This window comes from Microbacterium sp. LEMMJ01 (assembly GCF_002114135.1).
GTDB lineage: Bacteria > Actinomycetota > Actinomycetes > Actinomycetales > Microbacteriaceae > Microbacterium.
On sequence record NZ_NCTV01000021.1, the window covers coordinates 56,274 to 166,111 of the forward strand.

Consider the following 109,838-nt stretch of genomic DNA (forward strand, 5'->3'; position numbering starts at 1 on the left):
GATCGCGTCGGCAGGGAGGGCGTCGGCGATGATCTCGGCCAGCGCGACGGTGTCCGGCGCGGTCTCCCGCGATTCCGCCTCGATCGCGGCTCGCTCGGCCGCGAGGTCCCGGGCGGGACGGGCGGGGTCCGGCAGCAGGGGCAGGAGGGCGTCGGTCACGGCGGCGGCGTCTCCGGTGAGAGCGACCGTCGCGGTGAGGTTCTTGTCCCGCTGCTCCGGAGAGATGTCGACGCGGATCACGGCGCCGCGTGCCTCGAGCCGCGGAGCCCAGAGCTCCGCCTCGCCCAGCTTCGAGCCGACCACGAGCAGCACGTCGGCATCTTCGGCCACAGCCCGTGCGGCGGCGAGGCGCAGGTTCGAGCCGAGCGAGAGCGGGTGCCGTTCGTCGAGCACCGCCTTGCCGTTCAGGGTCGTGAGCACGGGGGCTCCGAGCCGCTCCGCCACCGCGGCGATCTGGTGCGCGGCGTCCACCGCACCCCCACCGGCCACGATCACCGGGCGGCGGGCGGCGGACAGCAGCCGGGCGGCCTCGGCGAGCGCGATCGGATCCCCGGAGACGCGGTCGGGCATCGGGCGCGGCTTCCGGTCCTCCGCGGGCACGGCGGCGGGCGCCTCCAGCACGTCGAGCGGGATCTCGATGTGCACGGGGCGGGGACGGCCGGTGCGGAAGAGGTGGAACGCGTCGTGCACGGCCTGCACCGCCTCCGCCGCGGTCGACACCCGTCGCGACCACTCCGCGATCGCGCCGACCATGGCCGTCGCGTCCTTGGTCTCGTGCAGCGTGCCCACGTCGGCGAACTCCGCCCCGAGCGGCACGCCGGGCGAGAGCACGATGAGGGGTCGCGACTCGCAGAAGGCCGTGCCGATCGCGCTCATCGCGTTCTGGAGCCCGGGGCCCGAGGTCGTGATCACCACGCCGGGGAGCCCGGTCTGCTGCGCCCACCCGTCGGCACCGTACCCCGACCCCTGCTCGTGGCGGTTGGTCACGGCGCGGATGCCGAGGTCGGCGAGGGGCCGATAGAACTCCAGGTTGTGCGTGCCGGGGATGCCGAAGACCGCGGTCACCCCGTAGCCGCGGATGGTCTCCAGGACCGCACGGCCTGCGGTATCGGCGTACCAGTGGTCCCCGGTGGTGTCGGTGCTCATCGTGTCATCCTCACATCGCGTGCCGACGGACGCCGTCGACCCAGGTCTCACGGACCTCGATCGCCGCGATCTCCTCGGCCGGCACCGTGAGCGGGTCGTCCGAGAGCACCGCGAAGTCGGCGTACTTGCCCGGCTCCAGGGAGCCGAGGTCGTCCTCCCGGCCGATCGAGACCGCGCCCTCGATCGTGTGCGCCCGCAGCGCCGCGGTCGCGGAGATGCGCAGGTCGTCCGGGCCGAGCCGGTGTCCGCGACGGGTGACCCGGGTGACCGCGGTCTGGATCGCCTCCAGCGGGATGGGCTCGGCGACCGGGGCGTCCGAGGAGATCGTCATGGGCACGCCCGCACGCTCGAACTCCCCCAGCGGGTTGAAGCGCTCACCGGGCGTGCCGATGGCCTCCTCCACGCCCTCGCCCCAGTTGAAGTAGTGCTGCGTCTGGTTCACGGGACGGATGCCGGCGGCCGCCATCCGCTCGATCTGCCCGGGGGTCGGCAGGCCGCAGTGCTCGATGCGGTGCCGGGCGTCCGCATCCGGACGCTCCGCGAGCGCGGCCTCGATCGCCGACACGACCATCTCGATCGCGGTGGGCGACTGGGCGTGGGTCGCGGTCTGCAGTCCAGCCGCGTGCGCCTTGCGGATGAGCTCCGCGTAGTCGGCGGGCTCGTGGTAGAGCTGGCCGGTGCGGCAGGGGTCGCCGACGTAGCCGTCCGGGAAGTACGCGGTCCAGCCGCCCAGAGTGCCGTCGGCGTAGAACTTGATGCCGGCGAAGCTGAGGTGCGCGTTGCCGAACTGCCCGACGAGCCCCATCTCCAGCGCCTCGTCGAGCAGGTGCGACAGCAGGTACATCGACACGCGCAGCTCCAGCCGCCCGGCCTCGGCGAGCCGCAGGTACATGTCGAACTCGCGCCGCGTGACCTGGCAGTCGCCGATGGAGGTGACCCCGCCCGCGAGGAAGCGCTGCGTCGCCGCGTCGAGCTGGCGCAGGTGCTCCTCCGGCTCGTCCGCGAGGTGGAAGTTCGGACCGTGGTGGCCGATCTTCACCCCGTGGACGCCGGTGAGGATGTTGCACGCCGCGTCGGACAGTTCGCCGGTGAGCTCGCCGTCGGCGTCGCGGAAGAACTCGCCGCCGTCCGGGTTCGGGGTGTCCCGGTCGACGCCGTTGAGGTCGAGCGTGTACGAGTTCACCACGCCACCGTGGCCGGAGGCGTTCATGAGGTACACCTCGCGGTCGGCGGCCACCTCGTCGAGCTCGAACCGTGTGGGGTGCCGCTTCTCGGCGAGGTTCCGCTGCTCGTAGCCGTAGCCGCGCACCGGGCGCCCGGCGGGGAGATCCGCCGCGGCGGCCTTCAGCAGCGCCACGATCTCCGGGATGCTCCCCGCCTTCTCCGGACCGCAGTCCACCCAGGTCATCATCTGCCCGAACATCAGCGGATGCGCGTGCGCGTCCACGAAGCCGGGCACGACCACCGCCTCCCCCAGATCGACGCGCTCCGGAGTGAGTCCGGCCCGCGCCGCCACGTCCTCGCACTCCGCCGCCGTGCCGAGGGCGACGATGCGCCCCCGGTCGGTCAGCATCGCGGTGACGGTGGTGTCCGCCGGGTCCGCCGTGTGGATGGCTCGCGCGGTGACGAGGACGGGAGCGGCCTGGGCCGAGCGGTCGAAGGGAGTGAGCTTTCTCATGATGCCTGTTCGCGGTGGTGTCGTGCGGGGGAAGGGTGCCGGTCAGGGCAGGCGGTTCGCCGTGGTGTCGGTCCGGGCGGTGAACGACGCCGTGACCGGGGCCTCGTCGGAGTGCTGCGGCGCGAGACGCGTGCAGATCCCGGCGATGACGGCCATGCCCACGAACATCGCGATGACCGACCAGACGCTGCCGGTCCAGGCGATGAGCTGCGTCGCGAACCAGGGCGAGAATCCGGCCCAGATGGCGGCGCCGACGCCGTACGACAGCGCGATCGAGGTGTAGCGCGCCTGCGGACGGAACATCTGGGCGAGGATCGCCGCGATCGGGGCGTAGGTCGCACTCATCGCGATGCGCACGAGCGAGGCGAAGAGGAAGATCAGCGGCTCCACGCGGCCCGGCATCAGCAGCAGGAAGGGCGCGAAGGTCAGCACCGAGGTGATCAGGCCGATGTACATCACGTTCTTTCGGCCCCACTTGTCACCGAGCCAGGCGACCGGCAGCGTCACGACGAACTCCACGAAGGAGGCCAGGGTCATCGCGTCGAGGATGACCTGCTCGCTGATCGCGATGGGCTCACCCGTCGCGTACGCGGTGGCGAAGGTGGTGGCCAGATAGTAGCCGCCGGTGGAGATGGGCAGGATGCCGATGCCGAGGAGGATCGGCTTCCAGTTGACGCGGAGGGCGAAGGCGAGCGGCATGGACTGCTTGCGACCCTCGATCTTCTCCTCGAAGACCGGCGACTCCTCGACGCGATACCGGACCCACAGACCGACGCCGATCAGGACGATCGACAGCAGGAACGGGATGCGCCAGCCGCCGTCGATGATGAACGTGTCGCCGCCGCGGGCCATGATCGCGAAGATGCCGGAGGCGAGGAGGGCGCCGGCCGGGTTGCCGAGCTGGGTGAAGCCGCCGTAGAACGTCTTCGACTTCTCGGGAGCGTGCTCCACGCTCATGAGCACCGCGCCGCCCCATTCGCCGCCGACCGCGAGACCCTGGATGGCGCGGAGCAGGATGAGGAGGATGGGGGCGAGGATGCCGATGTTCTCGTAGGTCGGCAGGCAACCGACGAGGACGGTCGCGGCCCCCATCAGCAGCAGCGTGATGACGAGCGAGACACGCCGACCGAGCTTGTCGCCGATGTGGCCGAAGACGATGCCGCCGAGGGGGCGGACGAGGAAGGCGACCGCGAACGTCGCGAACGCCGCGGCGGTCTCGGCCAGGGGGTCGTCGCTCGGGAAGAACAGCGGGCCGAAGACGAGGGCGGCGGCCGTGGCGTAGACGTAGAAGTCGTACCACTCGATGGTGGTGCCGACGAAGGCGGCGAAGCCGGCGCGGCGCGCGCGGCTGTGGACGCCGCTTCGGGGGGTGGGGGTAGTGGTCATGGACCCGCTCCTTCGCGGATGGTGTCGGATAGCGAAGGATGCTACGGACGCGGAGCGACGCGGGCAAGGGCAGAACTCCAGCGATACGCGTCATTCACTGGATTTGTGTCTGACGCACCGCGCACTCCGGGCCTTCCGCTCGGTCGAACAGCGCTCTACGCTGAGGTTCTGCGGGGGCGAGCGTGCACTGCGGGGAAATCGACGGAATCGGACGGCACATGGACTTCGACGCGGAACTCATCCGGGCGCTGCAGGAGGACGGCCGCGCCAGCATCCTCTCCCTCGCCGAGCGCGTCGGCCAGTCCCGCGCCGTCGTGGCGGCTCGTCTGCGCACGCTGCTCAGCGACCGCACGGTGCGGGTGGTCGCGGCCGTCGACCCCGTGTTCCTCGGGCAGCACGTGCTCGCGCACGTGTCGATCCGGACCGACGGCGCCGTCGAGGTGGTCGCCGAGCACCTGCGCGACATGTCCGAGACCGTGCTGGTGTCGGCGGTCGGCGGCGCCCACGACATCGTGACGGAGGTGCGGGTGGGCTCGATGTCGGAACTCCACGATCTGCTCGCGCGCATCCGCGGGAGCGCCGGGGTGCTCGACATCAACACGATCATCTACTCGACCGTGATCAAGGGGTTCTTCGTCTCGGAGTACCACGGCGGCGTGACCCTCGACGGCATCGACGAAGCCCTCATCGAGCACCTGCAGTCCGACGGGCGGATGAGCTTCCGTGCCCTCGGCGAGCAGGTGCGGCTCTCCCCCAGCGCGGTCGCCACCCGGGTGCAGCGGCTCATCGACGCCGGTGTCATCAAGATCAGCGCCGTGGAGGCCCGAGGGCTCGCGCATCGGCAGCTCTCGATGGGCGTGGGCATGACGCTCGGAGACGACGACGAGGCCGTGATCGACGAGCTGCGGCGGGGGCGCGGCGTCGACTTCGCGGCCCGGACCCTCGGGCGGTTCGACGCCGTCGCGACCCTCGTGGAGCCCTCCGCCGGCGCCCTGTATGCGAGTCTCGAGCGGCTGCGCGCGCTCCCCGGAGTGACCCGGATCGAGGCGTGGCTCCATCTCGCGGTGCTCAAGGAGGACTACGCCCGCACCCTCCGCCCCCTCCGCACCGACTGACCCCGTCCCCGTCCGGCCCCGTCCCCGTCCGGTCCCTCCCGGGATCAAAACTGCGCCTCGTTCACCCATCCCCGGCACGTTTCTGCACACTCACCGCGAGGGGTTCCCCACGCGGGATGCAAACGGGGCTTCGGAAGCCGCGTGGAGGACCCTTCTTGATCCGGCACCCTCGGCACTTCCACCGGGAAGGGTTCTCGGTGCGGGATGAATATGGGGCGTCGGAAGGCTCGGGGAGGTGCCTTATCGATCCCGGGACCGGGGCGAGACCGGGAGCGGGGCGGGTAGTGGGGTCAGGGGGTGAGGGCGGCGAGGAAGGCACGGCGGACGGCGGCGACGTCGGCGTCCTCGCGCGTGGGGTGCACGCGGTTGAGGAGCAGCACGCCGTAGGCGCCCGTCTCGGGGACGACCGCGAAGCACGTGCCGGTGAAGCCGGTGTGGCCGACCGCATCAAGGTCACCCATCCACGCGGCATCGCGCACGCGCAGACCGATCGCCTGGCCGTAGCCGGCGTCGGCCTGGACGGACGGGGTCGTCATCCCGCGGAAGGACTCCCGTGACAGCACGCGCCCGTGCGGCCCCTCGCCCTCATCGCGGAGGAGACGGGCGAGAGCGGCGACATCCGCCACCGTGCCGAACAGTCCCGCGTGGCCGGCGGGACGGCCGAGCGCGTGGGCGAGCTCGTCGTGCACCTCACCGCGCACGTTCCCGCGGTGCGGCTGCGTCTCCGTGGCGACCGCACGCTCCCGCTCCGGAGCCATCGTCAGCGACGCGGCGCCGATCCCCGTGGCCACCTCCGCCCAGAGCGCCGCGAGCGGCCGCCCGGAGACCCGTTCCAGACAGTCTCCGGCCGCGATGTACCCGACGTCGGAATACAGATGGCGAGCGCCCGGCTCGGCACCGAGCGCCCGACGCCGCACGCGGGCACGCAACTCGTCCCCGCGCACGCCCTCCCGCCACTCGCGCCCCTCCGCCGGCAGCCCGGAGGTGTGGGTGAGAAGGTACCGGAGGGTGATCCGCTCCGCTCCGGCGCCGCTGCCCACCGGGAGGACGCGCTCGACGGGCTCATCGAGGTCGATCACGCCCGCGTCGACGAGCCGCAGGGCGGCGATGGCGGTGAAGACCTTCGTCAGCGATGCGAGATCGAACAGGTGCGCGGCGGTGAGCGGAGCGGGATCGTCGTGCGCCGGCGACCCGAGGAGCTGCAGCTCTTCCGCGCCCCCGGCGACCGCCCGCACCGACGCCCACGCCGAGCCCGGGGCTCCGTTCACCATGATCCGCCTGCGGCCGTCACTTGCTCATGCCGGAGGTGAGGCCGTTGATGATCTGCTTCGTCGCCAGCAGGAACAGCACCACGAGCGGGATGGTGGCGATCGTGAGTCCGGCGAACAGCTGCGGCCAATCGGTCGAGTACTCCCCGAAGAACCGGGTCAGGCCCACGGGGAGCGTGTACGAGTCGCGGTCGCGCAGCAGGATCAGCGGGTAGAAGAAGTCGTTCCAGACCGGCACGAACCGGAAGACGATCACGGTCGCGAGCGCCGGGCGCACGAGCGGCAGCAGAATCTGGAGGAACGTGCGCAGCGGTCCGGCGCCGTCGATGCGCGCGGCCTCCTCCAGCTCGATCGGCAGCGCTCGGAAGAACACGGTCAGCACGAAGGTGGTGAACGGGATGCCGAGGGCGCCGTAGACGAGGATGAGGCTGAAGACGTTGCTGGTCATCTTGAGCGCGTCGAGCAGATAGAACAGCGGCAGGATCGCCAGGTGCACCGGCAGCATGAGGCCCGAGAGGAACACGGCCTCGATCCCGCGGAAGAACTTCGCCCTGGCCCGCGCGAAGGCGTAGGCGGCGAGCACGGAGACGACCGTCGTGACGATGACCGACCCGACCGTGACGGTGATCGAGTTGACGAAGTACGTGTCGAACGAGGCGGTGATCCACGCGTTCTGGAAGCTCGTGAACGTCGGGGGGACGGGGAGTCCGAGCGGCTCGGTGGCGATCTGCTGCTGCGTGCGCAGAGAGTTGTTGACCATGAGCAGCAGCGGACCGATCGCGACCAGCGCGTATCCCCACAGGAACACGTTGGCGAGGAGCCGGCCCACGAACGGGGTGTCGTTCGTGCGCCGGGAGCGGCGCCGCGGGGCGGAGGGCCGGCCGGAGACGATCGCCTCGGTGGTCGGCTCCTGACGGGTGTCGAGGGCGGTGCTCATCAGAACAGCTTTCGTTCGGCGCGGCGCATCGTCGTCGTGATGACGACGGAGATGACCATGATGAAGATGAACAGGACGGTCGCGAGGGCCGAGGAGACCCCGATGGAGTTCGGGTTCCCGGACTCGAACGCGGTGCGGTAGAACAACAGCATCATCACGTCGGTGGAGCCGGCGGGAGCGCCGTTCGACCCGGCGAGCGCGAACGGGATGGCCATCGCCTCCATGCTGCCGATGAAGGTGAGCACGGTGATGATGCCGATCGTCGGCGTGAGCATGGGGAGCGTGATGTAGCGGAAGCGCTTCGCGGCCGTGGCGCCGTCGAGCGACGCCGCCTCCTCGATCTCCTCGGGGATGCCGCCGAGGGCGGCGCCGTACAGCAGGATCGGGAATCCGATCCACTGCCAGGCGCTGACCAGCACGATGACCCAGATCGCGAGCTGCGGATCGCCGAGCCACGGCAGCGCGAGGCTCTCCAGGCCGACGCCGCGGAGGATCGCGTTCACCGGCCCGAACAGCGGAGACAGCATCAGCGACCACAGGTAGCCGATGACCATCGGGCTCACGAGGTAGGGCAGGGCGAAGATCGTCTGGAAGAACCGCTTGGTGCGCTTGCGGCGGTGCAGCAGGGTCGCGATGCCGAGGCCGAGCGAGTTCTGGAAGACCAGGGCGCCGGCGAAGAGCAGCAGGTTGTGGCCGAACGCGTTCCACAGCTCGGAGGCGTAGGGCTCCTTGGTGAGGAGCGTGAGGTAGTTGCCGATGCCGGCGAATCCACCCTGCTTGGTGCCCTGCCAGTCGAAGAACGAGTAGCTGAGCGCGGCGAGCATCGGGTAGAGGATCAGCACCGCGAAGAGCACGGCGGCCGGGAGCACGAACAGCGCGGCCGTCGGCGTCGACAGCGCGATGCCGGTGCGGGGGCGCCGGCTCTTCGGCGGGCGCACGGGGAGGGTCAGAGCCATGGGGGGTCCTTCGCTCGTGGTAGGGCGCCGGACGCGGCGCCCCACCACGCTCGGATCAGGAGGAGGGGGTGAACCAGGTGGAGATGCCCGACTGCAGGTCGGCGCCCAGCTGCTCCGGGGTCTTCTGACCGAGGAACATGGCCTGAATGTCCGGGCCGAGCACCGCGGTGCCGGTCGGGTCGCCGTACCGGAAGTCGACGAGCAGCAGGTACGGAGCCGGGTTGGCGGTGTACTGCTCGTTCATCTCCTGCATGAGCGGGTCGGAGTACTCCACCCCGGGGAGCGCGGAGAACTGGTCGACCTCGTCGGCGACGAGCTGGCCGAACTCCTTCGTCGTCATCCAGTTGAGCAGCTCGGTGGCCGCCTCCTGGTTCTCGCTGGCCGCGTTGATGCCGAAGCTGCCGTCCGCGTAGCCCGGGGTGACCGCGTGGTCGAGAGCACTGTCGGGGGACGGCGGGACCTCGTAGACGCCCCACTCAGTGTCGGGCGCGGAGCTCTGGAACGTGGGCAGGTCGAACGAGCCGCCGGGCCACTGCGCGGCCTGGCCCGAGGTGAACTGCAGGACGGCGTCGGCGACGGCGATCGCGTTGACGTTCTTGTCGAGGTACTTCTGCATGTCCTGCACGATCTGCAGCGAGGACACGTAGGCGGGGTCGGTGAAGTCGACGTCGCCGGCGAGTACCTTCTCCTCGAAGTCCGCACCGCCGTAGTGCGCCGAACCGACGATGTCGTGGAACATCGGCAGGACCCAGTCCTCGCGGGCGCCGAGCGCCATGGGGGTGACGCCCTCCTTGAGAAGGGTCTCCTGCAGCTCGATGAACTCGTCCCAGTCGGTGGGCTCCTCGAGGCCCATCTCGTCGAACATGGTCTTGTTGTAGAACATCTGCATGGTCTGGTACGCGAAGGGGACGCCGTAGGTCTTGCCGTCGTCCTTGCCCTGGGCCGCGCGCAGGACCGTGGGGTCGAACTGGTCGAGACCGTCGACGATGTCGTCGATCGGCACGATCTGCTCCGACTGGATCGCCGACTGCACGCCGCCATAGGCGCGCAGCATCGCGATGTCCGGACCGTCGCTGCCCTCGAGGCCGGTGGCGAGGATCTGGTTGTACTCGGTGGGCTGGAAGCCCTCGAACTCGATGGTGACGCCGGGGTGGGACTCTTCGTAGGCGTCGAACACGGCCTCCCACTTCGGGGACGACGAGGCCTGCCAGGACCAGATGGTCAGGGTGACATCATCCTGACCATCGCCGCTCGAGGCTGCGGGCGCGCAGCCGGCGACGGCGAGGCCGGCGACCAGGATCCCTCCGGTGAGAGCGAGGCGGACGGGGCGGTTTCGCATGGTGTTCCTCTCGGGTGACGTCTTCGTCGCGGCACGGGGACGATGCCGACACTGCCACTGTGGGCAATCTCTTACAAAAATGCAAGCATTTCTGAAAATTCCTACCGAGCGCGGACCCGACCTGCCATCATGGGCTCGTGCCGAACAGTGTCGTGACAGCCATCCATCAGCGCCTCTCCGCGCTCACCCCCACGGAACGCCGCATCGCCGAACGCGTGCTCGCCGAACCGCAGGCGGTCCTGGAGAACTCCATCACCCGCCTCGCCGAGGAGTGCGGGGTGTCGGTCGCCAGCGTCGCCCGCTTCACCCGCAGCCTCGGGTTCCCCGGGTACCCCGACCTGCGGATCGCCCTGGCGGGAGAGCTCACGCGGAGCGCGTCCGAGCGCGAGCGCTTCCAGGTGTCCGCGGGGGATGTGAGCCGCCACGACGACGCCGCGACCACGGTGCGCAAGATCGCCTTCGCGGAGGCCGAGGCCATCGAGCGCACCGCCCGCCAGCTCGACATCGCCGAGCTGGAGCGGTGCGTCGCCGTGGTCCGCGGCGCGCGTCGTATCGACATCTACGGCGCGGCCTCCAGCGGACTCGCCGCGCAGGACCTTGAGCAGAAGCTCCATCGCGCCGGCCTCGTCGCCCAGGCGCGGACCGACCACCACCTCGCCCTCACCGGCGCCGCGCTCCTGGACGATCGGGACGCCGCGATCGCCATCTCGCACTCCGGCCGCACCCTGGAGATCGTGCAGGCGGCCGAGGTGGCCGCCGCCGCCGGCGCCACCACCATCGCCATCACCAACAACCCGCGCTCGCCGCTCGCCCGCGCGTGCGCGCACACCCTCGTCACGGCGGTGTCGGAGTCGACCTTCCGCTCCGGCGCGATGGCCAGCCGCATCGCCCAGCTCGCCGTCCTCGACTTCCTCTACACGCGTATCGCTCAGGCCGACTACGACCGGATCTCCGCGAACCTCCAGCGCACGCACGACGCCGTCACCGCTCACAGAATCGATTGATCATGCAGCTCGGAATCGACCGCCTCCTCCACGACGACCTGACGCAGCCGCACCGGGACCGCCTCCGCGGCGCCCGCCTCGGGATGGTCACGAACGACCTGGCCCTCACCTCGACCCTCGCCCGTGGACGCGCAGGTCTCGCCGACGCCGGCTTCCCGCTCACGCTCCTCCTCGGCCCGGAGCACGGCCTCGACGGCCGGGCCAGGGAGGGAGAGCTGATCGGGGATCTCCGGGACACGCTGACCGGGCTCCCGGTGCGCAGCCTCTACGGCGCGGACGTGCGTCCCGCGGCCGCCGACCTCGCCGACCTCGACATCGTGCTCGTCGACCTTCCCGACGTGGGTGCGCGTTTCTACACCTACATCTGGACGATGAGCCATGTGCTTGAGGCGTGCGCCGACGCGGGCGTCGCCGTGATGGTGCTCGACCGCCCGAATCCGCTCGGCGGACGCCTGGAGCAAGCCGAGGGGCCGATGCTCGACGAGGCGGCGAACTCGCTCGTCGGGCGGTGGACGATGCCCGTCCGCCATGGTCTGACGATCGGCGAGCTCGCGCGGCACTGGGTGCGCACGCGCGGGATCGACGTGGAGCTGCACGTCGTCGAGGTGCAGGGATGGACGCGCGATCAGACCGCCCTCGGCCGGCAGGAGCTGACCTGGATGCCGCCCTCGCCGAACCTGCCCAGCGCCGCGACCGCCCTCCTGTACCCCGGCACGTGTCTGGCCGAGGGCGTGAACGTCTCCGAGGGTCGCAGCACGGCCGTGCCCTTCCGCGTCGTCGGCGCCCCGTTCATCGACGCCGAGGAGTACACGACCGTGTTCGTCGAGCTCGCCCTTCCCGGCGTCACCGCCTCCCCCTACGGCTTCACCCCCCTGGTGCGGGATCACGCCGGCGAGGCCTGCCAGGGGCTCCTCCTGCACGTGACCGACCCGGCCGCCTTCCGGCCGGTGCACACCGGCGTCCGCCTGCTGTCGCTGCTCGCCACCCTCTACCCCGAGGCCCTGGCCGAGCGGGCGCTGGTGCCGATGCCCGGGGAGTCCGACTGGTCCCCTCTGGAGAAGCTGTTCGGGGTCGAGGGCGCCTTCCGCCGGATCACGGCGGGCGAGTGGGACGAGCCGGAGTCGCTCGCGGTGCCGGACTGGCCGGGGCTCGTCGACGCCGACCTCCTCTACCGCTGACCGGCTGCCGCGCGGACGTCAAGGGGATGGCGGCGCGCGCGGCCGCCGCGCAGGATGGCCGGTATGACGGACGACGGCCCCGCGCCCACCGCGGACGGACACCACATCGTCGTGAACGGCCGGCGGTGGCGCGCCACCGATCCGTCGATCCCCGAGAACCTGCGGCAGGAGCTCGTCGACGAGCTCATGGCCGCACGGCGCGCGGTGAAGGCGGCGGAGCCCGACGCCCGCCGTCGCGTGCAGGATGCGAAGACCGCCCTCGGCGAGCGGGGTGCCCCGTGGTGGGAGGAGCCCTCCTCGGCGCAGGCCGAGGAGCGGATCGCCGCGACGATGCGCGCCCTCACCCGGAAGCGCGCGGACTCGTCGATCTGCCCGAGCGACGTCGCCCGCGCCGTCGGCGGCGCGGAGTGGCGCGACCGGATGCCCGACGTGCGCCGCGTCGCCGCCGACCTGGCGTCCCGCGAGGTGGTCGTGGTCACGCAGAAGGGCGAGCAGGTGAGCATCGCCGACGCCCGCGGCCCCGTCCGGATCCGCCGCGGCCCCGCCCTCTGAACGCCCCGGTCGCCCGATGCCGACGGCGCGCCGTCACCGGGCGTTCACCGTCCGCGGCCAGACTTCGACCATGACCTCACCCGATCCCGCGGCGGGCACCCCCGAGCCCGTGGCGACAGCGAACAGCGGCGCCGTGGCCGTCGTCGGCCTCGATCTGCGCGGAGACACCCCCGCGCCTCGGAAGCAGGTGTACTCCTGGGCGCTGTGGGATTGGGCGACGCAGCCGTTCAACACCGTCATCCTCACGTTCGTCTTCACCGCGCTGTACCTGGTCAGCGCCTCGTTCCTGCCGCCGGAGACCGCCGCCCTCGACCCGAGCGACCCGGTCCGCGTCGCCGCCGAGGCCGACCTCGCCTCCGGTCTCGGACTGGGGTCGACGATCGCCGCCCTGGGCATCCTCCTGCTCGCTCCCGTCCTCGGCCAGCGCGCCGACGCGGCCGGACGACAGAAGCTCTGGCTGGGCATCGGCACCGGCGCACTCATCCTCTGCATGCTGGGACTGTGGTTCGTGGAGCCGCAGCCGGCCCTGTTCTGGCTCGGCGTCGCGCTGATCTCCGCCGGTTCCGTGTTCGGCGAGATCGCCGCGGTGAACTCCAACGCCATGCTCATCGGCATTGCGAACCCGAAGAACGTCGGCCGCATCTCCGGCCTGGGCTGGGGCTTCGGCTACCTCGGCGGCATCATCGCCCTCGTCATCGTCGTCCTGCTCGACACCTTCGACTGGTTCGGCATGTCCACCGACAACGGCCTCGCGTACCGGCTCATCGCCGTGGGATGCGCGGTCTGGGCGATCGTCTTCAGCATCCCGATCTTCCTCAACGTGCCGGAGCCGTCGCTCGGGCGGCCGGAGCGCAAGGTGGGGTTCTTCCGCTCCTACGTTCTCCTCGTCCAAGACGTGATCGGCCTCTACCGCGACCCGCAGACCCGGTCGACGTTCTGGTACCTGCTCGCCAGCGCCGTGTTCCGCGACGGCCTCGGCGGGGTCTTCGCGTTCGGCGCCATCATCGGCACCGCGGTGTTCCGGTTCGGCACGCAGGACATCATCGTCTTCGGCATCGCCGCGAACCTCGTCGCCGGCGTCTCGACCATCATCGCGGGGCGCCTCGACGATCGCCTCGGCCCCAAGCGGATCATCCTCGGCTCGATCGGATCGATGGTCGTCGCCGGCCTCGCCGTGTTCCTGCTCCGCGACGCCGGGTCGCTCGTGTTCTGGATCGGCGGCCTCGTGCTCTGCGCCTTCGTCGGCCCGGCGCAGGCGGCGGCGCGCTCCTTCCTCGCCCGCGTCACCCCGGCAGGCCGGGAGGGCGAGATCTTCGGTCTCTACGCCACGACCGGCAGGGCCGCGAGCTGGATGGCCTCGGCCGCCTGGACCGTGCTCATCGTCTCGACGAGCCAGACCGCCTACGGGATCCTCGGCATCGTCATCGTGCTCATCATCGGGTTCCTCCTCCTGCTCCCGGTGAAGGCGCCGCGCTGAGCCCGCTCCGGTCGTCGGACGGGTCGGGCGGGAGTAGCCTGACCCGGTGACCGTCGTCCTCGCCTTCCTCGCCAACATCCTCGTCGCGATCGCGAAGACGGTCGCCGCCGTCATCACCTCGTCCGCGTCGATGGTGGCCGAGGCCGCGCACTCCTGGGCGGACGCAGGGAACGAGGTCTTCCTGCTCATCGCCGATCGGCGCGGCGCGAAGACCAAGGACGCCCGGCATCCGCTCGGCTACGGCCGCAACGCGTTCGTCTGGTCCCTCATCGCGGCGTTCGGCATCTTCACCGCCGGCTCGATCGTCTCGATCATGCACGGCATCCAGGAGCTGTCCGACTCCGGCCCCGTGGAGAGCCCGGTCGTGGCGTACATCGTGCTCGGGATCGCCTTCGTGCTGGAGGGGGCGTCGTTCACGCAGGCGATGCTCCGCTCCCGCCGGCTGGCCCAGGAGCGCGGATCCTCCACGTGGGACTTCGTGCTGGAGACGAGCGACACCACGCTCCGGGCGGTGTTCTTCGAGGACTCCGCCGCCCTCATCGGCCTCGTGCTGGCGGGCGGGTCGATCCTCCTGCATCAGCTCACCGGTGTCGCCGCGTGGGATGCGATCGGGTCGATCCTCGTCGGGATCCTGCTGGGCATCGTCGCCGTGATCCTGATCGGACGGAACATCGCGTTCCTCGTCGGCACGTCGGTGTCCCCCGCCCTGCGCTCCCGGGTGGGCACGGCCCTCCTCGGCATGGACGACATCGAGCGGGTCACCTACCTGCACATCGAGTACGTGGGGCCGAACCGGCTGTTCCTCGTCGCCGAGGTCGACCTCGCGGGCGATGCGCGCGAGCACGACGTGGCCCGGCGACTGCGGGAGGTGGAGCGGCGGATCGAGGCGCACGACGCGGTGGAGACCGTCGTGCTGTCCCTCTCGGTGGACGACGAGCCCTCGCTGGACTTCGCCCGCGCGTGAGGCCGGTCAGGCGCGCCAGTTGTCGGCGAGCTTGGTGAGCAGCCGCGCGAGCTCCGTGCGCTCCTCCGGGGTGAAGGACTCGAGCGCGCGGCCGAGCAGCTCGCGGCGTTCGCCCCGCATCCCGCGAGCGAGTCGGCGCCCCTCGTCGGTCAGCGCGATGCGGGTGCGGCGGGCGTCGTCCGGGTCGGCCTCGCGCCGCACGAACCCGGCCTGCACACCCTGCTGCACGAGCCGGGACGCCCGCGGCTGATCCACGCCGATCGCCTGCCCGAGCGCGCTCACGCTGAGGGGTTCCGGCGCGGCGGCGAGGGCTTCGAGCATGCGGAAACGGGCCGGTCCGCCGAGACGGCCGCCGTCGGTCATCCACGGCGGCATCCCCGGGTGGCCGCGGTGATGGGCGAAGTGCTCGCGCGGGTCGCCGTGGGGCCCGTGCCCGTGTGCACCGCGGGGCCCGCCGTGCTCGCGGCCGCCGGGCCCTGGTCGACGTCCGCGCAGTCGGGAGAGCGCCTGCGCGATCGCTTCGGCGGCGTCGGGGGACGCGGGGTCGATCGGATCGGTGGCCATGCGCCGATTTTACATGCAGCTTGACATGCGTTTACTTTCCATGTCACACTGCATATACATGCACAGTGACATTGATATGTCGGATGGCATCCGTCATCGGTGCACCACAGACCACGAAGGATCACCATGAACACCACTGCAGACAGCACTTCTGACAACACCTCCCGCCCGTTCGGTTTCTGGCTCAAGGCCGTCGACCGCCTGATGGCACAGGACTTCGCCACCGCTTTCGCCGCGGAGGGCGCGACCCGCCGCGACTGGCGGCTGCTGAACGTCGTCGACGGCTCGGTACCCGCGCGCCGCCCGTTGACCCCGCACAAGCTCCACGATCTCGTCGACCGCGGCTGGGTCGAGGCGGACGGCGACGGATGGGCGCTGACCGACGAGGGCCGCGCGGCGAAGGAGCGTCTCGGCGCCGCCGTCGACGGCATCCGCGCGAAGGTCGCCGACGCGGTCTCCGACGAGGAGATGGCGACGACCCTCGCGGCGCTCGAGAAGATCGCCCGCGCCTTCGGGTGGGACGAGGAGACCCCTCTCCCCCGGAAGCAGCGCCCCGGGTTCGGCTTCCGCCCCCGCGGCGGCTTCGCTCGCCGGCACGGGCACGGGCACGGGCGCGGGGACGGCTTCGGGCACGGGGACGGCTTCGGTCCCGGGCACGGCTTCGGGCACGGGGACTTCGGTCGCGGGCACGGCTTCGGGCACGGGCACGGCTTCGGGCACGGGGACGGCTTCGGTCCCGGGCACGGCTTCGGTCCCGGGGTCGGCTTCGAGCCCCGGCACGGCTTCGGGCACGGGGACTTCGAGCCCCGGCAGGGCTTCGACCGTCACGACTGCCACGAGGAAGGCGGGTACCGCGGGCGCGGTCACCACGACGACCAGGGGCACCGCGACCAAGGTCACGCACACCGCGACCACGGCCGCGGCCACGGGCACGGGCGCGGCCACCGCGCGCAGCGGATGGCGGAGCGCGCATTCGAGCGCGGCTTCGACGCCGGATTCCGCCACGGCCACGCCGCCTGACCTCACCTCCTCGAAGCGCCCCACCGGAACCCGGCTGGGGCGCTTCCGCGCACCGGGACGCCCCTACGGGATCACTTCCGCACCTCCCGAGCGCACTCGAGGCACGTCTTCGATCCCCCGCCGCGGCGACGCGAGCACCTACTCTCCGGACGGGATCAGAATCGCCCCTCCCGAACACCCCAGCGGCACGTTTTCCATCCCGCAGGGTCATGCAGGCAGGCGGCGCGGGAGAGACGAGGAACGAGGCGCCCGGTGGAAGCGCAAGGGCCTGAGGTGACAGGTACAGGGAAGGCACGTGCGCGGATCAAGAACGGCCCCTCCGTCGCACCTCGGGACCCGGTTCTCGCCCCGCACGCAACGGGGCCCGACCGTCGGGAGGGATCAGTAACGCCCTCCCGACGGACCTCGGGGGCCGATTCCCATCCCGCGAGCGAAAGAGCGGACGGCCCGACCGTCGGGCGGGATCAGAAACGATCCTTCCGACGGACCGCGGCGCGCATTTCCCATCCCGCACGCAAAAGGGGGCCGGGCTCAACCGTGGGGCGGGATCAGAAACGGGCCGTCAACACGGGATTGCGGTGCGTTTCTGAGCCCGCAGGGGGAACGGGGGCGTGGGGCCCGGGCGCGGGACGGGGCTAGAGGTCGAGGAGGGCGAGTGCGGTTTCGGGGGCGCCCGCGTCACGGAGGCGTGAGCGCATCGCGGCCGCCGCAAGCGCATACGGCCTGTCGCTCCGCAGGAGGAGCGACCGCGCGTTGGCCTGCTCATTGAGGGCGACGAGCTCGAACGCCAGCACCTCGACGTCAGCCGCGTCGACCTCCCCCTCCGCGGCCGCGAACCGCAGCTGGGCCTCGATGTATCCGTACCAGTCGACGAGGGCTGCACGCACGGCATCGCTCACGGGACCGGGCTTGGAGTCGACGTCCGCCGCGGTCGCCGCGAAGAAGCAGCCGCCCGTGAAGACGCGGTCCTTCGAGTAGACCAAGGCGTTGTGGAGGAGCGCGGCCAGGCGGTGCGCTCCCCTTGGCTGGGCGCGGGCGGGCCCGATGATCCGCTCGACGAAGATGTCCTGAGCGGCGGCGACCGTCGCGAGCTGCAGGCCCTCCTTGCTCTGGAACAGCGTCGCGATGCTGCTCTTGCTCGACCCCGAGGCGGTCGCGAGGCGTCCGATCGTCACGCCGTCCAGACCCTCGACGGAGGCGAGGTCGGTCGCGCTCTCCAGCACGATGCGGCGGGAGGCGTCGCCGCGTGCCCGCCGGCCGTCCTGAATTACACCATCCACCATGGCCCTAGTATACGAACGACCGTTCGCCTAGTATACGGATGGTCGTTCGTATAGTTCGGTGAAGGAGCCTCCATGCCGTCCGCGTCCACTCTCCTCGTCCGCGCCCTCCCGACTGTGGGACGCCTCTCCCTCCGCCTCGCCGGAGATCTCGCCTACCGGCTGTTCTTCTCCACCCGCCCACGGATGGCCGTGCGGGCCGCCGACGCCGCTACCCACGATGACGTCCGCCGCGGGACGCTCCTCGTGCGCGGCACCCCCGTCACGACCTACACGTGGGGCACGGGTCCGCGCACCGTGCTGCTTCTGCACGGCTGGCGGGGCCGCGCCTCGCAGTTCGCCCCGCTCGTGCGGGAACTCGTCGCCGAGGGGTTCCGGGTCGTCGCCTTCGATGCCCCGGCGCATGGCTCCTCCGGCGGGCGGCACACCGATATCCGCGACTGGGTCGATGCCGCGGAGCAGCTGGACCGCACCCACGGCCCCTTCTCCACTCTCATCGGACACTCCTTCGGCGGGCTCGCGGCGCTGACCGTCGCCCGGTCGTCCGGCTCGGTCCCCGCCGTCGCCGTCGTCGCCGGGGCCGCCGCGCCTGAGGCGTTCCTCGCCCAGTTCGTCGGTGACCTCCGGCTCGACGCCGCCACCGCGGACCGACTCCGCACCTGCTTCCACCGCCGCCTCCGGCTTGATCCCGCAACCGCCGCCGAACGGTATGACGCAGCCGCGCATCCACTCCCCGCCGGCACCGTGCTGCTCGTCGTGCACGACCGGGGCGACCGCCGGATGCCCGACCACGACGCCCTCCGGCTGCACGCCGCCCATCCCGGCCGCTCCCGTCTCGTCCGTACGGTGGGTCTCGGTCATACGAGAGTGCTGTCGGCCGATCCGACCCTCGATGCGGTGGTCGCTCTCGTGACCGGGGGTCTCGACGCCGTGGATGCGCTCGGCACCGCCACGGGACGAGCCGACATTGATGCCGCACCGGCGGACCCGCCCGCCGCCCTTCGGAGCCCTACACCCGGGTCGGCAGGAAGCCCGCGCCCGGGTCGACGGCCGCGAACGGCAGCCCGACAGTGGTGATCAGCACGACGAGCGTCACCACAGCCGCCGCGAGCAGGAGGAAGAGCACGACGAAGACGACGACCGCGAGCATCCGGTAGCTGCCGGTGTCGGCGACCTCCGGGGCGATCGATCGCTGCGCCCAGTCGTCCGCAGCCGCCGCGGGCTGCTCGCCCTGGAGGATCGCGGGCGTCGGGCGGGATCGCTCCGAGCGACGGGTCGGTGCCGGAAGCGCATCGCCTGCGGCGTCCGGTGCTGTCAAGAGCCCCTCCGGGATCGGTGTCTCCGGCGGTGGAGGCGGGATGACGGCGTCGGCCGGCGGGATCACCGCGTCGGCGGGAGCGACGTCCGGCCCCGAAGCATCCGGCGGCGCCGCCCCCTCGGGCACCGCGGACTCGTCGGAACTCGTCCCGCTCGCGTCGCTCATGTCAGCCTCCGACGGCTCCGATGTCAGTCACACCCACGTCGCTGCGGTGGAAGTTCTGGAACGACCGGGACGCCGTCGGACCCCGCTGACCCTGGTAGCGGTTGCCGTAGGGACCGGAGCCGTACGGGTTCTCCGCCGGTGAGGTGAGCCGGAAGAAGCAGAGCTGGCCGATCTTCATGCCGGGCCACAGCTTGATCGGCAGCGTCGCCACGTTCGCGAGCTCCAGCGTCACATGCCCGGAGAAGCCCGGGTCGATGAAGCCGGCGGTCGAGTGGGTGATGAGCCCGAGGCGACCGAGCGACGACTTCCCCTCCAGCCGCGCGGCGATGTCGTCCGGCAGGGTGACCTGCTCGAACGTGGCCCCGAGCGCGAACTCGCCGGGATGGAGGATGAAGGGCTCGTCCGGATCGACCTCGATCAACCGCGTCAGCTCGGGCTGGTCGACCGAGGGATCGATGAACGGGTACTTGTGATTGTCGAAGAGGCGGAAGTAGCGGTCCAGTCGCACGTCGATGCTCGACGGCTGGATCATCTCCGGCGCATGCGGTTCCAGGCCGACGCGGCCGGAGGCGAGTTCTGCTCTGATGTCGCGATCGCTGAGAAGCACGGCACAAGCCTAGTCATGAGCGTCCCGCGCTTTGGCCATCCGGCCCGCGACAGGTAGGCTTGCTCCACCTGCTCTCGGGCGGGTGCGGGGCTGTAGTTCAATGGTAGAACTTCTGCTTCCCAAGCAGACAGCGCGGGTTCGATTCCCGTCAGCCCCTCCATATGTGACTTTCACAGCTGATCCGGACATTCCGGAGATACTCCAGACCGGAGCTCGCCTCTTGTGCTCCCGCGGTTGCCCGCTTGTTGCGTCGATCCTCCCTGATGACGCTGATGATGCTGACGGTCGTCGTGATGAGCAGCAGGGTCTGGAAGGTGGCCTGGAATGGGTCAGGGTTCTCGGAGGAGTGAGCTTGCGGCAGGGAGGCACCCAGGGTCCCGCGCCCGAGGCGAGGTAGGGGACATCGCCGAGCTACGAGCGATGCCGCGAAGAACGCCGCATCGTGCCGCAAGGTACGGGCCACTCCCGGACGGATGGTTCGTCGCCGAATCGCGACCCTGTCGTTCCGACCCCGACGTTCCGTGGCGGGGCTCCGGGTGTACCCGTTCTCAGGCAGACTGCCCGCCGGAGGCCGAGTTCATCCCGATGTCCGACGGCACCTGCAATAAGAATGCGCCGTGGTGTTCAGCCGGCCCAGGGGTCACAGCAGTTCGGCCACCAGCTTCTGAATGCGCGCGCGGATGTCGTCGCGTATCGGGCGGACTGCGTCGATTCCCTGTCCGGCCGGGTCCTCGAGCTTCCAGTCCTCGTAGCGCTTGCCCGGGAAGAACGGGCAAGCGTCGCCGCATCCCATCGTGATGACGACGTCAGATGCCTGCACGGCTTCGGTTGTGAGCACCTTGGGCTGTTCGGCCGTGATGTCGATGCCGAGCTCGCCCATCGCCTCCACGGCGATCGGGTTGATCTGGTCGGCTGGCATGGAGCCAGCGGAGCGCACTTCGATGCGGTCGCCGGCGATGTCACGGAGGAAACCGGCGGCCATCTGTGAGCGTCCGGCGTTGTGGACGCAGACGAAGAGGACCGAGGGCTTGGTGCTCGTGGTCGTGTCAGTCATTGGTGCTCCTGGTGAGAGGCGTGGTCAGTGGACGAGGTCGTCGACGAGTGCGCGAACGCGTTGGGCGATCTCGTCGCGGATGGCCTCGACGCCTTCGCGGGAGGCGAGGGCGGGATCGCCGACCGCCCAGTCGTCGTAGCGGACGCCGGGAATGATGGGGCAGACGTCGCCACACCCCATGGTGATGACGACGTCGGCCGCGCGGACGGCATCGTCGGTGAGCGGCTTCGGGAATCGCTCAGCAGCCCCGTCACCTTCGATCTCCGCTAGGAGCGAGCGGACGTGGGGGTGGACGACGTCGGCGGGAGCGGAACCGGCGGAGCGTGCGACGACCTTGCCGGGGGCGAGCTGGTTGACGAGCGCGGCGGCGAGCTGCGACCGTCCCGCATTGGCGACACAGACGAACAGCACTTGCGGGAGGGCCGAGCCGCGGTCTCGGGTCAAGTCCGCGAGCCGTTGCCGCGCGAAGCGCTCGGTGAGAGGGATGAGCGTCGAGGTAACGCGGGCGGTCCGCGCGAGCGCGGTGTAAGACTCTCGGACGGTCGTGAGGACGACATCTGGGTCGAGCTCGGGCACTTCTGCCGCGAGCTCCTCGGCGAGGCGGGTCACGCGCGCGTCGAAGTCCGGCCGTAGCGGGCTTTCTTCGTCGACGCGGCCGGGCGCGACCGAAGCCGGCGCGAAGGAGTCCAGCAGTGCGGTGACGGCACCACGTCGCGTCGGGTTGATCCGATACCAGACCCATGTGCCGCGTCGCTCAGATGTGAGCACCTCGACGTCCCTGAGCACCTTGAGGTGGTGGGAGACGGTGGGCTGGGAGACGTCGGCGAGCTCAGCGAGGTCGCACACGCACGATTCTCCTCGCGGGTCGGAGGCGATGGCCGACAGCATCCGTAGGCGCAGCGGATCCGACAGCGCCTTCAGCGTCACGGCGACTGTGGAGGCTGCTTCCAGCCCGATGGCGTGCGTCGCGACCGGACTGCACGTGTCGATGTCCGTCGTTGCAGTGACGTTCATGACTGCATCCTTTCAGCCGCGTACGGGTCCGTGTGGAACCAGCGGCGGGCTGCCCAGAGCGAGACATACACGAGCCCGACGAGAACCGGGACCTCGATCAACGGACCGACGACGCCTGCCAGGGCCTGTCCGGACGTCGCTCCGAACGTGCCGATGGCGACAGCGATGGCGAGCTCGAAGTTGTTGCCGGCCGCGGTGAACGCCAAGGTCGATGAGCGGGCGTAGCCGAGTCCAAGTGCTTTCCCGGTGAAGAGACCGATGAACCACATGACCGCGAAGTAGGCCAGCAGAGGAAGCGCGATCCGCGCGACGTCCCACGGGCGGCTGGTGACCTGTTCCCCCTGAAGAGCGAACAGCAGCACGATGGTGAAGAGCAGACCGTAGAGGGCCCAGGGACCGATCTTCGGCAGGAAACGACCTTCGTACCAGTCGCGTCCCTTCGCACGCTCTCCGATGAGGCGGGAAGCGAAGCCGGCGATGAGGGGGATGCCCAGGAAGATCAGGACGTTCAATGCGATCTGCCAGACCGATATCTCCAGGCCTTGCGAATCGAACCCGAGCCAGCCGGGGAGGACGGTCAGGTAGAACCATCCGAGCAGCGAGAATGCGACGACTTGGAAGACCGAGTTGATGGCGACCAGAACGGCTGCCGCCTCCCGGTCGCCGCAGGCGAGGTCGTTCCAGATGACGACCATGGCGATGCAGCGCGCGAGCCCGACGATGATGAGCCCCGTGCGATACTCGGGCAGATCGGGGAGGAACGCCCAGGCGAGGACGAACATCAGCGCAGGACCGACGAGCCAGTTGAGCACCAGCGACGAGATGAGCAGTCTCTTGTCTCCGGTGACGGCAGCGATCCTGTCGTAGCGGACCTTCGCGAGGACTGGATACATCATCACCAGCAGGCCGAGCGCGATGGGAATGGAGATTCCACCGAGTTCGAGAGCGGCCAGGAGATCGGAGACGCCGGGGATGAAGCGGCCGACGAGGATTCCACCGACCATGGCCAGGCCGATCCACAGTGGCAACCACCGGTCGAGAGTCGACAGACGTCGAGTGGCTGGAGCAGTAGTGGGAACAGTTGCGGTGCTCATGCGAGGAGCGCCTCTGCGGCGGCGTCAGCCTCGATGGGTGCGGTTTCGTCAAGCGCGGCCAGGTAGTGCTGGGCATCCTGAGCCGCGGCGCATCCGGTGCCCGCCGCAGTGATCGCCTGACGGTAGGTATGATCCACCAGGTCGCCGGCGGCGAAGACTCCCGACACGTTCGTGTGGGTGGAGGGGTGGTCGACGAGGACATATCCATCGGCGTCGGTTTCGACGAGCCCGGTGACGATCTCGGAGCGCGGGTCGTGACCGATGGCGACGAACACTCCGGTGGCGGGCAGTTCCCGTTCCGCACCGGTGACGCTGTCGCGGAGTGCGACCGCCTCGACCTTCTCGGCGCCGATGAGGCCCGCGACTTCCGCGTTCCAGGCGACTTCGATCTTCGGGTGGTCGAGCACGCGCTGGGCCATGATCTTCGATGCGCGGAACTCGCCGCGGCGGTGCACGATAGTCACCTTCGATGCGAAGCGGGTGAGGAACAGCGCCTCCTCCATTGCGGAATCCCCGCCGCCGACGACGACGATCTCCTGGTCACGGAAGAAGAAGCCGTCACACGTGGCACACCAGGACACGCCGCGGCCAGTGAGGCGCTCCTCGTCTGGCAGTCCCAGCTTGCGATAGGCGGAGCCCATCGTGAGAATGACGGCGCGAGCATGGATAGTGTTCCCCGTGCCGGTCTCGATGGTCTTGGTGCGCCCGTCGAGGTCGACCCGGATCGCGTCGTCCAGGAGGATGCGGGCACCGAAACGCTCCGCCTGCGCGCGCATCGACTCCATCAGTTCGGGCCCCTGTACGCCGTCAACGAACCCAGGGAAGTTCTCGACCTCGGTCGTCGTCATCAGCGCGCCACCCGCCGTCACGGATCCGGCAAGCACCACGGGCGCGAGGCCAGCTCGCGCAGCATAGATGGCTGCGGTGTAGCCCGAAGGGCCGGACCCGATGACCGCAAGCTCGACTTCTTGTATCGACATGTGTCTATATTGACACTCATCAATGCCTGAGGCAACCGCAACGATCCGCATTGGTCTGACACGGAAGGGCGGGGCTCCACTCATGAGCCCCGCCCTTCCGTCAGCGGAGATCAGCTGACGGTGACGGGCCGTGCGCCGATCTGGATGGTTGAAGGAGCCGCACAGCAGCTGCCCGCGTTGTCATCGAAGTCGCCGGACCCCCCGCACACCCCGGTGTCGGGGAGGACGAGTTCGCTGCGCCCGGCGGCCTCGTGATCTCCCACGAGGTGCGCGGCAACACTTCGCACCTGCTCGAAGCCGGTCAACGCGAGGAAGGTCGGCGCCCGACCGTAGGACTTCGCGCCGACGATGAAGAACCCCTGCTCCGGCTGCGCGAGCTCTCGCGCCCCCGTGGCACCCACAGATCCGCAGGAGTGGATGTTCGGGTCAATCTCGGACGCGATGCCCACGACCGCCTCGAGCGCGGGATCAAGATCGATACGGAGCTCTCGCAGCATCTCCGTGTCCGGCCGAAAGCCCGTGAGTGCGAATACACGCCCGACACCCGCGACCTCGCGCCCGTCTTCGGCGACCACGGTCAGGCCGTCAGCGGCTTGCCGGAACTCGGCGACACGGAATCCGGTCACCAGCTCCACGACACCCTCGTCGACCATCTTGCGCGCACGAGAGCCGAGCGCGGCCCGTTCGGGAAGTTCATCTCTGGCGCCACCCCCAAAGACGTTCGTTGCCTCCCCCCTACGGAGAATCCAGGTGACGCGGGTGCCAGGGGCCCGGCGTGCCAGCTCGCTCAATCTCAGGACAGCGTGCGCGGCGGAGTGCCCCGCTCCCACGACGACGACGTGCGACCCCGCGAGTTCTGACACATCGGCCGGGATGCGGTACGAGATCAGATCGGATGCTGCGGCCTCCCCGAGGGCGGGATATCCATCCGCGCCCGCCGGATTCGGAAGCGCCCAGGTGCCGCTCGCGTCGATGACCGCGCGAGCGAGAACTCGCGACTCTTGGCCGTCCGCGCTGACCGTATGCACGACGAACGGCTGGCCCTTGCGTCCGCCGTCGACGACCTTGTCACGACCTTGACGAGCGACTCCAGTAACGGTGGTCGCGTAGTGAACCCGCTCGCCCAAGGCATCCGCGAGAGGCGCCAGGTAGCTGTCCACCCATTCGGCGCCGGTCGGGTACCCCGAGTCGGGTGCGGTCCATCCGGTCGGCTCAAGAAGACGTCGTGCCGCCGCGTCAGTGAGCTCTGGCCATGCCGAGAAGAGGCGCACATGCCCCCATTCAGCGACCGCAGCAGCAGGCCCCTGCCCGCGCTCGACGACAATCACGTTCTCGTCGCGTTCGACAAGACGCGCCGCTGCGGCGAGACCCTGCGGACCCGCTCCGATGACGACGACAGGAAGCTCGGACATCATGTCTCCTCAAATTGACAAACTTCAATACGAAGACTGTCGCCCACCTATCGAAGATTGTCAATACGTGTCACACTAGACCCGTGAGCTTGCCGACGACAATCGAAGCGACCAGCTGTTGCGTTCCGCCTATAGCGCCGTCGATGACCGTCGCGGACGCCGAGCGTGTCGCCCGGGTCTTCAAAGCGCTGGGCGACCCCACGCGCGTCCGACTGTTGTCGCTCATCGCCGCCGGAGCCGGCGGGAAAGCGTGCATCTGCGACCTGACCGAACCCGTGGGACTCTCACAGGGCACGGTGTCGCATCACATGAAACTACTGGTGGAAGCGGGCCTGGTCACACGTGAGCAGCGCGGCAAGTGGGCCTACTTCGCTCTGGACGCGGGGGCGATGGATGCTGCCGCCAGTGCGCTCCGCGCGGTGTGACCAGCGCACCGAGCCGGCTGGAGCTGGCTCTTCGTGATGCCCGCCCGTGCGGACGCGTGCCCGACCGGCATCCATCGAAAGAGGGAGACTTCCCTCCATCGTCTTGACGATGTCGCCGCACGACGCTCCTGGTGGAGTGACGGGTATGGCAGATTCTCGCGCTCTTCGGCGCTTTCCCGAGTGGATGACCTCCCGTGGCGGAGCGTGGATCACGCTCGGCGTGGTCCTCCTGATCATGACGGCTCTCTTCGGCCTGTTCGGGTCGGCGAAGGCACCCGCCGGCAACGAGCAGGCCCCCGAGGGGTCGGAGTCAGCACGCACGAGCGCCCTGCTGGCCGAGTTCCCGAACGCGGATCGGCAGTCCGTGATCGTGGTCGCGTCGCGCGACGACGGTGCGACGCTCTCGGCACCTGACGTCGCCGCGCTCGAAGGCCTCCTCCCGGTGCTCGGCTCGCACGCGGACGCGGATCCGACCGGGCCTCTCGTGAGCGAGGACGAGAGGGCCGCGGTTCTCGTGACGCCGATCGCGGTCGGCCAGACGAGCACCGACACCGCCGCGGTGATCGCGGCGCTCCGCGCCGACATCAACGAGCACGCACCGGACGGGATGACGCTACTCGTGACCGGCGGTCCGGCGTTCGGCGCCGATATCGCCGCCTCCTTCGAAGGCGCCGACTTCACCCTGCTCCTCGTGACCGTCCTGATCGTCGCCGTGCTCCTCATCGTCACGTACCGGTCACCGGTGCTGTGGCTGCTGCCGCTCGCCGCCGTCGGCCTGGCCGACGGACTCGCCGGGCGACTGACCGCGGCTGCCGGTTCCGCGTGGGACCTGCAGTTCGATGCCGGGATCATCAGCGTCCTCGTCTTCGGCGCCGGGACCAACTACGCCCTGCTCCTGATCTCGAGATATCGGGAGGAGCTCACCACCACGACGAACCACCGCCGCGCGCTCAGCACGGCCTGGCGCCGGACCGCTCCGGCGATCCTCGCCTCGAACCTCACGGTCGTCCTCGCCCTCCTGACACTCGCCCTGGCGGTGATCCCCGGCACGCACGGACTCGGCGTCTCGTCCGCCATCGGGCTGTTGGTCGCCCTGGCGTCCGTCCTCTTCCTGCTGCCTCCGCTGCTGGCGGTGTGCGGACGGAAGGTGTTCTGGCCGTTCGTCCCTCGTCCCGGAGCTGCCGCACGACGCGACGGGGTGTGGCGGACGATCGCGACGCGCGTCGTGAGCCGGCCGGTCGTGAGCCTCCTCGGGGGTGCGGCCCTGCTGGCCGTGATGACGGTCGGCCTCGTCGGGACGACCGTCGGACTCGACCAGGTCGACAAGTTCCGGGTCCCGTCCGAGTCCGCGACGGGTCTCGAGGTGCTCTCGAACCACTTCCCGGCAGGAGAGGCGCAGCCGATCCTCATCGTCACGGACAGCGGCGAAGCCGAAGCCGTCCTCACCGCGGCGCGCGACGTGGAGGGCATCGTCCGCGCCGCTCCTGTCGGGACGACGGACGATGAGAAGCTCACGAAGATCCTGGTGACCAGCGAGTATGCGCCCAGCACCGACGAGAGCCTGGCTCAGATCACGGATCTCCGGGACGCCGTGCACGATGTGCCCCGGGCGGGGGCTGTCGTCGGCGGCGCGGTGGCGACGGATCTCGACGCCCGTGCCGGGAACCTCGCGGACCTCGGCGTCGTGGTGCCGCTGGTGCTGGCCGTGAGCTTCCTGGTGCTGGCGTTCCTGCTGCGGTCGCTGGTCGCGCCGCTGCTGCTGCTCGCCGTCAATGTGGCGAGCGCCGTGGCCGCCATCGGCGCCGGAGCCTGGCTCAGTCGCGTGCTGTTCGGGCAGCACGCGCTCGATCTCCCGGTACCGCTGCTGGCCTTCCTGTTCCTGGTCGCCCTCGGCATCGACTACACCATCTTCCTCGTCCACCGCGCCCGGAGCGAAGCGGCGCTGCGGGGTACCCGGGACGGCATGGTGGAAGCGGTCGCCCACACCGGCGGCGTCATCACGAGCGCCGGGATCGTCCTCGCCGCCGTGTTCGCGGCGCTCGGCGTCCTGCCGCTGGTCACCCTCGGGCAGCTCGGCCTGATCGTCGGGGTCGGCGTGATCGTCGACACGCTGGTGGTCAGGACGGTGATCGTCCCTGCGCTGTTCGCTCTCGTCGGCGACCGCATCTGGTGGCCGGGGCGATCGGCCTCCCGAAGCGTCGCTGACGCCGGCTGATTCGTCGGGGCTGCTGTGCGTCGCTCACGCCGCCGGACGGTACCGCTGCGCGACGGCGCCGGAGCGGAACTCCCGCCGCTCCACGAGCTCGAGCCGAAGACGCTCGCGCACGCCGTCGAGCAGCCGAGGACCATGCCCCGCGACGACCGGGTGGACCACGAACAGGTACTCGTCGATCAACCCGAGGTCGGCGAGCGCCGCGGGCAGAGCCACTCCGCCGACCGACAAGCCCTCCCCCGGCTGATCCATCAACCCCCGCACCGCCTCGGCGAGGTCGCCGCGCACGAGGTCCGCGTTCCAGTCGACGGCATCGAGCGTCGCCGACACCACATGCTTCGGCAGGCGATCGATGGTCTCGGCGAAGGGCGTCTCCCATTCCTCCATCCAGCCCGGCCAGACCCCGGATTCCGGACGCCGCCACGCGGCCCGCATCATGTCGTACGTCACCCGGCCGTAGAGCAGAGCGTCGGCGCGCTGCAGCTCCGCGGTCCAGAAGCGCATCGACTCCTCGTCGGGCGGGAGTCCCGCTTCGTGATGGCAGCAGCCGTCGAGCGTCACGTTGATCGCGTACCGCAGCGGCCTCATCGGAGCTCTCCGACCGGGACCGGCACCGTCAGCACGTTGCCGGGTGGCGCCAGCGGGCACGCCCACGCCGGGTCGTAGGCGCAGGACGGGTTGTACGCGAAGTTGAAGTCGAGCACGAGCGTGCCGCGGCGCGGGTCGGCCCCGAGGTCGGCACCCTTGATCGTGTCGATGAGGTACCGCCCGCCGCCGTACGTCCCCCCGCTCTGCCCGGCGGAGGAATCGCGCACTGGCACGAACAGGCCGCCGCCGTAGGAGGCGAGCCGCCACACGTCGAGAGACCCGACGTCAGGGATCTCCACGACGCCGACGCGCTCGAACGGCACGATGCCGTCCGTCCCCGTGGCGAACTCGAACGTGGCCGGCTCCGTGTCGAGGATCGGGAGCTCGAACCGCCAGGCGGGGTCGTACGAGGCGATCGGCAGCCCCTCGAACAGCGCCCTGTCCTGCGGGAGGAGGGGCGTCGCCGGGTGCCGCAGCAGCAGCTCGTCGCGCTCGATCCGCCACAGCTCGTGCGCCTCCTCCGGGGAGTCGGCCCGTCGCACCGCTTCGTACAGGGCGAACACCCGCCGCCGCCAGTCGACGACCTCGACGGCCGTCTGCGCATTCGTCATGCGCCCACGGTACGCCGGACGACGGACGCTCGGAACGGCCTCAGTCCCGGTCGATCATGTCCGCGTAGCCGTCCTCGTAGGTCGGGTAGTCCAGCCTGCCGAGGACCGCATGCACCAGCGAGCCGTCGTAGACGAAGCCGCTCACCGCACCGCCGTCGTCCGGGGGCACGGGCACGCCGAGGCGGTCGGCGAGGAAGGTCACGACGTCTCCCAGGGGGGCGGGCGCCTGGTCGACGGCGTGCACGAGCGCCGGGGGCTCCGGCATCCGCAGCAGCAGGTCGAGAATGCGTACGAGATCGGTCTCGTGGATCCGGTTCGTGCGGCGGCGGTGCGTGACGGGTGCCCCCTCCCTGACCTTCCGGAGGAGGAACTCGCGCCCGGGACCGTAGATGCCCGCGGGGCGCACGACCACCGCGTTGAAGAGCTCGACGGCCGCCTTCTCGCCGTCCCGCAGACCGCGGCCCCGGTCGGTGGTGGGTGCCGGCTCGACCCGCTCGGTCACGGGCTCGGAGCTCCCGGCGCCGTCGAACACCCCGGTGGACGAGACGAAGACCGTCCGCGTCGGCCGGGCCGGCAACGCCGCCGCGAGATGCGCGAGCGCCGTGCGATACGACGACACGTCCGGACCGGGCGGCAGGGTCATCACAACCGCGTCGACCTCGGGCAGCGGCGTGGTGAGCGGAACGGTCAGATCGGCCGCGAGCGCCGTCACCCCGTCCGGCACGGGTCCGTCACTGCGGCGGAGGGCCAGGACCTCACCACCGTCCGCGAGGAGCAGCGGAGCGAGCCGGGTGCCGAGTTTCCCGAAGCCGACCAGGAGGGTGCGGCGCGGCGGAGGCGGAGTGGTCATCCCTCCCACCCTCGCACATCGTCGCCGAGCGACGGACGTAGGCTTGATCGGTGACGGAATCGCAGGGACGGGTGTGGACGGGAGTCCTCCGCGTCGGTCCGCACCGCGGGGATCACCGGGTCGCCCTGCGCGCCGCGGTCAGTGTCGCCGTCCCGCTCCTCGTGCTGTGGGCCGTCGGCCGGCTCGACCTCAGCATCTATGCGAGCTTCGGCGCCTTCGCCGCACTCTACGGCCGGCACGACGTCTTCCGCGACCGGATCCGCATGCAGGCCAGCGCCGGCGGCGTGCTGCTCGGCGCGATGCTGATCGGCACGGCCCTATCGGTCCTCGCCGCCCCCGCCGTGCTGAGCATCGTCGTCGTCGCACTCGTCGCGTCGGCCGTGACGCTGCTGGCCTACGTCCTCCAGTGGCACCCGCCCGGTCCGCTGTTCACGGTCTTCGCGACCGGGGCGTGCGCGACCATCCCCGCCACCGGCGCCTCCTTCGGCGCGGTCCTGCTGGTCGGCGGGGCGAGCGTGCTCTTCGGCCTCGCGCTCACCGCCCTGGTCGCCGTCGTCACCCGGACCACGGCGGAGGCGGCACCGAAGGCACGCCCGGCCGTCGGGCCGGTCGCCGCCGAGATGGCCGCCTCGGTCGCCGCCGCGATCGTCGGAGCGGGTGTGGTCGGCCTGCTCCTCGGCGGCACCCACTGGTACTGGGCGGCGGTCGGCGCGGTCGCGGCGGTCAGCGGCGCACAGCTCAACGCCCGCGTGATCCGCGGCATCCAGCGCCTCGTCGGCACGCTGCTCGGCGTGCTGGTCGCCGCCGGGATCCTCGCCCTCGACATGCCGCCGCTCGCCGTGATCGCCGTCGTGGTGGTCCTGCAGGGGACGGCCGAACTGTTCATCGGCCGCAACTACGGCATCGCGATGGTGTTCGTCACCCCGCTCGCGCTCCTGATGGTGCACCTGGCCGCGCCGACTCCTGTCGCCGACCTGCTGACCGACCGTGTGCTGGAGACGATCATCGGCGTCGTGGTCGGAACGGTGGTGGCCGTCACGTCCGCCGCGCTGCGCCGACGGAGCCGACGCCGCTGACGAGACGACGAAGCGCCGCACCCCGGGAGGGATGCGGCGCTCCGAGGCGAGGCTTCTACTCGGCGTCCGCGGCGATCTTCCGCGCATCGTCGGCGTTGAGCACCCGGAACAGCAGGGCGGCGATGATGGCACCGACCGCGGGGGCCACGATGTACAGCCAGAGCGAGCCCCACGCGAAGTGCCCGCTGACCGAGAGGCCGAGGGCCACCGCCGGGTTGAATCCGCCGCCCGAGATGGAGCCGACCGTCGCCGCACCGACGAAGACGGTCGCACCGATCGCGAGCCCGTAGAACGAGTTGCCCGCAGTGTCCTTCGAGGTGGCGGAGTTCAGCACGACCCAGACGAGGATCAGCGTGAACAGCGCCTCGACGAGGAATGCCGGGCCGACCTCGATGACCATCGCCTTCTCCCCTGCCGGCCAGACGGCGAGGGCCACGACAGCCGCGAGCGCCCCACCGGCGAACTGCGCGACGAGGTAGGAGACGAAGTCGGCGACGCTGAGCCCACCGCGCAGGAACACGCCCAGCGAGACCGCCGGGTTGAGGTGGGCGCCGGAGATGTGGCCCGTGGAGTACACGAGCACCATCAGCGTGAAGCCGATCGCGAGCGGGGTGAGCGGGCTTCCGCTGTTCACCGCGGCGATGATGGCGAGGACGAAGAGGAACGTGGCGACCGCTTCTGCGAGCGCCTTTCGAGGTGTACCGGTCATGATGGTGTCCTTCTGTGGGATCGCAGGCGGCCCCCCGTCTCCCCGGAACGGCCCGGGCGACGACCCGCCTTGCGGCACCGAGGATAGCGCGCGGTCGGCTCTCGCTGGCTCATTGGCGGCGGAACTGTCAAGCCCGTCGCCCGCCGGAGTCCCGGCCCCTACCGTGCAAGGATGACCGTCCAGACCGAGCCGCGCGCCGAGAACCCAACCCGGCTGCGCCGCGCCATCACCGGCCCCCTGTTGTTCGCGTTCATCCTCGGCGACGTGCTGGGGGCGGGGATCTACGCGCTGATGGGTGTGCTCTCGGAGGACGTGGGCGGCCTGCTCTGGGCACCGCTCGTCCTCGCGCTCCTCCTCGCCATGCTCACCGCAGGGTCGTATGCCGAGCTCGTCACCAAGTACCCCCGCGCGGGCGGCGCCGCGGTGTTCGCCGAGCGGGCGTTCCGCAGCCCGCTGGTCTCCTTCCTCGTCGGCTTCAGCATGCTCGCGGCCGGCGTGACGAGCGCGGCCGGTCTCGCCATCGCCTTCGCCGGCGACTACCTCAGCACCTTCATCGACCTGCCGACGATCCCGGTCGCGATCGTCTTCCTCGCGATCGTCGGCCTGCTCAACGCCCGCGGCATCCGCGAATCGATGGGCGCGAACCTCGTGATGACGGCGATCGAACTCAGCGGCCTCGTGATCGTGATCGTCGTCGTCGCGGTGTTCGTCGGCGGCGGAGGCGGCGATCTGTCCCGGGCGACGCAGGTGCCGGAGGGGGCCAACGTCGCCCTCGCGGTCCTCTCCGGCGCGGTGATCGCGTACTACTCGTTCGTCGGCTTCGAGACCTCGGCCAACATGATCGAAGAGGTCAAGGACCCCCGGCGCACCTACCCGCGCGCGTTGTTCGGGGCGCTCCTCACCGCCGGTGTCGTGTACGTGCTCGTCGGCATCGCCAGCGCCGTCGCGCTGCCGGCCTCCGAGCTGCAGGAATCCAGCGGCCCGCTGCTCGCGGTCGTCGAGGCCACCGGGGTCAGCGTCCCGTCCTGGCTGTTCAGCCTCATCGCGCTCATCGCCGTCGCCAACGGCGCCCTGCTGACGATGATCATGGTCAGCCGCCTCACCTACGGCATGGCCGAGCAGAACCTCCTGCCGTCGGTGCTCGGGCGCGTGCTGCCGAAGCGGAAGACCCCGTGGGTGGCGATCCTCACCACGACGCTCGTGGCGATGGGCCTGACGCTGGTCGGAGACCTCGCGACCCTCGCCGAGACCGTCGTGCTGCTGCTGCTCGTCGTGTTCCTCAGCGTGAACATCTCGGTGCTGGTCCTGCGCCGCGACAAGGTGGAGCACGACCACTTCCGCGTGTGGACGTTCGTCCCGGTGCTCGGCATCGCGTCGTGCATCCTGCTGCTCACCCAGCAGCGCCCGCAGGTGTGGCTGTTCGGAGCCATCCTGCTCGCCGTCGGCGGCGTGCTCTACGCTGTCGCCCGGTGGACCCGCAACCGCTCGAAGACCGCCGACACGAAGGAGAGCCATGAGCACGCCTGACGACACCGCCGACGAGACGTTCGAGGAGAACCGTCACGACCAGCTGACTTCGGCCCCCGATGCCACGGAGGCCGACGCCGCGCCGCGCGTGGACGTCTCGGAGCACGACGGCAACACGCGCATCGACATCCGGGACGATGCCGAGGTGCGTCCGGGCCCCGGTCCTGGCATGCCCGAGGCCGACGGCGAGGACTGATTCCGCGGTCGGGCGCTACAGCCAGCCCTTGCGCTTGAAGGCCGCGTAGAGCCCGACGCCCATCGCCACCATGAGCAGCACCGCCATCGGGTACCCGAACACCCAGTGCAGTTCGGGCATGTGGTCGAAGTTCATGCCGTAGACCGTGCCCACGAGCGTCGGGGCGAACAGGATCGCCGCCCAGCCGGAGATCTTCTTCACCTCGTCGTTCTGGCGGATGCTCAGTTCCGTCATCCGGCGCATCTCGTCGTTCTGCCGCCGCGCGACGATGGTCGACTCGACCGTGAGGGCGTTGTCGAGCACGGACCGGAAGGTGGCCGCCTTGTCGCTCACGCGCAGCGTGTGGTCGAGCACGTCGCGCAGGTACCGTTGGAGCTCCTCGCTCACGCGGTACTTCTCGGAGCCGCGCAGCAGCGCCTCCAGCATGCCGGCCAGCGGCTGGGTCGCCCGCTGGAAGTCGATCACCTCGCGGCCGAGGTCGTAGATCCGCTGGGTCGCGTCGGCGTCCTCCTCGAAGAGCTGACCCTCGATCTCGTCGATGTCGTTCTCGAGACCGGCCAGGACCGGGGAGTACTCGTCGACCACCTCGTCGAGGATCGCGTAGAGCACCGCCTCGGGGCCGTGGGCGAGCAGCGCCGGGTCGGCCTCGAGCCGGCGCCGCACGCGGCCGAGGTCGGGCGATTCCGCATGGCGGATCGTCACGACGAAGTCCGGCCCGACCAGCACGTGCACTTCACCGAACTCGACCTCCTCGCGCTCGTCGAGGTAGCGGGCGGGCCGGAGGACCATGAACAGGATGTCGCCGTACCGCTCCAGCTTGGCGCGCTGATGCCCGGAGAGCGCATCCTCCACGACAAGCTCGTGGATGCCGAACTCGTCGGCCACGGCCCTGACCTCCTCGGCACTCGGCCGGTAGAGGCCGATCCACCCCATGCCCTGTCGCTCCCGGATCCGCTCGAACGTGTCGTTCAGACTTTCGGGATCTTCGGCGCGCACGCCGTCGACGTAGACGGCATTGTCCACGATCGCCATACGGCCCTCCTGCTCGTCCGGGCTCCGCTCAGCCGGCCGGAGGGACGCACACGAGCGCGGCGTCCGTGGTGGCCTTGTGATACTGCTCGGCCGTGTAGGGCAGACCGAACTCCGGGGCCGTCTCGCCGGATGCCGCCGGAGCCTTGGAAGCGATCGCCGCCAGCTCCCAGGAGAGCTGCTGGGCGAAGCGTGAACCGCCGGTGGAATCGTTCAGCACGACGGCCACGGTGAAGCCGGTCGTCGGGTCGGAGTACGCCGCCGTCGCATAGCCGGGAGTCCAGCCATGCTGACCGATCATGGAGCCGACGATGTAGGCGCCACCGGTCGCCTGGTACCACGACGGCGCCTTGTCGTATGCGGGCAGCGGCGCCCCGAAGCGGTCCGGCTCGTCCTTGGTGCGCAGCACCTGCTTGGCCTCGGCCTGCATGTACCGGCCGAGGTCGGTGATCGTCGACACCACTCCCGAGTCGGTGAACCCGGTGCTGGAGGACATCGTCGTGATATCGACAGGCGCTGCGCAGTTGAAACCGCCCTCGACCGCTCCCATGTAGTGCCCGCTGAGCGACGACCCCTCCGACGGCGGCGCCGCGGCGGGCGACGGCAGCGAGGTGTCGGCGAGCTCCAGCGGCTCGGTGACGTACTCGGCGATCAGTTCGCGCGCACTCATGCCCGAAGCACGTTCCAACGCGAGGCCGAGGAGAAGATAACCGGCGTCGGAGTCGCGGAACGTGGTCTGCGGGGCGATGCGCGCGCGGCCGAGACCGTAACCCGCGAGTTCGAGGGGCGCCCAGACCCGCTCCGGGGTGTTCAGCCACGCGCTCTTGACCGTCGCCTCGGACGAGCCGGCGCCACTGGTGCCGTTGCACAGGTCGACGAGGGTGACGTCGGACATGTCGGCGACACCCGAGACGTACTCCGGCACCGTCGCGTCGAGCTCGACGGTGCCCTCATCCGCGAGCGCGTAGAGGACGTCGCAGGTCATCAGTCGCGTGATGTCCGCGATGCGGAAGGACATATCGGTCGAGAGCTCGCCACCCTCCGCCTTGTCCTGCGTGCCCGTGGCCGCGACCCAGGTGCCGCTCCACGGCACCCAGACCCCGACGATCGCCCCGCTGGCCCCGGAGGCCGCGAGCGCGTTGTCGACCGCGCCCTGCAGCGCCGCGACCGTGTCGTCGGGAAGCGTGGCGTCGACCTGCGCGGGCGGCGTATAGCTGAAGGAGCCCTCGGAGGAGCATCCGGTGAGGACGAGACCGAGAACGGCCGCCGTGGCCGCTGCGGCGCGCCACCGGCGCGACGAGAGAAGCTGCATGTGTGGGAACCCCCGAAGACGTGTCTCCTGAGTCTAGAACGCGGATGCTGAAAGTCGGCCCCGCGCGGCATCGTAGGGTGTCCCTGTGCCCCATGATTTCGATGCCGACGTGATCACCGCCGTCCTCCGCCATATGAACGGCGACCACACCGACGACAACCTCCTCATCGCGCGCGCCTTCGCCGAACCGCCCGCGGAGGCGATCGACGCGTCCGTGATGATCGGCTTCGACGGAGAGGCCGGGGTCTGGGAGATCTCCCGTGGCGGGACGACGTCAGAGCTGCGTGTCCCGTGGCCCGGCGGCCCGATCACCGAGCGCCGCGAAGTGCGCCGCGAGGTCGTGGCGCTGTACGACGTGGCCTGCGAGCGCCTGGGCGTCGAACCGCGGCCGCACGACTGAGTCGCCCTGCGGAGCTCGGGCTTCCCTCGAAGGTTAGGCTGCCCTTACACTGAAGCCATGCCCGAGATCCTGTCCTTCTCCGCCGCCCTCCGCGAGCGCTCCTCCGGTTCGCATTCCCGCAGCGAGACGGCGGGCTTCATGTCCGATCTCCTCAAGGGCGAGGGGTCGCGCGAGGACTACATCGCGCTCGTCGCGCAGCACTACTTCATCTACGACGCGCTCGAGGGCGCCGGCGAGCGGATGCGCCAGGACCCGGTGGCGTCGGTGTTCCTCAGTGACAAGCTCACGCGCCTCCCCGCGCTCGAGGCCGACCTCGCCTTCCTCCTCGGGCCCGAGTGGCGCGAGCGGATCGCCCCGCTGCCCACCACGCAGCGTTACGTCGAGCGCATCCGGCAGGTCGGCGCGACGTGGGCCGGCGGTTTCGTCGCGCACCACTACACCCGCTACCTCGGCGACCTCTCCGGCGGCATCTTCATCGGCCGGGTGATGGCGCGGCGCTTCGGCTTCGAGACGAACGGCATCGGCTTCTACCTCTTCGACGACATCGCCGACCCCTCCGCCTTCAAGGACGTGTACCGCGAGCAGCTCGACGCCGCTCCGTGGGACGAGGCCGAGCGCGAGCGCGTCATCGACGAGGTGCTCCTCGCGTACCGCTTCAACACCGAGCTGTTCGAAGACCTCGACCGCGCCCGCGCCGCCGCCTGACCCGGCGGTCGCCGTCAGGTCCGCGGCAGCTCGGGCGTCGAGGCGGCGAGCCACGCATCGCGCATGAACCGCCGCACGTCCTCGTCCACACGGATGTCGCTCGGCCGCAGGGGTCGGGAGAGGTAGAGGCCGTCCAGCGACGTGAGACGGCTGAGGGCGACGTAGGTCTGTCCCGGCGCGAACGCCCCGGAGCCCAGGTCGATCACGGCTCGGTCGTAGGTCTTGCCCTGCGACTTGTGGATCGTCACGGCCCAGGCCAGGCGCAGCGGGAACTGGGTGAACTCGGCCACGACGTCCCGGGAGAGCTTCTTCGTGTTCGGGTCGTAGGCGTACCGGAACCGCTCCCAGACGGCCGGCTCGACGTCGACCTCCTCGCCATCGATCTCCACGCGCACGGTCCCGCCGAGGATGCGGGTCACCGTCCCGATGGTGCCGTTGACCCAGCGCGGCGGCTCGCCGGTCATCGCGGTGTCGTTGCGCAGGAACATCACCTGCGCGCCCACCTTGAGCTTGAGCTCGGACTCGGCGGGAAGGGAGGCCTCCCCGCGTCCGAAGTCGCCGCTGACCTCCGCCCGCGCGGTCTGCTCCTTGCCGGGGAGCGCGGCCAGATGCCGGCTGTTGATGCTGTTCACGATGTCGTTGCGGGTGGCGAGGGTGATCATCGGCACCTCGCCCGGCTCGGGGTCCGGAGGGGTGCGCGCGCCCTGGGCGTTGAGGATCCCGGCGATCTCTGCCGTCACCCGGCCGTAGCGGACCGCGTTGAGCATGGACTTGAAGCCGTCGTCCGACTGGCGGTGGATCTGCACGAGCTCCCGCACGTGCAGCTCGGCCCGGGTGTCCACCTCGAACAGCGCCCCCTGGGTCCCTGAGCCTGTCGAAGGGCCTGTCGAAGAGTGGGTCCCTGAGCCTGTCGAAGGGCCCGCCCACACCTTCGCATCGAAGAACCAGAACGACCGGTAGTGATCCTTCACGTACCGGGCCTCGTCCCCGCGTGGCGGGACAGGGGCGAGCTGGTACGGGTCGCCGAACATGACGATCTGCACGCCGCCGAAGGGCTCGCCCCGTCGGCCCCTGGCCTGCCGGAGGGAGCGGTCGATGGCGTCCATGAGGTCGGCGTTGACCATGGAGATCTCGTCGATGACGAGGGTCTCGATCGCGTTGAGGATCCGTCGGGTCGCATCGTTCTGGTCGATGTCCCCGTCCCCGATCAGCCCGATCGGCAGCCGGAAGAGAGAGTGGATCGTCTGCCCCTCGACGTTCAGGGCCGCGACGCCGGTGGGGGCGCAGATCGCGATCTGCTTCTTCGTGTTCCAGGCGAAATGCTGCAGCAGCGTGGACTTGCCGGTGCCCGCGCGTCCCGTGATGAAGACGTGCTCCCTGGTGTCCTCGATGAGCCGGAACAACTCCTGCTGCTCCTCGGACAGGGCGGGAAGGGACACGGTTCTCACAGGGCTGGCGGGTCGGACACGGGACGCTCCCCCATGGTACGTGCCCCGTCCGGTGGGGGCTCGCCGACGCTCGGCGTCCCCTCAGGACGCCCTCCTAGACTGACCGGCATGGAGCGGGCCGGGACGCGCGCGCCCCGGCGGTCGCGCCTGGGCGCCGATCTGGCGATCCTCGGGCTCATCGGCGTCCTCCTGCTGGCCGCGATCGGTGCCGGGGGCGCGACCCTCTACCGGCAGTTCTACGGTCCGTCGGCCTTCGTGGTCCGCTATCTCGATCTGCTCGCCGAGGGGCGCGCGGCCGACGCCCTCCGGGTCCCCGGCGTCGCGATCGATCGGGAGACCCTCGACGAGGCCGGGATCGACCCCGCCGCATCCGAGGCGATGCTGCGCCGCTCCGCCCTCGGCCCGCTCACCGACATCGAGGTCGAGTCGGAGGAGACCTCCGGCGACGACATCGCGGTCACGGTCAGCTACCGGGCGGGCGGCCATTCCGGAACGACCACCTTCCACGTCACGCAGGACGGCTGGGCGGGGGTCACCCCGAACTGGCGCTTCACGACGAGCCCCCTGGCGGTGGTCGAGCTCACCGTGCGCGGCTCCGACAGCTTCGCCGTCAACGGCTTCGAGGTCGACCGTCGCCAGGTCTCCGCCGCCGGCGCCGCCGCCGCTCCGCTCGAGCCGCTGCCCCTGCTGGTCTTCACCCCCGGTGTCTACTCCGTCACCGTGGACACCGCGATCTCGGAGTCGTCCGGCCACGGCGTCCTCGCCGACAAGCCGCTCGCCGTGACCCCGTTGGACGTGCAGTCGGAGCCGACGGAGGAGTTCGTCGAGGTCGTCCAGGAGCGCGTCGAGGAGTTCCTCACCGGCTGCACCACGCAGGAGGTGCTCCAGCCCACGGCCTGCCCGTTCGGGCTCCGCGTCGAGAACCGGATCGCGTCGCCGCCGAAGTGGTCGATCGCCCAGCAGCCCGAGATCATGGTCGCGCCCTCCGACGACGGCCACTGGCAGATCCCGCCCGCGACCGCCGTGGCGCACGTCGAGGTCGAGATCCAGTCGCTGTTCGACGGCTCCGTCGAGCCGGTCTCCGAAGACGTGCCGTTCCGCGTGAACGGATCGATCGCGATCCTCCCCGACGGCTCCGCCTCGATCCGCGTCGGATCGCCGGACGACCTCGGGCAGTGAGGCGTCGCGTCAGCGGCGCTGACGCTCCGCGGCGCGCTGGTCGCGGGCCGCGAGGTCGGCCAGCCGAGCGTTGTACTCCTCCAGCTCGGCGTCGCCCGTGCGGTCGGCGTGCCGATCGCGACGGCGCTGGAGCTTGGTGTCGCTCCGGCTCCACTGGATCGCGACCGTGATGGCGAGGATGAGCGTGGGGATCTCCCCGATCGACCACGCGATGCCGCCGCCCACGTACTGGTCGGTCATCGGGTCGGCGCCCCAGTCGCGGCCCATCGCGCCGAACCAGTCCGCGACCATCAGCCCTTCCTGCATCATGATCGCCATGCCGAAGAACGCGTGCATCGCCATCACCGCGATGAGGGTGATGAGCCGGCCGGGGTACGGCAGGCGGTACGGCACGGGGTCGGCGCCGATCAGGCTCATCACGAACAGGTAGCCCGAGATCAGGAAGTGGATGACCATCCACTCGTGCCCGAGGTGCTCGTACATCGACCAGCGCACGAGGTCGGTGAAGTAGAACGCCCAGAGCGACAGGATGAAGATCGCCGCCGCCACGATGGGGTGCGTGACGACCCGCGCGAACGGCGAGTGCACGGCCCACATGATCCACTCCCTGCCGCCGCGCGTGCCGTCGTCGCGCTTGTGGATGGCGCGCAGGGCGAGGGTGATCGGCGCCCCGGAGACCAGCAGCAGCGGGATCGCCATCGAGAGCATCATGTGCCCGAGCATGTGCACGCTGAAGAGGTACTCCTGGTAGGCGTTGATGGGGCCACCCGTGACCCACACCAGCAGCAGCAGGCCGAGCACCCAGAAGACGGTGCGGTGGATCGGCCAGCGGTCGCCGCGGAGCCGGAGCCGGCGCACGCCCGCGAGATAGAAGAAGAGTCCGAAACCCGCCGCGACGAGCCACAGCACGTCGATGTCCCACGCCGTGAACCAGCGCTCCAGGGTGAGCTCGGGCGGCAGCAGCGATCCGGTGAGGATCTGCGCCGGGGTCTGCGCGAACGCCGCGACCTCGCCGGTGGGCGGGGGCGTGCGCGCGAGCGCGGCCGCGGCGCCGGAGGCGAGTCCCATCAGCGCCACCTCACCGAGGACGAGCGCCCAGAACCACCGGGACGCGCGGTCCCCGCTCAGCTTCGGGATCAGACGCGTGCGGTACCAGGCGCCGAGCAGCCCCATCCCGACGAGCAGAGCGGCCTTGACGACGACGATGAGTCCGTAGGGGGTGGTCCACACGGCCTCCCAGCTCCCGACGGCGACGATGGAGCGGGTGAAGCCGGAGACGGCGACGACCGCGAAGGCCGCGATCGCGAGGGAGGAGTACCGGCCGACGAGCGTGGGCAGATCGAGGCCCTGCTGCCCACGGAGGAGCACGAGGAGGAGCAGTCCGCCCAGCCACACGGCCGCGCCGATCGTGTGCAGGAGGATGGAGTTGACGGCCATGTTGTGTCCGTCGAGGTCGCCGGCGTGCCCCTGGGTGGCGAGCGGCAGGAACGACACCGCGGCCAGCAGGGCGGTGAGCAGCGTGGGCGTCCAGGTGCGCCAGGCGAACGCGAGCACCGTGATGACCGCACCGAGGATCGTCGTGATCAACCACGACTGCCCCAGCGGGAGCTCCAGCAGGAAGCGCCCGAGCTGCGAGCCGAACTCGCGCTCGATGCTGAGCTGCGGGTTGAAGGCCGCCATGAAGGAGAAGAAGCCGGCGAGACCCGCGGAGACGGTGAAGACGGCGGCGCCGACCGAGGCGATGTTCAGGGCCGTGTCGAACGTGCGCTCTCCCGCTCGCAGTCCGAACAGGGCCAGGACGAGCGATCCGAGCATGAGCGCACCGGCGAGGTTCATGACGAGCTTCGCGAGCGGTGTACCCCACAGCACCACGGGTCCGGGGTCCTGCAGCAGCGGCGGGTTCGCCCCTCCCCCGACGAGCAGCGCCCAGACGAGGGCGACGCCGGCGGCGGCGAGGAGGATGACGACGCCGGCGAGACGGTACGCCGACGTCGAGCGCGGCGTCTCGGTGCGGGAACTCACCCCTCCAGCCTAGGCGCGCGCAGCAGGGAGGATGCACGAAGGCCGCCCCCGGAGCGGGGGCGGCCTTCGAAAGGGTGCGGTCTTACTTGACGGCAGCCTTGAGCTTGGAACCGGCGGTCACCTTGACGCGCTTGCCGGCCGGGATCTTGATCTCGGCGCCGGTCTGCGGGTTGCGGCCCGTGCGGGCGGCCGTGTCGACCTGCTCGAACGAGATCCAGCCCGGGATGGAGACCTTGCTGCCCTTGGCGACAGCGTCGGAGACCGTGGCGAACAGCGAGTCGAGGACACCGGAGACGGTGGCCTGGCTCTGGCCGGTGGCGGAAGCGATGCTCGCGACGAGCTCGGTCTTGGTGATGGACTTGTCAGCCATGTCATCCTCCAGCGACGAAGGACCGTCGCATCGTGTGTGGGTGCGAGGAGCGGGTGCTCCCCGTTGGTCGTGTGACCGCCTCGAATGTACCAACGGCCACCCGGATTTCCGCGTCACTTCGCGGGTTTCGACCGATTTCCCGGCGTGTCGCGTCACATTGGCCACTCGCGTCACAGGTTTTCGGTCGCCCTCTGGCCGGTTCAGGCCCCCGCGCGACAACAGGCGCTCCCCTGCGTACGCGCCTGATCCCGCGCGATCGCCTGCGTCGCCGGGCATGCAAAAAGGGCGAGGATCCGAGATCCTCGCCCTTCTTCGCTAGTACTTACCAGCTCGACTTGGTCACGCCGGGCAGCTCGCCACGGTGCGCCATGTCACGGAAGCGGACACGCGAAATGCCGAACTTCGTGAGGACACCACGGGGGCGGCCGTCGATGACGTCGCGCGAACGCACGCGAGCCGGCGACGCGTTGCGCGGCAGCTTCTGCAGGCCGACGCGGGCGGCCTCGCGGGCCTCGTCGGTGGCGTTCGGGTCGACCAGGGTCTTCTTCAGCTCGGCACGACGCTCGGCGTAGCGCTCGACGATGACCTTGCGCTGCTCGTTGCGCGCGATCTTGCTCTTCTTAGCCATGGATCAACGCTCCTCTCGGAATTCGACGTGCTGACGGATGACCGGGTCGTACTTCTTGAGCACGAGGCGGTCGGGGGTGTTGCGGCGGTTCTTCTTGGTCACGTACGTGTAACCCGTACCCGCCGTCGAACGCAGCTTGATGATCGGACGGACGTCCTGAGCCTTCTTGGCCATTAGAGCTTCACACCCTTCGCCTGGAGGTCCTTGACGACGTTCTCGATGCCGCGCGCGTCGATCACCTTGATGCCCTTGGCGGACACGTTGAGCGTGATCTTACGACCGAGCGAGGGCACGAAATAGGTCTTCTTCTGCACGTTCGGGTCGAAGCGACGCTTCGTCCGGCGGTGCGAGTGCGAGACGTTGTGACCGAAGCCGGGAACAGCTCCGGTCACCTGGCACACTGCTGCCATGATGATGACTCCTTCATTACCGTGAGACCGGACGGCCTCACCCAAGATCCCTTGTCTGCACGCCGCCCCGCATGCCGATCTCTCGGCGGAAGAAGGGGGAGCACACGAACTGCGCACAGGAGCGTGCGCAGACGAAGAGTCAGTCTAGCACGGCCTCGGTCGGCCGTTCGAATCGCCTGAATGGCCCCATCTCAGGCCGAAAAGCCGCCATTCGCGCGATTCGAAGCGTCGGCGGCACCCCGCCCCCAGCGGAACGGGGAGACCGTGGGGTCGCCGGGGATCCAGAAGCGCCAGGGGAACGCGTCCGTCCCGGCGACACCCGCCACGCCCACCCGCGGACCCTGAGCCACGTCGACCACGGGAGGGCCGAGCCACAGCTCCGCCCTGGCGCCGTTCTGCTCGTCGCCGGTGATGGCGTCGATGCCGTCGTGCAGGGAGTGCCGCAGCCCCGCGGCCTGTCCGAGCCGCCCTGGTCCGCGCGCGAGGTCCCGGAGGGCGGTGCGGCCGAGCGGCGGGACCGCTCGTCGTCGTCGGGCCGCCGCCTGCACGCCGGACACGATCTCCCCGGCACGCAGCAGGACGCCGTCACCCTGCCCCTCGGGACCACAGGCCACGTTGACGCAGGAGTGGATGCCGTGACTCAGGTACACGTACAGATGCCCGGGCTCGCCCCACATCGTGGCGTTCCGAGCCGTGCGCCCCATGCGGGCGTGCGAACCGGGGTCGGCGACCGCGCCCGTGCCCTGCCCGTGATACGCCTCGACCTCGGTGATGCGCACGCGCACCTCGACGGGGAGGCCGTCCTCGATGACGACGGTCCGCAGCTCCGCGCCGAGCAGCGTCGGCGCGACGTCCACAGCGGAACGCATCACGTCCTCACGGGTGGCGCGGCGCAGGGCCTCCGGCTCCGTCACGTCAGAACCGCGGCGCCGTCTGGCACCAGGACGCGTCGAAGCCGGTCAGCGCCACGAGCTCATCCCCGGTCTTCATGTCGATCAGGTGCGTCTCGAGCTCCTCGGGGAGGGGCAGCAGCATCCCGTCATAGGCGTTGTCGGCCATGTCGGGGGCGATCACGACGGCGGCGTACTGGCCGCTCGGCGACGCGCAGGCCTGGAGGATCGAATCGGCGGCACTCACCTCCACGAGCGGGGTGGCCGCACCGGAGTCGTCGACGCGGATCACGGCCTGGCCCACCGGGAGACCACCCTCGTCCCGGGCGACGACGTGTCGCAGGGTCCCCCCGGGGAACGGGGTGATGGAGGTGGCGCTGCCGTAGTCCGGCTCGGAGGGGGCGAGCGGCTCCTCGGAGCCGTCCGCGAGGTCGAGCTCGACGACCGAGCCGTCCAGCCGCTCGACGATGGCGGTGTACGTGCCGCGGGAGATGCCCTGGATGGTCGTCGCGAGCCCGAGGGACTGCACCCCGGTGTCGGCGGACTGATCGACGAGCGAGAGCGCCCCGTCGAAGTCGATGAACAGCACGGCGGCGCTGTCGGGCACGAACTGCCACACGAAGACGCTCACCTCCTCGTCGCCGACCTCGATGATGCGGGGCTCGTCGTCGCCGCTCAGCGACTGGGTGACGAGCACGCTCGCCCGCCCCTTGGTGTCACTGAGCTCGCGATCGGAGTAGCTGTAGCCGACGAGGTTGCCGCGCTCGGACACCTGGATCGCGCCCACGTAGCCCTCGCCGGGCAGCGGGAGCTCGCGCTGATCGGAGCCGTCCCTGTCCATCACGAGCAGCCGCGACTGGTCGTCGTCCTCGACGGCGGCCACAAGCTGCGTGGACGTGGCCCGGAAGTCGTCGATGCGCGGGTGGGAGAACACCGGCTGCGCGTTCTCCCCGCTCAGATCGGTGCGGAAGATGATGTCGTCGCCGTCGGGGTCGCGGCGCAGCAGGAAGATCGACGACGGCGGGGTCTCGAAGGACGTCGTGAGGTCCGCGGCGGGGCCGCCCCCGGCGCCGGTCACCCCGGCGACGGTGACCGTGTAGGTCGTGTCGTCGTCGAGGGGCACGGTGAAACGCACGCCCACCCCGCGGCCGGCGGCATCGACCGTGAAAGGCACGGAGGGCTCGACGGTGACCTGCTCGGGGTCGATGGCGGAGAGGGGCTGGTTCGCGGTGAGGATGACGCGGCTTCCGGACGATTCGATGGCCTGCGCGGCGTCGACCTGCACGTCGGTGACCCGCGGGCCCTGGAGGAGGCTCACGATTCCGAGCCCCGTGCCGACGAGTACGAGCACTCCGACGACGGCGCCGATCGTGACGAGGAACCGGCGGCGGGACCACGGGGCGCTCCGCGGCGCCTCATCGTCGGCGGGGAGGTCGGTCGTGGGCGTCCAGCCCGGCTCCGCCGCGTCGTCCGGGGCACCGTCTGCTCGGGAGGTGGACGTCGGGCCCGCGGGGGTGAACACCGGTTCGGGTGCCTGCGGGATCGCGGGGATGCCAGCGGCCGACTCCTCTGCCGCCTGCTCCGCGGCTTCGCGCTCCGCGGCACGCTCCGCCGCAGCACGCTCCGCGGCTTCCCGGTCGACGGCTGCCTGCTCGGCCGCGACCTCCGCCGCCATGCGCTCCACGGCCGCACGCTCCTCGGCGACCTGCTCCGCCTCGGCCTGCTCGACGGCGGCGCGCTCGGCCGCGGTCTGCTCCTCCGCGGCGCGCTCCTCCGCTTCCCGGGCGGCGCGCAGCTCGGCGCGGGTCCGCGGGACGGCGGGCGGCTCCGGCCGCTCGTCGTCAGTACTCATACGGGTCCTTCGGCTCGTCGATCGCCACCACATCGGTCGGCTCGATGTGCAGGGAACCGTCGTCGTCGGCGCGGACCTTCCCCGTGATCTCGACCCATTGTCCGGTCTTGTAGGCGTCGGCGTCGACGCTCACCGGCAAGGCGGCGGTCTGGGCGTCGATGACGCAGTGCGTGATGACGAGACGGGTGAGGTTGACGCCGTCTCCCTCACCGGGCGTGACGAAGCCCTGCAGCGTGACGTCGGCCCCGTCGTAGGCCGCGGTGTTCGTCGCGGCGGCGAAGACGCTCGCCCAGTCGCCCACACCGAAGGTCGAGGTGTCCGCGACCCCGAGGGCGACGGTGTCGGCCCCGGCGAACAGCGCGGTCTCCTCGCCGGCGCGGGACATCGCGAGCTCCACCGAGAGCGAGGCGGGCGGGAGGACGAGCGCGGAGACGACGACCCCGGTCGCGACCACGCCGCCGGCCAGCGCACCGACGCCCGCGAGACGCCGGCGCGACAGCCCGGACGGGCGGTCGGCTTCGTCGTCCACGGACGCCGCCGGCTCGTCGGAGCGCGAGGCCGCGGGACCGTGGTCGTGTCCGTGGTCCTCCTCGGCCCCCAGCGGCAGCGCGCACGACCAGATCGCCCCGGCGAGCGTCACGACGGCGGCCGCGCACGCGAACCACACCGACTCCGGGCTGATGTAGAGGCTGAGACGGTCGGTCACCGCGAGGCCGAGGGTGACGACCGCGACGACGGATGCCAGGCCGATCCCCAGCCACCGGGTGGCGAGGGCGCGGGAGCGGGCGGAGAGCTCAGGCAAGGACGTTCACCCCGATCCCGATCGCGAAGGCCGATGCCAGCACGACAGCGGTGATGCCCACGAGCGTGCGGGTGGTGAAGGTCGTGCGCATCAGCGCGAGCATCTTGATGTCGACGAGCGGGCCGACCAGGAGGAACGCCACGAGCGCACCCGAGGAGAAGGTCGACGCGAACGACAGCGCGAAGAAGGCGTCGACGTTGGAGCAGATCGCCACGACGATCGCGAGCAGCATCATCGCGACGATCGACAGCACGGGGTTGGCGCCGATCGTGAGCAGGACGTCGCGCGGGATGAGCACCTGGACGGCCCCGGCGAGCGCGGAGCCGATCACGAGCGCCGGCATCACGGCCCGCAGCTCCACGAGGAACTGCGTGAGGCTGCGGCGCACGGGGGTTCCCGGTTCGTGCGTGACGCGCTCGCACGTATCGACGAAGCGCTGGGTGAGCAGCGACTCCGGCGAGGGGTGGCGGCTGTAGATCCAGCCGATCAGGTTCGCGATGAGGTAGCCGCCGACGAGGCGGGCGACGAGGATGCCGCCGTCCCACCCGAAGGCGGCGTGCGTCGTGAGGATCACGATCGGATTGACGATCGGCGCCGCGATGAGGAAGGTCAGCGCCTCCGCGGGGGCGAGGCCGCGCATCATGAGCCCGCGGGCGAACGGGACGTTGCCGCACTCGCAGACCGGGATGAGCATGCCGAGCAGCGAGAGCACCGCGCGACGGGCCCAGGCGCGGCGCGGGAGCCAGCGGTGGATGACGTCCGCCGGGAGCCAGACCTGCACGACGATCGACAGGAGCACGCCGAGCACCACGAACGGCAGCGCCTCGATGAGCACACTGAGAGCGAGCGTCAGGCCGTCCTGCGCTCGGGTGGGCAGCGAGGCCGGGAAGAGGGTGGGGAGGAAGGCGTCGATGAGGAACAGGGCCGCGATGATCACGACGCCGATGCCGACGGCGATCCACGTCGAGCGCGGCGAGGGCGCTCGACGGTGCGTGTGGCCCGGACGGGTGGCCGTTCGTGCCGGGGCGGTCACGCTGTCGCAGCCCTCTCGGCGTCGCGCTTGTTGGCGCAGGGGGTGCAGAGCCCGAAGATGTCGACGACGTGGGCGGCCTCGGTGAAGCCGTGCAGGGCGGCGGTGCGATGCGCCCACTGCTCCACGTCCTTCGCCTCGATCTCGACCGTGAGGCCGCAGGATCGGCAGATGAGGTGGTGGTGGTGGCCCTGGGTGGTGCACGCCCGGTAGAGCGCCTCTCCCTCGGGGCTCTGCAGCGAGTCGGCGTCGCCGGCGGCCGCGAGCCCGGCGAGAGCGCGGTAGACGGTGGCCAGGCCGATCCCGGTGTTGTCGTCACGGAGCGTCGCGTGCAGGCTCTGCGCGCTCACGAAACCGCGCGCGTCGGCGAGCGCTTCGCGCACACGTTCGCGCTGCCAGGTGTTCCGCTGAGCCATGCCATCGATTCTAGGCCGGGACGGTTGGCGAGGGCTGGGAGCGGCCTTCCCCGCTTCGAATCGCCCGATTGGCGGCATCTCCGGCCGAAATGGAGCCAGGTGCGCGATGTGAACGGGGTCAGACGCGGGTGACCCGGGACCGGACGCGCTGCACGATCCAGCACACGACGTAGATCATGAAGGACAGGGTCGTGATGTAGGGGCTCACCGGGAGGGTTCCGGCGAGCGCGAGGAGGATCCCGCCGACGGCCGACACGAACCCGAACACAGCCGCCAGCACCGGCACCGCGACAGGGCCCGCCGTGATCCGCATGGCGGCGGCCGCCGGTGTCACCAGCAGCGCCATCACCAGCAGCGCGCCGATGATGTGCACGCTCACCGCGACGATGAGCCCCAGCAGCACCATGAACAGCAGACTCACGGTGCGGGTGGGCACCCCGCGGGCGGCCGCCGACTCCGGGTCGAGCGAGTCGAAGCGCAGCGGATTCCACATCACGAGCAGGCCGAGCAGCACCACGAGGCTGATGCCGATGAGCCAACCGAGGTCGGGGCTCGAGACCGACACGATCTGCCCCGTCAGGAGGCTGAACCGGTTGGCGCTCCGGCCGTCGTACAGCGACAGGAACAGGATGCCGAGACCGAGCCCGAACGGCATGAGCACGCCCACGATCGAGTTGCGGTCCCTGGCCTTGGCGCCGAGGACCCCGATGAGGATCGCCGCCACGAGGGCTCCGCCGAGGGAGCCGAGCACGACGCTGCCGCCGAACAGCAGCGCCGCCGCCGCTCCCGCGAAGGAGAGCTCGCTCACCCCGTGCACCGCGAAGGCGAGATCGCGCTGCATGACGAAGACCCCGATGAGGCCGCCGACGAGGCCGAGCACGGCACCCGCGATGATCGAGTTCGAGAGCAGGGCGATGAGCTCGCCGTAGTCCTGGAAGGAGAAGATGTCGTCCCAGCCGACCATCGGGACGAGGGCGGACGCGGCGGTCATGCGGCGCCCCCGTGCTCGTGGTCGTGGTCGTGGTGCGGCTCCGCATCGGGGACGCCGACCACGACGAGCCGGTCGCCGGCCCGGAGCACGAACACCGGGGTGCCGTAGAGATCCGTCAGCACGCGGGTCTGCAGCACCTCCTCCGGGGTCCCGAGGAGGAACCGGCCCCCGGCGATGTAGAGGATGCGGTCGACGCGGTTCAGGATCGGGTTGACGTCGTGCGTGACGAAGAGCACGGCGGCCCCGCGCTCCCGACGCTGCCGGTCGATGATGTCGGTGACGGCGACCTGGTTGGCGAGGTCGAGGTTCGACAGCGGCTCGTCGCAGAGCAGCAGCGCGGGCTCGTCGGCCAGCGCCTGTCCGACCCGGAGGCGCTGCTGCTCCCCGCCGGAGAGCAGGCCCACGCGGCGGTCCGCGTAGGAGGTCGCCCCGACTGCGGCCAGCAGCGCGTCGACCTTCGCCCGGTCGCCGCGGTGCGGGACCGGGAAGCCGAAGCGGCTGCCCTGCACGCCGAGGGCGACGAGGTCACGGGCCCGCATGCTCGTGTCGGGCGCGAGCGAACGCTGCTGCGGGATGTACCCGATGCGGGCGTTGCCGCGGTGCACGGGCTCGCCGGCCACGCGGATGCTGCCGCGGGACAGGGGCTGGAGTCCCAGGATGCTGCGCAGGAGCGTCGTCTTCCCGGAGCCCGACGGACCGAGCACCGCGATGAACTCGCCGGGCTGCACCGTGAGGTCGAGCCCCGACCAGAGCTCGCGGTCGCCCCGCTGCAGGGCGCCGTCGGCGATCTCGAGGACCGGACCGGTCTCGCGCGCGGGTCGCTGAGCCTGTGAACGGGCTCCGCTCACGACTGGACGGCGGCGGCGAGGCTCTGGATCGCGTCACTCATCCACTCAGAGTACGACGATCCGTCCTCCAGCAGCTCCGTGAACGCGACCACGGGCACCCCGGCGTCCTCCGCAGCCTTCTCCACGCGCTCCGTCTCCGCGCCGCCGGTCTGGGCGTTCGTGAGCACGGCGGTCACATCGCCGGACCCGACGACCTGCAGCGCCTCGAGCAGCACGGCGGGCGCGACATCGCTGCCCTCCTCCACCGACTCCGCGAAGCCCTCGGGGGTGACGTCGGTGAGCCCGGCCGCCGTGGCCAGGTATCCGGGCAACGGCTCGGTCATGAACACCGTCGCACCGGCGGCGTCCGCCTTGATCGCCTCGAGGTCGCCCTCGAAGCCCTCCAGTTCCGCGACGAGCTCGTCCGCGTTCGTGCGGAACGTGTCGGCGCCGTCGGGGTCGATCTCGGTGAGCTCGTCGGCGATCGCCTCGACGACGTGGATCATCGTGTGCGGGTCGAACCACACGTGCTCGTTGAAGCCCTCGATGTGGTCGTGGCCGGCGTGCTCGTCCTCGCCCTCGGCGTGCTCGTGATCGTGCGGCTCCTCGGTCGCGGCCTCGTCGTCGGCGTGATCGTCGTGGCCCTCGTTGCCCGGGTAGTCGTGCGAGAACTCCACCGCGGTGACGACGTGCGGGTCCTGCGCATCCTGCAGGAGGCTGTCGATGAACGCGTCGTAGCCGCCGCCGTTCTCCACCACGAGGTCGGCCTTCTGCAGCGTGAGGCGGTCGCGAGCGCTCGCCTCGTACGAGTGCGGGTCCTGGGTGACCGAGTCGATGATCGAGGTGACGTCGACCCGGTCTCCGCCGACCTGCGCGGCGATGTCGCCGTAGACGTTGGTGCTGGCGACGACCGTCACCACGCCGTCGTCCTCCGCGGCGCCGGAGGTCGACGAGCATCCGGCCAGGGAGAGGGCGGCGACCGAGGCGAGCGTGAGGGCGAGGGCGGGCTTCTTCATGGGTCCCACTCTAAACGCTAATGAGAACCATTATCAAACCGGCCCTCGCCCGTCGGTGCCGCCTCAGCGCGCGAGCGCCCCCGGGGCGACCCACACCGTGGCCTCGCCCGGAAGCTCAGACCCGTCCAACGCGACGGTCGACAGCACGGCGTCGTCGGCCGCGGCGCCCAGCTCGAACGGCGAGGTGCCGAAGTTCGTCACGACCTCCCACCCGTTCGGGCGGCGGAACCGCAGCACGTCCTCCCGACCCGTGTCGACCCACTCGAGCGTCTCCCCGGTCTGCAGCAGTCGTCGCAGCCGCAGCGCCTCGCGGTACAGGTTGAGGGTCGAGCCGGGGTCGGCGTCCTCCACCTCCACCGCATGCGCCGCGAACCAGGCGGGCTGCGGCAGGTGCGCGCCGGCGGCCCCGAAGCCGTACGAGCTGCCGGACGCCGTCCACGGCAGCGGCACGCGGCAGCCGTCGCGGCCCAGGCCGTCGAAGTCCGCGCCGCGGAAGAACCCGGGGTCCTGACGCTGGTCGGGCGCGATCTCCGCGACCTCGTGCAGGCCCAGCTCCTCCCCCTGATAGAGGTAGGCGCTGCCGGGCAGGCCGAGCAGCAGCAACGTCGCGGCGTGCGCCCGGCGCAGGCCGCCCTCACGGTCGAGGCCCTCCTCCGGGCCGCCGGCGCGCACCCACTCGGTGCCCTGCTTGACCGCGCGGCCGCGCAGCGGCGGCAGGCCGTAGCGGGTGGCGTGCCGCGTCACGTCGTGGTTCGAGAGCACCCAGGTGGTCGACGAGCCCGCAGCCTGCGCTTGGGCGAGATTGTCGGCGATGATGCGCTGGAAGTCCGTCGCATCGAAGTCGGCGACGAGCAGGTCGAAGTTGAATGCCTGCCCGAGCCCCTCCGCCGAGGCGTACTTCGCGCGGCGCTCCGGGGTCTCCACCCACGCCTCGGCGACCGCGGTGCGCGGCGGGTCGTACTCGTTGAAGACCGCGCGCCACTGCGCGTAGATCTCGTGCACGTCGTCGCGGTCGATCATCGGATGGGTGCCGGAGGTGCGGTCCATCGCGTCGAGCTCCGCGCGGGACGGCAGCGGCTCGGTGAGATCCTTCGTCAGCATGTGGGCCACATCGATGCGGAAGCCGTCCACGCCGCGGTCCGACCAGAAGCGGAGCGTCGTGAGGAAGTCCTCGCGCACCTCCGGGTGGTCCCAGTTCAGGTCGGGCTGCTCGACGGCGAAGTTGTGCAGGTACCACTGGCCGTCTGCGACGCGCTCCCAGGCGCTGCCACCGAAGACCGAGACCCAGTCGGTGGGCGGCTCCGCGCCGTCGGGGCCGGTGCCCTCACGGAAGATGTAGCGCTCCCTCGCGGCCGAGCCGCGGCCGGCGGCGAGCGCCTCCTGGAACCAGGCGTGCTGGTCGGAGGTGTGGTTGGGGACGATGTCGACGACGACGCGGATGCCCCGCGCGTGCAGCGCCTCCACCATGGCGTCGAAGTCGTCGAGGGTGCCGAGACGGGGGTCGACGTTCCGGTAGTCCGCCACATCGTAGCCGCCGTCGGCGAGTTCCGACGGGTAGAACGGGCTCAGCCACACCGCGTCGATGCCGAGCTCGGCGAGGTAGTCGGCGCGCGACACGATGCCGGGGATGTCGCCGAGGCCGTCGCCGTCGGCGTCCGCGAAGCTCCGCGGATAGATCTGGTACACGGCGGCCTGGCGCCACCAGGTCGCGGTCTTGTCGTCTTCGCGGGTCGCGGTGAGCAGCGAATCGGTCATGAGGAAGAGGCTCTCCTTGGTCTTCTTGCGGGGGTCGGGTCAGCCCTTGACGGCGCCCTGCGTGACGCCCTCCATCACCCAGCGCTGAGTGAAGAGATAGGCGACGATCGCGGGAGCCATGGCCATCAGGTACGAGGCGAAGGCGACGTTGTAGTTGTTGCTGAACTGGTTCTGGAAGAGGTTCTGCCGCACCGGGAGCGTCTGCAGCGCCGGGTCGGAGATGATCAAGGACGGCATCATGAAGTCGTTCCAGGCGTAGAGGAAGGCGAAGATGCCGACCGTGGCGCTCATCGGCGCGAGCAGCGGGAAGATGAGCCGCCAGAACGTCTGCCAGGTCGTGGCGCCGTCGATCCGCGCGCTCTCCTCCAGCTCGATCGGGATCGAGCGCAGGAACGCCGTGAACAGCAGCACGCTGAAGCTGAGCTGGAACATCGTGGCGAGGATGATCACGCCGAACGGGTTGTCGAGGCCGACGCGTCCGGTGAGCTGGATCTGCGGAAGGGCCACGACGGGGAACGGGATGAACATCGCCGCGAGCAGGTAGAAGAACGAGTAGCGGAACAGCCGTCGGTCCCAGTTGCGCACGATCGCGTATGACGCGAAGGCCGCGAGCACGATCGTCGCGATGACCGTGCCGGCCGTGACGAGCAGCGAGATCGCGGCGCCCACCGGGAACTTCGTGAGCGTCCACGCCTGCACGAAGCCGTCGATGCTGAACGGCGCCGGCAGCGAGAACGCGTTGCCGTCGACCGCCTGGCCGGTGGTCTTGAACGCCATCGAGATCGTCACGTACAGCGGGATGAGGATCGTCGCCGTGCACAGGATCAGGATGATGGTGCCCGACCAGTTGACGCGCTCCATCTTCTGCCGCTTCCGGCGTCCGTCCGCGGGGATGGTGGTGAGGGTCTCCGTCGACATCAGAACGTGTTCCTTCCGCGGGTCAGCGAGAGCTGGAGGACGGAGATGAGCACGGCCACGATGAAGAAGATCGTGGCGTTGGCCATCTGGTAGGCGTAGTCGCCGCCGTTGAAGCCCGCGATGATCGTCATCGCGACGCTGCGGGTGGCGGTGCCCGGGCCGCCGTTGGTGAGGCCGACGATGATGTCGTAGGCGTTGAGGAAGCCCTTGAAGCCGAGGATCACGTTGATGACGACGTACCCGGCGACGAGGGGGATCGTGATGCGGGTCAGCTGCTGCGTGCGGCTGGCGCCGTCGATGCTCGCCGCCTCGTACACCTCGCCCGGCACCGACAGGAGTCCGGCGATGTAGATGAGGAGGGTACCGGGGACCGCCTGCCAGGCGGTGACGATGACGATCGCGACCCAGGCGAGATCGGGGTTGGCGAGCAGGCTCGTCTCCAGCCATGGGATGCCGGTGGCCGCGCCCGCCGCGGGGATCGAGTTCGAGAACAGGAAGTTGAAGACGTAGGCGATGATGATGCCCGAGATCACCATCGGGATCACGAAGATCGTCCGCAGCCCCGTCTTGAACCGGATGCGGGAGGTGAGGCCGACCGCCAGCAGGAACGCGATGACGTTGACGACGATCACGGTCGCGATCGAGAACCCGAAGGTGAAGAGGTAGCTCTGCAGGATCGCCGGGTCGCTGAACAGCGCGATGTAGTTCGTGAGCCCATTGAAGCTCCACTCGCCGATGCCGATGGAGTCGGTGAAGCTGAAGAAGATGCCGATGACGCCGGGGACGGTGATCGCGAGCGTGAAGATCACGAGGGTCGGCAGGAGGAACAGGTAGTAGATCGGCTCGACGCGGCGCGTGTGGCGGCGGATCTTCCGCGGCCCGCCAGTGAGGATCGCGGTGGTGCTCGTCCCGGCGTCGGCGCCGGTGGTCGTGGTCGTGCTCATGGCGCGGACTCCTCTGTCTCGCCCGATGCGGAATCCTCGGAACTCGGGATGGGGGCGCGGAAGGCGATGCGGGCCCAGTCGGCGTCCATTGTCCGGAGGATGGACGACGGGGCGGCGCTGAGGACCATGGCCTGCGCGTAGTTGAAGATCGGCAGGGTCTTCGGGACGAGCACCGAGGGGCCCTGGTAGATCCGGCCCTCGTCGTAGTACGGGATCATGCCCTCGATGCGCGGGTCGTCCGGCGGCGCCGCGTCGGTCGTCGGGGTGAACCCGAGCTGCGAGGCGTTGTACTCCTCGATGTTCTCGGGGAGGTAGAGGTACTCCAGGAAGTCGCGCGCGGCCTCCTGGTGCCGGGACTCCTCGGGAATCATGACCGCGAGGTCCATGTTCACGCGGACCGCGAGGTCGTCCGGGTCGTCGGTCATGGGCAGCGGGAAGGTGCCGAGGTCGAGGTCGGGGTCGGTCTTGGCGATCTCGCTGAACGCCCACGGCCCCTGCAGGTACATCGCGGCCTCGCCCTTCGCGAAGGCGAGGTTCCCGTCTCCGTACGCCCGGCTCGCGGCGTCCTCGTTCGTGTACTCGTCCGCGAGCACCATCATCCTGTCCATCGGCTCCGCGAAGTCCTTCTCGAAGGAGACCTCCGAGTCCGGCCCGACATCGGTACCCTCGGCGGCGAGCGCGTCGAAGAACGCCAGCACGTCGAGCGAGCCGCCGACGGCGTAGTCGTACCACCCCTGTCCGACCGTCCAGTCGTCCTTGAAGGTGGCGTAGAACGGATCGATCCCGGCCTCACGGAGGCTGTCGCTGACGGCGAGGAGCTCGTCCCAGGTCTGCGGCACCTCCAGGCCCTGCTCCGCGAAGATCTGCTTGTTGTAGATGACCGAGGCGGCCATGACCGAGTAGGGCAGGGCGCTGGTGCGGCCCGCGCAGGAGCCGTACTGGTCCATGAGCGGCTGCAGGTCCTCGCGGATCCCGGCGGCGGCCTCGGTGTCGGAGAGATCGGTGAGCGCGCAGCGCTGCACGAACCGGGCGACCTCGTAGTTGTAGTTGGCGAGCATGATGTCGGGCGGATTGCCCCGGACGAAGCTCGCGGAGACGACGTCGACGCCGGACGTGTCGATCTCCACCCGCACATCGTCCTGCGACGCGTTGTACTCCGCGACGAGCTCCGTCATGAACGGGATGGCCTCGCGCTTGCTGAACGTGAAGCGGATGGTCTCCGCTCCCCCGCCGGCGGCGCAGCTCGTGAGCACCGTGCCGGTCAGCACGAGGCCGAGCGCTCCGGCGGCCCAGCGCACCGCCCGTGATCGTGTGGCAGACACCCTCGTCCTTTCGTAGATCCGCGGAGTAAATCTAGTGAGCGAATTTAGTCCGTCTAGAGGTACTGTCTCATCTGGGCGACAGAAAGGTCAAGGGGAGTGACAGAGGTCTCGACGGGACTCGGCACCGGCCGCGCGAGCGTGAGCGCGGTGCTCGACTTCGCCTGGACGGCGGGCGAGTTCACTGCCACCGAGGCGATGGCCGGCACCTCGCTCACCCGCTCCACGGCCATCGACGCCATCGACACGCTCGTCACCGCCGAGGTGTTGCGCGAGCTGCCGAACGCCCGCGCCACCGGCGACTACCGCTCCGGACGCCCTGCGCGCCGCTTCGCCCTCGCGGCGGATCTCGGTGTGGTGATGGGCATCGATGCCGGCGACACCCACCTCGCGGTCACCGTCGCGGATCTGCTCGACCGCACGCTCGTGCATCATCGCGTGGAGGTCGACCCCGCGCAGAGCGTCGACGACCGCCGGGCGACGATCCTGCGGCACCTCGCCGCCGCGCGCGACGAGGCCGGGGTGCCCCCGGAGCGTGTGCTCGCGGTGTGCGCCGGCGTCGCCGCCCCCGTGAACCGCGACGGCATCTCACCCCCGCACCCGGACGGCTTCTGGGAGCGCACGAACCCCGGCCTCGCGGAGGCTCTGCGCGACTGGGCCCCGGTGGTCGAGGTCAAGAACGACGCCCAGCTCGCCGCGATCGCCGAGGGGACGCTCGGAGTGGCCGTCGACTGCCGCGACTACGTGGCCTTGCTCGCCAGCGAGCGCTTCGGCGGCGGCGTGGTCGTCGACGGGCACGTGCTGCACGGCGCCCACGGCGGCGTCGGCGAGGGCGTGGTGTTCGATCACATCATCGGCGTCGGCTCGGCGGTCGGGCTGCGGTACGCGCTGGAAGAGCAGGCTCGGGCCGCCGTCGCGGAGGGCGAGGCCCCCGCCGATGGAGCCCTCGGCCGGCTCGTGGCGGACGGGCCGGTCGACCCTCGACTGGTGCTGACGCTCGCCGCCTCCGGAGACTCCGACGCCCTCCACGTCGCCGAGCGCGTGGGCGCGACCCTCGCCCGCGTCGTCGGCGTGCTCGGCAGCATGTACGACCCCGCGCGCGTGATCATCTGCGGCGCCGTGGCGGAGAGCATCGAACCCGTGCTGGCCGCCGCCCGCCGCATCCTCCCCGACGAGCTGCACCTGCCCGCACCCGAGATCCTCGCCTCCACCCTCGGCGCGGAGGTCGTGTCGGCCGGGGCCATCGCCACCGCCCGGAAGGCTGCCAGGGAACGGGCCGTCCCCCGCCTCGCGGAACAGCGTCTCACCGCCTGACCCTCTTCCTCTCCCTCCCCCTCTCCCCGCGAGAACAGGCAAGCGCGCGAGTTCAGGCTCTCCCACCCCTGGCAGCCTGTTCCCGCGCGAATGCCTGTGTCGCGGTCAACTGTCGCGAGAACAGGCCCCCGCGCGGACTCAGGCGAACGCGGGAGTTCAGGCTCTCCCACCCCTAGCAGCCTGTTCCCGCGCGAACGCCTGTGTCGCGCGTCGCACGGACGGGGTGGTCGCGGTCAGGACAGTGTCGGCGGAATACCGAAGAGGCTGTGGAAGGCGGCCGTGCCGGCGGGAGAGATCGTCACGGCGCGCGAGGTCTGCTGAGCGTGGATCCAACCCCTGTCGCGCGCGGCGCGGAGGAGGACGGCTCCGAGGTGACCCGAGAGATGCGAGCGCCGTTCGGTCCAGTCGAGGCAGCTCCGCACAAGAGGACGACGAGACGACGGCACCAACGCGTCCGGCCCCGCGATGCTCTCGAACAGGTCGCGCCCCGTCGCGGTCACCGCGAGGTCCGGCGTGAGGTGCCCCCGCTCGACGAGCGCGTCGAAGAGGGCGACCCCCAGGCGACCGGCGAGGTGGTCGTAGCAGGTGCGGGCCAGGGCCATGCCGTCTCGCGCCGTCGCCGAACGAAGGCTCGAGACGGGAGCCGCCTTCCCGGCGTATGCCGTCGCGGCCTCGATGATGTGCGCGGCGTCAGAAGACGCGAGGGTGACGTAGGAGTGCCGCCCCTGTCGGCGGAGTGCGACGAGCCGGACGTCGAGGAGCGTCGTCAGGTGCTCCGACGCCGTCGACCTCGACACCCCGGCGGCACGCGCGAGCTCGCCGGACGTCCATGCCCGGCCGTCGAGGAGCGCCAGACACATCTGCACCCGGGTCGGGCTGCTGAGCGCGTGTCCCAGCTGGGACACGGACGAGGGATCGACGATCACGCCACGACGGGGTCGTCGAGGAGCGGCGCGCGGAAGTTGGAGCCGACCCGAGGCCCCTGGGCGAAGTAGTGGCGGAAGGCGTAGGAGAGAGGGTCCCACTTGTCCGTGTCGATGCGGTCCGGTCCGTGCGCCTTCAGGATGTCCTCGTGCACGTGGACCTGCAGGACCTCTGCTTCGACCGCCAGCGCGTCGCCGTCGTCGATCGGGATGATCTGCGCCACGCGCGCTTCGATCTGCACCGGACATTCCGCGATCCGGAACGGGATCACCGCGTCCGACGGCACAGGGGTGAAGCCCCCGAGACTCCATTTGTCCGGCTCATGCCGGTACGCGGGAACCTTCTCGGCGGGAACCGGCGAGCGGCCCGTGGTCGGCGCGATCGCCTCCACGGCGTGCACGAGGTCGGCGGAGGGGAGATTGATGACGAGGTCCCTGACCCGTTCGATGTTCGCGGCCGCCTGCCCTTCGGCACCGAGCCCGAGCATGTACCGCGTCCCCAGCGCCCATACGGACGAGATCGGGCTCATGTTCGACGACCCGTCCGGGTTGACCGTGGTGATCAGCGCGACGGGAGTCCCGAAGTACAACACCGGCAGGTCGACGCTCCGCGTGGTTCTCATCCGTCCATTCTCGCCACCCGATCGTTCGGGCCGCGCCGAAGTGTGGACTCCCTCAGTCCACCAGGAGCGCGGGCTCCTCGAGGATGGAGGCGACGTCGGCGATGAAGCGGCTCATGCCGTCGCCGTCGATCACGCGGTGGTCGAACGAGCCGGCGACCGTGGTCACCCAGCGCGGACGCACCTCGCCGTCGACGACCCAGGGCTTCTGGCTGATCGTGCCCATGGCGACGATGCCGGCCTCGCCCGGGTTGATGATCGGCGTGCCCGCGTCCATACCGAACACGCCGATGTTCGTGATGGTGATCGTGCCGTTCTGCTGGTCCGCCGGCGGCGTCTTGCCCTCGCGTGCCGTGAGCGTGAGCCGGTTCAGGGCGCGGGCGAGGTCCTTCATGCTGAGGTCCTGCGCGTCCTTGATGTTCGGCACGAGCAGACCCCGGGGCGTGGCGGCGGCGATGCCGAGGTTCACGTAGTGACGCACGGCGATCTCGGCCCCGGCTTCGGTGTCGATCCAGGCCGCGTTGACCATCGGCGTCCGGCGGACCGCCCAGATCACCGCGCGGGCCATGATGAGCAGCGGCGAGACCTTGATGTCGGCGTAGTCGGGCGAGGCCTTGAGGCGCTTGACGAGCTCCATCGTGCGGGTGGCGTCGATCTCCTTCCACACCGTCACGTGCGGGGCGGAGTACGCGCTCTGCACCATCGCCGACGACGTCGCCTTGCGCACGCCTTTGACGGGGATGGACTCGGTGCGGTCGTCGCCGGCCGCCGACGGGCGCACCGGCGCGAGGCCGCGCGCCAGGCCGGACGGGGCCTGCGGTGCCGGGACGGTCTCCTCGCGCACGCTCCCCCACTCCGGGGTCTCGATGTTGCGGAAGACGCTGGCCTGGGAGGCGTGCTTCATCACGTCGTCGCGGGTGACCTCGCCATCGGCACCCGTGGGCGTCACGCTCGTGAGGTCGACGCCGAGGTCGCGGGCGAGCTTGCGGATCGGCGGCTTCGCGATCACGCCGACCGACGACCGGACGGGGCGCTCGGCCGGGCGCTTCCGCCGCGAGGTCGCACCGCTTCCGGAGCCGTAGCCGACGAGGACCGACCCGCCGCCCTCCTCCGGTGCGGGCGCCTCCGCCGTGGCGACGGTCCCGGGTGCGACCGAACCGGTCCCCGAGCCGGCCGCGGGGTCGGTCACGAAGGTGATGATCGGGGTGCCGACCTCGACCGTCGCCCCCTCGTCGACGAGCAGCTCACCGACCACGCCCGCGTGCGGGGAGGGCAGCTCGACCAGGGACTTCGCGGTCTCGATCTCGCAGATGACGTCGTTGATGGCCACCCGGTCGCCCGGTGCCACCTTCCACGCGACGATCTCGGCCTCGGTCAGCCCTTCGCCGACGTCCGGAAGGGGGAAGTTCTGCGTGCTCATGACGGGTCCTTTCGGCGGATGCCGGGTGTCAGTAGGCCAGGGAGCGGTCGACGGCTTCGAGGATGCGGTCGGCATCCGGCAGGTAGGCGCCCTCGAGCTTCGCGGGCGGGAACGGGGTGTCGTACCCCGAGACCCGCAGCACCGGAGCCTCGAGGGCGTAGAACGCGCGCTCCATCACGGTCGCGGCGATCTCGCTGCCGAGGCTCGTGAACCCCGGAGCCTCCTGCGCGTAGACCATGCGACCGGTCTTGCGCACCGACCCGAGGATCGGCTCGTAGTCCACCGGCGACAGCGAGCGCACGTCGACGACCTCGCAGCTCGTGCCCTCGGCCTCGGCGAGCGCGGCGGCCTGGAGCAGCGTCGTGACCATGGCGCCGTGTCCGACGAGCGTCACGTCGGTCCCGGTCCGCACCACCCGCGAGGAGTGCAGCGGGACGGCGGGGGCGTCGAGCTCGACCTCGCCCTTCGGCCAGTACCGGCTCTTCGGCTCCAGGAAGATCACCGGATCGTCCGACGCGATGGCCTCCTGGATCATCCAGTAGGCATCGTTCGCGGTCGACGGCGACACCACCCGCAGACCGGGGGTGTGCGTGAAGTAGGCCTCCGGGCTCTCCTGGTGGTGCTCGACCGCCCCGATGTGCCCGCCGTACGGGATGCGGATCACGACGGGCAGCCGCAGCGACCCCTCGTGCCGGTTGGTGAGCTTGGCGAGCTGGGTGGTGATCTGGTCGAACGCGGGGAAGACGAAGCCGTCGAACTGGATCTCGACGACAGGACGGAACCCGGCCATCGCGAGGCCGATCGCGGTGCCCACCAGGGCTGACTCCGCGAGCGGAGTGTCCAGCACGCGCTGCTCCCCGAAGTCGCGCTGCAGGTGCTCGGTGATGCGGAACACGCCGCCGAGCTTGCCGATGTCCTCGCCCATGAGGAGGACCTTGGGGTCGTCCTCCATCGCCTTGCGCATTCCGGCGTTCAGCGCCTTGCCCAGCGGCATGGTCTCCCGGGTCACTGGCCCTCTCCTTCGAACGACGCCTCGTAGCGGGCGCGCCACGCTTTCTGCTCCTCGATCAGCGGATGCGGCTCGCTGTACACGTGGTCGAACATGAGGTCGGCGCGGGGCGGGCCGAGCTGCACGGTGCGGGCGCGGAGGTCTTCCGCGGCATCGGCGGCCTCGGCGTCGACCTCGGCGAAGAAGCCCTCCTCGGCACCGCGGTTCTCCAGGAAGGCGCGCATGCGGACGATCGGGTCACGCCCGGCCCACGCGAGCTCCTCGTCGTCGCCGCGGTACTTCGTGGGATCGTCGCTGGTCGTGTGCGCGCCGAGCCGGTAGGTCACGGCCTCGATGGCACGGGGTCCGCTGCCGGCGCGCGCCTCGTCGAGGGCCACGCGGGACACCGCGTAGCTGGCGAGTACGTCGTTGCCGTCCACGCGGACGCTCGGGATGCCGTACCCGGCGCTGCGCTGCACGAGCGGCACCCGGGACTGCGTGGTGACGGGGACCGAGATCGCCCAGTGGTTGTTCTGCAGGAAGAAGAGCGTCGGGGCCTGGTAGCTGGCCGCGAACACCATGGCCTCGTGCACGTCGCCCTGGCTGGAGGCGCCGTCGCCGTAGTAGACGACGACCGCCTCGTCGCGCTCGGGGTCGCCGGTGCCGGTGCGGCCGTCGAACGTGAGGCCCATCGCATAGCCGGCGGCGTGCAGCACCTGGGAGCCGAGCACGAGCGTGTACAGGCGGGTGTTGCCGTTCTTCGGATCGGTCGGGTCCCAGCCGCCGTGGGAGACACCGCGCATGAGCTTGATGATGTCGACCGGGTCCACGCCGCGGATCCGCGTGACCGCGTGCTCGCGGTACGAGGGGAAGATCGTGTCCTGCGCGCGGGCGGCCCGACCGGAGCCGACCTGCGCCGCCTCCTGTCCGCGGCTCGGCGGCCACAGGGCGAGCTGGCCCTGGCGCTGCAGGTTGGTGGCCTGGGTGTCGATCGCGCGGATGCCCACCATGTCGCGGTAGAACTGCGCGAGCTCGTCGTCGGGGATGGCCTCGATGAGCGGCAGGTACTGCTCCGCAGCCGGCGTCGGGGCGACCTTTCCGGTCTCGTCCAGAACGCGCACGAGGGGGGTCTCAGAGGTGCTCACGGCCCCCACGCTACCCGCGTCGGCATGCCGGGTCACGCATACCTAGGACGCCCTCGTATCTCCCCGGAACCCCGAGATTCCGCGGTTCGCAGGGCGGTGCCGCGCTCAGCGGAGGGTCGCCGCGACCTCGAGCACGCGGGCGACGGCCGCCTCCTCGCCGACGGAGATCCGGATGCCGTCGCCGGAGAACGGACGCACGATCAGGTCGGCGTCGATGAACGCCGCTGCGACCTCGTCGGTGCGCGCGCCGGTCGGCAGCCAGACGAAGTTGCCCTGGGCGTCCGGCACCTCCCAGCCCTGCGCGCGGAGCCCCTCGACGAGACGAGCGCGGCGTTCGACGATCACGGCGACGCGCTCCAGGAGCTCGGCTTCGGCGTCGAGGCTCGCGATGGCGGCGTTCTCGGCCGCGGACGTGACAGACAGCGGGATGCCGGTCGTCCGTGCCGCGTCGAGCACCTTCTCGTGGCCGACCGCATAGCCGACCCGGAGCCCGGCCAGACCGTAGGCCTTGGAGAACGTGCGGAGGACGACCACGTTCGGGTGCGCCTCGAAGACGCGCTCGGCCAGGCCGTCGACGGCATCGGGGGCGGTGACGAACTCGGCGTAGGCCTCGTCGAGGATGATGAGCACGTCGGACGGCACGCGGTCCACGAACGCCGCGAACTCGGCAGACGTGACGATGGGACCGGTCGGGTTGTTCGGCGTGCAGACGATGATCGCGCGTGTGCGGTCGGTCACGGCGTCGGCCATCGCGTCGAGGTCGTGGCGGGAGTCGGCCGTCAGCGGCACCTGCACCCCGGTCGCGCCCGCGACCAGCGGCAGGCTCGGGTACGCCTCGAACGACCGCCAGGCGTAGACGACCTCGTCGCCGACCGAGGCAGTGGCGAGGACGAGCTGATGCAGGATCGCGACACTGCCGGAGGCGACATGGACCTGCTCGGGCTCGACCCCGTAGCGAGCCCCGAGCCGCGCACGCAGGCGGCCGGCGGTGGCATCGGGATACCGGTTCATCGGCGTCGTGTGCTGCAGCGCGTCGAGGACCGAGGGCAGCGGATCGAACGGGTTCTCGTTGCTGGAGAGCTTGAAGGCCTCGGGACCGGCCTGCTTGCCCTGTCGATACGGCGCGAGGGAGGCGATGGCGGGACGGATGCGGGGCAGGGTCGGCTCGGTCACGCGTCGAGTCTAGGACGTGCGGCCCGCCACCCTTTCGAGGCCGAGGGTGCGGTGATACCATTCTGGTATGGCTATGACGGTGCGACTCCCTGAGGAACTCGATGCGCGGCTCGAAGACATCGCACGAGCCCGGCACGTCTCCAAGCACGCCGTGATCATCGAGGCGGCCACCCGGTTCGCGAACAGCGAGTCCAAGACGGATCGAGTTCTGGCGCTCGCGGACGAGGTGACCGAACGCTACGGCGACGCCATCACGCGCCTCGAAGACGCCTGATCGATGGCCACCGAGTACATCGAGCCCGAGCAGGCCCTCGCGCTGATCGCGAAGCTCGGCCTGCATGTGCGCGACGAGGGGCTGCTCTTCTCCGCTCTGGCGCGACCCGCCGCCGGCATGTTCGGCGTCGATGCGTATCCGACGTTCGCGGAGAAGGCGGCGGCCCTGATGAGCTCCGTCGCCCAGAATCACGCACTGTTCGACGGGAACAAGCGCACAGCGCTCTATCTCACCTTCATCTTCATCCGGCTGAACGGCTACGACATCACCTTCACGAACGACGAAGCCTTCGAGTTCGTCATCGATGTCGCGCAGAGCCGGATGGATCTCGGGGAGATCGCCCAGGTTCTCGCCGCCCACATCCGTCCCGTGGACGCCCGCGGCTGACACCGCGGGCCCCGCGTGGGAGACTGAACGCATCATGCGCTTCATCATCCGGGTCGTCGTCAACGCGTTCGCCATCTGGGTCGTCACGCTCATCCCCGTGCTCCAGGTCACGGTGCGCGCCTTCCCGCCGGGCGAGACGCTGCAGCTCGTCCTGACGCTCCTCGCGGTCGGCGCCCTCTTCGCGCTGGTGAACACCATCATCGGCACGATCGTGAAGATCGTCGCCTTCCCGCTGTACATCCTCACGTTCGGCCTCATCGGCTTCCTCATCAACGGCTTCCTGCTCTGGCTGACCGCGTGGATCACCAGCAGCTTCGGGTGGGGCCTGTCGGTCGAGTCGTTCTGGTGGGGCGTGCTCGCCGCGCTGATCATCTCGATCATCAACGGCATCTTCGGCTTCATCCTGCGTCCGCAGAACAAGCGCTCCCGCCGCGACTGACCCGTCTGCGGAGGGCGCGTACGGCTCACGGATCGGGGAGCACCCGCTCCGCGCGGTACTCGGTGCGTTCGACGGTGGCGGCGCGGTCGAGGTCGGCCCAGTAGGCGTCGAGAGCCACCGCCCGCGGGTCGGCGGAGGCGTCCACCATCGCCGCGGTCTCGATGTAGTTCTCCAGGGAGTGGGTCTCGAGCGCGAGGTCCTGGCGACCGGCATCCGGATCGCCCACCCGGCTCGCGGTGAAGCTGTCGGCGGACCCCGTGCCCTCCCTCGCCCCTCCTGCGGCGAGCGCGGACACCGCGTCGTCGGTGTGCCGGAGCTGCACGAGCGTCTGGTCGGAGGGCAGCGTCGGCTCGACCGGGCTCCCGGCGGTGATCTGGGTCGTCACCGTGAACTCGCTCTCCATCGACAGGTGCGCCGCGATCATGCCACCCTGCGAGTGGGCGACGACGTCCACCCGATCCCCGGGTCTCGCGCCCGCCGCGGCCAGCGCGTCGAGGGTCGCCTGATACGACGCGGACCGGCCCCCGGTGTAGAGCTCGATGTTCGACTTCATGTCCCAGGCCTCGACACCCCCGCCCTCCCGGAGGGACATCGAGCGGCTGCCCGAGACGTAGGCGACGTAGCGCGGGGACTCGCCCGGAACCGTGTACTTCTCGATCGCCACCTGCGCCCCGGAAGCGGAGGGCAGGCGGCCGAAGGCGCTGGCCAGTCCGTTCGGAGCCCCGGCCGGACGGGAGCGCGAGGTGACCGATACCCGTACCGGATCCGCCGTCGCGCCGAGTGCCATCCCCGGTCGCACCCGTCCCAGCCCCGACGTCACGCCGACGACAGCGCCGCCCAGGAACACCGGCGGAAGCAGTCCCCCGGCGTCGAACTGGTCGCCCAAGCCACGGAAGCGTCGGTCGTCCGCCATTCGCTCCCGCGCGTCGGCCAGCGCGGCCAGACGCTCGTCGCCGGCGAGGAGCAGCCGCAGGCGCCCCTCCACCGCAGCGGCCGCAGCCGTATCCGTCCGCGCCAGCGCCTCCGCCTGCGCCCGCAGCTCGACCACCTCGTAGACCTCGGCCATGAGGTCGAGATCGGCGGCCGTCTCCTGGACACGCGCCGCGAGCGCCTCCAGCGCCGTCACTGCGGACCGCAGGGACCACGCCGCCGAGGCGAGCGCGGTCCATGCGGCGGAGCCGAGCAGCGCCTCGACACGCCCCACCGCGTCCTGCACCTCCGCGCACACCGGCTCGGCGGCCCGCACGCGCACCGCGAGCTCGCGGAGCTGCGCCGTGTCCACCGCTATCGCCCCGCCGTGGTCGATGTCGAGCCCGCTCATGCACCCTCGACCTCCCCGCGGCACGCCTGCAGCGTCCGGTGCACCGTCGCCGTGTCGTCCGACAGCCGCCAGAGGGCCCACCGCAGCGCCTCGACGCCGTCGGACTCCCAGGCGCACGCGTCACGCAGCGCCGTCAGCGTGGAAGCGAGATCGTCGAGCCCCGCGATGGCGGCGTCCAGCTCGGACAGCACTCCGGCCCGCAGCGCAGGATCGACGCCGGCAGAGGGCGCGGTGAGGACGAAGGACGACATGGACCCAGCCTTCCGCCGGACCGCGTCCGTTACGGCCAGGGCCCCGTCAGACGGCCACGACCAGTGGAGAGCCCGTTCTCCCCCAGCACCGTGCAGGAGGCTCGAGCCACCCCGCGATCCGATGCCCGCTGTGCAGGAACGGCATCGACCGGCAGAATGGATCCGTGACAGCCCGAGATCCCTTCCGCGTGATCTTCGTCTGCACCGGCAACATCTGCCGCTCCCCCATGGCGGAGGTCGTGTTCCGGGACCTCGCGGAGCGGCAGGGTCTCGGCTCCCAGATCGTCTCGCGCAGCGCGGGCACCGGGGACTGGCACCTCGGAGAGCGCGCCGACCACCGCACCATCGACGCCCTCGCCCGCCGTGGCTACGACGGCTCGCTGCACCGCGCCCGCCAGTTCACCGCCGCCTCCTTCGCCGAGAACGACCTCGTGGTGGCCCTGGACCGCACGCATGAGCGCATCCTCCGCGAATGGGCCGGGGACGAGGACGAGGACGGCAAGGTGACCCTCCTCCTCGCTTTCGATCCCGATGCCTCGACGCACGACGTCCCCGACCCGTACTACGCCGGCCCGGAGATGTTCGATTCGGTGCTCGGTATGATCGAGACGGCGACTCGCGGCTTGTTCCGCCAGCTCGAACCCGCCCTGCGCCTGCCCCGCACGCCCCGAACCTTCGGGGCCTCATCAGGAGGACTCCCCTGACTTTCCAGCCTTCACTCCCGCCGCAGCCCCTCAGCCCCCTCGACGGCCGCTATCGCGGTGCCGTCACCGGGCTCGCCGACTTCCTCTCCGAGGCCGGACTCAACCGCGCCAGGGTCGAGGTGGAGGTGGAATGGCTGATCGCCCTCACCGACCGTTCGCTGTTCGAGACGACCCCGCTGTCGGACGACGACAAGGAGCGCCTGCGCGCCCTGTACCGCGACTTCGGGCAGGCCGAGATCGACTGGCTCGCCGAGAAGGAGGCCGTCACGCAGCACGATGTGAAGGCCATCGAGTACCTCGTCCGCGACCGGCTCTCGACGCTCGGCCTCGACCGCATCGCCGAGCTCACGCACTTCGCCTGCACGAGCGAGGACATCAACTCCGCGTCCTACGCCCTCACCGTCAAGCGCGCGGTCGAGGAGGTCTGGCTCCCGGCCCTCGACACCGTGATCGCGAAGCTGCGCGAGCTCGCGGTCGAGCACGCCGACGCCGCCATGCTGTCCCGCACGCACGGGCAGCCCGCCACCCCCTCGACGATGGGCAAGGAACTCGCGGTCTTCGCCTGGCGCCTCGAGCGCGTGCGCAGCCAGATCGCCGGCTCCGAGTACCTCGCGAAGTTCTCCGGGGCGACCGGCACCTGGTCCGCTCACCTCGCAGCCGACCCGGACGCCGACTGGCCGACCATCGCCCGCGAGTACATCGAGGGACTGGGCCTGGGCTTCAACCCGCTCACGACGCAGATCGAGTCGCACGACTGGCAGGTCGAGCTCTACGACCGCGTGCGTCACGCCGGCGGGATCCTGCACAACCTCGCGACGGACATCTGGACCTACATCTCGCTCGGCTACTTCGCGCAGATCCCGGTCGCCGGCGCCACCGGCTCGTCGACCATGCCGCACAAGATCAACCCGATCCGCTTCGAGAACGCCGAGGCCAACCTCGAGATCTCGGGCGCCCTGCTCGCGTCGCTGGGCCAGACGCTGGTCACGAGCCGCCTGCAGCGCGACCTCACCGACTCCACGACGCAGCGCAACATCGGCGTCGCGTTCGGGCACTCGCTGCTCGCTCTCGACAACCTGCGCCGCGGCCTGAACGCGATCTCGCTCTCGCGCGATGTGCTGCTCGCCGACCTCGACGTGAACTGGGAGGTGCTGGCCGAGGCGATCCAGACGGTGATCCGCGCCGAGGTCGTCGCCGGCCGGTCGAGCATCCAGGACCCGTATGCGCTGCTCAAGGAGCTCACCCGCGGGCACCGCGTCGGCGCCGCCGACCTCGCGTCGTTCGTGGAGGGTCTGGAGATCGGGGACGCGGCCAAGCAGCGGCTCCTCGCGCTGACCCCCGCGACCTACACCGGCATCGCGGAGCGCCTCGCCCGCTGAGGAGCTAGGAGCCCGACTCCCCGGAGTGCTCCTCGACCCTGTCCTTCGGCATGAACGACGCCGCCAGGAGGGTGAGAACCGCGGTCACGGCGACCGCGACGAACACCCACACCGACGCGTGGACGATCGTGTCGGGGTCATCGGGTCCCGCACCCTGCGCGATGACCGCGTTCGAGATCGCCCCGAACACCGCCACGCCCACGGCGCTTCCCGCTGACCGTGCGAACGCGTTCATCCCGGTCACCGCGCCCCGCTCCCCCCAGCCGACCGAGGCCTGTGCGGCGATGAGGGTCGGGGCCGCACTCCACCCGAGCCCGAAGCCGAGGAGGAACGCGATGCCCGCGACGACGAACGGATTCGGCCAGGAGGCGACGGCGGCGAGCGCGATGGCGGCGACGGTCGTGATGCTCATGCCGATGAGCGTGGTGCGACGGAAGCCGATGCGCAGGTACAGCCGTCCGGCGTTCGCGGCGGCGAGCGGCCAGCCGAGGGTCAGAGCGGCCACCGCCAGACCCGACAGCAGCGGAGCGATGCCGATGGACCCCTCGAGGTAGGCCGGGGCGAAGCTCGTCACGCCGAGCATGAGCGCCCCGATGCCGAGCGAGACCACCGTGGTCGTGAGGATGAGCCGACGGGTCACGAGGCGCAGATCGACGATCGGCTCCGCCACCCGGCGCTCGACGAACCCGAAGGCCCCGAGCGCGACCGCCCCGATCCCGAAGCAGAGGGCACTCGGCACGGACAGCCACGCCCAGGCGTTCCCGCCCTCCAGCATGCCGAGGATGAGCGCGGTCAACCCGATCGTGAGCAGCACCGCGCCCCCGTAGTCGATGCTGTGCCGCTGGGTCTGCTTCTGCTCCTTGTACGTGCGCAGCAGCATCCATCCGGCGATCAGGCACAGGGGCACGTTGATCCAGAAGATCCATCGCCAGGCGTCGAGCTGGGCGAAGATGCCGCCGAGTGCGGGGCCCACCACCGAGGAGATGGCCCAGACGCTGGCGACGTATCCCTGCACCTTCGCGCGCTCGGCGACCGTGTAGATGTCGCCGACGATGGTCATCGACATCGGCGCGACGGCACCGGCACCGATGCCCTGGATGATGCGGAAGACGATCAGCGCCGGCATGCTCCAGGCGAACCCGCAGAGGACGGATCCGAGCAGGAAGAGGGCGATGCCGAGCAGGATGATCGGCTTGCGACCCACGGTGTCCGCGAAGCGGGAGTAGATGGGCACGCTCACGGCCTGCGCCAGGAGGTACACCGAGAACAGCCAGGGGAACTGCTGGTAGCTGCCGAGGTCGCGCACGATGCTCGGCACCGCGGTGGCGAGGATCGTCGCGTCGATCGCGATGAGGCCGGTGGCGAGCATGAGCGCGCCGAGGATGGGTCCCCGCTCCGACCGGAGTCCGATGGAGGCGCGGTCGACGGAGGCAGTCACTCCAGAGACAAGCGGAACGACCTCACCGATATTCCGCCCGATCTCCGCGTCACGACGAGGCGGGGCGTCCCGGCTCGTCGGTGGGGCCGTCGCTCGCGCCCTCGTCCTCCGCGTCGTACAGCACGGGGCGGTCGACGGTCTTCGTGACGTCGGCGGGATCGACAGCGAGCATGAGCATCGCGAGGATCAGAAGGGTCGCGATGAAGGCGCCGCCGCCCACGACGAGGCTCAGGGCCACCGGGGTGAGACCCTCGTAGGTGCCGTTCGCGATGGCGGTGTTCACGCGGAGGGTGAAGGCGCCGGTGGAGACGAGGGTGACCACCATGGCGAACACGCCGCAGCCCAGGGCGATGCCGAGCAGGTGGAGGGGCCGCAGGATGTCCCGTCGGGTGGGCTTGTCGTCGCTCATCGCTCTCCTCCGTGCTCCACAGGAGCCGCATCGTTCTCGGGGGCGGCAGCGACGTCATCGGCGTCCGCGCGCTTCGGGGTGAGGCCGGCGATGCCGAGGAAGACGGCGACGATGGCCGCATACCCGCCGAACATCCCCACGCCGAGGATGATGCCGGACAGCTCGAACGTGCCCGCCTTCTCGATCGTGTACTCCTGGACGAAGCCCGACGGGATCAGCAGCAGGACGACCGCGAGGAGCACGCCCAGCGCCCCGACCGTGATCGCGTCGGCGGCGAGCGCTCCCCCGACGCGGCGGGCGCGGATGCCCGCGAGCAGCTCGAGGCCGCCGCTGAGCACGCCCCAGATGATGAGCACGATGAAGAACATGTCGTCCGTGCGCCAGGCCGGCACGCCCCCGGCCATTCCGGCGATCGCGCTCACGACCGCCAGGAGGATCGCCGACCAGCGCGACCCCGACGGGAGGACGAGCCAGGCCGCGAGGATGTGCACCAGGGCGGTGACCAGCGCGAAGCCGCTGAAGACGGCGAGACCGACCGCGGCGGAGTGATCCGAGGAGAAGGTGATCATCAGGGCGGCGACGGCCGCGAACAGCGCGCGCAGCAATTGCACGTGGCGCATGGTGAACGCGCGAGCAGGGGCAGACATAACGGCCAGATCCTCCGGGGTTTCCCCACCAGTCTACGCGGGGCCGCGAGCCGCACGCGCCGGGGGATGCTCGTGAAGCCCGGCGGATCTCCCCAGATCGATTGCCGGGCTTCACGACATACGCAGCAAGGGGGGCATCACTGCGTCGGGCCGCTGCCGCAGGGTCGGGCACCCTCCCCGCGACATCACAGCCCCGTGACCCACTTGCCCACCTGGTCCCCTGAGGTGTGCGCGTGCGGTCGTATGCTCACTCTAGAGGTGTGTTCTTCACATACCGGGTGGGGGCTGTGATGGGTTTTGGGGACGACGAGAAGAGGGCCGCGACGCCGGACGCGTTCGCGGCGGCGCTGCGGGATGCCATCAACGCGAGACCGGTGACTCTGTCGTGGTTGCAGCGACAGCTCCGCGACCGGGGCAACCGCGTCTCGATGGCCACGCTGAGCTACTGGCGGTCGGGAGCCCGCCGCCCTGAAGGACCGCAGTCGCTCGCCGCCCTCGCCGACATCGAGGACCTGCTGTGCCTCGAGTCCGGCGCGTTGAGCAGGCTCCTGCGTCCGCACCGCACCGGGCCCCTGGGGCCGCAGGGGTTCCCGCTGGAGCAGGTCGACATGGAGCGGGCGGTCCGCGAGGTCTACGCGGCCCTCGGCGCCACGTACCCGGATCCGTCGCGGGAGCTCACCGTCCACTCCGTCACGGAGGTGGACGCCGACGGCGAGGTGTCCTCCTGCCTCACCCGCAGCATCGTGCAGTCGACGAGCGGCGTGATCACCGCCATCCCCGTCCTCGACCTCACCCCCGGCGTCCCCGGGCCTCCACCGCTCCTCACGGCCGTGGCCGGCGGACGGATCGCCGCGCGCTACTCCCACCCGAACGGCGAGGCGCACGGCGCGCTGATCGAGCTCGATGTCCCGCTCGAGGCTCCGGACACCGCGGTCGTCGAGTGGTCGGTGCAGTACGAGCCCGGTCGCCCCTCGGATCGGGAGACCGGGCATGCTCTGTCCCGCCAGGCTCGCGAGCTCCTGGTGTGGACGCGCTTCCACCCCGATGCCGTGCCGGACTGGTGCGACGAGCTCGTCGAGACCGCTGGAGGCACCGTCGTCACCGCGCTCCCGCGACCTCGCGGCACGTCGGTGCATCAGGTCCGCCGGGCGTTCGGTCCGGGCGCCCTCGGTCTGCGCTGGGGGTACGGCCCTCGCGGCGGCGATCAGCCCGGCTGATCACCCGTCGCGACCGGTCGTCCCGGCGTGTTGGACCACTGGCTCCAGGAGCCGGGGAAGACCTTCGCCGGGATGCCGACCTCCTGCAGCACGAGAGCCGTATGCGCCGCCGTGATGCCGGAGCCGCAGTAGGCCGCGACCGGCGTCTCCGTCGTGATGCCGACCTCCGCGAGCGTCGCCAGGACCGTGTCGCGGTCACGGATGCGCCCGCTCTCGTCGAGGTGCCGCGTGGTGGGGAGGTTCCGGGCCCCGGGGATGTGTCCGGCGATCGGGTCGAGCGGCTCGGTCTCGCCCCGGTAGCGCTCCGGGGCGCGCACGTCGAGCAGGACCCCGGTTTCCGGGAACGCCGCCGCCTCGTCGATCGAGAGGGCGTCCTGCCCGGGATCCGCGAGGACGACGTCACCGGTCTCCGGCACGACGTCGTCGGTCGCCAGGTCGTATCCGGCCGCGGTCCAGGCCCGCAGCCCGCCGTCGAGCACCCGGACCTCGACGCCGGCCTGCCGGAGCAGCCACCACGCCCGAGCCGCCGCGAGTCCCTTGGTGTCGTCGTAGGCCACGACCGTGTCGCCCTGCCGCACGCCCCAGCGCCGTGCCGCCGCCTGCAGGGTCTCCGTCGAGGGGAGCGGATGCCGGCCCTCGGTGGGCGCTCCGGGCGTGGAGAGCTCCTGATCCAACGACGCGAACACGGCGCCGGGGATGTGGCCAGAGCGGTAGTCGCCCGGGCCCGCCTCGGGACGGTCCAGGCGCCAGCGCACGTCGACGACCCGGATCGGGGCGCCGTTCTCGAGGAGGTCGTGGAGTTCTGCCGCGGAGACGAAGTGACTCATGGTGCGAGGCTACCGAGTCCGCGGCGCCACGCGTCGATCGCCGTCACGGACCGACACGGTCCTCGCGGCCCGGGAATAGCCACGCGCCCACGGCGTTTCCCCTCACATGATTGAAACTTCAACGGTCGCCGCGGAGCGCACCCGCGTGCGGGTGCCCCTGCGCTTCGCGGACGGCTTCGCGACGACGGCCGACGTCGTGACCTTCGATGGACTCGTGGACGGGCGCGAGCACCTGCTGCTCGGACTCGGTGACTGGCAGGCGGCGCTCGCCCGCTCTGCCGCCGGCGGCGAAGCTCCCCTCGTCCGCCCGCACAGCGAGTGCCTCACGGGAGACGTGTTCGGCTCCGAGCGCTGCGACTGCGGGCCGCAGCTGCGGGAGGCCGTCGAGCGGATCGCCGCCGAGGGCGGCTTCCTCCTCTACCTCCGGCAGGAAGGCCGCGGCATCGGGCTCTACGCCAAGCTCGACGCGTACGCGCTGCAGGACGCCGGTCTCGACACCTATGAGGCGAACGTGGCCCTCGGACGCGGCGAGGATGAGCGGGACTACACCGTCGCGGCGCAGATGCTGCGCGCGCTGGGCGTGGACCGCATCCGCCTGCTGAGCAACAATCCCGACAAGGCCGCGCAGCTCGACGGGCTCGGCGTCCGCGTCACCGAACGGGTGCGCACCGAGGTGCACCTGTCCGAGGCGAACTCGCGCTACCTCCAGGCGAAGCGCGACCACACGGCGCACACGATCGACCTGACCGCGGCGTGACCTCCGAGGAGCACGACATGAGCGAGACGCGGCACCCGCGGCGGCTCGACGACGACGAGCTCGCGACGTGGCTCCCGATCATCCGGTTCGTCCAACTGCTGCCCCAGGTCCTCGACCGGGCGCTGAAGGACGAGGTGGGCCTGAACCACGCCCGCTACGCGATCCTCGTGACCCTCGCCGGGCAGGGCGAGGAGGCCGTCACCATGACCGAGCTCGCGCGCATCGCCGGACTCAGCCGGTCGCGGCTGAGCCACGCCCTGGACTCCCTGGAGGAGCGCGGGTGGGTGGAGCGGACGTCGTGCTCCACGGACAAGCGCACGCTCTCCGCGACGCTGACCCCGGCGGGGCGGGAGATGCTCCGGGCGGCCGCACCCGTCCACGTCGCCCAGATCCGCGAGCTCATCCTCGACCCGCTGTCCGCGGAGGATCGGCAGCGGCTGCAGGACATCCTGGGCGCGCTGCTTCCCGGCGTCACGGCGGCGCTGTGAGAGGCGTTCTGCTCTGAGCAGAACGCCTCGATCGCCGCACAGACGGCGGCTTATCGTGAGGCATGGCCGACATCGTCCCGTTCCCCCGCGCCCCGCATCCCGTCCGTCCGCCGTCGAACGGCCCCGAACCGCTGTGGCGCGACCTGCTCGGGGATCAGCTCCGGCGGCGGCGCCATGACCGCGGCGAGACGCTCAGCGAGACCGCGGAGAAGGCCGGGGTCTCGCCGCAGTACCTCTCCGAGGTCGAGCGCGGCCGGAAGGAACCGTCCAGCGAGATGATCGCCGCGATCGCCGGGGCCCTGGACGCCACCCTCGTGGAGCTCACGAGCGCGGTCGCCGAGGAGCTTCGTCAGGCCACCCCCGCCGCGGCGGTGGTGTCGGCCTCCCGCGGCGCCTTCGCCCTCGCCGCCTGACCCGTTTCCCCTGCACGACCGGAGTCCGGGTGCACGACGGATCCTGGAGATCCGTCGTGCACCCGTCACTTCATCGTGCCTCCGGATCACGGGGACCGAGCACAGTGTCGATGAGGCCGTAGTCGAGGGCGGCGGCGGCGGTGAAGACCCGGTCCCGGTCGGTGTCGGCGCGGAGCTCCGCGAGAGAGCGGCCGGTGTGCCGACCCAGGATCGTCTCCATGTCCGCGCGCACCCGCACGACCTCGTCGGCCGCGAGGATGAGGTCCGGGATGGCTCCGCGCGACTGACCGGCCGGCTGGTGCAGCACGATGCGCGCATGGGCGAGGGCCGCCCGCTCCCCCGGCGCTCCCGCCGCGACGAGCAGGGCCGCAGGACCGATGGCCTGCCCGACGCACGTCGTCGCGATCCGCGGACGGATGTGCTGCATGGTGTCGTAGATCGCCAGCGCGGCACCGGGATCCCCGCCCTCGCTGTTGATGTAGAACTGGACGCCGGTCTCCGGGCTGTCCGCGTCGAGGTGCAGGAGCTGCGCGATGAGGGCGTTCGCCACCCCCGCGTCGATGCCGGTGCCGAGGTAGATGACCCGCTCGGCGAGCAGATGCGAGTACACGTCCATGACCCGCTCGCCCCGCGGATGCTGGGCGATGACGTTCGGGATCGTGTAGCTGCTCATGCGTCCGCCCCCAGTCCCACCCGCGCACGACGACGCGGCAGGATCTCCGCCGTCGACTGCACGATCTCGTCGATGAACCCGTAGTCCTGCGCCTCGTCGGCGGTGTACCAGCGGTCGTGGAGGGAGTCCTCGAAGATCCGCGCGAGGGGCTGACCGGTGTCGTCGGCGATGAGGCCGAGGACGGTGTCGCGCATGTGCCGGAGGTCATCGGCCTGTGCCTCGATCTCCACCGCCGATCCGCCGATCCCCGCCGAGCCCTGGTGCATGAGGATCCGCGCGTGCGGGAGAGCGCGCCGCTTGCCCTTCGTCCCCGCGGAGAGCAGGAACTGCCCGGCGCTGCAGGCGAGACCGAGGGCGAGGGTGGAGACGTCGTTCGGGATGAGGTGCATGAGGTCACGGATCGCCAGCATCGACGGCACGGACCCGCCGGGCGAGTGGATCCAGAGGGCGATGTCGGCCGCCGGATCCTCGGCGGAGAGGCCGAGGAGCTGCGTCATGAGGAGGGTGCCGTTGTCGTCGTCGAGGGCGCCGTCGAGGACGAGCACCCGCTCGTGGAACAGGGCGCGCCGGGCCTCGGGGCCGAACTGCGGGAGAGGTTTGTCTTCGCTCATGACCCCAGCATCCGGCTCCCCCGGCGCCGGCGGGAGCGAATCCGCCCGGAGCAGATCCGCTGTGAGCGGCGGCGTGTGCACCCGCCGGAAAACGCGACGTAACACCGCCGACGCACGACCCGCCTAGCCTCGGGGCATGGCGAAACAGAAAGCACCCGCATGGCAGTCCGAGGACGGCCTGAACTTCCGCACCCGCAAGTGGGTGCGCCCGGAAGACCTCAACGCGAACGGCACGCTGTTCGGCGGAAGCCTGCTGAAGTGGATCGACGAGGAGGCCGCGATCTACGCGATCGTGCAGCTCGGCAACTACCGCGTCGTCACCCGGCACATCTCCGCCATCACGTTCGAGGCGTCGGCGGTGCAGGGCGACCTCATCGAGATCGGACTGCAGGCCACCCGTTTCGGCACGACCTCGCTCACGATGCGCGCCGTCGCGCGCAACATGATCACGCGCAAGCGCATCCTCACCATCGACGAGATCGTGTTCGTCAGCATCGGCGAGGACGGCCTGCCCACCCCGCACGGCTACGACGAGATCACCTACGACCGGGACCGCATGCCCACCGAGCGCATCGCCACCGGCACGATCCCCCTCCCGAAGCGCTGACCCTCATTCGCCGACCCACCCCCTTGAGGTCGACCCACCCCCGAAAGTGCGTCACTTAGGGGGGTGGGTCGTACGGAAGGGGGTGGGTCGACGGTCAGCGGTGGGTGACGCGGTGGCCGATCCAGAAGCCGATCGCGATCAGGCCGACCAGACCGATCCCGAGGATCCACGGGAGCAGGGACGGTGCGGCGCCGGCCGTGGCCGTCGCGAGGGTGCCGGAGCCGTCGGCGATGCGTCCGTTGCCCGCCGCAAGATCGGCGGCACCCGCGTCGAGCTTCGCGCTTCCGACCGCGAGGGTGCCGGACCCCTCGGCGACCGCGTCGGCGCCGGTACGGAGTTCGGTCATCCCGGACCGGAGGTCACCGGCACCCGACTGCAGCGCCCCGACGCCCGTGGCCAGAGTCCCGGCACCCTCGTCGAGCCGCGCCGCGCCGGCGCTGAGCTCCGCGGTGCCGGAGTACAGCGACGATGCTCCGGTCGAGAGGGTCTGGAGCCCGGACGAGAGATCCGCCGCGCCCGCCGCGAGCCGGGAGGTGCCGTCCTGCAGCGTCTGCGCTCCGGCGACGAGGGCGGGAGCGCCCTTCGGGGAGACCAGCGCCACGGTTCCCGGCCAGCCCTTCGAGGTGTCGCCGTTGATGAGCGCACCGACGCCGGCCGTGACACGAGCGGAGCCGTCGGCGGCGCCGATGAGTCCCTGTGCGAGGCCCGGAGCAGCCGCGGCGGGGGCGGCCAGCGCGCCGACCTGCTTCTCGACGCCGGCGGCGAGCGCCGCGAGCTGCTGGAGCTGCACGTCATCAGGGTGTGCGGCGAGGAGACCCTGCAGACCCGCGGCGAGCGTCCGCGCATTGCCGGGAGCGCTCGTGGCGACGCCCGTCAGCAGGGCCTTCGTCTCCGGATGGGCGAGTTTCTGCACATCGGCACTCACTCCGGCGCGCAGGGTGGTGCTGAGGGTCGTCGCCCCCTCGAGCACACCGTTCGCGTACCGGTGCGCGCCGTCGACACCGGCGGCGAGAGTGGTCGCGCCGTCGACGAGCTGCCGGGCCCCGGCGTCCGCCGCCGCCATCTTCGCCGCGAGCTCCTGCGATCCGGCGAGCGCCGTCTGGGCTCCGCCGCTCACCCGTCCCGCACCGTCGAGGGCCGTGGCGGCTCCCGCGGCGAGGGTGCCCGCACCCTCCGCGAGCGTGGTGGCGCCCGCGGCGGCGGTCGTCGCGCCGTCACTGAGTTTCGCCGATCCCTGCTGCGCCGTCGCGGTGCCTGTCGCGAGATCCTGCGTGCCCGCGGCCAGCTCGTCGGCCCCCGCGGCGAGGTCGGCGGCTCCGGCGGCGAGGTCCGCGGATCCCCCCTGCGCGGTGGTGGTGCCGTCCGCGAGTTCCGAGGCGCCCGCGGACACCTTGCTCATCGTGGCGAAGAACAACAGCACCATCGCCGCCAGCAGAAGGCTGAGGACGATCACGGTGATGCGCATGCCGAGGCCGTGCGCGTGGGTCTTTTCACTCGTCATTGAGGACTCCCGAGGTCAGTGGCGTCGTTGCCACCCGCGACTGTAGGCCCGCACTCTCCACCACCCCCCGGTTTTGCCGCCAGGTACCAAGTCCCACCTCAGGCGATACTCAGTTTCTTGTCGTCCTCACACAATCGCCGATCCGGCCCCTTATGTGCGAGCCACCCCCATATGTGACGCATTTTCGGGGGCGGGTCGCGCGGAAAGGGGTGGGTCGGCGAGAGTGGCGAAGGCGTTCGCGAGGTCGGCGAGGAGATCGTCGACGTCCTCGAGGCCGATGGACAGACGCAGGACGTCGGCGGCGGGACGCGCCTCCGCGGGGACCGGGCGGTGCGTGAGCGCGGCGGGGTGCTGGATGAGGGAGTCCACGCCCCCGAGCGACACGGCGTGCGTGAAGAGGCGGGTCGCTCCGGCCACCGCTGCGGCCGCTGCATAGCCGCCGCGCAGCCGCAACGCGATCATCGCCCCCGGCCCGCGGAGCTGCCGTTCCAGGATGCCGCGCGGATCCCCGTCGAGCCCGGGATAGAAGACCTCGGCGACCTCGGGCCGATCGACCAGCCACTGCACGATGCGACGAGCGCTCTCCTGCTGGTGCCGCACGCGGACCGGCAGGGTCGTGAGACCGCGGTGCAGCAGGTACGCGCCGAGCGGGTGCAGGAGCCCCCCGGTCACCGCACGCACGCGACGCAGCGCCTCCGCGGTCGTCTCGTCACAGGCGACGACGCCGGCGATGACATCACCGTGGCCGCCGAGGTATTTGGTGGCGCTGTGCAGCGACATCGCCGCGCCGTGATCGATCGGGTTCTGCAGCACGGGGGTCGCGAACGTGTTGTCGACCACGACCGGCACGCTCCCCGCCTGCCGCACGACCTCGGCGATGTCCGCGACCTCGAGGGTCGGGTTCGCCGGCGTCTCCACGACGACGAGTCCGGTGTCGGCGCGCAGCGCGGCGGCGACCTCGTCGGGACGGCAGTACGTCGTCTCCACGCCGAGCAGACCGGACCCGAGCAGGTGGTCGGTCCCTCCGTAGAGCGGACGCACCGCGACGACGTGCCGCGCTCCCGTGGCACCCGTGTGCGCGAGGATCACGGCGGTCATGGCCGCCATCCCGGAGCCGAAGGCGACGGCGGCCTCGGCGTGCTCCAGCTCGGCGAGCGCATCCTCGAAGCGCGCGACCGTCGGATTCCAGAGGCGGGCGTAGACCATGCTGCCGTCCTGCGGCGGGCGGCCCCCGGTGGCCATCGCCTCGTACGAGTCACCGCCGCGCTCGACGTCGGGCAGCGGATTGGTCGTGGAGAGGTCGATCGGCAGGGCGTGGACCCCGAGCGCCTCGAGGTCGGCACGGCCGCTGTGGACGGCCACGGTGTCGGGATGCAGCGGTGCGGTCATCCCTCCACGCTGGCCGAATCGCGGGGTTCTCGCTGGTCTTCGACAGAACAACTCATCGAATCCGGGATCCTTGCTATTCTGTGCAAAATCCGGCCGTACCGAGGAGGGCACGTTGGCGAAAGCGCAACTCGACGAGATCGACCTGGAGCTGCTCGCCGCCCTGAGCCGCGATGCGGCCGTCACCAACAAGGCTCTGGCCCACCGCCTCGGACTCGCGGAATCCACCTGCGCCCACCGGATCCGCGGCCTGCGTGAGCGCGGAGTCATCCGCGACACGCGCGTCCGCCTCGACGGCTCCGCTCTCGGCTACCCCCTGCAGGCGATCATCAAGGTGCGCCTCGCGCATCACACTGGGCCCAAGGTCACGGCGCTCTTCGACGCGCTCGTCGCGATCCCCCGCGTGCTCCAGGTGTTCCACGTCGCCGGGGTGGACGACTTCCTCGTGCACGTGGCCGTCCAGGACGCGACCGCTCTCCGCGACATCGTGCTCGAGCACATCACCGTCCACCCCGTCGTCCGCGGCACCGAGACCCAGCTCGTGTTCGAGCTCCGCGACGGCACGGGTTTCCTCCCCCGCTGAACGAGGGGGCAGGATGGAGGGACGCCGTTGCAAAGGAGCACCATGAGCCGTCGTGCCACCCCCGCCACCGAAGCGATCCGCGGGATGAGGGACCTCCTCTTCACGCACGCCACGGACTACGACGCCGCGCGCCGCGAGTTCGCCTGGCCCGACCTGACCGCCTTCAACTTCGCGCTCGAGTGGTTCGACGTCGTCGCCGGGGAGAACCCCGACCGTCCGGCCGTGCAGATCGTCGAGGCCGACCTCAGCCTCCGCTCCTGGACGTACGGCGAGCTCTCCGCCCGGTCCGACCAGGTCGCCGCCTGGTTGCGCGGCCTCGGCATCGGCCGCGGCGATCACGTGATCGTCATGCTCAACAACACGATCGAGCTGTGGGAGGTGATGCTCGCGATCACGAAGCTGGGCGCGGTGTCGATCCCGACCTCGACGCTGCTGTCGGCCTCCGACCTCGCGTACCGCATCGAACACGGCCGCGCCGGCGCCGTCGTCACCCTCGGCAGCCTGGCCGACCGCCTCGAGGGGATCGACCCTGCGGTGCTGCGCATCGGGGTCGGCACGTCGCTGCCTGCGGACTGGAAGCGGTTCGCGGACGCCGCCGCCACCACGGAGGAGTTCGTTCCGGACGGCCCGACGCCCGCCGGCGACACGGCCCTGCTGTACTTCACGTCCGGCACGACGAACCGCCCGAAGCTCGTGCAGCACACCCACGTCTCCTACCCGGTCGGCCACCTCTCCACGATGTGGTGGCTCGGCGTGCGCCCGGACGACGTGCACCTCAACATCTCCTCCCCCGGGTGGGCCAAGCACGCCTGGTCGAGCTTCTACTCGCCGTTCCTGGCCGAGGCGACGGTGTTCGTCTACAACTACGACCGCTTCGACGCGAACACGCTCATGGAGGTCATGGACACCCACCACGTCTCGACGTTCTGCGCCCCGCCCACGGTCTGGCGCATGCTCCTCCAAGCCGACCTCTCGCGGCTCGCGCACCCTCCGCGCGAGCTCGTCGGCGCCGGAGAGCCGCTGAACCCCGAGGTCATCGACCGGGTGCGCGAGGCGTGGGGCGGCACCATCCGCGACGGCTTCGGCCAGACCGAGATGACCGCCTGCATCGGCAACTCCCCGGGGCAGACGGTCAAGGTGGGATCGATGGGCCGTCCGCTGCCCGGGTACCCGGTCGTGCTGCTCGATCCGTCGACGGGCGAGGTCGTGGAGGACGAGGGCGAGATCGCGCTCGACCTCGCGCAGCCGCCGCTCGGCCTCATGGCGGGGTACTACGACGATCCGGAGAAGACCGCGGAGTCGCGGGCCGGGGGCTTCCATCACACCGGAGACATCGCCGTGCGCGACGCCGACGGCTACCTGACCTACATCGGACGCTCCGACGACGTGTTCAAGGCCTCCGACTACAAGATCTCGCCGTTCGAGCTCGAGTCCGTGCTGCTGGAGCACGACCTCGTCGTCGAAGCGGCCGTCATCCCCAGCCCCGACCCCACGCGCCTGGCGGTCCCGAAGGCGTACGTGTGCCTGACGCCGGACGCGGGCGCGGACGAGGCCGCCGCCGCGCGCGCCGTGTTCGGCTACGCGCACGAACGGCTGTCCTCGCACCTGTGGGTGCGGATCATCGAGTTCGTGCCCGAGCTGCCGAAGACGATCTCCGGGAAGATCCGCCGCGTCGAGCTGCGGGCACGCGAGAGCGCCCGCGTGGCCGCGGGCGACGAGGCGCGGCAGCACCGCGACCGCGACTACCGCTGAGCGCTAGGAGATGACGGCGACCGGTGCCGTGGGCGTCGCGGTCGAGCCGGTCTTGAGCGTGGCCGTCGTCGTGGTCGACGGCGCCGGCTTCACGCGCGCGGCCCGGCGTCGCGACTCGAAGCCGCCGGCCGTGAGCATCGCGCGCACGATCCCGCCGATCACGAGCATGCCCACGAGCGACGCGCCCGCCGCAATCAGCGGAAGCCACTGATTCGCGAAGCTCGCGGTGAAGCTCATCAGCGCGCACACGATCCACAGTCCGACCGCGCCGCCCGCGAGCCCCCCGGCTCCGCGGATGATCGCGATCGCGGCCACGATCGCGCAGACCGCGGCGAGCGCCGCACCCACGTATCCGATCGGTACCAGAATGGCGGCCAGGTCTCTGGCCACTCCCAATGTCGTCATGACGACCCCCCGTCCGGCGGAACCCCTCCGCACCTTCGACATTAGAAGTGTCTCTCCGGAAGGCCATCCGTCTCAAGTCCGATCCGGGTCATCCTTCCGGTGGATATCGCGGATCAGCGCCGGACCGGCCACCGCAGCCGGCGGGGGCGCACGACGCGGACCGGGCGGGTGACGACTGCGTCGACCACCATCGAGCCGTCGGTGGGGCCGACGATCGCGATCGCGGAGGTCTCCGTGGCCTCGGCCGGGGCCACGGGTTGCGTCGCGAGCGCGCGATGCGCCTTGACGTAGGCCGGCACGAGGAGCACGATCGCGCCCACCCAGGCGAGCGGGTTGCTGAGAGCCACGCCGTCGAACCCGATCATCGCCCCGAGGACGACCGCGGCGACGACGCGCATCACGAGCTCGATCACGCCGGTGACCGTCGGCACCAGCGTGTGGCCGAGCCCCTGCAGCGCGCCGCGGAGCACGAAGAGCATGCCGAGCGCCCAGTAGCCGCAGCCGTTGATGATGAGCATGCGGTGCGCCATGTCGACGACGTCGTCCGAGCCGTCGCCGACGAACAGCCGGACCATCGGCGCGCCGAACGCGATGAGCAGCCCGCCGAGGACGATCGCCGCGGCGACCGCCATCCAGGTGGCCTCGACCACGCCGCGCCGGATGCGGTCGGGGCGGCGTCCACCGTGGTTCTGCGCCGCGTACATCGACACGGCGAGCCCGAGCGAGGAGAGCAGGGCGACCGCCAGGCTGTCCACGCGGGACGCCGTCGTATAGGCCGCGACCGCGTCGGCGCCGAGCGTGTTGAGCGCGACCTGCACCGTGAGGGTCCCGATCGCGATGATCGAGGCCTGGAAGCCCATGGGGAGGCCGAGGCGCAGGTGGTCGGCGATGTCCGTGCGGGAGATGCGCCAGTCCGAACGACGCAGGTGCAGCATGGGCAGCCGCCGGCGCACGAACTCCAGGCAGAGGATCACCGAGACGGCCTGTGCGACCACGGTGGCGAGCGCGGCACCCGCGACGCCCCACTCCAGCGGACCGACCATGAGCACGACGAGGCCGACGTTGAGCGCACAGGAGACCGTGAGGAACACCAGCGGGGTCTTCGAGTCGCCGATGGCGCGGATGATGGCGGAGAGGTAGTTGAAGAACATCGTCGCGCCCGCGCCGAGGAAGCTGATCTGCGTGAACACCGTCGCCTCGGCCATGAGCTCGGGCGGCGTCTGCAGCAGCGCGAGGATCGGCCCGGCGATGAGCGGCGCGACCACCGTGAGGACCACGCTCGTGATGCCGCTGAGGAGCACGCCCGTGGCGACCGAGCGGCGCACGGCGGCGTCGTCGCGCGCACCGAAGGCCTGGGCGATGGGGATCGCGAAGCCGCTCGTGAGACCCCAGGCGAAGCCGAGGAGGAGGAAGAGCAGGCTGCCCGTCGCGCCGACGGCGGCGAGGGACTGGACGCCGAGATGGCGTCCGACGACGATCGCGTCGGCGAACTGGTAGAGCTGCTGCACGACGTTGCCGAGCAGCAGCGGGATCGAGAAGGCGAGGATGACGCGCCACGGACGGCCCGTGGTGAGGGTGGTGGCCATGAAGGAAGGGGCTCGCAGGGAAAGAGGGGATGGATCGGGGGTGCGCCCAGTTTATCGAATCGTTTCGGGCGAACGGAACACCCCGGGCCGGATTGCCGTCGCCGGGGGGTCGATTTCGGACGAGCGGGCCCCGGTGGTTACTCTGCATCAGTCGAGGACGACCGGAGGAGATGAGCGTGACGAAGGAAGACACGGGGGCCATCCGCCAGGGGCAGACCGCAGCCGGAGGCGAGGAGCACCTGCGGCGCGCGCTCAGCAACCGGCACATCCAGCTCCTCGCGATCGGCGGGGCGATCGGCACCGGCCTGTTCATGGGCAGCGGCAAGACGATCTCCGTCGCCGGCCCCTCGGTGATCTTCGTCTACATGATCATCGGGTTCATGCTGTTCTTCGTCATGCGGGCGATGGGCGAGCTGCTGCTGTCGAACCTCAAGTACAAGTCGTTCAGCGACTTCGCGAGCGACCTGCTCGGCCCGTGGGCGGGCTTCTTCACCGGCTGGACGTACTGGTTCTGCTGGGTGGTCACGGGCGTGGCCGACGTGATCGCGATCGCGGGGTACACCGATGCGCTCATCCCCGGCATCCCGCTGTGGATCCCCGGCCTCCTCGTGGTCGTGATCCTCCTGGCGCTCAACCTGCCCACCGTCGCGGCGTTCGGCGAGATGGAGTTCTGGTTCGCGCTCATCAAGATCGTCGCGATCGTCGCCCTCATCGTGACCGGTCTCGTCATGATCCTCACCGGCTTCTCGCACGACGCCGGCACCGCGAGCTTCGCCAACCTGTGGGAGCACGGCGGCATGTTCCCGCACGGCTTCCTCGGCTTCGTCGCCGGCTTCCAGATCGCGGTGTTCGCGTTCGTCGGGATCGAGCTCGTCGGCACGGCCGCCGCGGAGACGAAGGACCCGAAGCGCAACCTTCCTAAGGCCATCAACGCCATCCCGATCCGGGTCCTGCTGTTCTACGTGGGCGCGCTCATCATCCTCATGTCCGTCACGCCGTGGACCGAGTACGTCGCCGGCGAGAGCCCCTTCATCGCGATGTTCGCCCTCGCCGGACTGGGCATCGCCGCCACCGTCGTCAACCTCGTGGTGCTGACCTCCGCGATGTCCAGCGCGAACTCCGGCATCTACTCCACCTCGCGCATGGTCTTCGGGCTGGCGCAGGACGGCGACGCCCCCCGGTTCTTCGGCCGGCTCTCGAAGCGCCGCGTGCCGCAGAACGCCCTGTTCCTGTCCTGCATCCTGCTGCTGTCCGGCGTCGTGCTGCTCTACGCGGGCAAGGACATCGGCACGGCGTTCGAGATGGTCACCACGGTGTCGGCCGTGTGCTTCATGTTCGTGTGGACGATCTTCCTCTGCAGCTACCTCGTGTACCGGCGCCGGCGTCCGGAGAAGGCGGCGACCTCGGCGTTCAAGATGCCGGGCGGCGTGTTCATGGTGTTCGTGGTGCTCGCGTTCTTCCTGTTCATCCTCTGGGCGCTGACCACTCAGCCGGACACCCTGATCGCCCTGCTCGTGACACCGATCTGGTTCGCGATCCTCATCGTCGCCTGGCTGTTCGTGCGGAAGTCGCCGCACCACCTGGAGCGCCACGCCGCGCACATCGCGTACCTGCGCGACGACACGATCCCGGCCGACTGAGCGTCAGGCGACCGACTCGAGGGTCGCGGGCTGTGCGGCCGCGACCTTCGGGGCGAAGACGCGGGGGCGGAGCGCGAGGAACAGCAGCACCATGCCGGCGGCGAGCAGCATGTGCCCCACGCCCGCGATGCCGGCGATCATCTTCGTCGACTCCTCGCCGAGCACCGTGAGGCAGCCGTGCCAGACGAGCATCGCCGAGGTCAGCACGAGCCCGGCGGTGTAGGTCCAGAAGAACCAGCCGAACAGGCGGCTCTCGGAGAGCGCGAAAGCCTTCTCCAGGAGCATCACCACGAGGAAGACGACGAAGCCCAGCACGAGCAGATGCGTGTGCACGAGTCCGAGCTGCGTCGGCGCCCCCTCCGGGAAGCCGTTGATCTTGGTGAACTCGCGGTAGAAGAGTCCGGAGGCGACGCCCACCAGCATGGAGGCGAACGCGGCGGTGAAGAGCCTGCGCATGGGAGTCCTTTCTGTCTGCCTCCAGCCTCGCCGTGGGGCCGTCGCCGCGGATCCATCGAACGGTTGAGACCGCGGGCGTCAGAGCAGACCGGCCTCCCTGGCGATCGCGACCGCCTTCGCGCGGCTGTCGGCCCCGAGCTTCTCGAAGACGTGCACGAGGTGGGTCTTCACCGTCGCTTCCGTGACGAACAGCGCCTTCGCGATCTCCCGGTTCGAGGCCCCGGTGTCGAGCAGCCGGAGCACGTCGAGCTCGCGCCCCGTGAGCTTCACCCGCGGGGCGCGGAGGGCGCGGCCGACGCGCGCCGTGAGCTCCGGCGTCAGCGCCTGCCCGCCCGACGCGGCCTGTCGCACGGCCCGGACGATGTCCTCCGGGTCGATGTCCTTGAGCAGATATCCCGCCGCCCCCGCCTCGATCGCGCCGAGGATCTGGGCGTCGCGGTCGAACGTCGTGAGTATGAGCACCGCCGGTGCCGGGTCGAGCGCCCGGAGCGCCGCCGTCGTCTGCACGCCGTCCATGCCGGCCCCCAGCCGCAGGTCGCAGAGGACGACGTCGGGACGCAGGTGCCGGGCGAGCACGACCGCCTCCTCCCCCGACGCGGCCTCGCCCACGACCTCGGCGTCGTCGCGGCGGTCGAACAGCGAGCGCACGCCGGCGCGCACGATGGGGTGGTCGTCGACGAGCAGGATCCGCACGGGGGTCACGACCGACCTCCGAGGGGGAGGTGGGCCGACAGCGCGGTGCCGTCGCCGGGGGCGCTCTCCACGTCGAGACCGCCGCCGAGCTCGCGCAGTCGGGCGCGCATCGCCCGCAGGCCGTAGCCGCCGCCGGGCCCCGCCGAGTCCAGCCGCGACGGGTCGAAGCCGCGACCGTCGTCGACCACGTCCAGCCGCACCGCGTCGCCGGCGTCCGCGAGCGTCACCACCACCCGAGTGGCGCCGGCATGGCTGCGCACGTTGGCGAGCGCGGACTGCGCCGTCCGCAGCAGGGCGACCTCCGCGTCGAGGCCGAGTGCGGGCAGATCCTCGTCGGCATGGAAGGTGGCCGCGATCCCGGTCTCGGCGGTCAGGCGCTCGAGCATCCGGGCAAGGGCGTCGCTCAGCGCGGAGCCGTCCAGCTCGGCGGGCATGAGGTCGTCGACGATGCGTCGGGCGTCGGCGAGCCCTTCCGCGGCGAGCGCCCCGATCTGCCCGAGCGCCCGCTCCCGGCCGTCCTCGTGCTCGGCCGCCGACCGCGCCAGCAGGACGATGGACGACAGACTCTGGGCGACCGTGTCGTGGATGTCGCGCGACACCCTGGTGCGCTCGGCGGCGGCGCCGGACTCCCGCTGGGTCCGGGCGAGCTCGTCCTGGAGGGCCGCCATCTCCTGCTGCGTCGCGACGAGGGACGCGATGAGTCGCCGCCGCTCCCGCCCGTCGCGGACGAGCTCCAGGTAGCCGCGGGAGATCCCGAGGGCGAAGATGCCGCCCACCAGCGGCCCGATCACGTTCGCGTAGGTGGTCGTCCCGGTGTGCAGCAGCGGCGCGACGATCACGACGGCGAGGATGAGGACGCTGAGCAGCACAGCCCATCGCAGTCGCAGCAGGAAGCCGGCGAGCAGCCACAGCGAGAACGCGAGCCACACGAACTCCGGCGACAATGCGACCGCCCCCAGCCAGATGGCCGTGAGCCCCAGCAGCCAGCCGGCGGCGAGTGCCCGGTCGTCCGTGCGGGAGGAGAGCAGGAGTCCGCCGCCGTACCAGCCGAGGAAGGCGAGGGCGGTCGCGAGCAGCCACGGCACCGGGACCCCGTCGGCGAGGGAGCGGACGACGCCGACCACGGTGAGCACGACCGTGATGACGGCCTGGCCGACACGGAGCGACGTGACCAGGCGCCCCCAGGAGCGCGTGCGTGCTCCCGTCCGCCCTGCCGGGTGGTCGGTCTCGGCGGTGTCTCCGGTCGGCATGCTGACATTCTCGTCCGCCGGGCCGGTGTGCGCCTCCATCGTTCGGTCGACCCCGTTCGAATCGCCCGATTGGCGGCATCCGGCCCGGATTTGGGACCAATCAGGCGATTCGAACGGAGGTATCGTGGGGCCGATGTCGACACCGCACCCGTTCCCGGCGACGATCGCGGCAGCCGTCGACCACGAGCTCGTCATCCGCAAGTCGCGCTTCCTCACGCACGTCGCACCGGTGTCGACGGTGGCCGAGGCCGAAGCCGTCATCGCGACGATCCGGAAGCGCGCCTGGGACGCGAACCACAACTGCACCGCGATGGTGACCGGTCTGCACGGGGATCAGGCGCGCTCCTCGGACGACGGCGAGCCCTCCGGAACGGCCGGCGTCCCGATGCTCGAGGTCCTCCGGCGCCGCGGCCTCACGGACGTCGTCGCGGTGGTCACCCGCTACTTCGGCGGGGTGAAGCTCGGGGCGGGCGGCCTCATCCGCGCCTACTCCACCGCGGTGTCCGAGACGCTCGACCATGCCGCACTCGTCCGTCGCGCGGCGCTCACCCAGGCGACCGTCGAGGTCCCGCACGCCGAGGCCGGCCGCTACGACAACCTGCTCCGCGACTGGGCGACGTCGCACGGGGCCACGCTCGGCACGCCGACCTACGGGGCCTCCGCCCAGCTCGAGCTGTGGGTGCCCGCCGCCGCGCTTCCGCGCCTGACCGCCGACCTCGCCGCCGCGTCCGGCGGCGCCGTGGCCCCGGTGGCCGGGATCGAGCGGATCGTCGACGTCGCGGACTGAGGCCTCCCGGCGGCCGCACACCGTCCGACGGATATCCTGGACGCCGCGGTCGCGGAAGGAGAGCGATGTTCGACAGTCCGCTCTCGGCCTCGCCGTACGAGATCCTCGGCGTGGATCCGGCCGTCGACGACGCCGAGCTCCGGCGGGCGTATCGGCTGCGACTGCGGCAGACCCACCCCGACACCGGCGGCGACGCGGCCGTGTTCATCCAGGTCCAGCGCGCGTGGGAGCTCATCGGCACCGCGGAGGACCGCGCCGCGTACGACCGCCGCGCAGGCCTGACCGACGACGGCGGCGAATGGAGCGGCTGGCGTCCCCCGACGGTGCGCACCGACACCCGGCCGCGCGCCCGCTCCTACGGGCACCCCGGGGGCTGGCGCCGCGAACGCTACCTCTCCCTGATCCGCGAGTGGGCAGGTCACGGGGTCGAGGTCCCCGACCCGTACGCCCCGGCCCTCGTGCGCGCCGCCCCACGGGAGCTCCGGCGGCTGCTCGCCGACGCGCTGGCGGAGGAGGCCACGGCCCGCACGGTCTCCGACCTCGGCATGGGCTTCACGGTCTGGCACGACGTCGCCGCCGGACAGACCCCCGAGGACAAGCTCGACCACGTGGTGCTCAGCCCGTCCGGCCTCTACGGCGTCATGTCCGAGGACTTCGGCGGGGTCGTGGGGTTCCGCCGCGGGGAGATCACCGGCCCGAGCCTCGGCACGCGGGCCCCCGTCACCGCGGCTCTCGCCCGGATGCGCGCGGTGGCGAAGGCCGCGAAGGTGAAGTTCGGCGGGGCGATCGTGGTGCTCCCCGACGACGACCTCGCCCAGGCGGTCACCCCGCTCGGCAGCAACCGCGGGGTCCCCGTCGTGGTGGTGCGTCGCAGCGCGCTGGCGATGGTCCTGCGGCAGGGCGTCCCCGGGGCGCGGGCCATCGGCGGCAACGAGCTGTTCGATGTCCGCACCCGTCTGCAGCAGACGGTCCGCTTCGTCTGACGGCGGCGACGCGCCCGGCATCCCGGCATGCTCTTTTGAATCACTCAAAACACGTGTAGAGTCGAGGGCATGGAGACGGAACTCGACTCGGCGTTGCGCGACGCCGGGCTGCGTGCGACTGCGGGCCGCGTCGCCGTTCTCGAGGCTCTCGGCTCCATGGCCCACACGGATGCGGAGCGGGTGTACCGCGCCGTGTCCGACGTGCTTCCGACCACGTCGATCCAGTCGGTGCACAACATCCTCGCGGACCTGACGACGGCGGGCCTCATCCGCCGGATCGAACCGGCAGGCTCCGCGGCGCTGTACGAGCGGCGCATCGACGACAACCACCACCATGTCGTCTGCACCTCCTGCGGTGCGGTCGGCGATGTGGACTGCGTCGTCGGCGAGGCGCCGTGTCTCACCCCGTCCTCGACGGGGGGCTTCACCGTGCAGACAGCTGAAGTCACCTTCTGGGGCCTCTGCCCCAGCTGCCAGAACGCCGCGTAGGCGCATCCACCGATCCCCTCCCCGAGGGTCCGTTCGGCATGTCCGCGCGGAGAAGGAGAAGACCATGACCAACCCCACCGACGCGGGCCGTCCGGCCACGACGACGCAGGCCGGAGCGCCGATCGCGAGCGACACGCACTCGCTGACCGTGGGCCCCGACGGCCCCACCGCGCTGCACGACCACTACCTGGTCGAGAAGCTCGCCTCCTTCAACCGCGAGCGGGTGCCGGAGCGCAACCCGCACGCCAAGGGCGGCGGCGCGTTCGGCGAGTTCGTCGTCACCGAGGACGTCTCGAAGTACACGCGTGCGGCCGTGTTCCAGCCGGGCGCCACCTCGGAGACCCTCCTCCGCTTCTCCTCCGTCGCCGGTGAGCAGGGCTCGCCCGACACCTGGCGCGACGTCCGCGGGTTCTCGCTGCGCTTCTACACGACCGAGGGCAACCTCGACATCGTCGGCAACAACACCCCGACGTTCTTCCTCCGCGACGCCATCAAGTTCCCCGACTTCATCCACTCGCAGAAGCGCCTCGGCGACTCCGGCCTGCGCGACGCGGACATGCAGTGGGACTTCTGGACCCTCTCGCCCGAGAGCGCCCACCAGGTCACCTACCTCATGGGCGAGCGCGGCCTGCCCCGCAGCTGGCGTCACATGAACGGCTACGGCTCGCACACCTACTCGTGGATCAACGCCGAGGGCGAGGTGTTCTGGGTGAAGTACCACTTCATCTCGCACCAGGGCGTCGAGGCGATGAGCCCGGAGGAGGCCGAGCAGCTGGCCGGTTCCGACGCGGACCACTACCGTCGCGACCTGTTCCAGTCGATCGCCGAGGGCGACTTCCCGAAGTGGGACCTGTACGTGCAGATCATGCCGTACGACGAGGCCAAGGACTACCGCTTCAACCCCTTCGACCTCACCAAGACGATCTCGAAGAAGGACTACCCGCGCATCAAGGTCGGCACGCTGACCCTGAACCGCAACCCGGAGAACTTCTTCGCGCAGATCGAGCAGGCCGGCTTCGCGCCGGGGAATCAGGTGCCCGGTACCGGCATCTCCCCCGACAAGATGCTCATGGGCCGCATGTTCGCCTACCCGGACGCCCAGCGTCACCGCATCGGCGCGAACTACAACCAGCTGCCGGTCAACCAGCCGCACGCCGCCGAGACCCGCAACTACCAGCACGAGGGCTCGATGCGGTACCAGTACAACGACGCCGCGCACCGCACCTACCAGCCGAACTCCTTCGGGACCCCCGGTGGCCCCGCGGCCGACCCGGCGAAGGGCATCGAGGTGAACTGGTCGGCGGACGGCGAGCTCACCCGCTCCGCCGCGACGCTGCACGCCGAGGACGACGACTTCGGTCAGGCCGGCACGCTGTACCGCGAGGTCTTCGACGGCCCGCAGCGCGCCCGCTTCCTGGAGGTCCTGACCGGTCAGGGCCGCTCGATCACGGTCGACGCCATCCGCGAGCGCTTCTTCCAGTACTGGACGAACGTGGACGCGGAGCTCGGCGCCGCTCTGCGCGACCGCGTCTGACCCGAGACCCCGGGTTCTCCTCGAAACCCCCTCTCCGCGACACCGCGGGGAGGGGGTTTCGGCGTGTAACCGGGGTCTCGGCGCCAGGGAAGGGAGGAGTGGGGGGAGGATGGTGGGGTGGCTGTTCCCCTCTCCGACCTCACCGAGATGCCCGACCCGCAGCACGTCTACGCCGCGGACGGCACACGACTGGCGACGTACACGTGGGGGGAGCTCGACGCCCCCGTCGTGGTGACCGTGCACGGCTTCGCCTCGGGCGCGCGCGACAACTGGGTGCTCACCGGCTGGGTGCGCGAGCTGACCAGGGCCGGGTACCGCGTGCTCGCACTCGACCAGCGGGGCCACGGGCAGAGCGACAAGCCGCACGAGTCCGACGCCTACGCCATCCGAAACCTCGTGACCGACGTCGAGACCGTCATGGACACGTACCTCGTCGACGACGCGTTCTACCTCGGCTACTCGCTCGGCGCCCGGGTGGGGTGGGAGGTGGCCCGCGAGCTCCCGCATCGGATCGGCCGGGCGGTCCTGGGCGGGGTCCCCGACGGCATCCCCCTCGCGCGTCTGGACCTCGACCAGGTGCGCGCGTACATCACGGACGGCACCCCGGTGGAGGACCGCACGACGCAGAACTACATCGCGCTGACCGAGCGGGTGCCCGGGAACGATCTGCGCGCGCTCATCGCCCTGGCCGAGGGACTTCGGGGCTCCGGCACGATCGATCCCGATCCCGCGGACGCCCCGGTCGTGCCGCTGCTGTTCGCGACGGGATCGAAGGACGCGATCATCGAGGGCTCCCGGGCGCTGGCGGCCGCGGCTCCCGATGCCCGTTTCGTCGAGCTCCCGAACCGCCACCACTTCAACGCCCCCGGCTCCCGCGACTTCAAGGAGGCCGCGCTCGGTTTCTTCGCCGAGTCCTGACCCCGCGAGACCCCGTCTACGCGCCGAGACCCCCTCCTACACCCGCGTGCAGGAGGGGGTCTCGGCGGGAAAGCGGGGTCTCGGGGATCAGGCGGTGGCGTCCTCGCGCTTCGGGAGGACCCAGCCGGCGCGGGGGAAGTGGCACGTGTAGCCGTTCGGGTACTTGATCAGGTAATCCTGGTGCTCGGGCTCGGCCTCCCAGAACGGACCGGCGGGCTCGATCGTCGTGACGGCCTTCCCTGGCCACAGCCCGGAGGCGTCGACGTCGGCGATCGTGTCCCGGGCGACCTGCTCCTGCTCGGGGGTGAGCGGGAAGATCGCCGACCGGTAGCTCGACCCGATGTCGTTGCCCTGGCGGTTCAGCGTCGACGGGTCGTGGATCTGGAAGAAGAACGCCAGGATGTCGCGATAGGTCGTCGCGCTCGGGTCGAAGACGATCTCCACGGCCTCCGCGTGACCGGGGTGGTTGCGGTAGGTCGCGTGGTCGTTCTCCCCGCCGGTGTAGCCCACACGGGTGTCGATCACCCCGGGCTGACGGCGGATGAGGTCTTCCATGCCCCAGAAGCAGCCGCCCGCGAGGACGGCCGTCTCGGTCCCGGGGGTGCGGGTGATGGTTCCGGTGTCGGTCATGACTGCTCCTCAGAGGTGTGGGTGGTGAAGAGGGGGCTGTAGCGACCGTACCCCTCCTTCTCGAGATCCTCCGCCGGGATGAAGCGGAGGGCCGCCGAGTTCATGCAGTAGCGCAGGCCGCCCTCGGCGCGGGGTCCGTCGTCGAAGACGTGTCCCAGGTGGCTGTCGGCGCCGGACGACCGCGCCTCGGTGCGGGTCATCCACAGCGTGCGGTCGGTCTTCGTGGTCACGGCGTCGGCGTCGATCGGGCGCGTGAAGCTCGGCCAGCCGGTGCCGCTGTCGTACTTGTCCCGGGAGGAGAACAGCGGCTGCCCGGAGACGACGTCGACGTAGATGCCGTCGTCGTGATTGTTCCAGTAGGCGTTGCGGAAGGGCGGCTCGGTGGCGTCCTGCTGCGTGACCTCGTACTGCAGGTTCGTGAGACCGCTGACAGCCTCGGGGGTCCTGCCGTAGTCGTTCGACATGAGTGGCTCCTTGTCCGACGCCGCTGGCTGCGGCGTCACTGAGGAGAACCAGGGACGAGCCCGTTTTGGTCCCGCGGGGCTGGGAGCGGGCTGAGAGTTTCTCGCGCTCAGCCCGCGTCCCGGACGACGGCGAGGTTCCGTTCCGCGGTGCGGACGATCTCCGCGACCGTGCGATCTTCCGGCCGTCGCGCGACCTTGAGGCCGAGCCAGGGCACGTCGCCCGCGACGCGGAGCCCCGCGCGGACGTGTGCCGCGTCGAGCAGCGAGGCGGACGCGGGATGGGCCTCCGCGATGGGCAGGTGCGCGTCCACCCAGGCGGGGCCGTACGGGCTCTCGACCGGCGCGGCCCCGGAGAACGCGAGCCCGGTCAGCAGCCCCGAGGCCGCGGCGTCGGCGATCTGCGCGGTCACCGCGTCCGCGTCTCGCAGCTCGATCGCCGACCGCCCCCAGTTGAGCCAGAGGCCGACCGGGGCGTCGGCGGACCGGATGGCCGCGATCTCGGCAGCGAGCGGGAGGAACCCCTTCTCGGGCGTTTGCCCCGGGACGGCGGCGTCGCAGTGCTCGATGACGAGCCGGGCTCCGCTCCAGTCGAACGCCGCGACCTCCTCCAGCGACCGGGCGAGCGCGTCCCCGTCTCCCCTCCCGCGGGGCGCGGTGTGCAGCATCACCACCGCGACCGATGGGGCGCTCTCGGCGGTGAGCCGCGCGACGTCGTCCGCCACGCGCCGCAGATCCGCCACCGCCGCGGCTCTCCCCTCCGCCTGCGGTGAGGCGAGGCCATACGACGGGTCCTCCCCGAGCCGCCGCATCACGAAAGGCACCGGGGTGACCGCGAGGGGCACGCCCGGTACCTGGCCGAGGAACCAGGACGGGTCGTGCGGATGGACCGCCCCCATCCACGGCACCTCGAGCCCGGTCACCCCGGGGAGCGCGCAGAGCTCCGGCAGCAGCGCGGCCTCCAGCGCCGGATCCCACCGGGCGTGCGCGGGCGACAGCGGATAGGCGCTGAGGAGCACGGGGGTCACGGACGGGCCTCGGCGAGACTCCGCGCGAACCACGACGTGATGGTGGCCGGATGGGTGATGGCCGTGCCGACGCACACGGCGTAGGCCCCCGCGGCGATCGCGGCGGCGGCGTGCGCCGGGGTGTGGATGCGCCCTTCCGCGACGATCGGGCGCGTGCAGCGTGCCGCGATGAGGCCGATGAGCTCGAGGTCGGGGCCGTCGCTCTTCGGACGCTCCCCGGTGTAGCCGGACAGGGTCGTGCCGAGGATGTCGGCGCCCGCGGCTTCGGCGGCGATCGCGTCGTCGAGCGAACCGCAGTCAGCCATGATGAGCGCGTCGGAATGCGCGCGCAGCCCGACGATGGTCTCCGCGAGGGTCCGGCCGTCGGGCCGCGGGCGTCGGGTGCCGTCGATCGCCACGATGTCGGCGCCCGCGTCGGCGACGGCCACGGCATGCTCCAGCGTCGGCGTGATGAAGACGTCGGCATCGCCGTCCTTCCACAGTCCGATGATCGGCACCGCGAGGTCCGCGACCGCGCGGATGTCGTCGATCCCCTGCACGCGGATCCCGGCGGCACCGCCGACGAGGGCGGCGTCGGCGACCTGCGCCATGGTCCGCGGGTCGCGCATCGCCTCCCCGGGGTAGGCCTGACAGGAGACGATCAGGCCGCCGCGCAGGCGTTCGAGGATGGGGGTCGGTGTCATGGTCGCCTCCAGGCGGATGCCGCGGCTCCTCGCAGCGGCGCGTCGTCGCCGAGGGTTCCCGGCAGGATGGGGGTGTCGTGCAGGGCGTCGATGGCGTCCGCGTGGAAGGTCGCACGCAGGGAGTCCCACCACAGCTCGCCGATGCGCGGCACGCCGCCGGTGACGACGATCCGCTCCGGGTCGAGGAGGGTCGCGGCTCCCGCGAGCGCGCGGCCGACGGCGGCGGCGGAGTCCTGGATGGCGCGGGCGGCGAGCGGGTCCCCCGCGCTGGCCGCGACGGCGACCCCGCGCGCATCGCGCAGCGCCGGGTCGCCGCCGAGCGAGAGGTAGTGCCGGTGCAGGCCGATGCCGGAGCCGAGGGCTTCGAGGTGTCCGTTCCGCCCGCAGGGACAGCGGAGGTGCGCGGCACCCGGGATCGGGAGATGCGCGAGCTCGCCCGCCACGTGATGGGCGCCGCGCACCGGACGGCCGTCGAGGATGACGCCCGCGCCGACGCCGGTGCCGACGGCGACGACGAGGGCGCTCGCGGCTCCGGCGGCGGCTCCGTGCCGGTGCTCCCCCGCGGCGTGCGCGTCGACGTCGTTCTGCACGGCGACCGGCGCATCGGCGGGGAGGCGATCCGCAAGGGCTTCCCGGATCAGGGCGGCCAGCGGGGTGCCCGGCCAGTCGGCGAAGGTATCGGTGGCCGACACGATCGTCCCCGTCCGCGCGTCGACCACGCCCGCGGTGCCGATGCCGACGCCCGCCAGCGCGGACTCCTCGTCGAGCAGTTCCTCCGCGAGCGCGGCGACGGTCGCCACGACGGCGGCGGGTCCCGCGCTCGCGGGGGTCGGCGCCGCGGCGGTGCGCAGCAGCGCGTCCGCCCGATCGGCGAGCGCCGCGGCCGTCTTGGTGCCGCCGATGTCGACGGCGAGGACGACCTCGCGCATCAGACGGCGACCGGAAGCAGACCGAGCTCGTCGAGGATCGTGCGGATGCCGGCGACGGCCTCCGGGGAGAGCGGCTCCACCGTGTCGGCCATCGCCGCGTGGTCGATGATGCCGCGCGCGTGCATCGCCGCCTTGAACGCCCCGACACCGGTGGCGTCGCCGGACAGCCCCTGCGGCTGGAACACGATGTCGAAGAGCCGGTTGATGCGCTCCTGCTCGGCCCGGGCGGTCGCCCAGTCACCGCGCTGCGCGGCCTCCCAGAGGCGCACGTAGCCCGCGGCCTCCACGTTCGCCAGGCCCGGGACGACCCCCGCGGCACCGACGAGGGCCATCGCGTCGACCACGACCTCGTGTCCGGTGAGCAGCTGCAGCGGGCGACCGGCGGCCTCGTTCGCCGCGATCAGTCGGCGGAACCCGACGTCGTCGCCGGACGAGTCCTTCACCCCCTGGATCACGCCCTCCCGGCCGAGCTGCACGAGCAGGTCGATGCCGAGCTTGGAGTGCACCCGCACCGGCACGTCGTAGGCCCAGAGCGGCACGTCGATCGCGGCGGCGATCGTCCGGAAGTGCGCGGCGACCTCGGCCGGGGAGTTCAGCGTGTACAGCGGCGCGGTGGTCACGATCGCCTGCGCGCCCGCGGCGACGAGCCGGCGGGCGGTCTCGATGATGCGCGGGGCCGTGAGCTCGATCGCGCCGGCGATGACGGGCACGCGTCCGGCGTTCGCGGCGACGATCGTCTGCAGCAGCTCGACGCGCTGGTCGTCCGTGAAGTACGCCGTCTCCCCGGTGGAGCCGAGCGCGAACAGTCCGGAGACGCCCTCCCCGATCAGGCGCTCGACCAGGCGGGTGAGCGACGCGTGGTCGATCGTCCCGTCGGGGAGCAGCGGGGTGGCGACCGGCGGGACGACGCCGGAGAACGACAGGGCGGGAGCGGGGGAAGGCATAGGTGTTCCGTCTTTTCAGTGGTGGGGTTCGAGCAGCGAGGGCGCGGCGCCCAACAGCGTGCGGGTGTAGGGGTCGGCGGGGGCGTCGAAGACCCGGGCGGCGTCGCCGTGCTCGACGACGCGGCCCTTGTTCATCACCGCGATCTCGTCGGAGAGGTAGCGGACGGTCTGGATGTCGTGGGAGATGAAGACCATGCCGAGCCCGAGCTGCTGCTTCAGGTCGGTCAGCAGGTTCAGGATCTGCGCGCGCACGGAGACGTCGAGGGCCGAGGTCGGCTCGTCCGCCACGATGACCTGGGGGTCGAGGACGAGGGCCCTGGCGATCGCGACGCGCTGCCGCTGGCCGCCGGAGAGCTGGCTGGGCAGCGCCTCCAGCGCCGACGACGGCAGCCCCACGAGCCCGATGAGGTCGCGCACCTTGCGCTCCCGGCTCGCCGGGGAGCCGAGGCGATGCACCTGCAGCGGATCCAGCAGCGCGTCCCGCACAGTCATGCGGGCGTTCAGAGCCGTCGCCGGGTCCTGGAAGACCACGGAGAGGATGCGCCCCAGGCGCTTGCGCACCGCGGGGGTGAAGGAGCGCACCGTCTCCCCGTCGAAGACGACCTGACCGCTCGTGGGCTTCTCGAGGCCGATCAGCACCTTCGCGGAGGTGGACTTGCCCGAGCCGGACTCGCCCACGATGCCCAGCGTCTGTCCGCGGCGGACCGTGAGCGAGACCCCGGCGAGCGCGTCGACGTAGTGCGGGCGGAACAACGACGAGCTGCGGGCCCGGTAGCGGACGCGCACGTCCTGCAGCTGGATGACGGGTTCGCTCATCGTCCTGCTCCGATCGGTTCGACGGGCGCATCGGCAGGATGCGCGGAGTAGTAGTGCTCGGTGCCGTCGATGTGCCGCCGCACGGGTTCCACTCCGGCGTACCGGGCGGGGTCCGCGGAGCGCGGCGCGAAGCGGTCGCCCTGCGGGAAGTCCCGCGGGGAGGGGACGACACCGGACACCTGGTGCAGGCGGTCGGAGCCGGCCTCGATCGAGAGCACCGCCCCGAGCAGGCCCTGGGTGTACTCGTGGACGGGCTGCGTGAGCACCTCGCGGGTGGTGCCCTGCTCCACGACCTGGCCCGCGTACATCACCGTGATCCGGTGCGAGAGCTCGGCGACGAGGGCGAGGTCGTGCGAGACGAACACCAGTGCGAACCCGAGCTCGCGCTGCAGCCGCATGAGCAGCTCCACGACCTGCGCCTGCACCGTCACGTCGAGGGCCGTGGTGGGCTCGTCGGCGATCACCAGCCGCGGGTCGCGGGTCAGGGCCATCGCGATGAGCACGCGCTGCCGCTGGCCGCCCGAGAGCTCGTGCGGGTACGAGGCGAGCGTGCGCTTCGGATCGAGACCGACGAGCTCCAGCAGCTCCTCGGCCGTGCGGGTGCCGCCGCGGGAGGTGAGCTGCTTCATCTGCGCGCGGATCAGCATCGCGGGGTTCAGCGAGCTCAGGGCGTCCTGGTAGATCATCGCGATGTCGTGGCCGCGCAGCGCGTTGCGCTCCTTCGGCGTCATCCGCAGCAGATCCTTCCCGTCGAACAGGATGCGCCCGCGGATGTCGGCCTTCGGATCGAGCAGCCCCATGATCGCCAGCGAGGTGATGGACTTGCCGCACCCCGACTCCCCCACGAGCGACATGGTCTCGCCGGGGCGCACGGTGAAGCTGACGTGGTCGACCACGTCGACGTCGCCGTGGCGCGGGAAGGAGATGCACAGGTCCTGCACCTCGAGCAGCGGCACGGCGTCTCCCGTGTAGACCAGGCGATCGGTACGGGAGAGTTCGCGGACGCGCAGCTCGGCGAGGCGCTCCGCCAGCGGCACCGTCTCCGCGGTGGGCACGAGCACGTCGGGCACACCGCTGGGCACCGAGAGGTTGACCGCGGTGTCGACCGTCGGGATGACGTGGGTGTCGTCCGGGGCGGCGGCCTCCTCCAGGTCGTGCGTCGACTCCTCCGTGTTCGCGGCGTCGGCGGTGATCTTCCTGGCGCGCGGCGAGACCATGGCGTCGGTCATCCCCTCGGACAGGATGTTGAGGCACAGCACGGTGATCATGATGAGGATGCCGGGGAAGAAGGTCGCCCACCAGGCTCCGCTCATGAGCAGGTTGCGCCCCGCGGCGATCACGTTGCCCCAGGACGGCTCGGGGTCCGGCACACCGGCCTGCAGGAACGACAGCGAGGCCTCGAACACGATCGCGTCGGCGACGAGCACCGTGGCGAAGACGAGCACGGGTGCCATGGCGTTGCGGGCGACGTGCCGCACGATGATCCGCGGGGTCCCCGCGCCCATCACGCGGACGGCCGAGACGTAGTCCTCGCCGTACTGGTCGAGGATGTTCGCGCGGACGATGCGGGTCAGCTGCGGCACGTAGAGGAATGCGATCGTGAGCACGAGCACCGGCAACGACTTGCCGAACACCGCCACGAACACCGCGGCGAGCGCGATGCCGGGGAACGACATGATCACGTCCATGACGCGCATGAGGGTCTCGGAGATCCACTTCGGCGCGGTCGCGGCGATCGTGCCCAGGACGCAGGCGACCGCGAGGGCGACGAGGGTGGCCCCGAGCCCGATCACGAGGGAGTAGCGCGCGCCGTAGACCAGTCGGGAGAAGATGTCGCGACCCTGCCGGTCGGTGCCGAACCAGTGCTCCCCGCTCGGCGGCTGCACCGGCGGGCCGGAGGCGAGCGGGTCGTACGGCGAGATCAGCGGAGCGAGGATCGCGGCGAGCGCGATGATCGCGAGCACGGCGAGGCAGATGACCGAGCCGAGGGAGAGGCGGCCCCAGCGGAGGCCGGGGACGGAGAGCCGTTCCGTGAGTCTGCGTCGCATGTCACACCGCCCGGATTCGAGGATTGATGAGCACGTACAGGAGGTCGACGATGATGTTGATCACGACGAACGCGAGCGCGACCGCGAGCGTCACGCCCTGCACGAGGTTGGGTTCGTTGTTGGTGACCCCGTTGAGGATGAGCGTGCCCATCCCGGGGATCGCGAAGATGATCTCGATCACCACGGCGCCGCCGAGCAGGTACCCGATGCGGAGACCCAGCACGGTCACGGGGGTGATCAGCGCGTTGCGCAGCACGTTGCGGCCGACGACGATCACCCGCGGGATCCCGGCGCCGAGGGCGGTGCGCACGTAGTCGCGGTCGAGCTCCTCGACCATCGAGGTGCGCACGACCCGGGAGAGCTGCCCGATCACGGGCACGGCGAGCGCGACCGCGGGAAGGGTCATCCGGGCGAGCCACCCGGACGGGTCGTCGGCGAAGGCCGGCAGCGGGCCCGAGGCCGGCAGCACGCCGAGCGCCAGGGTGAACACCTGGATGAGGAGGATCGCGAGCCAGAAGGAGGGCGTGGACAGCGCGGCGACGCCGAAGACGCGGATGACCTGGTCGGGCCAGCGGTCGCGGTAGACCGCGGCGAGGACGCCGATCACGAACGCCACGACCACCGCGATCACCAGCCCGAGGAAGGTCAAGGCCAGCGTCACCGGGAAGGCCCTGGCGACCTCGTCGACCACCGGCAGGCTGCGGGCGGAGTAGGTGCCCAGGTCGCCCTGGACGAGGCCGAACAGGAAGTTCACGTAGCGGACGAACAGCGGGAGGTTCAGTCCGTGGTCTTCGCGGTACGCCTCCAGCGCTTCGGGGGACGCGGTCTCGCCGAGCGCGGTGCGTGCCGGGTCGACGGGCGAGAAGGACATCACGAAGAAGACCAGGAACGTGATGCCGAGGATCATCAGCGGCAACTGCAGCAGTCGCCGGCCGACGAGGCGGAGCGTGTGGGACACGTGCCGCTCCTTCCGGGGGTGGGGTGGCGGGGGCGCGCTCTTCGGGCGAGCGCGCCCCCGCCCTGTCGGGCAGGTGCTACTTCGCGGCCACGCCGACGTCGAGGAACGACAGTCCGGTCGTGGGGACCGGCTGGAAGCCGACCAGCTCCTGCGAGCTCCAGGCGGTGGGCAGCTTGCGGTGGAACAGCGGGTACAGCACGGCCTGGTCGGAGATCAGGTCGTACGCCTGGTTCCAGGACTCCTGCTGCTCCTCGCCCTCCTGGGTGACGGCGGTGTCGAGCAGCGTGCGCAGCTCGGCGTACTCCGGGGAGTCGGCCCAGGCGGTGCGCGTCTGGGTCCAGACGTTCTCGCCATACCACCAGTTCATGAGCAGGTCGGGGTCCACGCCGAACACCGACGGGTCACCGGGGGCGATGGCGACGGTGTAGTCGCCGGAGTCGACCTTCTCGTACATCGACGCCGACTGGCTGATGTCGAGGGTGGTGTCGATGCCGATCGCGTCGAGGGACTCCTTGATGAGCGGGGCCACCTCCTTCACCCATCCGGTGTCGGTCATGCGCAGCGTGATCGCGAGGTCGGAGACCCCGGCCTCCGCCAGCAGCTCCTCCGCCTTCTCCGGGTCGTACGAATAGACCGTGGAGGCCTCGTGGTAGTTCGGGTAGTCCTCGGGAAGGAACGACGTGGCCGGGGTGGCGTTGCCGAGCATGCCGGTCTCGATGATCTTGTCCATGTCGAGCGCGTAGTGCAGGGCCTGGCGGACGCGGACGTCGTCGAACGGCTCGGCCTTCGTGTTGAACATCATGAAGAGGAGGCCGAAGGACTGCACGCTCTCGACCTCGGCCGAGGCGGCCAGCCCGTCGGCGTCGATGTAGGGCACGTCCTCGATCGCCTGCACCGTGCCGGTCGACATCGCGGTGACGCGGGCGGAGGCGTCGGCGAGGAGGTTCCAGTTCATGCCCGCGGCGAGCGCGGGACGCGGGCCGTTGTAGTCGTCGTACCGCTCGAAGACGATCTTGTCCTCGGGGACGGCGGAGACGAGCGCGTACGGACCGGAGCCGATCGGGTTCGCCCCGAACTCCTCGGGATCGGCCTCGACCAGGGCCTTCGGCACGATCTTGACGACGCCGAGACGGTCGTCGATGAGGGAGAACGGGTAGTCGGTGGTGATCCGGACGGTGTCCTCGTCGACGGCCGTGACGGTGTCGATGAACTCGACGAACGAGCGGAACAGGGAGTTGTTCGCGGGGTCGAGGACGCGCTCGTAGCTGAAGACCACGTCGTCGGCGGTGACCGGGTCTCCGTTCTGGAACGTCGCGCCTTCGCGGAGGTCGATGTCGTAGGTCGTCTCGTCGACCTGCGTCGGGAAGTCGGCGGCGAGGGCGGGGGCGGGCTCCTGCGTGACGGGGTCGAGGTCGATGAGTCCCTCGAAGACGTGCCAGTTCGCCGAGACCGTCACGGCGCCGGAGGCGACCATCGGGTCGAAGCTGCCGTTCAGGGTGTACGAGATCCCGGCCTCGATGATGCCGTCCGGGTCGATGTCGCTCGCGGCGGGGCTCTCGGCGGTGCTGGCGGCGCCGCCGCCGCAGCCGGCGAGGGCGAGGGACGCGGCGACCGTGCCGGCGACCGCCATCGCGAGACGACCCGCGCGGCGGCGAGTGCTGTGTCGGTTCATGTGTGCTCCAGGTGGTGGGGGGCGACGCCTTGAGGACATCTGACGTCTGATGTACTCTAAACACACGTTCGACCGGATCACAAGAGTGAGAGGATCGGAGCGTTTCCGGCAGGCAGGAGAGGGACCCTATGAAGTCCACCACGGGGAGGGCGTCGCGGATGCGGCGAGCCACGACGGCGGATCAGATCAAGCAGCTCATCCTGACGCGCGGACTCACCCCCGGCGACCCGCTGCCGACCGAGGCCGAGCTCTGCGAGGAGCTCGACGTGTCGCGCTCCTCGGTCCGGGAGGCGATCCGCACGCTCTCCACCCTCGACATCGTCGACGTCCGTCACGGACACGGCACCTACGTGGGTCCGATGTCGCTGGACCCGATGGTCGAGGCGCTCGTCTTCCGGGGCGTGCTGTCCCCCGAGGGGTCGCTGCAGGCCCTGCGCGAGGTCGTCGAGGTGCGTCTCGCGCTCGACCTCTCCATGGCCGAGCGCGTGGTCGAGGCCGCTCAGGCGCAGGCGGACCCGGAGCTCGACGAGCTCGTCGCCGAGATGGTCGACAAGGCCGGCCGCGGCGAGTACTTCCTCGAGGAGGACAGGGCGTTCCACACCCGCCTCTTCGGCGCCATCGACAACCGCCTGGTCGGCCAGCTCGTCGGTGCGTTCTGGGACGTGCACACCGCCGTGCTCCCGCAGCTCGGCATCGCGCAGCCCGACGACATCCACAAGACCGCCAAGGCGCACGGTGACATGCTGGACGCCGCGCGCTCCGGCGACGTCGAGCGCTACCGCCAGGCCGTCATCGAGCACTACCAGCCGCTGCAGCGGGTGCTGGCGACCGCGGAGGACGTGCGGGCCTGAGCCCGGGAGTCGGTAGTCTGACTTTCCCACCACGGAAAGAGGACCCGCATGTCCGTTGGACTGCTCGCCGTCGTCGACGACATCCTGAGCGCCGCGATGAAGGCGTCGGCGAAGGCAGCCGGAGTCGTCATCGACGACGCCGCCGTGACCCCGCAGTACGTGCAGGGCCTCACCCCGGCCCGCGAGCTCCCCGTGGTCGGCAAGATCGCCCTCGGGTCGCTGGTGAACAAGTTCGTCATCATCATCCCCATCGCACTGCTGCTCACGGCCTTCGCGCCGTGGGTGCTGCCCTACCTGCTGATCCTCGGCGGCTCGTACCTGTGCTTCGAGGGCGCGGAAAAGGTGCTGGAGTGGTTCGGCGTGCAGCACGGCCACGCCGACGAGGGCGCCCGCGACGAGAGGAAGCTCGTGCTCGGCGCCGTCCGCACCGACCTCATCCTCTCGACCGAGATCATGCTCATCTCCCTCGCCAGCCTCGACAAGGGACTCGGCATCTGGTCCACCCTGGCGATCCTCGCCGTGATCGCGCTGGTCATGACCGTCGCGGTGTACGGGGCCGTGGCGCTCCTGGTGAAGATCGACGACATCGGCCTGAAGATGGCGAAGAACCCCGCGCAGCGCGTCCGGCACACCGGCACCCGGATCGTCCGGTCCATGCCCGCGGTCTTCCGCTTCATCAGCGTGCTCGGCACCGTCGCGATGCTGTGGGTCGGCGGGCACCTCGTCCTCATCAACCTCGGCGAGGTCGGGCTGCACGCTCCGGCCGATGTTCTCCACGCGGTCGAGCACGCGCTGGAGCCCCTCGGCGGCTTCGTGGTGTGGGTGGTCGACACCCTCATCTCCGCGATCGCCGGTCTCGTCTGGGGCCTCGTGATCGTCGGCGTCGTCCTCGGCATCGCGAAGCTCTTCGGCAGGAAGCCGAGCTTCCACGAGGGCGAGGCCTCCCCCGCCGACATCCACGTCTGACGATGACCGCCGTGCACCTCAGGCCCGCCGAGAGCGCCGACCTCGACACGATCACCGAGATCCACAACCACGCCGTCCTGCACACGACCGCGATCTGGAACGAGGAGGCCGTGGATCGCGCCGACCGGGAGGCGTGGCTCGCCGACCGGACCGCGCGCGGCTGTCCCGTCATCGTCGCCGCCGACGAGAGCGGCGTCGTGGGCTATGCGTCCTACGCCCAGTGGCGCCCGCACAGCGGCTACCGCCTCACCGTGGAGCACTCCGTCTACGTGCGCGGCGATCAGCGCGGACGCGGCATCGGCACGCTCCTCATGATCGAGCTCATCGCCCGGGCCCGGGCAGCCGGGATGCACGTGATGATCGGCGGTGTGGAGAGCGGCAACACCGCCTCCCTCGCCCTCCACGAACGCCTCGGATTCCGGGAGGTGGGCCGCATGCCCCAGGTCGGCGCGAAGTTCGGCCGGTGGCTCGACCTCAGCATGCTGCAGCTCGTGCTCGACGAGCGCCCCACCCCCGACGCGGCGCTCTAGCGATGGGCTTCCTGCAGTGGCCCGTCGACGCCTTCTCCTCGTCCTGGGTGCTTCCGGGTGGGCAGACGCTCCTGGTGCGTGAGGTCGTCGGGAACGCGTTCGGACTCGCGAGCGCCCTCGGCGGCATGCGGCGCAAGGTCTGGGCGTGGCCGATCGGCATCGTCGGCAACCTCCTGCTGCTCACGGTGTTCCTCGGCTCCGCACTGAGCCCCGACCCGTCGCTCCCGCATCTGCTCGGTCAGGCCGGGCGGCAGATCATGTTCATCGCCGTCGCGATCTATGGATGGGTCCGCTGGCGGAATGCCGACGGCGGTCGCATCGTGCCGCGGTGGGCGCCGACCGGGGCCCGCATCGGTCTGGTCGTCGTCCTCGTCGTCGGGACCGTGGCGCTCACCCCCCTGTTCCGCGCCCTGGGTTCGTGGGAGCCGGTCTGGGCCGACGCCTGGACCTTCGTCGGGTCGCTGCTCGCGACCTACGGCATGGCCAAGGGCTGGACCGAGTTCTGGCTCATCTGGATCGCCGTGGACGTGGTGGGGGTGCCGCTGCTGTTCAGCTCCGGCTACTACGCGACCGGCCTCATGTACGTGTTCTACGGCGTCTTCACGGCGGTCGGGTTCGTGATCTGGTGGCGAGCGCAGCGACAGGCCGCACACCCGATCGAGATCCTCCCTCCCGACCCGAGCCCCCGCCGTCCGGACGACGAGGCCTGAGCCGCACCACGGATTGTTTCCGTGCGTGTCGATCCCGCTCGCCCCGGCCCCGTCCGGTCCCGTTTCATGGGGGCATGACCCGGCAGATCCGCTTCAACGCGTTCGACATGAACTGCGTCGCCCACCAGTCGTCCGGCCTGTGGCGGCATCCGGAAGACCGCTCGCGGCAGTACAACACCCTGTCGTACTGGACCGACCTGGCGAAGCTGCTGGAGAGCGCGACCTTCGACGGCATCTTCATCGCCGATGTCCTGGGCACCTACGACGTCTACGGCGGTACGAACGAGGCCGCCATCCGCAACGGCGCCCAGGTGCCGGTGAACGACCCGATCCTCCTGGTCAGCGCGATGGCCGCGGTGACCGAGCACCTCGGCTTCGGCGTCACGGCCGGCACCGCGTTCGAGCACCCCTACCCGTTCGCTCGACGACTCAGCACGCTCGATCACCTCACCCAGGGCCGCGTCGGCTGGAACGTCGTGACCGGCTATCTGCCCAGCGCCGCGCGGAACATGGGCCAGGAGGACCAGCTCGCCCACGACGACCGCTACGACCACGCGGACGAGTACGTCGAGGTGCTCTACAAGCTCTGGGAGGGGTCGTGGGAGGACGACGCGGTGGTGGAGGACCGTGAGCGCGGCATCTTCACCGACCCGTCGAAGGTGCACCCGATCCGGCACGAGGGGAAGCACTTCTCCGTGCCCGGCATCCACATCTCGGAGCCGTCGCCGCAGCGCACCCCGGTGATCTACCAGGCCGGCGCCAGCCCGCGCGGGGTGCGGTTCGCGGCGGAGAACGCCGAGGCCATCTTCGTCGCGGCGCCCTCGAAGGAGGTGCTCGCCGGGACGGTGAAGTGCATCCGCGACGCCCTCGAGGCCGCGGGGCGCGACCGTTACGACGCCCGCATCTACACGCTGCTGACGGTGATCACCGCGGCGACGAGCGAGGAGGCGGCCGCGAAGCACGCCGAGTACCTCTCCTACGCGAGCCCGGAGGGGGCGCTCACCTTCATGTCGGGGTGGATGGGCGTCGACCTGTCGCAGTACGCCGAGGATGAGCCGGTCGGGAACGTCGAGTCGAACGCGATCCAGTCCGTGCTGCAGCACCTCAAGGAGGAGGCCGACCTCGGTCGCGAGTGGACGGTGGGCGACTTCGGCCGCCACAACGCGATCGGCGGGCTCGGTCCGACGATCGTCGGCTCCGGGGTCGAGATCGCCGACGAGCTGCAGTCCTGGGTCGAGCAGACCGACATCGACGGCTTCAACCTCGCGTACGCGGTCACTCCCGGCACCTGGCAGGACGTCATCGAGCACGTCATCCCGGTGCTGCGCGAGCGGGGCGCGTACCCCGAGGAGTACGTCCCCGGCACGCTCCGCCACAAACTGCACGGCCGCGGCGACCGGGTCCAGCCCACGCACCGCGCCGCCCAGTACCGCCTCTGACCCCGTTCGAGTCGCCCACTTTGCTGCAAAACCGGCCGTTTTGCCGCAAAGTGAGCGATTCGAAGGCAGGTCAGTCGGCGTCGCGAGTGAAGAGGCTCCGCAGCACGAGGAAGACCACCACGGCCACGACAGCGACGATGGCGAGCTTCGCGATGAACCAGAGCACCGAGAACAGCGCGCTGACGATCCACCACGCGATCACGACGGCGAGGATGACGCCGAGGACGGTCCAGAGGTTCTTGGTCATGCCTCCAGCCTACGGAGTCGACGCTGCGGGAATCTCCGCGAGCGATCGGTAGACGGGCAGCCCGAGCTCGTGGGCGATGGCGACGTCCTGGTCCGCGCCCGCCGATTCCCCCGGCAGACGGAGCACCGCATCGCAGTGCAGGAGCAGTCGGCGGGCGGTCTCGTACATGACGTCGCCCTCGCCGGAGTCGGCGTGCTCGAGGGTGCGCAGGACCGGCAGCGCGACCCACTCCCCGATCATCGGCACGTGGCCGAGGCGGAAGATCGGACCGGACGCCTCCTCCAGGCGCGCCAGATTCCGAGCGATCAGGGCGGGGTCGCCGTCGGTGCCGGAACGGTAGGGACCCGCGATCAGGATCAGGAGTGGCTTCATCATGGAGACGACTGTAATCTGAATCGTGCATAAACGTGCAACTTCGTGAGGAATCGTATGCTCGCTGCTCAGCGCAAGGACCACCTGCTCGCCGTGCTCGCCCGCGAGGGACGGGTCGTGGCGAAGGCTGCGGCCGATGACCTCGGAGTCTCGGAGGACGCCATCCGCCGCGACCTCCGCGAACTCGCTGAGGAGGGGAGGCTCCAGCGCGTGTACGGCGGCGCGCTGCCCATCGCCGCGGCCGATCGCCCGGTGCGGGAGCGCCACGATCTGGCGACCGAGAGCAAGGAGCGGGTCGCCCGCCAGGCGGTCACGACCATCCTCCCCGGATCGACGATCGTGCTGGATGCCGGAACCACCACGCTCGCAATGGCGCGACTGCTTCCCTCCGGCACCGACATCACGGTCATCACCCCGAGTCCTGCCGTCGCCCTGGCCGTCGCCGAGCACTCGGATGCGCGCGTGATCATGATCGGCGGCGAGCTCGCCCGGCACTCCCTCGTCGCCGGAGGGGGACTCGCGATGGAGGCGATCCAGCACCTCGCCGCCGACGTGTTCTTCGTCGGCGTCACGGGCGTCGACCCCCGACACGGTCTCACGACGGGCGAGCTCGACGATGCCGTCACCAAGCGGGCGATCGCCTCTCGATGCGCCGCGACGGTCGTGCTGGCCAGCGACGAGAAGATCGGCGCCGCCTCGCGCTACCCTGTGCTGCCGTTCGAGGCGGTCGCCGCGGTCATCACCGACCCGCTCGACGAGAATCCGCTGATCCAGGATGTGCTGGCGCAGATCCCGGCGCGGGCGTGAGCGACGAACCCGCCTCCTCCGCGAGGCGTTCCGTCAGCAGGGCGTGCAGGTGACCTGCCGCCGCGAGAAGCGCGACGCTGCGGCGCGTGAGGTCGGCCAGCCGCTCCGCGAGGATGCGGTGAACTTCTTCGGTGTCACCATGCGCGCGCACCTCGTCGATGATGCGCGAAACGGCGGGGATGCCGTAGCCGCCCGAGCGCAGAGCGGCGGCGATCCGCGCCTCGGTGATCCCGAGGGAGTCATAGGAGCGCACCGATCCCGCACGACGACGGGGGCGCACGAGCCCTTCTCGCTCCCAGTGCCGCAGCGCGGAGGACCGGACGCCGAGCGCCTGGGCGAGTTCGCCGATGGCCATCGCATCGTCCTCGACGAACGGGTCGTCGGCCTCCGCCACCGCGTCCTCGAGTCCGCGCAGGGCCGCGCGCACCCGTGAGCGTTCGAGGGCGAGATCCGCGTGCAGAGTGTCGATCTCCTCCGCCGCGTGCTCGACCGATCCGCCGATGAGAGCGGGCATCAGTCGACGCGCGGGTACCGGACCGAGCGCCGTCGCCAACGCGCGATAGGCGCGCAGCGCCAGGGCATGCGGCATCCGATACCGCCGGTACCCGTTCGCACCGCGCTCTGCGGCGGGGAGGACACCGAGGCGCTCGAGGTCGCGCACCTGTTGCGTCGAGTAGTCGACCAGCCGTCCGAGCGCCGCCGTCGTCATCACCTGCTCTTGAGGGTTCTGCACGCGCTTCCTCGTCTTTCCGGGCCTTGCGTCCACATAAGCACATCAGCCTCAGCATTGAAGGATGGATATGCAGGAGATCATCGAAGAGGTCCGCTCGTTCGACGGTGTGCTCGTCGTGGCCCCGGAGGCGGGCAGCGACTTCCCCGAGCTGTCATGGGGAGACGCGTTCTTCTTCCATGCCCCCGACGGCCGGATGCCCGAGCGCACCCAGCCGTTCGGAACGATCATCACGAAGGACTATCCCGACGACACGTCCTCCGCTCTGGATGCTCCCGGGCGCTTCCGGGTGAACATCCACGTCGGACGCGAGCGCGCGGAGTCGATCATCGCGGCGGGGTCTCTCACGGGCGGCGACACCGACCCGACGGCGGTCGACGTCTTCCGCCCCCACCCCCTGTACGGCGACGCCGGCTGGGTGTGCGTGATCGATCCCGCAGAGGCGACGGCGGGTACCGTGCTCGCCCTTCTCCGGGAGGCACACGAGGCGGCACGTGCGCGCACCGAACGACGGGCGAGGTGAGTCCCATGTCGACTCCTCAGGGCATGACCGAGGCCGACCGCCGGATCGTCGCGGTGTGGGCGGCCGACTGCGCCGAGCGCGTGCTGCCGCTGTTCGAGAGCGAGGCCCCGGACGACGACCGTGCGCGCGATGCCATCGCCA

General features: G+C 70.7%; 117 protein-coding genes and 1 tRNA gene (2 of these 118 cut by a window edge). 44 read left to right on the top strand and 74 right to left on the bottom strand.

The genetic code is table 11. From position 1 onward, the window contains the following. The 3 genes in view from B7W94_RS05305 to B7W94_RS05315 are tightly spaced (at most 42 nt apart) and all read right to left on the bottom strand, a layout consistent with a single transcriptional unit that may run on beyond the window. Positions 1-1,146, bottom strand: the 5' portion of a protein-coding gene (locus B7W94_RS05305; RefSeq protein ID WP_085605147.1) for a thiamine pyrophosphate-binding protein. Its footprint begins 471 nt before the window's first position; the window shows 1,146 of its 1,617 coding nt (coding positions 1-1,146); it begins with the start codon at positions 1,144-1,146; its stop codon lies beyond the left edge, outside the window. Between the two features lie 10 nt (positions 1,147-1,156). Then, positions 1,157-2,824 (bottom strand): amidohydrolase, encoded by a 1,668-nt coding sequence (locus tag B7W94_RS05310; RefSeq protein ID WP_062765604.1) that lies wholly within the window; start codon positions 2,822-2,824, stop codon positions 1,157-1,159. A 42-nt stretch (positions 2,825-2,866) separates the two neighbouring features. Beyond that, on the bottom strand, positions 2,867-4,210 hold the full coding sequence (locus tag B7W94_RS05315; RefSeq protein ID WP_062765608.1) for an MFS transporter: 1,344 nt from the start codon (positions 4,208-4,210) through the stop codon (positions 2,867-2,869). Between the two features lie 218 nt (positions 4,211-4,428). On the opposite strand from B7W94_RS05315, the gene B7W94_RS05320 reads away from it, so the two are divergent. Beyond that, positions 4,429-5,325: an Lrp/AsnC family transcriptional regulator gene (locus B7W94_RS05320; RefSeq protein ID WP_025102681.1), complete on the top strand. Its 897-nt coding sequence runs from the start codon at positions 4,429-4,431 to the stop codon at positions 5,323-5,325. 290 nt (positions 5,326-5,615) lie between these two features. On the opposite strand, the gene B7W94_RS05325 is transcribed toward B7W94_RS05320, so the two are convergent. The 4 genes from B7W94_RS05325 to B7W94_RS05340 are packed head-to-tail and all read right to left on the bottom strand — an operon-like array spanning position 5,616 to position 9,825. After that, entirely contained in the window at positions 5,616-6,596 is a 981-nt protein-coding gene (locus tag B7W94_RS05325) for a serine hydrolase domain-containing protein (RefSeq protein ID WP_062765611.1), read from the bottom strand. Between the two features lie 16 nt (positions 6,597-6,612). Continuing rightward, positions 6,613-7,530, bottom strand: a complete 918-nt coding sequence (locus B7W94_RS05330; protein WP_062765614.1) for a carbohydrate ABC transporter permease — start codon at positions 7,528-7,530, stop codon at positions 6,613-6,615. Then, on the bottom strand, positions 7,530-8,486 hold the full coding sequence (locus tag B7W94_RS05335; RefSeq protein WP_025102684.1) for a carbohydrate ABC transporter permease: 957 nt from the start codon (positions 8,484-8,486) through the stop codon (positions 7,530-7,532). Before B7W94_RS05335 ends, B7W94_RS05330 begins: the two co-directional genes overlap by 1 nt. A gap of 55 nt (positions 8,487-8,541) precedes the next feature. After that, positions 8,542-9,825, bottom strand: a complete 1,284-nt coding sequence (locus tag B7W94_RS05340; protein ID WP_025102685.1) for an ABC transporter substrate-binding protein — start codon at positions 9,823-9,825, stop codon at positions 8,542-8,544. 137 nt (positions 9,826-9,962) lie between these two features. Between B7W94_RS05340 and B7W94_RS05345 the strand changes: the two genes are divergently transcribed. The 5 genes from B7W94_RS05345 to B7W94_RS05365 all read left to right on the top strand — a co-directional run bounded on the left by B7W94_RS05345 (position 9,963) and on the right by B7W94_RS05365 (position 15,000). After that, the gene (locus B7W94_RS05345; protein ID WP_029989136.1) at positions 9,963-10,829 is read left to right on the top strand and encodes a MurR/RpiR family transcriptional regulator; all 867 of its coding nucleotides are present in this window, start codon (positions 9,963-9,965) and stop codon (positions 10,827-10,829) included. A gap of 2 nt (positions 10,830-10,831) precedes the next feature. Continuing rightward, positions 10,832-12,007, top strand: a complete 1,176-nt coding sequence (locus B7W94_RS05350) for an exo-beta-N-acetylmuramidase NamZ family protein (protein ID WP_085605150.1) — start codon at positions 10,832-10,834, stop codon at positions 12,005-12,007. A 63-nt stretch (positions 12,008-12,070) separates the two neighbouring features. Then, positions 12,071-12,559: a DUF3253 domain-containing protein gene (locus B7W94_RS05355; protein WP_085605153.1), complete on the top strand. Its 489-nt coding sequence runs from the start codon at positions 12,071-12,073 to the stop codon at positions 12,557-12,559. A gap of 70 nt (positions 12,560-12,629) precedes the next feature. Further along, positions 12,630-14,036, top strand: a complete 1,407-nt coding sequence (locus tag B7W94_RS05360; protein ID WP_085605346.1) for an MFS transporter — start codon at positions 12,630-12,632, stop codon at positions 14,034-14,036. Between the two features lie 46 nt (positions 14,037-14,082). Beyond that, positions 14,083-15,000, top strand: a complete 918-nt coding sequence (locus B7W94_RS05365; RefSeq protein ID WP_062765630.1) for a cation diffusion facilitator family transporter — start codon at positions 14,083-14,085, stop codon at positions 14,998-15,000. Positions 15,001-15,006: 6 nt separating this feature from the next. Here the strand turns inward: B7W94_RS05365 and B7W94_RS05370 are convergent, their stop codons facing one another. After that, positions 15,007-15,564: a MarR family winged helix-turn-helix transcriptional regulator gene (locus tag B7W94_RS05370; RefSeq protein ID WP_253247389.1), complete on the bottom strand. Its 558-nt coding sequence runs from the start codon at positions 15,562-15,564 to the stop codon at positions 15,007-15,009. Between the two features lie 126 nt (positions 15,565-15,690). Between B7W94_RS05370 and B7W94_RS18240 the strand changes: the two genes are divergently transcribed. Then, entirely contained in the window at positions 15,691-16,584 is an 894-nt protein-coding gene (locus tag B7W94_RS18240; protein WP_216353879.1) for a MarR family winged helix-turn-helix transcriptional regulator, read from the top strand. A gap of 635 nt (positions 16,585-17,219) precedes the next feature. Here B7W94_RS18240 and B7W94_RS05380 read toward each other — a convergent pair. Further along, positions 17,220-17,867, bottom strand: coding sequence for a TetR/AcrR family transcriptional regulator (locus tag B7W94_RS05380; RefSeq protein WP_025102694.1), 648 nt, complete (start codon positions 17,865-17,867; stop codon positions 17,220-17,222). A gap of 72 nt (positions 17,868-17,939) precedes the next feature. On the opposite strand from B7W94_RS05380, the gene B7W94_RS05385 reads away from it, so the two are divergent. After that, the gene (locus tag B7W94_RS05385; RefSeq protein ID WP_085605155.1) at positions 17,940-18,941 is read left to right on the top strand and encodes an alpha/beta fold hydrolase; all 1,002 of its coding nucleotides are present in this window, start codon (positions 17,940-17,942) and stop codon (positions 18,939-18,941) included. Here B7W94_RS05385 and B7W94_RS05390 read toward each other — a convergent pair. Both B7W94_RS05390 and dcd read right to left on the bottom strand, forming a co-directional pair. After that, a complete protein-coding gene (locus B7W94_RS05390) occupies positions 18,874-19,347 on the bottom strand; it encodes a hypothetical protein (protein ID WP_025102696.1) in 474 nt (157 codons plus the stop codon). The genes B7W94_RS05385 and B7W94_RS05390 overlap by 68 nt on opposite strands. Before the next feature lies 1 nt (position 19,348). Continuing rightward, complete coding sequence (gene dcd / locus B7W94_RS05395) at positions 19,349-19,954, bottom strand: dCTP deaminase (protein ID WP_085605157.1); 606 nt, start codon at positions 19,952-19,954, stop codon at positions 19,349-19,351. A gap of 86 nt (positions 19,955-20,040) precedes the next feature. Between dcd and B7W94_RS05400 the strand changes: the two genes are divergently transcribed. Further along, a tRNA-Gly gene (locus B7W94_RS05400) sits at positions 20,041-20,114 on the top strand. Positions 20,115-20,594: 480 nt separating this feature from the next. Here B7W94_RS05400 and B7W94_RS05405 read toward each other — a convergent pair. From B7W94_RS05405 to B7W94_RS05425, 5 genes are all read right to left on the bottom strand, one after another. Then, positions 20,595-21,008: an arsenate reductase ArsC gene (locus B7W94_RS05405; RefSeq protein ID WP_025102698.1), complete on the bottom strand. Its 414-nt coding sequence runs from the start codon at positions 21,006-21,008 to the stop codon at positions 20,595-20,597. 24 nt (positions 21,009-21,032) lie between these two features. Next, positions 21,033-22,022: a metalloregulator ArsR/SmtB family transcription factor gene (locus B7W94_RS05410; RefSeq protein ID WP_025102699.1), complete on the bottom strand. Its 990-nt coding sequence runs from the start codon at positions 22,020-22,022 to the stop codon at positions 21,033-21,035. Further along, positions 22,019-23,116 (bottom strand): ACR3 family arsenite efflux transporter, encoded by a 1,098-nt coding sequence (arsB, locus tag B7W94_RS05415; RefSeq protein WP_025102700.1) that lies wholly within the window; start codon positions 23,114-23,116, stop codon positions 22,019-22,021. The genes B7W94_RS05410 and arsB overlap by 4 nt, the downstream gene beginning before the upstream one ends. Further along, complete coding sequence (trxB, locus tag B7W94_RS05420) at positions 23,113-24,096, bottom strand: thioredoxin-disulfide reductase (protein WP_025102701.1); 984 nt, start codon at positions 24,094-24,096, stop codon at positions 23,113-23,115. Before trxB ends, arsB begins: the two co-directional genes overlap by 4 nt. A gap of 110 nt (positions 24,097-24,206) precedes the next feature. Then, the gene (locus B7W94_RS05425) at positions 24,207-25,511 is read right to left on the bottom strand and encodes an NAD(P)-binding domain-containing protein (protein ID WP_085605159.1); all 1,305 of its coding nucleotides are present in this window, start codon (positions 25,509-25,511) and stop codon (positions 24,207-24,209) included. Positions 25,512-25,651: 140 nt separating this feature from the next. Here B7W94_RS05425 and B7W94_RS05430 point away from each other — a divergent pair, with 140 nt between their 5' ends. Both B7W94_RS05430 and B7W94_RS05435 read left to right on the top strand, forming a co-directional pair. Next, positions 25,652-25,933, top strand: a complete 282-nt coding sequence (locus B7W94_RS05430) for an ArsR/SmtB family transcription factor (RefSeq protein ID WP_085605161.1) — start codon at positions 25,652-25,654, stop codon at positions 25,931-25,933. Between the two features lie 184 nt (positions 25,934-26,117). Further along, positions 26,118-28,148: an MMPL family transporter gene (locus B7W94_RS05435; protein ID WP_139833265.1), complete on the top strand. Its 2,031-nt coding sequence runs from the start codon at positions 26,118-26,120 to the stop codon at positions 28,146-28,148. 24 nt (positions 28,149-28,172) lie between these two features. Here the strand turns inward: B7W94_RS05435 and B7W94_RS05440 are convergent, their stop codons facing one another. From B7W94_RS05440 to B7W94_RS05450, 3 genes are read right to left on the bottom strand one after another with little or no spacing between them, the layout of a single operon-like run. Next, positions 28,173-28,733 (bottom strand): dihydrofolate reductase family protein, encoded by a 561-nt coding sequence (locus B7W94_RS05440; protein ID WP_025102705.1) that lies wholly within the window; start codon positions 28,731-28,733, stop codon positions 28,173-28,175. Continuing rightward, complete coding sequence (locus tag B7W94_RS05445; protein ID WP_085605165.1) at positions 28,730-29,344, bottom strand: DUF1684 domain-containing protein; 615 nt, start codon at positions 29,342-29,344, stop codon at positions 28,730-28,732. Before B7W94_RS05445 ends, B7W94_RS05440 begins: the two co-directional genes overlap by 4 nt. Positions 29,345-29,384: 40 nt before the next feature. After that, positions 29,385-30,194 (bottom strand): sugar nucleotide-binding protein, encoded by an 810-nt coding sequence (locus B7W94_RS05450; RefSeq protein ID WP_025102706.1) that lies wholly within the window; start codon positions 30,192-30,194, stop codon positions 29,385-29,387. Between the two features lie 50 nt (positions 30,195-30,244). On the opposite strand from B7W94_RS05450, the gene B7W94_RS05455 reads away from it, so the two are divergent. Beyond that, on the top strand, positions 30,245-31,270 hold the full coding sequence (locus tag B7W94_RS05455) for an FUSC family protein (RefSeq protein ID WP_164498171.1): 1,026 nt from the start codon (positions 30,245-30,247) through the stop codon (positions 31,268-31,270). Positions 31,271-31,325: 55 nt separating this feature from the next. On the opposite strand, the gene B7W94_RS05460 is transcribed toward B7W94_RS05455, so the two are convergent. Then, the gene (locus B7W94_RS05460; protein ID WP_085605169.1) at positions 31,326-31,979 is read right to left on the bottom strand and encodes an MIP/aquaporin family protein; all 654 of its coding nucleotides are present in this window, start codon (positions 31,977-31,979) and stop codon (positions 31,326-31,328) included. 171 nt (positions 31,980-32,150) lie between these two features. On the opposite strand from B7W94_RS05460, the gene B7W94_RS05465 reads away from it, so the two are divergent. Together B7W94_RS05465 and B7W94_RS05470 are read left to right on the top strand one after the other, a co-directional pair. Continuing rightward, on the top strand, positions 32,151-33,506 hold the full coding sequence (locus B7W94_RS05465) for an APC family permease (protein WP_085605171.1): 1,356 nt from the start codon (positions 32,151-32,153) through the stop codon (positions 33,504-33,506). Further along, complete coding sequence (locus B7W94_RS05470; RefSeq protein WP_062637928.1) at positions 33,493-33,702, top strand: hypothetical protein; 210 nt, start codon at positions 33,493-33,495, stop codon at positions 33,700-33,702. The genes B7W94_RS05465 and B7W94_RS05470 overlap by 14 nt, the downstream gene beginning before the upstream one ends. Positions 33,703-33,717: 15 nt before the next feature. On the opposite strand, the gene corA is transcribed toward B7W94_RS05470, so the two are convergent. Next, entirely contained in the window at positions 33,718-34,734 is a 1,017-nt protein-coding gene (corA, locus tag B7W94_RS05475) for a magnesium/cobalt transporter CorA (RefSeq protein ID WP_085605173.1), read from the bottom strand. A gap of 28 nt (positions 34,735-34,762) precedes the next feature. After that, on the bottom strand, positions 34,763-36,043 hold the full coding sequence (locus B7W94_RS05480; protein WP_085605175.1) for a serine hydrolase domain-containing protein: 1,281 nt from the start codon (positions 36,041-36,043) through the stop codon (positions 34,763-34,765). A gap of 85 nt (positions 36,044-36,128) precedes the next feature. On the opposite strand from B7W94_RS05480, the gene B7W94_RS05485 reads away from it, so the two are divergent. Further along, complete coding sequence (locus B7W94_RS05485; RefSeq protein WP_216353880.1) at positions 36,129-36,443, top strand: DUF2470 domain-containing protein; 315 nt, start codon at positions 36,129-36,131, stop codon at positions 36,441-36,443. 57 nt (positions 36,444-36,500) lie between these two features. After that, positions 36,501-37,148: a biliverdin-producing heme oxygenase gene (locus B7W94_RS05490; protein WP_025102725.1), complete on the top strand. Its 648-nt coding sequence runs from the start codon at positions 36,501-36,503 to the stop codon at positions 37,146-37,148. 14 nt (positions 37,149-37,162) lie between these two features. Here the strand turns inward: B7W94_RS05490 and B7W94_RS05495 are convergent, their stop codons facing one another. Continuing rightward, positions 37,163-38,587: an ATP-dependent DNA helicase gene (locus tag B7W94_RS05495; RefSeq protein WP_085605177.1), complete on the bottom strand. Its 1,425-nt coding sequence runs from the start codon at positions 38,585-38,587 to the stop codon at positions 37,163-37,165. A gap of 117 nt (positions 38,588-38,704) precedes the next feature. Between B7W94_RS05495 and B7W94_RS05500 the strand changes: the two genes are divergently transcribed. Continuing rightward, positions 38,705-39,775 (top strand): hypothetical protein, encoded by a 1,071-nt coding sequence (locus B7W94_RS05500; protein WP_085605179.1) that lies wholly within the window; start codon positions 38,705-38,707, stop codon positions 39,773-39,775. Between the two features lie 9 nt (positions 39,776-39,784). On the opposite strand, the gene B7W94_RS05505 is transcribed toward B7W94_RS05500, so the two are convergent. From B7W94_RS05505 to B7W94_RS05585, 17 genes are all read right to left on the bottom strand, one after another. Further along, positions 39,785-41,797, bottom strand: a complete 2,013-nt coding sequence (locus B7W94_RS05505) for a cytochrome c oxidase assembly protein (protein ID WP_085605181.1) — start codon at positions 41,795-41,797, stop codon at positions 39,785-39,787. Positions 41,798-41,879: 82 nt separating this feature from the next. Further along, positions 41,880-42,167, bottom strand: a complete 288-nt coding sequence (locus B7W94_RS05510; RefSeq protein ID WP_017203554.1) for an HU family DNA-binding protein — start codon at positions 42,165-42,167, stop codon at positions 41,880-41,882. 322 nt (positions 42,168-42,489) lie between these two features. Then, a complete protein-coding gene (gene rpsN / locus B7W94_RS05515; RefSeq protein WP_017829734.1) occupies positions 42,490-42,795 on the bottom strand; it encodes a 30S ribosomal protein S14 in 306 nt (101 codons plus the stop codon). Positions 42,796-42,798: 3 nt separating this feature from the next. Next, positions 42,799-42,969, bottom strand: a complete 171-nt coding sequence (rpmG, locus tag B7W94_RS05520; RefSeq protein WP_017203558.1) for a 50S ribosomal protein L33 — start codon at positions 42,967-42,969, stop codon at positions 42,799-42,801. Continuing rightward, entirely contained in the window at positions 42,969-43,205 is a 237-nt protein-coding gene (gene rpmB / locus B7W94_RS05525; RefSeq protein WP_025102729.1) for a 50S ribosomal protein L28, read from the bottom strand. Before rpmB ends, rpmG begins: the two co-directional genes overlap by 1 nt. Before the next feature lie 191 nt (positions 43,206-43,396). After that, positions 43,397-44,119: a DNA-3-methyladenine glycosylase gene (locus B7W94_RS05530; protein ID WP_025102730.1), complete on the bottom strand. Its 723-nt coding sequence runs from the start codon at positions 44,117-44,119 to the stop codon at positions 43,397-43,399. A gap of 1 nt (position 44,120) precedes the next feature. Then, the gene (locus B7W94_RS05535; protein ID WP_139833267.1) at positions 44,121-45,947 is read right to left on the bottom strand and encodes a hypothetical protein; all 1,827 of its coding nucleotides are present in this window, start codon (positions 45,945-45,947) and stop codon (positions 44,121-44,123) included. Further along, the gene (locus B7W94_RS05540; protein WP_062765693.1) at positions 45,937-46,749 is read right to left on the bottom strand and encodes a TIGR03943 family putative permease subunit; all 813 of its coding nucleotides are present in this window, start codon (positions 46,747-46,749) and stop codon (positions 45,937-45,939) included. Before B7W94_RS05540 ends, B7W94_RS05535 begins: the two co-directional genes overlap by 11 nt. Continuing rightward, entirely contained in the window at positions 46,742-47,782 is a 1,041-nt protein-coding gene (locus tag B7W94_RS05545) for a permease (protein ID WP_085605183.1), read from the bottom strand. The genes B7W94_RS05540 and B7W94_RS05545 overlap by 8 nt, the downstream gene beginning before the upstream one ends. Then, the gene (locus B7W94_RS05550; RefSeq protein ID WP_025102734.1) at positions 47,779-48,195 is read right to left on the bottom strand and encodes a Fur family transcriptional regulator; all 417 of its coding nucleotides are present in this window, start codon (positions 48,193-48,195) and stop codon (positions 47,779-47,781) included. The genes B7W94_RS05545 and B7W94_RS05550 overlap by 4 nt, the downstream gene beginning before the upstream one ends. 118 nt (positions 48,196-48,313) lie before the next feature. Next, positions 48,314-49,186, bottom strand: a complete 873-nt coding sequence (locus B7W94_RS05555; protein WP_441338626.1) for a metal ABC transporter permease — start codon at positions 49,184-49,186, stop codon at positions 48,314-48,316. Further along, entirely contained in the window at positions 49,183-50,034 is an 852-nt protein-coding gene (locus B7W94_RS05560; RefSeq protein WP_085605185.1) for a metal ABC transporter ATP-binding protein, read from the bottom strand. The genes B7W94_RS05555 and B7W94_RS05560 overlap by 4 nt, the downstream gene beginning before the upstream one ends. Next, positions 50,031-51,029: a metal ABC transporter substrate-binding protein gene (locus B7W94_RS05565; RefSeq protein ID WP_085605186.1), complete on the bottom strand. Its 999-nt coding sequence runs from the start codon at positions 51,027-51,029 to the stop codon at positions 50,031-50,033. The genes B7W94_RS05560 and B7W94_RS05565 overlap by 4 nt, the downstream gene beginning before the upstream one ends. A gap of 63 nt (positions 51,030-51,092) precedes the next feature. Then, positions 51,093-52,784 (bottom strand): glycoside hydrolase family 13 protein, encoded by a 1,692-nt coding sequence (locus B7W94_RS05570; RefSeq protein WP_085605187.1) that lies wholly within the window; start codon positions 52,782-52,784, stop codon positions 51,093-51,095. Between the two features lie 39 nt (positions 52,785-52,823). Then, positions 52,824-53,702, bottom strand: a complete 879-nt coding sequence (locus B7W94_RS05575) for a carbohydrate ABC transporter permease (protein WP_085605188.1) — start codon at positions 53,700-53,702, stop codon at positions 52,824-52,826. After that, positions 53,702-54,646 (bottom strand): carbohydrate ABC transporter permease, encoded by a 945-nt coding sequence (locus tag B7W94_RS05580; protein WP_172400071.1) that lies wholly within the window; start codon positions 54,644-54,646, stop codon positions 53,702-53,704. Before B7W94_RS05580 ends, B7W94_RS05575 begins: the two co-directional genes overlap by 1 nt. Further along, positions 54,643-55,968 (bottom strand): ABC transporter substrate-binding protein, encoded by a 1,326-nt coding sequence (locus B7W94_RS05585; protein ID WP_085605190.1) that lies wholly within the window; start codon positions 55,966-55,968, stop codon positions 54,643-54,645. The genes B7W94_RS05580 and B7W94_RS05585 overlap by 4 nt, the downstream gene beginning before the upstream one ends. Before the next feature lie 96 nt (positions 55,969-56,064). Here B7W94_RS05585 and B7W94_RS05590 point away from each other — a divergent pair, with 96 nt between their 5' ends. Beyond that, entirely contained in the window at positions 56,065-57,279 is a 1,215-nt protein-coding gene (locus tag B7W94_RS05590; RefSeq protein ID WP_085605192.1) for an ROK family protein, read from the top strand. A 233-nt stretch (positions 57,280-57,512) separates the two neighbouring features. Here the strand turns inward: B7W94_RS05590 and B7W94_RS05595 are convergent, their stop codons facing one another. The 6 genes from B7W94_RS05595 to B7W94_RS05620 all read right to left on the bottom strand — a co-directional run bounded on the left by B7W94_RS05595 (position 57,513) and on the right by B7W94_RS05620 (position 63,548). Next, the gene (locus B7W94_RS05595) at positions 57,513-58,184 is read right to left on the bottom strand and encodes an ArsR/SmtB family transcription factor (protein WP_197426471.1); all 672 of its coding nucleotides are present in this window, start codon (positions 58,182-58,184) and stop codon (positions 57,513-57,515) included. Positions 58,185-58,201: 17 nt separating this feature from the next. Further along, positions 58,202-58,825 (bottom strand): flavin reductase family protein, encoded by a 624-nt coding sequence (locus B7W94_RS05600; protein ID WP_085605194.1) that lies wholly within the window; start codon positions 58,823-58,825, stop codon positions 58,202-58,204. Positions 58,826-58,877: 52 nt separating this feature from the next. Then, positions 58,878-60,242: a dihydrolipoamide acetyltransferase family protein gene (locus tag B7W94_RS05605; RefSeq protein ID WP_025102745.1), complete on the bottom strand. Its 1,365-nt coding sequence runs from the start codon at positions 60,240-60,242 to the stop codon at positions 58,878-58,880. Between the two features lie 28 nt (positions 60,243-60,270). Then, positions 60,271-61,236, bottom strand: coding sequence for an alpha-ketoacid dehydrogenase subunit beta (locus tag B7W94_RS05610; RefSeq protein ID WP_029989147.1), 966 nt, complete (start codon positions 61,234-61,236; stop codon positions 60,271-60,273). 11 nt (positions 61,237-61,247) lie between these two features. After that, entirely contained in the window at positions 61,248-62,375 is a 1,128-nt protein-coding gene (locus B7W94_RS05615) for a thiamine pyrophosphate-dependent dehydrogenase E1 component subunit alpha (protein ID WP_085605357.1), read from the bottom strand. Positions 62,376-62,480: 105 nt separating this feature from the next. Beyond that, positions 62,481-63,548, bottom strand: a complete 1,068-nt coding sequence (locus B7W94_RS05620; protein WP_062765724.1) for a histidinol-phosphate transaminase — start codon at positions 63,546-63,548, stop codon at positions 62,481-62,483. Positions 63,549-63,615: 67 nt separating this feature from the next. Here B7W94_RS05620 and B7W94_RS05625 point away from each other — a divergent pair, with 67 nt between their 5' ends. The 3 genes from B7W94_RS05625 to B7W94_RS05635 are packed head-to-tail and all read left to right on the top strand — an operon-like array spanning position 63,616 to position 64,648. Further along, a complete protein-coding gene (locus tag B7W94_RS05625) occupies positions 63,616-63,822 on the top strand; it encodes a ribbon-helix-helix protein, CopG family (protein WP_029989149.1) in 207 nt (68 codons plus the stop codon). A gap of 3 nt (positions 63,823-63,825) precedes the next feature. Beyond that, positions 63,826-64,209: a type II toxin-antitoxin system death-on-curing family toxin gene (locus B7W94_RS05630; protein ID WP_085605196.1), complete on the top strand. Its 384-nt coding sequence runs from the start codon at positions 63,826-63,828 to the stop codon at positions 64,207-64,209. A gap of 34 nt (positions 64,210-64,243) precedes the next feature. Continuing rightward, on the top strand, positions 64,244-64,648 hold the full coding sequence (locus B7W94_RS05635) for a phage holin family protein (RefSeq protein ID WP_025102751.1): 405 nt from the start codon (positions 64,244-64,246) through the stop codon (positions 64,646-64,648). 25 nt (positions 64,649-64,673) lie between these two features. On the opposite strand, the gene B7W94_RS05640 is transcribed toward B7W94_RS05635, so the two are convergent. Next, the gene (locus B7W94_RS05640) at positions 64,674-65,969 is read right to left on the bottom strand and encodes a hypothetical protein (protein WP_085605198.1); all 1,296 of its coding nucleotides are present in this window, start codon (positions 65,967-65,969) and stop codon (positions 64,674-64,676) included. Further along, positions 65,966-66,220, bottom strand: coding sequence for a hypothetical protein (locus B7W94_RS17885; RefSeq protein WP_139833268.1), 255 nt, complete (start codon positions 66,218-66,220; stop codon positions 65,966-65,968). The genes B7W94_RS05640 and B7W94_RS17885 overlap by 4 nt, the downstream gene beginning before the upstream one ends. Before the next feature lie 164 nt (positions 66,221-66,384). Between B7W94_RS17885 and B7W94_RS05650 the strand changes: the two genes are divergently transcribed. Together B7W94_RS05650 and purB are read left to right on the top strand one after the other, a co-directional pair. After that, positions 66,385-66,924, top strand: coding sequence for a low molecular weight protein-tyrosine-phosphatase (locus tag B7W94_RS05650; RefSeq protein WP_025102754.1), 540 nt, complete (start codon positions 66,385-66,387; stop codon positions 66,922-66,924). Then, positions 66,921-68,303, top strand: a complete 1,383-nt coding sequence (gene purB / locus B7W94_RS05655) for an adenylosuccinate lyase (protein ID WP_051582177.1) — start codon at positions 66,921-66,923, stop codon at positions 68,301-68,303. The genes B7W94_RS05650 and purB overlap by 4 nt, the downstream gene beginning before the upstream one ends. Before the next feature lie 4 nt (positions 68,304-68,307). On the opposite strand, the gene B7W94_RS05660 is transcribed toward purB, so the two are convergent. The 3 genes from B7W94_RS05660 to B7W94_RS05670 are packed head-to-tail and all read right to left on the bottom strand — an operon-like array spanning position 68,308 to position 70,797. Continuing rightward, a complete protein-coding gene (locus B7W94_RS05660; protein WP_085605202.1) occupies positions 68,308-69,741 on the bottom strand; it encodes an MFS transporter in 1,434 nt (477 codons plus the stop codon). Between the two features lie 49 nt (positions 69,742-69,790). Further along, the gene (locus B7W94_RS05665; protein ID WP_025102757.1) at positions 69,791-70,150 is read right to left on the bottom strand and encodes a hypothetical protein; all 360 of its coding nucleotides are present in this window, start codon (positions 70,148-70,150) and stop codon (positions 69,791-69,793) included. Next, the gene (locus B7W94_RS05670; protein WP_085605204.1) at positions 70,147-70,797 is read right to left on the bottom strand and encodes an acyl-CoA synthetase; all 651 of its coding nucleotides are present in this window, start codon (positions 70,795-70,797) and stop codon (positions 70,147-70,149) included. Before B7W94_RS05670 ends, B7W94_RS05665 begins: the two co-directional genes overlap by 4 nt. Positions 70,798-71,087: 290 nt before the next feature. Between B7W94_RS05670 and B7W94_RS05675 the strand changes: the two genes are divergently transcribed. Beyond that, a complete protein-coding gene (locus B7W94_RS05675) occupies positions 71,088-72,014 on the top strand; it encodes a hypothetical protein (RefSeq protein ID WP_025102759.1) in 927 nt (308 codons plus the stop codon). On the opposite strand, the gene B7W94_RS05680 is transcribed toward B7W94_RS05675, so the two are convergent. Beyond that, a complete protein-coding gene (locus B7W94_RS05680; protein ID WP_025102760.1) occupies positions 72,002-72,841 on the bottom strand; it encodes a sulfurtransferase in 840 nt (279 codons plus the stop codon). The genes B7W94_RS05675 and B7W94_RS05680 overlap by 13 nt on opposite strands. A 106-nt stretch (positions 72,842-72,947) precedes the next feature. Here B7W94_RS05680 and B7W94_RS05685 point away from each other — a divergent pair, with 106 nt between their 5' ends. The 3 genes from B7W94_RS05685 to B7W94_RS05695 all read left to right on the top strand — a co-directional run bounded on the left by B7W94_RS05685 (position 72,948) and on the right by B7W94_RS05695 (position 74,499). Continuing rightward, positions 72,948-73,598 carry a GTP cyclohydrolase II gene (locus B7W94_RS05685; protein WP_062765739.1) on the top strand — a complete coding sequence of 217 codons (651 nt, stop codon included), beginning with the start codon at positions 72,948-72,950 and terminating at the stop codon, positions 73,596-73,598. Between the two features lie 17 nt (positions 73,599-73,615). Next, positions 73,616-74,086 (top strand): MarR family winged helix-turn-helix transcriptional regulator, encoded by a 471-nt coding sequence (locus B7W94_RS05690; RefSeq protein ID WP_062767021.1) that lies wholly within the window; start codon positions 73,616-73,618, stop codon positions 74,084-74,086. Between the two features lie 62 nt (positions 74,087-74,148). Further along, positions 74,149-74,499: a helix-turn-helix domain-containing protein gene (locus B7W94_RS05695; RefSeq protein ID WP_062637860.1), complete on the top strand. Its 351-nt coding sequence runs from the start codon at positions 74,149-74,151 to the stop codon at positions 74,497-74,499. Positions 74,500-74,569: 70 nt separating this feature from the next. Here the strand turns inward: B7W94_RS05695 and B7W94_RS05700 are convergent, their stop codons facing one another. Continuing rightward, entirely contained in the window at positions 74,570-75,172 is a 603-nt protein-coding gene (locus tag B7W94_RS05700; protein WP_025102764.1) for a ClpP family protease, read from the bottom strand. After that, positions 75,169-75,783, bottom strand: coding sequence for a ClpP family protease (locus B7W94_RS05705; protein ID WP_085605206.1), 615 nt, complete (start codon positions 75,781-75,783; stop codon positions 75,169-75,171). Before B7W94_RS05705 ends, B7W94_RS05700 begins: the two co-directional genes overlap by 4 nt. Before the next feature lie 136 nt (positions 75,784-75,919). On the opposite strand from B7W94_RS05705, the gene B7W94_RS05710 reads away from it, so the two are divergent. Then, positions 75,920-76,390, top strand: a complete 471-nt coding sequence (locus B7W94_RS05710; protein ID WP_081811533.1) for an acyl-CoA thioesterase — start codon at positions 75,920-75,922, stop codon at positions 76,388-76,390. A gap of 94 nt (positions 76,391-76,484) precedes the next feature. Here the strand turns inward: B7W94_RS05710 and B7W94_RS05715 are convergent, their stop codons facing one another. Further along, on the bottom strand, positions 76,485-77,891 hold the full coding sequence (locus B7W94_RS05715) for a hypothetical protein (RefSeq protein ID WP_085605208.1): 1,407 nt from the start codon (positions 77,889-77,891) through the stop codon (positions 76,485-76,487). Between the two features lie 150 nt (positions 77,892-78,041). Further along, entirely contained in the window at positions 78,042-79,280 is a 1,239-nt protein-coding gene (locus B7W94_RS05720) for a trans-sulfuration enzyme family protein (protein WP_085605210.1), read from the bottom strand. Positions 79,281-79,392: 112 nt separating this feature from the next. Here B7W94_RS05720 and B7W94_RS05725 point away from each other — a divergent pair, with 112 nt between their 5' ends. Both B7W94_RS05725 and B7W94_RS05730 read left to right on the top strand, forming a co-directional pair. Then, positions 79,393-79,860: an Lrp/AsnC family transcriptional regulator gene (locus B7W94_RS05725; RefSeq protein WP_025102769.1), complete on the top strand. Its 468-nt coding sequence runs from the start codon at positions 79,393-79,395 to the stop codon at positions 79,858-79,860. 42 nt (positions 79,861-79,902) lie between these two features. Beyond that, positions 79,903-81,612 (top strand): AMP-binding protein, encoded by a 1,710-nt coding sequence (locus tag B7W94_RS05730; RefSeq protein WP_085605212.1) that lies wholly within the window; start codon positions 79,903-79,905, stop codon positions 81,610-81,612. Positions 81,613-81,615: 3 nt separating this feature from the next. Here the strand turns inward: B7W94_RS05730 and B7W94_RS05735 are convergent, their stop codons facing one another. Together B7W94_RS05735 and B7W94_RS05740 are read right to left on the bottom strand one after the other, a co-directional pair. Next, a complete protein-coding gene (locus B7W94_RS05735; RefSeq protein WP_139833269.1) occupies positions 81,616-82,017 on the bottom strand; it encodes a hypothetical protein in 402 nt (133 codons plus the stop codon). Between the two features lie 113 nt (positions 82,018-82,130). Continuing rightward, positions 82,131-83,603: an MATE family efflux transporter gene (locus B7W94_RS05740; protein WP_025102772.1), complete on the bottom strand. Its 1,473-nt coding sequence runs from the start codon at positions 83,601-83,603 to the stop codon at positions 82,131-82,133. Positions 83,604-83,773: 170 nt separating this feature from the next. Here B7W94_RS05740 and cycA point away from each other — a divergent pair, with 170 nt between their 5' ends. Further along, positions 83,774-85,243, top strand: a complete 1,470-nt coding sequence (cycA, locus tag B7W94_RS05745; protein WP_051582169.1) for a D-serine/D-alanine/glycine transporter — start codon at positions 83,774-83,776, stop codon at positions 85,241-85,243. A 3-nt stretch (positions 85,244-85,246) separates the two neighbouring features. On the opposite strand, the gene B7W94_RS05750 is transcribed toward cycA, so the two are convergent. The 3 genes from B7W94_RS05750 to B7W94_RS05760 all read right to left on the bottom strand — a co-directional run bounded on the left by B7W94_RS05750 (position 85,247) and on the right by B7W94_RS05760 (position 87,642). After that, on the bottom strand, positions 85,247-85,699 hold the full coding sequence (locus B7W94_RS05750; RefSeq protein WP_085605216.1) for a DUF2871 domain-containing protein: 453 nt from the start codon (positions 85,697-85,699) through the stop codon (positions 85,247-85,249). 78 nt (positions 85,700-85,777) lie between these two features. Next, positions 85,778-86,401, bottom strand: a complete 624-nt coding sequence (locus B7W94_RS05755; RefSeq protein WP_085605218.1) for a response regulator — start codon at positions 86,399-86,401, stop codon at positions 85,778-85,780. After that, complete coding sequence (locus tag B7W94_RS05760; RefSeq protein ID WP_085605359.1) at positions 86,398-87,642, bottom strand: sensor histidine kinase; 1,245 nt, start codon at positions 87,640-87,642, stop codon at positions 86,398-86,400. The genes B7W94_RS05755 and B7W94_RS05760 overlap by 4 nt, the downstream gene beginning before the upstream one ends. 133 nt (positions 87,643-87,775) lie before the next feature. Here B7W94_RS05760 and B7W94_RS05765 point away from each other — a divergent pair, with 133 nt between their 5' ends. The 5 genes from B7W94_RS05765 (at position 87,776) to B7W94_RS05785 (ending at position 92,353) form a co-directional block, all read left to right on the top strand. After that, positions 87,776-88,429 carry an IMPACT family protein gene (locus tag B7W94_RS05765; RefSeq protein ID WP_085605220.1) on the top strand — a complete coding sequence of 218 codons (654 nt, stop codon included), beginning with the start codon at positions 87,776-87,778 and terminating at the stop codon, positions 88,427-88,429. 65 nt (positions 88,430-88,494) lie between these two features. Further along, positions 88,495-89,412, top strand: coding sequence for a J domain-containing protein (locus tag B7W94_RS05770; protein ID WP_025102778.1), 918 nt, complete (start codon positions 88,495-88,497; stop codon positions 89,410-89,412). 69 nt (positions 89,413-89,481) lie between these two features. Continuing rightward, positions 89,482-89,901 (top strand): Fur family transcriptional regulator, encoded by a 420-nt coding sequence (locus B7W94_RS05775; RefSeq protein ID WP_025102779.1) that lies wholly within the window; start codon positions 89,482-89,484, stop codon positions 89,899-89,901. A 64-nt stretch (positions 89,902-89,965) separates the two neighbouring features. Continuing rightward, positions 89,966-91,435: a catalase gene (locus tag B7W94_RS05780; protein ID WP_025102780.1), complete on the top strand. Its 1,470-nt coding sequence runs from the start codon at positions 89,966-89,968 to the stop codon at positions 91,433-91,435. A gap of 117 nt (positions 91,436-91,552) precedes the next feature. Continuing rightward, positions 91,553-92,353 (top strand): alpha/beta fold hydrolase, encoded by an 801-nt coding sequence (locus B7W94_RS05785; protein ID WP_139833270.1) that lies wholly within the window; start codon positions 91,553-91,555, stop codon positions 92,351-92,353. Between the two features lie 87 nt (positions 92,354-92,440). On the opposite strand, the gene msrA is transcribed toward B7W94_RS05785, so the two are convergent. The 10 genes from msrA to B7W94_RS05835 form a co-directional block, all read right to left on the bottom strand. Then, a complete protein-coding gene (gene msrA, locus B7W94_RS05790; protein ID WP_025102782.1) occupies positions 92,441-92,983 on the bottom strand; it encodes a peptide-methionine (S)-S-oxide reductase MsrA in 543 nt (180 codons plus the stop codon). Continuing rightward, positions 92,980-93,447 (bottom strand): peptide-methionine (R)-S-oxide reductase MsrB, encoded by a 468-nt coding sequence (gene msrB / locus B7W94_RS05795; RefSeq protein WP_062637836.1) that lies wholly within the window; start codon positions 93,445-93,447, stop codon positions 92,980-92,982. Before msrB ends, msrA begins: the two co-directional genes overlap by 4 nt. Before the next feature lie 107 nt (positions 93,448-93,554). Next, positions 93,555-94,472 (bottom strand): DUF4862 family protein, encoded by a 918-nt coding sequence (locus B7W94_RS05800; RefSeq protein ID WP_172400072.1) that lies wholly within the window; start codon positions 94,470-94,472, stop codon positions 93,555-93,557. Continuing rightward, a complete protein-coding gene (locus tag B7W94_RS05805; protein ID WP_085605224.1) occupies positions 94,469-95,155 on the bottom strand; it encodes an N-acetylmannosamine-6-phosphate 2-epimerase in 687 nt (228 codons plus the stop codon). The genes B7W94_RS05800 and B7W94_RS05805 overlap by 4 nt, the downstream gene beginning before the upstream one ends. Continuing rightward, the gene (locus B7W94_RS05810) at positions 95,152-96,084 is read right to left on the bottom strand and encodes an ROK family protein (RefSeq protein ID WP_085605226.1); all 933 of its coding nucleotides are present in this window, start codon (positions 96,082-96,084) and stop codon (positions 95,152-95,154) included. The genes B7W94_RS05805 and B7W94_RS05810 overlap by 4 nt, the downstream gene beginning before the upstream one ends. After that, positions 96,084-97,028, bottom strand: a complete 945-nt coding sequence (locus tag B7W94_RS05815; protein WP_085605228.1) for a dihydrodipicolinate synthase family protein — start codon at positions 97,026-97,028, stop codon at positions 96,084-96,086. The genes B7W94_RS05810 and B7W94_RS05815 overlap by 1 nt, the downstream gene beginning before the upstream one ends. Positions 97,029-97,043: 15 nt before the next feature. Then, complete coding sequence (locus tag B7W94_RS05820; RefSeq protein WP_025102788.1) at positions 97,044-97,844, bottom strand: ABC transporter ATP-binding protein; 801 nt, start codon at positions 97,842-97,844, stop codon at positions 97,044-97,046. Then, positions 97,841-99,892, bottom strand: a complete 2,052-nt coding sequence (locus tag B7W94_RS05825; RefSeq protein ID WP_085605230.1) for a dipeptide/oligopeptide/nickel ABC transporter permease/ATP-binding protein — start codon at positions 99,890-99,892, stop codon at positions 97,841-97,843. The genes B7W94_RS05820 and B7W94_RS05825 overlap by 4 nt, the downstream gene beginning before the upstream one ends. A gap of 1 nt (position 99,893) precedes the next feature. Beyond that, positions 99,894-100,850, bottom strand: coding sequence for an ABC transporter permease (locus tag B7W94_RS05830; RefSeq protein ID WP_062637823.1), 957 nt, complete (start codon positions 100,848-100,850; stop codon positions 99,894-99,896). Positions 100,851-100,926: 76 nt separating this feature from the next. Further along, entirely contained in the window at positions 100,927-102,522 is a 1,596-nt protein-coding gene (locus B7W94_RS05835) for an ABC transporter substrate-binding protein (protein WP_085605232.1), read from the bottom strand. A 128-nt stretch (positions 102,523-102,650) separates the two neighbouring features. On the opposite strand from B7W94_RS05835, the gene B7W94_RS05840 reads away from it, so the two are divergent. From B7W94_RS05840 to B7W94_RS05860, 5 genes are all read left to right on the top strand, one after another. Further along, entirely contained in the window at positions 102,651-103,373 is a 723-nt protein-coding gene (locus B7W94_RS05840) for a FadR/GntR family transcriptional regulator (protein ID WP_249521175.1), read from the top strand. Positions 103,374-103,421: 48 nt separating this feature from the next. Then, positions 103,422-104,339, top strand: coding sequence for a DUF808 domain-containing protein (locus tag B7W94_RS05845; RefSeq protein WP_025102793.1), 918 nt, complete (start codon positions 103,422-103,424; stop codon positions 104,337-104,339). A gap of 2 nt (positions 104,340-104,341) precedes the next feature. Beyond that, positions 104,342-104,869 (top strand): GNAT family N-acetyltransferase, encoded by a 528-nt coding sequence (locus B7W94_RS05850; protein WP_115642541.1) that lies wholly within the window; start codon positions 104,342-104,344, stop codon positions 104,867-104,869. Between the two features lie 2 nt (positions 104,870-104,871). Beyond that, a complete protein-coding gene (pnuC, locus tag B7W94_RS05855; protein ID WP_085605234.1) occupies positions 104,872-105,579 on the top strand; it encodes a nicotinamide riboside transporter PnuC in 708 nt (235 codons plus the stop codon). Positions 105,580-105,653: 74 nt separating this feature from the next. Next, positions 105,654-107,018 (top strand): LLM class flavin-dependent oxidoreductase, encoded by a 1,365-nt coding sequence (locus B7W94_RS05860; RefSeq protein ID WP_085605236.1) that lies wholly within the window; start codon positions 105,654-105,656, stop codon positions 107,016-107,018. A 70-nt stretch (positions 107,019-107,088) separates the two neighbouring features. Here B7W94_RS05860 and B7W94_RS18080 read toward each other — a convergent pair whose 3' ends face one another. Together B7W94_RS18080 and B7W94_RS05865 are read right to left on the bottom strand one after the other, a co-directional pair. Continuing rightward, a complete protein-coding gene (locus B7W94_RS18080) occupies positions 107,089-107,265 on the bottom strand; it encodes a hypothetical protein (protein ID WP_172400073.1) in 177 nt (58 codons plus the stop codon). A gap of 9 nt (positions 107,266-107,274) precedes the next feature. Continuing rightward, positions 107,275-107,640 carry a DUF4406 domain-containing protein gene (locus B7W94_RS05865; RefSeq protein ID WP_085605238.1) on the bottom strand — a complete coding sequence of 122 codons (366 nt, stop codon included), beginning with the start codon at positions 107,638-107,640 and terminating at the stop codon, positions 107,275-107,277. Positions 107,641-107,694: 54 nt separating this feature from the next. Here B7W94_RS05865 and B7W94_RS05870 point away from each other — a divergent pair, with 54 nt between their 5' ends. Then, entirely contained in the window at positions 107,695-108,444 is a 750-nt protein-coding gene (locus B7W94_RS05870; protein ID WP_085605240.1) for a DeoR/GlpR family DNA-binding transcription regulator, read from the top strand. Here the strand turns inward: B7W94_RS05870 and B7W94_RS05875 are convergent. Next, the gene (locus B7W94_RS05875; protein ID WP_253247390.1) at positions 108,377-109,177 is read right to left on the bottom strand and encodes a MerR family transcriptional regulator; all 801 of its coding nucleotides are present in this window, start codon (positions 109,175-109,177) and stop codon (positions 108,377-108,379) included. The genes B7W94_RS05870 and B7W94_RS05875 overlap by 68 nt on opposite strands. A gap of 61 nt (positions 109,178-109,238) precedes the next feature. On the opposite strand from B7W94_RS05875, the gene B7W94_RS05880 reads away from it, so the two are divergent. Both B7W94_RS05880 and B7W94_RS05885 read left to right on the top strand, forming a co-directional pair. Further along, positions 109,239-109,697: a DUF6194 family protein gene (locus B7W94_RS05880; protein ID WP_085605244.1), complete on the top strand. Its 459-nt coding sequence runs from the start codon at positions 109,239-109,241 to the stop codon at positions 109,695-109,697. 5 nt (positions 109,698-109,702) lie between these two features. Next, positions 109,703-109,838: the 5' portion of a putative immunity protein gene (locus B7W94_RS05885; protein WP_085605245.1), read on the top strand. 398 nt of this gene lie beyond the right edge of the window; the window shows 136 of its 534 coding nt (coding positions 1-136); its start codon is at positions 109,703-109,705; its stop codon lies beyond the right edge, outside the window.

Coding starts and splice junctions, on each gene's coding strand:
- B7W94_RS05630 (WP_085605196.1), top strand. CDS start 63,826: ATGGCCACCGAGTACATCGAGCCCGAGCAGGCCCTCGCGCTGATCGCG.
- B7W94_RS05765 (WP_085605220.1), top strand. CDS start 87,776: ATGTCGACACCGCACCCGTTCCCGGCGACGATCGCGGCAGCCGTCGAC.
- B7W94_RS05695 (WP_062637860.1), top strand. CDS start 74,149: ATGGCCGACATCGTCCCGTTCCCCCGCGCCCCGCATCCCGTCCGTCCG.
- B7W94_RS05850 (WP_115642541.1), top strand. CDS start 104,342: ATGACCGCCGTGCACCTCAGGCCCGCCGAGAGCGCCGACCTCGACACG.
- B7W94_RS05500 (WP_085605179.1), top strand. CDS start 38,705: ATGGAGCGGGCCGGGACGCGCGCGCCCCGGCGGTCGCGCCTGGGCGCC.
- B7W94_RS05350 (WP_085605150.1), top strand. CDS start 10,832: ATGCAGCTCGGAATCGACCGCCTCCTCCACGACGACCTGACGCAGCCG.
- B7W94_RS05570 (WP_085605187.1), bottom strand. CDS start 52,784: ATGACCGATTCGCTGCTCACCGCGACCCGCGAAGACGACAAGACCGCG.
- B7W94_RS05820 (WP_025102788.1), bottom strand. CDS start 97,844: ATGAGCGAACCCGTCATCCAGCTGCAGGACGTGCGCGTCCGCTACCGG.
- B7W94_RS05825 (WP_085605230.1), bottom strand. CDS start 99,892: ATGCGACGCAGACTCACGGAACGGCTCTCCGTCCCCGGCCTCCGCTGG.
- B7W94_RS05775 (WP_025102779.1), top strand. CDS start 89,482: ATGGAGACGGAACTCGACTCGGCGTTGCGCGACGCCGGGCTGCGTGCG.
- B7W94_RS05810 (WP_085605226.1), bottom strand. CDS start 96,084: ATGCGCGAGGTCGTCCTCGCCGTCGACATCGGCGGCACCAAGACGGCC.
- B7W94_RS05315 (WP_062765608.1), bottom strand. CDS start 4,210: ATGACCACTACCCCCACCCCCCGAAGCGGCGTCCACAGCCGCGCGCGC.
- corA (WP_085605173.1), bottom strand. CDS start 34,734: ATGGCGATCGTGGACAATGCCGTCTACGTCGACGGCGTGCGCGCCGAA.
- B7W94_RS05605 (WP_025102745.1), bottom strand. CDS start 60,242: ATGAGCACGCAGAACTTCCCCCTTCCGGACGTCGGCGAAGGGCTGACC.
- B7W94_RS05435 (WP_139833265.1), top strand. CDS start 26,118: ATGACCTCCCGTGGCGGAGCGTGGATCACGCTCGGCGTGGTCCTCCTG.
- B7W94_RS05670 (WP_085605204.1), bottom strand. CDS start 70,797: ATGTCTGCCCCTGCTCGCGCGTTCACCATGCGCCACGTGCAATTGCTG.
- B7W94_RS05325 (WP_062765611.1), bottom strand. CDS start 6,596: ATGGTGAACGGAGCCCCGGGCTCGGCGTGGGCGTCGGTGCGGGCGGTC.
- B7W94_RS05770 (WP_025102778.1), top strand. CDS start 88,495: ATGTTCGACAGTCCGCTCTCGGCCTCGCCGTACGAGATCCTCGGCGTG.
- B7W94_RS05310 (WP_062765604.1), bottom strand. CDS start 2,824: ATGAGAAAGCTCACTCCCTTCGACCGCTCGGCCCAGGCCGCTCCCGTC.
- B7W94_RS05335 (WP_025102684.1), bottom strand. CDS start 8,486: ATGGCTCTGACCCTCCCCGTGCGCCCGCCGAAGAGCCGGCGCCCCCGC.
- B7W94_RS05720 (WP_085605210.1), bottom strand. CDS start 79,280: ATGACCGCACCGCTGCATCCCGACACCGTGGCCGTCCACAGCGGCCGT.
- B7W94_RS05870 (WP_085605240.1), top strand. CDS start 107,695: ATGCTCGCTGCTCAGCGCAAGGACCACCTGCTCGCCGTGCTCGCCCGC.
- B7W94_RS05480 (WP_085605175.1), bottom strand. CDS start 36,043: ATGCAGCTTCTCTCGTCGCGCCGGTGGCGCGCCGCAGCGGCCACGGCG.
- B7W94_RS05715 (WP_085605208.1), bottom strand. CDS start 77,891: ATGACGAGTGAAAAGACCCACGCGCACGGCCTCGGCATGCGCATCACC.
- B7W94_RS05460 (WP_085605169.1), bottom strand. CDS start 31,979: ATGACCGGTACACCTCGAAAGGCGCTCGCAGAAGCGGTCGCCACGTTC.
- B7W94_RS05575 (WP_085605188.1), bottom strand. CDS start 53,702: ATGTCGACGGAGACCCTCACCACCATCCCCGCGGACGGACGCCGGAAG.
- B7W94_RS05840 (WP_249521175.1), top strand. CDS start 102,651: ATGAAGTCCACCACGGGGAGGGCGTCGCGGATGCGGCGAGCCACGACG.
- B7W94_RS05665 (WP_025102757.1), bottom strand. CDS start 70,150: ATGAGCGACGACAAGCCCACCCGACGGGACATCCTGCGGCCCCTCCAC.
- B7W94_RS05690 (WP_062767021.1), top strand. CDS start 73,616: ATGAGCGAGACGCGGCACCCGCGGCGGCTCGACGACGACGAGCTCGCG.
- B7W94_RS05320 (WP_025102681.1), top strand. CDS start 4,429: ATGGACTTCGACGCGGAACTCATCCGGGCGCTGCAGGAGGACGGCCGC.
- B7W94_RS18240 (WP_216353879.1), top strand. CDS start 15,691: ATGAACACCACTGCAGACAGCACTTCTGACAACACCTCCCGCCCGTTC.
- B7W94_RS05565 (WP_085605186.1), bottom strand. CDS start 51,029: ATGAAGAAGCCCGCCCTCGCCCTCACGCTCGCCTCGGTCGCCGCCCTC.
- B7W94_RS05700 (WP_025102764.1), bottom strand. CDS start 75,172: ATGAGCAGCTACACGATCCCGAACGTCATCGCCCAGCATCCGCGGGGC.
- B7W94_RS05555 (WP_441338626.1), bottom strand. CDS start 49,186: ATGACCGCCGCGTCCGCCCTCGTCCCGATGGTCGGCTGGGACGACATC.
- B7W94_RS05360 (WP_085605346.1), top strand. CDS start 12,630: ATGACCTCACCCGATCCCGCGGCGGGCACCCCCGAGCCCGTGGCGACA.
- arsB (WP_025102700.1), bottom strand. CDS start 23,116: ATGAGCACCGCAACTGTTCCCACTACTGCTCCAGCCACTCGACGTCTG.
- B7W94_RS05735 (WP_139833269.1), bottom strand. CDS start 82,017: ATGACGACATTGGGAGTGGCCAGAGACCTGGCCGCCATTCTGGTACCG.
- B7W94_RS05510 (WP_017203554.1), bottom strand. CDS start 42,167: ATGGCTGACAAGTCCATCACCAAGACCGAGCTCGTCGCGAGCATCGCT.
- rpmB (WP_025102729.1), bottom strand. CDS start 43,205: ATGGCAGCAGTGTGCCAGGTGACCGGAGCTGTTCCCGGCTTCGGTCAC.
- B7W94_RS05760 (WP_085605359.1), bottom strand. CDS start 87,642: ATGCCGACCGGAGACACCGCCGAGACCGACCACCCGGCAGGGCGGACG.
- B7W94_RS05680 (WP_025102760.1), bottom strand. CDS start 72,841: ATGAGTCACTTCGTCTCCGCGGCAGAACTCCACGACCTCCTCGAGAAC.
- B7W94_RS05610 (WP_029989147.1), bottom strand. CDS start 61,236: ATGCCGCTGGGCAAGGCGCTGAACGCCGGAATGCGCAAGGCGATGGAG.
- B7W94_RS05865 (WP_085605238.1), bottom strand. CDS start 107,640: ATGATGAAGCCACTCCTGATCCTGATCGCGGGTCCCTACCGTTCCGGC.
- B7W94_RS05730 (WP_085605212.1), top strand. CDS start 79,903: ATGAGCCGTCGTGCCACCCCCGCCACCGAAGCGATCCGCGGGATGAGG.
- B7W94_RS05535 (WP_139833267.1), bottom strand. CDS start 45,947: ATGAGTACTGACGACGAGCGGCCGGAGCCGCCCGCCGTCCCGCGGACC.
- B7W94_RS05845 (WP_025102793.1), top strand. CDS start 103,422: ATGTCCGTTGGACTGCTCGCCGTCGTCGACGACATCCTGAGCGCCGCG.
- B7W94_RS05815 (WP_085605228.1), bottom strand. CDS start 97,028: ATGCCTTCCCCCGCTCCCGCCCTGTCGTTCTCCGGCGTCGTCCCGCCG.
- B7W94_RS05385 (WP_085605155.1), top strand. CDS start 17,940: ATGCCGTCCGCGTCCACTCTCCTCGTCCGCGCCCTCCCGACTGTGGGA.
- rpsN (WP_017829734.1), bottom strand. CDS start 42,795: ATGGCTAAGAAGAGCAAGATCGCGCGCAACGAGCAGCGCAAGGTCATC.
- trxB (WP_025102701.1), bottom strand. CDS start 24,096: ATGTCGATACAAGAAGTCGAGCTTGCGGTCATCGGGTCCGGCCCTTCG.
- B7W94_RS05805 (WP_085605224.1), bottom strand. CDS start 95,155: ATGACACCGACCCCCATCCTCGAACGCCTGCGCGGCGGCCTGATCGTC.
- rpmG (WP_017203558.1), bottom strand. CDS start 42,969: ATGGCCAAGAAGGCTCAGGACGTCCGTCCGATCATCAAGCTGCGTTCG.
- B7W94_RS05600 (WP_085605194.1), bottom strand. CDS start 58,825: ATGAGAACCACGCGGAGCGTCGACCTGCCGGTGTTGTACTTCGGGACT.
- B7W94_RS05740 (WP_025102772.1), bottom strand. CDS start 83,603: ATGGCCACCACCCTCACCACGGGCCGTCCGTGGCGCGTCATCCTCGCC.
- B7W94_RS05330 (WP_062765614.1), bottom strand. CDS start 7,530: ATGAGCACCGCCCTCGACACCCGTCAGGAGCCGACCACCGAGGCGATC.
- B7W94_RS05580 (WP_172400071.1), bottom strand. CDS start 54,646: ATGAGCACGACCACGACCACCGGCGCCGACGCCGGGACGAGCACCACC.
- B7W94_RS05445 (WP_085605165.1), bottom strand. CDS start 29,344: ATGACGAATGCGCAGACGGCCGTCGAGGTCGTCGACTGGCGGCGGCGG.
- B7W94_RS05430 (WP_085605161.1), top strand. CDS start 25,652: ATGACCGTCGCGGACGCCGAGCGTGTCGCCCGGGTCTTCAAAGCGCTG.
- B7W94_RS05425 (WP_085605159.1), bottom strand. CDS start 25,511: ATGATGTCCGAGCTTCCTGTCGTCGTCATCGGAGCGGGTCCGCAGGGT.
- B7W94_RS05390 (WP_025102696.1), bottom strand. CDS start 19,347: ATGAGCGACGCGAGCGGGACGAGTTCCGACGAGTCCGCGGTGCCCGAG.
- B7W94_RS05835 (WP_085605232.1), bottom strand. CDS start 102,522: ATGAACCGACACAGCACTCGCCGCCGCGCGGGTCGTCTCGCGATGGCG.
- B7W94_RS05705 (WP_085605206.1), bottom strand. CDS start 75,783: ATGAGCGAAGACAAACCTCTCCCGCAGTTCGGCCCCGAGGCCCGGCGC.
- B7W94_RS05625 (WP_029989149.1), top strand. CDS start 63,616: ATGGCTATGACGGTGCGACTCCCTGAGGAACTCGATGCGCGGCTCGAA.
- B7W94_RS05780 (WP_025102780.1), top strand. CDS start 89,966: ATGACCAACCCCACCGACGCGGGCCGTCCGGCCACGACGACGCAGGCC.
- B7W94_RS05440 (WP_025102705.1), bottom strand. CDS start 28,733: ATGAGGCCGCTGCGGTACGCGATCAACGTGACGCTCGACGGCTGCTGC.
- B7W94_RS05710 (WP_081811533.1), top strand. CDS start 75,920: ATGGCGAAACAGAAAGCACCCGCATGGCAGTCCGAGGACGGCCTGAAC.
- pnuC (WP_085605234.1), top strand. CDS start 104,872: ATGGGCTTCCTGCAGTGGCCCGTCGACGCCTTCTCCTCGTCCTGGGTG.
- B7W94_RS05550 (WP_025102734.1), bottom strand. CDS start 48,195: ATGGCTCAGCGGAACACCTGGCAGCGCGAACGTGTGCGCGAAGCGCTC.
- B7W94_RS05490 (WP_025102725.1), top strand. CDS start 36,501: ATGCCCGAGATCCTGTCCTTCTCCGCCGCCCTCCGCGAGCGCTCCTCC.
- B7W94_RS05470 (WP_062637928.1), top strand. CDS start 33,493: ATGAGCACGCCTGACGACACCGCCGACGAGACGTTCGAGGAGAACCGT.
- B7W94_RS05685 (WP_062765739.1), top strand. CDS start 72,948: ATGATTGAAACTTCAACGGTCGCCGCGGAGCGCACCCGCGTGCGGGTG.
- cycA (WP_051582169.1), top strand. CDS start 83,774: ATGAGCGTGACGAAGGAAGACACGGGGGCCATCCGCCAGGGGCAGACC.
- B7W94_RS05405 (WP_025102698.1), bottom strand. CDS start 21,008: ATGACTGACACGACCACGAGCACCAAGCCCTCGGTCCTCTTCGTCTGC.
- B7W94_RS05380 (WP_025102694.1), bottom strand. CDS start 17,867: ATGGTGGATGGTGTAATTCAGGACGGCCGGCGGGCACGCGGCGACGCC.
- B7W94_RS05355 (WP_085605153.1), top strand. CDS start 12,071: ATGACGGACGACGGCCCCGCGCCCACCGCGGACGGACACCACATCGTC.
- B7W94_RS05370 (WP_253247389.1), bottom strand. CDS start 15,564: ATGGCCACCGATCCGATCGACCCCGCGTCCCCCGACGCCGCCGAAGCG.
- B7W94_RS18080 (WP_172400073.1), bottom strand. CDS start 107,265: ATGACCAAGAACCTCTGGACCGTCCTCGGCGTCATCCTCGCCGTCGTG.
- B7W94_RS05750 (WP_085605216.1), bottom strand. CDS start 85,699: ATGCGCAGGCTCTTCACCGCCGCGTTCGCCTCCATGCTGGTGGGCGTC.
- msrB (WP_062637836.1), bottom strand. CDS start 93,447: ATGTCGAACGACTACGGCAGGACCCCCGAGGCTGTCAGCGGTCTCACG.
- B7W94_RS05675 (WP_025102759.1), top strand. CDS start 71,088: ATGGGTTTTGGGGACGACGAGAAGAGGGCCGCGACGCCGGACGCGTTC.
- B7W94_RS05640 (WP_085605198.1), bottom strand. CDS start 65,969: ATGAGCGGGCTCGACATCGACCACGGCGGGGCGATAGCGGTGGACACG.
- B7W94_RS05450 (WP_025102706.1), bottom strand. CDS start 30,194: ATGACCACTCCGCCTCCGCCGCGCCGCACCCTCCTGGTCGGCTTCGGG.
- msrA (WP_025102782.1), bottom strand. CDS start 92,983: ATGACCGACACCGGAACCATCACCCGCACCCCCGGGACCGAGACGGCC.
- B7W94_RS05860 (WP_085605236.1), top strand. CDS start 105,654: ATGACCCGGCAGATCCGCTTCAACGCGTTCGACATGAACTGCGTCGCC.
- B7W94_RS05410 (WP_025102699.1), bottom strand. CDS start 22,022: ATGAACGTCACTGCAACGACGGACATCGACACGTGCAGTCCGGTCGCG.
- B7W94_RS05635 (WP_025102751.1), top strand. CDS start 64,244: ATGCGCTTCATCATCCGGGTCGTCGTCAACGCGTTCGCCATCTGGGTC.
- B7W94_RS05340 (WP_025102685.1), bottom strand. CDS start 9,825: ATGCGAAACCGCCCCGTCCGCCTCGCTCTCACCGGAGGGATCCTGGTC.
- B7W94_RS17885 (WP_139833268.1), bottom strand. CDS start 66,220: ATGTCGTCCTTCGTCCTCACCGCGCCCTCTGCCGGCGTCGATCCTGCG.
- B7W94_RS05465 (WP_085605171.1), top strand. CDS start 32,151: ATGACCGTCCAGACCGAGCCGCGCGCCGAGAACCCAACCCGGCTGCGC.
- B7W94_RS05880 (WP_085605244.1), top strand. CDS start 109,239: ATGGATATGCAGGAGATCATCGAAGAGGTCCGCTCGTTCGACGGTGTG.